81 protein-coding genes (1 of these 81 cut by a window edge) are annotated in these 96,240 nt (G+C 67.0%); 40 read left to right on the top strand and 41 right to left on the bottom strand.

The annotated features are described in order from the left end of the window. Window positions 1–610: 610 nt before the first annotated feature. The 4 genes from AB4Z47_RS08000 to AB4Z47_RS07985 all read left to right on the top strand — a co-directional run bounded on the left by AB4Z47_RS08000 (window position 611) and on the right by AB4Z47_RS07985 (window position 3,793). Window positions 611–1,402, top strand: coding sequence for a hypothetical protein (locus AB4Z47_RS08000; protein ID WP_441949155.1), 792 nt, complete (start codon window positions 611–613; stop codon window positions 1,400–1,402). 134 nt (window positions 1,403–1,536) lie between these two features. Continuing rightward, on the top strand, window positions 1,537–2,058 hold the full coding sequence (locus tag AB4Z47_RS07995; RefSeq protein WP_441949154.1) for a gluconokinase: 522 nt from the start codon (window positions 1,537–1,539) through the stop codon (window positions 2,056–2,058). Then, the gene (locus AB4Z47_RS07990; protein ID WP_441949152.1) at window positions 2,055–2,828 is read left to right on the top strand and encodes a glucose 1-dehydrogenase; all 774 of its coding nucleotides are present in this window, start codon (window positions 2,055–2,057) and stop codon (window positions 2,826–2,828) included. The genes AB4Z47_RS07995 and AB4Z47_RS07990 overlap by 4 nt, the downstream gene beginning before the upstream one ends. Beyond that, a complete protein-coding gene (locus tag AB4Z47_RS07985) occupies window positions 2,825–3,793 on the top strand; it encodes a D-isomer specific 2-hydroxyacid dehydrogenase family protein (RefSeq protein WP_441949150.1) in 969 nt (322 codons plus the stop codon). Before AB4Z47_RS07990 ends, AB4Z47_RS07985 begins: the two co-directional genes overlap by 4 nt. Here AB4Z47_RS07985 and nac read toward each other — a convergent pair. After that, window positions 3,787–4,698, bottom strand: a complete 912-nt coding sequence (gene nac / locus AB4Z47_RS07980) for a nitrogen assimilation transcriptional regulator NAC (RefSeq protein ID WP_441949163.1) — start codon at window positions 4,696–4,698, stop codon at window positions 3,787–3,789. The genes AB4Z47_RS07985 and nac overlap by 7 nt on opposite strands. A 277-nt stretch (window positions 4,699–4,975) precedes the next feature. Here nac and AB4Z47_RS07975 point away from each other — a divergent pair, with 277 nt between their 5' ends. The 8 genes from AB4Z47_RS07975 to AB4Z47_RS07940 all read left to right on the top strand — a co-directional run bounded on the left by AB4Z47_RS07975 (window position 4,976) and on the right by AB4Z47_RS07940 (window position 12,740). Further along, complete coding sequence (locus AB4Z47_RS07975; protein ID WP_441949149.1) at window positions 4,976–5,782, top strand: LamB/YcsF family protein; 807 nt, start codon at window positions 4,976–4,978, stop codon at window positions 5,780–5,782. Further along, window positions 5,770–6,480 carry a 5-oxoprolinase subunit B family protein gene (locus tag AB4Z47_RS07970; RefSeq protein WP_441949147.1) on the top strand — a complete coding sequence of 237 codons (711 nt, stop codon included), beginning with the start codon at window positions 5,770–5,772 and terminating at the stop codon, window positions 6,478–6,480. The genes AB4Z47_RS07975 and AB4Z47_RS07970 overlap by 13 nt, the downstream gene beginning before the upstream one ends. Continuing rightward, window positions 6,473–7,534, top strand: coding sequence for a biotin-dependent carboxyltransferase family protein (locus tag AB4Z47_RS07965; protein WP_441949146.1), 1,062 nt, complete (start codon window positions 6,473–6,475; stop codon window positions 7,532–7,534). Before AB4Z47_RS07970 ends, AB4Z47_RS07965 begins: the two co-directional genes overlap by 8 nt. Beyond that, window positions 7,531–8,880: an MFS transporter gene (locus AB4Z47_RS07960; RefSeq protein ID WP_441949144.1), complete on the top strand. Its 1,350-nt coding sequence runs from the start codon at window positions 7,531–7,533 to the stop codon at window positions 8,878–8,880. The genes AB4Z47_RS07965 and AB4Z47_RS07960 overlap by 4 nt, the downstream gene beginning before the upstream one ends. An 84-nt stretch (window positions 8,881–8,964) precedes the next feature. Beyond that, on the top strand, window positions 8,965–9,720 hold the full coding sequence (locus AB4Z47_RS07955) for an SDR family oxidoreductase (RefSeq protein ID WP_441949142.1): 756 nt from the start codon (window positions 8,965–8,967) through the stop codon (window positions 9,718–9,720). Window positions 9,721–9,729: 9 nt separating this feature from the next. After that, on the top strand, window positions 9,730–10,782 hold the full coding sequence (locus AB4Z47_RS07950; protein ID WP_441949140.1) for an L-idonate 5-dehydrogenase: 1,053 nt from the start codon (window positions 9,730–9,732) through the stop codon (window positions 10,780–10,782). Between the two features lie 50 nt (window positions 10,783–10,832). Continuing rightward, on the top strand, window positions 10,833–12,041 hold the full coding sequence (locus AB4Z47_RS07945) for an aspartate transaminase (RefSeq protein ID WP_441949138.1): 1,209 nt from the start codon (window positions 10,833–10,835) through the stop codon (window positions 12,039–12,041). A gap of 27 nt (window positions 12,042–12,068) precedes the next feature. Next, window positions 12,069–12,740 carry a 4-carboxy-4-hydroxy-2-oxoadipate aldolase/oxaloacetate decarboxylase gene (locus AB4Z47_RS07940; protein ID WP_441949137.1) on the top strand — a complete coding sequence of 224 codons (672 nt, stop codon included), beginning with the start codon at window positions 12,069–12,071 and terminating at the stop codon, window positions 12,738–12,740. A gap of 65 nt (window positions 12,741–12,805) precedes the next feature. Here the strand turns inward: AB4Z47_RS07940 and AB4Z47_RS07935 are convergent, their stop codons facing one another. Then, window positions 12,806–14,071: an ATP-grasp domain-containing protein gene (locus tag AB4Z47_RS07935; protein WP_441949135.1), complete on the bottom strand. Its 1,266-nt coding sequence runs from the start codon at window positions 14,069–14,071 to the stop codon at window positions 12,806–12,808. Then, window positions 14,068–15,306, bottom strand: a complete 1,239-nt coding sequence (locus tag AB4Z47_RS07930; RefSeq protein WP_441949133.1) for an MFS transporter — start codon at window positions 15,304–15,306, stop codon at window positions 14,068–14,070. Before AB4Z47_RS07930 ends, AB4Z47_RS07935 begins: the two co-directional genes overlap by 4 nt. 161 nt (window positions 15,307–15,467) lie before the next feature. On the opposite strand from AB4Z47_RS07930, the gene AB4Z47_RS07925 reads away from it, so the two are divergent. Then, entirely contained in the window at window positions 15,468–16,514 is a 1,047-nt protein-coding gene (locus AB4Z47_RS07925; protein WP_441949131.1) for a GNAT family N-acetyltransferase, read from the top strand. Between the two features lie 45 nt (window positions 16,515–16,559). Here AB4Z47_RS07925 and AB4Z47_RS07920 read toward each other — a convergent pair whose 3' ends face one another. After that, complete coding sequence (locus AB4Z47_RS07920; RefSeq protein ID WP_441949129.1) at window positions 16,560–17,513, bottom strand: acyltransferase domain-containing protein; 954 nt, start codon at window positions 17,511–17,513, stop codon at window positions 16,560–16,562. A gap of 1,408 nt (window positions 17,514–18,921) precedes the next feature. Here AB4Z47_RS07920 and AB4Z47_RS07915 point away from each other — a divergent pair. Next, window positions 18,922–20,217, top strand: a complete 1,296-nt coding sequence (locus AB4Z47_RS07915; protein WP_441949127.1) for a KamA family radical SAM protein — start codon at window positions 18,922–18,924, stop codon at window positions 20,215–20,217. A 147-nt stretch (window positions 20,218–20,364) separates the two neighbouring features. Here AB4Z47_RS07915 and AB4Z47_RS07910 read toward each other — a convergent pair whose 3' ends face one another. The 8 genes from AB4Z47_RS07910 to AB4Z47_RS07875 form a co-directional block, all read right to left on the bottom strand. Continuing rightward, a complete protein-coding gene (locus tag AB4Z47_RS07910) occupies window positions 20,365–20,862 on the bottom strand; it encodes a threonyl-tRNA synthetase editing domain-containing protein (RefSeq protein WP_441949125.1) in 498 nt (165 codons plus the stop codon). A 1,481-nt stretch (window positions 20,863–22,343) separates the two neighbouring features. Continuing rightward, window positions 22,344–22,733 carry a metal-sulfur cluster assembly factor gene (locus tag AB4Z47_RS07905; protein WP_441949123.1) on the bottom strand — a complete coding sequence of 130 codons (390 nt, stop codon included), beginning with the start codon at window positions 22,731–22,733 and terminating at the stop codon, window positions 22,344–22,346. Further along, complete coding sequence (gene sufU / locus AB4Z47_RS07900) at window positions 22,730–23,230, bottom strand: Fe-S cluster assembly sulfur transfer protein SufU (RefSeq protein WP_441949121.1); 501 nt, start codon at window positions 23,228–23,230, stop codon at window positions 22,730–22,732. Before sufU ends, AB4Z47_RS07905 begins: the two co-directional genes overlap by 4 nt. Window positions 23,231–23,233: 3 nt before the next feature. Then, window positions 23,234–24,487: a cysteine desulfurase gene (locus AB4Z47_RS07895; protein ID WP_441949120.1), complete on the bottom strand. Its 1,254-nt coding sequence runs from the start codon at window positions 24,485–24,487 to the stop codon at window positions 23,234–23,236. A 1-nt stretch (window position 24,488) separates the two neighbouring features. After that, window positions 24,489–25,307: a Fe-S cluster assembly ATPase SufC gene (gene sufC, locus AB4Z47_RS07890; RefSeq protein WP_441949118.1), complete on the bottom strand. Its 819-nt coding sequence runs from the start codon at window positions 25,305–25,307 to the stop codon at window positions 24,489–24,491. 38 nt (window positions 25,308–25,345) lie between these two features. Further along, complete coding sequence (gene sufD, locus AB4Z47_RS07885; RefSeq protein WP_441949117.1) at window positions 25,346–26,590, bottom strand: Fe-S cluster assembly protein SufD; 1,245 nt, start codon at window positions 26,588–26,590, stop codon at window positions 25,346–25,348. Beyond that, window positions 26,590–28,026: a Fe-S cluster assembly protein SufB gene (gene sufB, locus AB4Z47_RS07880; RefSeq protein WP_441949115.1), complete on the bottom strand. Its 1,437-nt coding sequence runs from the start codon at window positions 28,024–28,026 to the stop codon at window positions 26,590–26,592. The genes sufD and sufB overlap by 1 nt, the downstream gene beginning before the upstream one ends. Further along, window positions 28,023–28,847 (bottom strand): helix-turn-helix transcriptional regulator, encoded by an 825-nt coding sequence (locus tag AB4Z47_RS07875; RefSeq protein ID WP_441949113.1) that lies wholly within the window; start codon window positions 28,845–28,847, stop codon window positions 28,023–28,025. Before AB4Z47_RS07875 ends, sufB begins: the two co-directional genes overlap by 4 nt. Before the next feature lie 455 nt (window positions 28,848–29,302). Here AB4Z47_RS07875 and mptB point away from each other — a divergent pair, with 455 nt between their 5' ends. From mptB to AB4Z47_RS07830, 9 genes are all read left to right on the top strand, one after another. Further along, window positions 29,303–30,985 carry a polyprenol phosphomannose-dependent alpha 1,6 mannosyltransferase MptB gene (gene mptB / locus AB4Z47_RS07870; protein ID WP_441949112.1) on the top strand — a complete coding sequence of 561 codons (1,683 nt, stop codon included), beginning with the start codon at window positions 29,303–29,305 and terminating at the stop codon, window positions 30,983–30,985. A gap of 73 nt (window positions 30,986–31,058) precedes the next feature. Beyond that, the gene (locus tag AB4Z47_RS07865; RefSeq protein ID WP_441949110.1) at window positions 31,059–31,982 is read left to right on the top strand and encodes an ABC transporter ATP-binding protein; all 924 of its coding nucleotides are present in this window, start codon (window positions 31,059–31,061) and stop codon (window positions 31,980–31,982) included. After that, window positions 31,979–32,770, top strand: coding sequence for an ABC transporter permease (locus AB4Z47_RS07860; protein ID WP_441949109.1), 792 nt, complete (start codon window positions 31,979–31,981; stop codon window positions 32,768–32,770). Before AB4Z47_RS07865 ends, AB4Z47_RS07860 begins: the two co-directional genes overlap by 4 nt. Before the next feature lie 68 nt (window positions 32,771–32,838). Then, the gene (locus AB4Z47_RS07855) at window positions 32,839–33,813 is read left to right on the top strand and encodes a COX15/CtaA family protein (RefSeq protein WP_441949108.1); all 975 of its coding nucleotides are present in this window, start codon (window positions 32,839–32,841) and stop codon (window positions 33,811–33,813) included. A 28-nt stretch (window positions 33,814–33,841) separates the two neighbouring features. Then, window positions 33,842–34,825, top strand: a complete 984-nt coding sequence (gene pip, locus AB4Z47_RS07850; protein ID WP_441949106.1) for a prolyl aminopeptidase — start codon at window positions 33,842–33,844, stop codon at window positions 34,823–34,825. A gap of 112 nt (window positions 34,826–34,937) precedes the next feature. Beyond that, a complete protein-coding gene (locus AB4Z47_RS07845; RefSeq protein ID WP_441949105.1) occupies window positions 34,938–35,822 on the top strand; it encodes a universal stress protein in 885 nt (294 codons plus the stop codon). Between the two features lie 24 nt (window positions 35,823–35,846). Then, a complete protein-coding gene (locus AB4Z47_RS07840; RefSeq protein WP_441949103.1) occupies window positions 35,847–36,086 on the top strand; it encodes a hypothetical protein in 240 nt (79 codons plus the stop codon). A 281-nt stretch (window positions 36,087–36,367) separates the two neighbouring features. After that, on the top strand, window positions 36,368–37,405 hold the full coding sequence (locus tag AB4Z47_RS07835; protein WP_441949102.1) for a cupin domain-containing protein: 1,038 nt from the start codon (window positions 36,368–36,370) through the stop codon (window positions 37,403–37,405). A 140-nt stretch (window positions 37,406–37,545) separates the two neighbouring features. Beyond that, window positions 37,546–37,722 (top strand): muconolactone Delta-isomerase family protein, encoded by a 177-nt coding sequence (locus tag AB4Z47_RS07830; RefSeq protein ID WP_441949100.1) that lies wholly within the window; start codon window positions 37,546–37,548, stop codon window positions 37,720–37,722. A gap of 116 nt (window positions 37,723–37,838) precedes the next feature. On the opposite strand, the gene AB4Z47_RS07825 is transcribed toward AB4Z47_RS07830, so the two are convergent. After that, window positions 37,839–38,639, bottom strand: a complete 801-nt coding sequence (locus AB4Z47_RS07825) for a transporter substrate-binding domain-containing protein (RefSeq protein WP_441949098.1) — start codon at window positions 38,637–38,639, stop codon at window positions 37,839–37,841. A 3-nt stretch (window positions 38,640–38,642) separates the two neighbouring features. Beyond that, the gene (locus AB4Z47_RS07820) at window positions 38,643–38,993 is read right to left on the bottom strand and encodes a hypothetical protein (RefSeq protein ID WP_441949096.1); all 351 of its coding nucleotides are present in this window, start codon (window positions 38,991–38,993) and stop codon (window positions 38,643–38,645) included. Between the two features lie 60 nt (window positions 38,994–39,053). Here AB4Z47_RS07820 and AB4Z47_RS07815 point away from each other — a divergent pair, with 60 nt between their 5' ends. Continuing rightward, the gene (locus tag AB4Z47_RS07815; protein WP_441949094.1) at window positions 39,054–40,019 is read left to right on the top strand and encodes a quinone oxidoreductase family protein; all 966 of its coding nucleotides are present in this window, start codon (window positions 39,054–39,056) and stop codon (window positions 40,017–40,019) included. A 55-nt stretch (window positions 40,020–40,074) separates the two neighbouring features. Here AB4Z47_RS07815 and AB4Z47_RS07810 read toward each other — a convergent pair whose 3' ends face one another. Next, window positions 40,075–40,683 carry a TetR/AcrR family transcriptional regulator gene (locus AB4Z47_RS07810; RefSeq protein WP_441949092.1) on the bottom strand — a complete coding sequence of 203 codons (609 nt, stop codon included), beginning with the start codon at window positions 40,681–40,683 and terminating at the stop codon, window positions 40,075–40,077. A 78-nt stretch (window positions 40,684–40,761) separates the two neighbouring features. Here AB4Z47_RS07810 and AB4Z47_RS07805 point away from each other — a divergent pair, with 78 nt between their 5' ends. Further along, the gene (locus AB4Z47_RS07805) at window positions 40,762–42,177 is read left to right on the top strand and encodes an FAD-dependent monooxygenase (protein ID WP_441949091.1); all 1,416 of its coding nucleotides are present in this window, start codon (window positions 40,762–40,764) and stop codon (window positions 42,175–42,177) included. Here AB4Z47_RS07805 and AB4Z47_RS07800 read toward each other — a convergent pair. Continuing rightward, the gene (locus AB4Z47_RS07800; RefSeq protein ID WP_441949089.1) at window positions 42,170–43,159 is read right to left on the bottom strand and encodes a heme o synthase; all 990 of its coding nucleotides are present in this window, start codon (window positions 43,157–43,159) and stop codon (window positions 42,170–42,172) included. The two genes, AB4Z47_RS07805 and AB4Z47_RS07800, sit on opposite strands and share 8 nt — an antisense overlap. A gap of 372 nt (window positions 43,160–43,531) precedes the next feature. Here AB4Z47_RS07800 and tkt point away from each other — a divergent pair, with 372 nt between their 5' ends. The 7 genes from tkt to AB4Z47_RS07765 are packed head-to-tail and all read left to right on the top strand — an operon-like array spanning window position 43,532 to window position 52,958. Next, on the top strand, window positions 43,532–45,673 hold the full coding sequence (tkt, locus tag AB4Z47_RS07795) for a transketolase (RefSeq protein WP_441949087.1): 2,142 nt from the start codon (window positions 43,532–43,534) through the stop codon (window positions 45,671–45,673). Between the two features lie 6 nt (window positions 45,674–45,679). Continuing rightward, entirely contained in the window at window positions 45,680–46,831 is a 1,152-nt protein-coding gene (gene tal / locus AB4Z47_RS07790) for a transaldolase (protein ID WP_441949086.1), read from the top strand. 3 nt (window positions 46,832–46,834) lie between these two features. Further along, window positions 46,835–48,412 (top strand): glucose-6-phosphate dehydrogenase, encoded by a 1,578-nt coding sequence (zwf, locus tag AB4Z47_RS07785; RefSeq protein ID WP_441949084.1) that lies wholly within the window; start codon window positions 46,835–46,837, stop codon window positions 48,410–48,412. Continuing rightward, window positions 48,409–49,317, top strand: a complete 909-nt coding sequence (opcA, locus tag AB4Z47_RS07780; RefSeq protein WP_441949082.1) for a glucose-6-phosphate dehydrogenase assembly protein OpcA — start codon at window positions 48,409–48,411, stop codon at window positions 49,315–49,317. Before zwf ends, opcA begins: the two co-directional genes overlap by 4 nt. Then, window positions 49,310–50,065: a 6-phosphogluconolactonase gene (gene pgl, locus AB4Z47_RS07775; RefSeq protein ID WP_441949080.1), complete on the top strand. Its 756-nt coding sequence runs from the start codon at window positions 49,310–49,312 to the stop codon at window positions 50,063–50,065. The genes opcA and pgl overlap by 8 nt, the downstream gene beginning before the upstream one ends. Before the next feature lie 52 nt (window positions 50,066–50,117). Then, window positions 50,118–52,430, top strand: coding sequence for a transketolase C-terminal domain-containing protein (locus AB4Z47_RS07770; RefSeq protein WP_441949078.1), 2,313 nt, complete (start codon window positions 50,118–50,120; stop codon window positions 52,428–52,430). Between the two features lie 48 nt (window positions 52,431–52,478). Then, on the top strand, window positions 52,479–52,958 hold the full coding sequence (locus AB4Z47_RS07765; RefSeq protein WP_441949076.1) for a hypothetical protein: 480 nt from the start codon (window positions 52,479–52,481) through the stop codon (window positions 52,956–52,958). 8 nt (window positions 52,959–52,966) lie between these two features. On the opposite strand, the gene AB4Z47_RS07760 is transcribed toward AB4Z47_RS07765, so the two are convergent. Continuing rightward, window positions 52,967–53,569 carry a DUF7691 family protein gene (locus AB4Z47_RS07760; protein WP_441949075.1) on the bottom strand — a complete coding sequence of 201 codons (603 nt, stop codon included), beginning with the start codon at window positions 53,567–53,569 and terminating at the stop codon, window positions 52,967–52,969. 82 nt (window positions 53,570–53,651) lie between these two features. Next, window positions 53,652–54,620, bottom strand: a complete 969-nt coding sequence (locus tag AB4Z47_RS07755; protein WP_441949073.1) for an alpha/beta fold hydrolase — start codon at window positions 54,618–54,620, stop codon at window positions 53,652–53,654. Window positions 54,621–54,674: 54 nt separating this feature from the next. On the opposite strand from AB4Z47_RS07755, the gene AB4Z47_RS07750 reads away from it, so the two are divergent. Beyond that, the gene (locus AB4Z47_RS07750; RefSeq protein ID WP_441949071.1) at window positions 54,675–55,523 is read left to right on the top strand and encodes an SDR family NAD(P)-dependent oxidoreductase; all 849 of its coding nucleotides are present in this window, start codon (window positions 54,675–54,677) and stop codon (window positions 55,521–55,523) included. A gap of 33 nt (window positions 55,524–55,556) precedes the next feature. On the opposite strand, the gene secG is transcribed toward AB4Z47_RS07750, so the two are convergent. The 3 genes from secG to AB4Z47_RS07735 all read right to left on the bottom strand — a co-directional run bounded on the left by secG (window position 55,557) and on the right by AB4Z47_RS07735 (window position 58,429). Next, window positions 55,557–55,790 carry a preprotein translocase subunit SecG gene (secG, locus tag AB4Z47_RS07745; RefSeq protein ID WP_327118689.1) on the bottom strand — a complete coding sequence of 78 codons (234 nt, stop codon included), beginning with the start codon at window positions 55,788–55,790 and terminating at the stop codon, window positions 55,557–55,559. Window positions 55,791–55,872: 82 nt separating this feature from the next. Beyond that, complete coding sequence (locus AB4Z47_RS07740; protein ID WP_441949069.1) at window positions 55,873–57,474, bottom strand: MFS transporter; 1,602 nt, start codon at window positions 57,472–57,474, stop codon at window positions 55,873–55,875. Window positions 57,475–57,484: 10 nt separating this feature from the next. Further along, on the bottom strand, window positions 57,485–58,429 hold the full coding sequence (locus AB4Z47_RS07735) for a DMT family transporter (protein WP_441949067.1): 945 nt from the start codon (window positions 58,427–58,429) through the stop codon (window positions 57,485–57,487). Window positions 58,430–58,688: 259 nt separating this feature from the next. Here AB4Z47_RS07735 and AB4Z47_RS07730 point away from each other — a divergent pair, with 259 nt between their 5' ends. After that, the gene (locus AB4Z47_RS07730) at window positions 58,689–59,471 is read left to right on the top strand and encodes an META domain-containing protein (RefSeq protein WP_441949066.1); all 783 of its coding nucleotides are present in this window, start codon (window positions 58,689–58,691) and stop codon (window positions 59,469–59,471) included. 13 nt (window positions 59,472–59,484) lie between these two features. On the opposite strand, the gene AB4Z47_RS07725 is transcribed toward AB4Z47_RS07730, so the two are convergent. From AB4Z47_RS07725 to AB4Z47_RS07680, 10 genes are all read right to left on the bottom strand, one after another. Continuing rightward, window positions 59,485–60,132: a DUF1579 family protein gene (locus AB4Z47_RS07725; protein WP_441949064.1), complete on the bottom strand. Its 648-nt coding sequence runs from the start codon at window positions 60,130–60,132 to the stop codon at window positions 59,485–59,487. Window positions 60,133–60,288: 156 nt separating this feature from the next. Further along, window positions 60,289–61,074 (bottom strand): triose-phosphate isomerase, encoded by a 786-nt coding sequence (tpiA, locus tag AB4Z47_RS07720; RefSeq protein ID WP_441949062.1) that lies wholly within the window; start codon window positions 61,072–61,074, stop codon window positions 60,289–60,291. A 2-nt stretch (window positions 61,075–61,076) separates the two neighbouring features. Next, window positions 61,077–62,291: a phosphoglycerate kinase gene (locus AB4Z47_RS07715; protein WP_441949061.1), complete on the bottom strand. Its 1,215-nt coding sequence runs from the start codon at window positions 62,289–62,291 to the stop codon at window positions 61,077–61,079. A 5-nt stretch (window positions 62,292–62,296) separates the two neighbouring features. After that, window positions 62,297–63,316, bottom strand: a complete 1,020-nt coding sequence (gap, locus tag AB4Z47_RS07710) for a type I glyceraldehyde-3-phosphate dehydrogenase (protein ID WP_441949059.1) — start codon at window positions 63,314–63,316, stop codon at window positions 62,297–62,299. A gap of 148 nt (window positions 63,317–63,464) precedes the next feature. After that, window positions 63,465–64,442: a DNA-binding protein WhiA gene (gene whiA, locus AB4Z47_RS07705; protein WP_441949161.1), complete on the bottom strand. Its 978-nt coding sequence runs from the start codon at window positions 64,440–64,442 to the stop codon at window positions 63,465–63,467. After that, complete coding sequence (locus AB4Z47_RS07700; protein WP_441949057.1) at window positions 64,439–65,485, bottom strand: gluconeogenesis factor YvcK family protein; 1,047 nt, start codon at window positions 65,483–65,485, stop codon at window positions 64,439–64,441. The genes whiA and AB4Z47_RS07700 overlap by 4 nt, the downstream gene beginning before the upstream one ends. Next, window positions 65,482–66,399: an RNase adapter RapZ gene (rapZ, locus tag AB4Z47_RS07695; RefSeq protein WP_441949159.1), complete on the bottom strand. Its 918-nt coding sequence runs from the start codon at window positions 66,397–66,399 to the stop codon at window positions 65,482–65,484. Before rapZ ends, AB4Z47_RS07700 begins: the two co-directional genes overlap by 4 nt. Before the next feature lie 175 nt (window positions 66,400–66,574). Continuing rightward, the gene (gene uvrC / locus AB4Z47_RS07690; RefSeq protein ID WP_441949056.1) at window positions 66,575–68,584 is read right to left on the bottom strand and encodes an excinuclease ABC subunit UvrC; all 2,010 of its coding nucleotides are present in this window, start codon (window positions 68,582–68,584) and stop codon (window positions 66,575–66,577) included. Window positions 68,585–68,640: 56 nt separating this feature from the next. Then, entirely contained in the window at window positions 68,641–69,033 is a 393-nt protein-coding gene (locus tag AB4Z47_RS07685; RefSeq protein ID WP_441949054.1) for a hypothetical protein, read from the bottom strand. A gap of 178 nt (window positions 69,034–69,211) precedes the next feature. Beyond that, window positions 69,212–69,901, bottom strand: coding sequence for an HAD family hydrolase (locus tag AB4Z47_RS07680; RefSeq protein WP_441949052.1), 690 nt, complete (start codon window positions 69,899–69,901; stop codon window positions 69,212–69,214). A gap of 160 nt (window positions 69,902–70,061) precedes the next feature. Here AB4Z47_RS07680 and AB4Z47_RS07675 point away from each other — a divergent pair, with 160 nt between their 5' ends. Next, window positions 70,062–72,014: a gamma-glutamyltransferase family protein gene (locus tag AB4Z47_RS07675; RefSeq protein ID WP_441949050.1), complete on the top strand. Its 1,953-nt coding sequence runs from the start codon at window positions 70,062–70,064 to the stop codon at window positions 72,012–72,014. Window positions 72,015–72,069: 55 nt separating this feature from the next. Here the strand turns inward: AB4Z47_RS07675 and AB4Z47_RS07670 are convergent, their stop codons facing one another. The 5 genes from AB4Z47_RS07670 to AB4Z47_RS07650 all read right to left on the bottom strand — a co-directional run bounded on the left by AB4Z47_RS07670 (window position 72,070) and on the right by AB4Z47_RS07650 (window position 75,864). Then, window positions 72,070–72,300 carry a hypothetical protein gene (locus tag AB4Z47_RS07670; RefSeq protein WP_441949049.1) on the bottom strand — a complete coding sequence of 77 codons (231 nt, stop codon included), beginning with the start codon at window positions 72,298–72,300 and terminating at the stop codon, window positions 72,070–72,072. A 21-nt stretch (window positions 72,301–72,321) separates the two neighbouring features. Then, window positions 72,322–72,822: a PH domain-containing protein gene (locus tag AB4Z47_RS07665; RefSeq protein ID WP_441949047.1), complete on the bottom strand. Its 501-nt coding sequence runs from the start codon at window positions 72,820–72,822 to the stop codon at window positions 72,322–72,324. Between the two features lie 3 nt (window positions 72,823–72,825). Beyond that, window positions 72,826–73,305 carry a 6,7-dimethyl-8-ribityllumazine synthase gene (gene ribH, locus AB4Z47_RS07660; protein ID WP_441949046.1) on the bottom strand — a complete coding sequence of 160 codons (480 nt, stop codon included), beginning with the start codon at window positions 73,303–73,305 and terminating at the stop codon, window positions 72,826–72,828. 27 nt (window positions 73,306–73,332) lie between these two features. Further along, complete coding sequence (locus AB4Z47_RS07655) at window positions 73,333–74,577, bottom strand: bifunctional 3,4-dihydroxy-2-butanone-4-phosphate synthase/GTP cyclohydrolase II (RefSeq protein ID WP_441949044.1); 1,245 nt, start codon at window positions 74,575–74,577, stop codon at window positions 73,333–73,335. 663 nt (window positions 74,578–75,240) lie between these two features. Then, window positions 75,241–75,864 (bottom strand): riboflavin synthase, encoded by a 624-nt coding sequence (locus AB4Z47_RS07650; protein WP_441949043.1) that lies wholly within the window; start codon window positions 75,862–75,864, stop codon window positions 75,241–75,243. 559 nt (window positions 75,865–76,423) lie between these two features. Here AB4Z47_RS07650 and AB4Z47_RS07645 point away from each other — a divergent pair. Further along, entirely contained in the window at window positions 76,424–76,894 is a 471-nt protein-coding gene (locus AB4Z47_RS07645) for a hypothetical protein (protein ID WP_441949042.1), read from the top strand. A 6-nt stretch (window positions 76,895–76,900) separates the two neighbouring features. Here the strand turns inward: AB4Z47_RS07645 and rpe are convergent, their stop codons facing one another. Continuing rightward, window positions 76,901–77,557: a ribulose-phosphate 3-epimerase gene (gene rpe / locus AB4Z47_RS07640; RefSeq protein ID WP_441949157.1), complete on the bottom strand. Its 657-nt coding sequence runs from the start codon at window positions 77,555–77,557 to the stop codon at window positions 76,901–76,903. A 96-nt stretch (window positions 77,558–77,653) separates the two neighbouring features. Between rpe and AB4Z47_RS07635 the strand changes: the two genes are divergently transcribed. Both AB4Z47_RS07635 and AB4Z47_RS07630 read left to right on the top strand, forming a co-directional pair. After that, window positions 77,654–78,076, top strand: a complete 423-nt coding sequence (locus tag AB4Z47_RS07635) for an ATP-binding protein (protein WP_441949040.1) — start codon at window positions 77,654–77,656, stop codon at window positions 78,074–78,076. After that, the gene (locus AB4Z47_RS07630; protein ID WP_441949039.1) at window positions 78,076–78,939 is read left to right on the top strand and encodes a SigB/SigF/SigG family RNA polymerase sigma factor; all 864 of its coding nucleotides are present in this window, start codon (window positions 78,076–78,078) and stop codon (window positions 78,937–78,939) included. Before AB4Z47_RS07635 ends, AB4Z47_RS07630 begins: the two co-directional genes overlap by 1 nt. Window positions 78,940–79,035: 96 nt before the next feature. On the opposite strand, the gene AB4Z47_RS07625 is transcribed toward AB4Z47_RS07630, so the two are convergent. The 3 genes from AB4Z47_RS07625 to def all read right to left on the bottom strand — a co-directional run bounded on the left by AB4Z47_RS07625 (window position 79,036) and on the right by def (window position 82,273). Further along, on the bottom strand, window positions 79,036–80,601 hold the full coding sequence (locus tag AB4Z47_RS07625) for an RsmB/NOP family class I SAM-dependent RNA methyltransferase (protein WP_441949037.1): 1,566 nt from the start codon (window positions 80,599–80,601) through the stop codon (window positions 79,036–79,038). A gap of 182 nt (window positions 80,602–80,783) precedes the next feature. Then, window positions 80,784–81,707 carry a methionyl-tRNA formyltransferase gene (gene fmt, locus AB4Z47_RS07620; protein WP_441949035.1) on the bottom strand — a complete coding sequence of 308 codons (924 nt, stop codon included), beginning with the start codon at window positions 81,705–81,707 and terminating at the stop codon, window positions 80,784–80,786. Further along, window positions 81,707–82,273, bottom strand: coding sequence for a peptide deformylase (gene def, locus AB4Z47_RS07615; RefSeq protein ID WP_441949034.1), 567 nt, complete (start codon window positions 82,271–82,273; stop codon window positions 81,707–81,709). Before def ends, fmt begins: the two co-directional genes overlap by 1 nt. A gap of 248 nt (window positions 82,274–82,521) precedes the next feature. Between def and AB4Z47_RS07610 the strand changes: the two genes are divergently transcribed. Both AB4Z47_RS07610 and AB4Z47_RS07605 read left to right on the top strand, forming a co-directional pair. Further along, entirely contained in the window at window positions 82,522–83,601 is a 1,080-nt protein-coding gene (locus tag AB4Z47_RS07610) for a methyltransferase (protein ID WP_441949032.1), read from the top strand. Window positions 83,602–83,627: 26 nt separating this feature from the next. Then, window positions 83,628–84,755 (top strand): FAD-dependent monooxygenase, encoded by a 1,128-nt coding sequence (locus tag AB4Z47_RS07605; protein ID WP_441949030.1) that lies wholly within the window; start codon window positions 83,628–83,630, stop codon window positions 84,753–84,755. Between the two features lie 199 nt (window positions 84,756–84,954). Here AB4Z47_RS07605 and AB4Z47_RS07600 read toward each other — a convergent pair whose 3' ends face one another. Beyond that, on the bottom strand, window positions 84,955–96,240 hold the 3' end of the coding sequence (locus tag AB4Z47_RS07600) for a LacI family DNA-binding transcriptional regulator (RefSeq protein WP_441949028.1). The gene runs 53,268 nt beyond the window's last position; the window shows 11,286 of its 64,554 coding nt (coding positions 53,269–64,554); the start codon falls outside the window, past its right edge; the stop codon is at window positions 84,955–84,957.

Raw genomic sequence — 96,240 nt, 5'->3', positions numbered from 1 at the left:
ACGGATGACAGTTGGCGCTATCACCGTCACCGCCCAGGCCACGAGTTCCGGGCATGACACGACGAGCAAGGGAATGGGGACTTCTACTTGGCCGCCAGCGGCGACCTACACTTGGCCACCCGTGGGGACTTTCTCATGGCCACGGACAGCCCGTACAGGCGACCGACGGCGACTGACCGGCCTTGTTGGTTCCGTGTTCCGACCAAGGGTCATGTTTCACGACCAGCCGAAAGTGTCCGGCAGACGGCAAAATTCTTACGAATAACTCAACTGATTCGTAACTCGCCCTCGACTGACAAGGGACTACGACACCGGGTTCGGAGAACCTGTACGCGATATTTGCGATTCATATACGGCGGGGTGCGATCCGACGATAAATATCGTGGCAGAGTTCGACATTCAATGGTTGCCAGAATTTCACTGACGACCGGGGCGCGAGCGAGTGTGCCGAGCGAAAGCACTGGTCAATCCGGCAGAAACGTCTTACAGTCTCGCCGAATGCAGACCAACTAGTAGTGTAGGCTAACTTTCAGGAACCGGGCCAGGGCGCATCGGAAATTAACAGCCTTTAACGGGCAGGAATGGTTCTCAGACTCCTAGAATCGGAACAATGGTGCAGCTGACTCCCTGGCAAGCGGACAGAAATCGACACCACCAGGCCGATTCACCCAGCCGCACAGAAAGCAGTGCCCCACAACAAAGGGGCGCAGTTGCGAAAGTCATCGCCGCGCTGCGCGGGAATTGGGGCTACCTGGGCGCCGCGGCCGGGAACATCATCACATTCGTCCTACTGTTCAATCCGTGGCTCACTGCTTCCGGCCCCGACGGCACGATCAGCGCCGACCCCTTCGGTGGACTGCAGGTATCCACTTCTCTCGTGGGCCTCTGGTCGGGATCGCCACCGCCTGCCGCGGATGTCAACGGCACCTGGGGTGTCCTCGCCAGCGCTGCCGGCGCCATCACCGTCTTCGCCGTACTGGTCGATCTTCGGGCACGCACCAAAGGCCTTTCCCATGTGGCGGCGGTCTCCTCGGTAGCCCTAGCGCTTTTCGTAGTCTTCGCCCTGGTCCACTTGAACAACAAAGCGGCAGAAGTGAAAGACATGGTCGGGTCCGGGTCCCCTCGGGATCTGGGCACCCAGATCGGGCTGCTCGTACGCTGGGCCTCCGGCAACGGCACATACCCGGTGCCGGGACTGCGCCAGGTCACATACTCCACCGCCAGCCTCACCTCTTCGGCGTGGCTCGCTGGCGCGATATCGCTGGTTTCAGCCGTAGCCGCTATCGCCCAGTGGATTCGCGGACGTACGACCGGACCCGTCCGCCTACCCTGGCGCTTCTCTGTCGTCACTTCGCGGCCATCTGACCCGACCACAGCGCTCACGTCCGGCGAAAACCATTGACATCGAAGTGATTCGTTATCCCTCATGTTTCGTTATGACGACCTAGGAAACCGGTATCGCCCGCCCATTGCCCGGGCCCGGTCGGTTCGGGCATGGTCGATCTGCAATCTCCACACCGGCAGACAGGAATATTCATGCATAGCGATCGGCAACCCCACATCGTGGTGATGGGTGTGACGGGTTGCGGGAAGACGACGATCGCTCGACAGGTGGCCGGCATGACGTCCGGCCAGTTCCTGGATGCCGACGACCTACATCCCTGGTCGAACATCGAGAAGATGGCGGCGGGCATCGCGCTGACCGACGAGGACCGGGCACCGTGGCTCGAGGCCGTCCGCGACTGGATACGGTCCCGGGGCGGTAGGTGTGTGGTGGCCTGCTCCGCGTTGCGTCGACGCTATCGGGACGTTATCCGCAACGTCTCCGGGCCGGTCGCTTTCGTGCACCTCAACGGCGAGCCCGACACGATCCGGTTGCGGATGTCCGCACGAAGCGGCCACTTCATGCTGCCCGCTCTGCTGGAGTCGCAACTGGCACTGCTCGAGCCCCTGGAGCGCGACGAGTTCGGAATCGTATTGGACGTCGGGGCGGCACCTGGCGAGATCGCCCGATCGGCGGTCGATTTCGCGACGGCAGACCGAAAGGTGGCGCGGTGAGTGCCCATCGGAGTTTCGACGTCGAGGGCAAGGTTGCCCTCGTCACCGGATCGAGCCGTGGAATCGGCTATGCATTGGCAACCGGACTCGCCGAGGCAGGAGCGGTGGTCGTGCTCAACGGCCGTGATTCCGCGGCACTCGAGCGCAGTCGGGACGAGATCACCGACAACACCGGTGGCGTCGTCCACATCCGTGCGTTCGATGCGACGGACTCCCGGCAGGTGGCTGCCGCGGCGATACAAGTCGAGGCCGACGTCGGCCCGGTGGACATTGTGGTGAACAACACCGGAATCCAGCATCGGAGCCCGCTGCTGGACTTCACCGATGACGACTTCCGGCGCGTATTGGACACCAACCTCTTCAGCGCCTTCTGTGTGGGACGCGAGTTCGCCCGCGCCATGGTCGACCGCGGACGCGGGAAGATTGTCAACATCTGCTCCGTACAGAGCGAGCTGGGCCGGACAGGTATCGCGCCCTACGCTGCGAGCAAGGGCGGTCTGAAGATGCTCACTCGCGGAATGTGCGCGGATTGGGGTCCCCTCGGACTGCAGGTCAACGCAATCGCGCCCGGTTACATCGACACGGAGCTGACGGAGGCACTCGTGCACGACGACGCGTTCACCGCCTGGCTCACCAAGCGCACCCCGGCCGGCCGATGGGGACGTCCCGAGGAACTCGTCGGTGCGCTGCTCTTCCTCGCCTCCTCGGCGTCGGACTTCGTCAACGGCCAGATCTTGTACGTCGACGGCGGCTTGACCGCGGTCGTATGACAGCGCCATCCACAGTCCCACGAGATCGAAAGCAAACCGTGCCGAACACCAGTCCCCCTCGAATTCACCTCGGCCCCCATCGAGATTTGTCCCTTGCTCGGGGAATCGAGCAGGGCGGCGGCATCCTCGTACCGCTCGCCGACGCCGACGCGGTCGTATGGGCGCAGGGACCCGACACGTTTCCCGACAACCTTCCCGACGCGGTGCGTTGGGTGCAGTTGCCGGCCGCTGGCGTCGAACCGTGGATCTCCGCCGGAATTATCGATGACAACCGCCGATGGACGTCCGCGGCCGGCGCGTACGCGCGGAACGTCGCCGAGCACGGCATCCTGCTCCTGCTCGCCGGGGTGCGGGCGCTGACCGAGCAGGTGCGCGCGACATCGTGGCGCAAGGCGGAGTTCGACCCTCGGGTCGGGACGCTGCACGGCTCGACCGTCGCGATCATCGGCTGCGGTGGTATCGGTCGAGCGATGATTCCCCTGCTCACCGCGTTCGGGGCGAGCGTACTGGCCGTGACCCGGTCGGGCGTCCCGGTGCCCGGCGCGGCGGAGACGGTCGACGCGACTCGGACGGCCGAAATCTGGCCGCGAGCAGATCATTTCGTGATCGCCGCCCCCGCGACATCAGAAACGGCACACCTCGTCGACGCGGACGCTCTCGCTCGGATGAAGTCGACGGCCTGGATCGTCAACGTGGCCCGTGGCTCGCTGGTCGATACCGACGCACTGGTGCGCGCGCTGGGTGACGGCTCGATCGGTGGCGCCGCCCTCGACGTGACCGATCCGGAACCGCTTCCGGCGGGTCACCCGCTCTGGACGCTGCCCAACGCGGTCATCACCCCGCACGTCGCGAATCCGGCAGCGGGTCTCACCGCGGTGCTCGCCGACCACGTGACCGCCAATGTCGAACGGTTCGCCGCAGGGGAGCCGCTGCTCGCGACCATCGACATCGTGCGTGGTTATTGAGTTCCGCGCCCGGTGCTGTTTCTGATGTAGTTGGCGACGACGGTGCGCAGGAGCTCGCGCACGGACTCGGCCGGTTTGGACAGCGGCTGGTTCGTCGGTGTGCCCAGCGATACCTGAACCGTGATCGCCGGTTCGATACGGCGCAATTCGAGGTTGTCGACGGTCATGATCCGCCGCGCCACCGACAGCGGTAACACGGTGGCACCCAGCCCTTTTCGTACCGCCTGCGCCATCAGTGTCACCGACTCCACCTCCCCGACGACACGCGCCTGTTCGAGGGCGTGGTCGTAGGCCTGTTCCACGACCTTCCGGATCGTGTGCATCGGGCCCGGCAGCAGTAGCGGCAGGCCTGCCAGCTGTTCGATCGAGACCGCGGCCCCCGTATCACCGGGGAGCCCGGTACCCGTCGGGGCGACGACCATCAACTCCTCGGTGAGGAGCCGCTCGAAGGTCACGCCTTTGATCGGACCGGTGTCGTAGAGCAGGGCCATATCCATCCGGCCGGTCATCATCGCCTCGCTGAGCACGCCGCCGAAATTCTCGTTGATGTGCAACAGGATGCTCGGGTACCGCTCACGCACCGCGACGAGTAGTGGCAGGGCGATCGCGTTCACCGTGCTGTATGGGGCAAGCCCGACCGAGACCCCGCCCGCCAGCTCGCGGCCGACGACACTCACCTCGGCCTGCGCACTCTCCACCTGACGCAAGATGATCTGCGCGTGACGGTACAGCGCGCGGCCCGCGTCCGTAGGTTCCACGCCTTGCTTGTGCCGGATCAACAATTGCTGGCCGAAGTGGGCTTCGAGCGCCGTCATCTGCTGGCTCAGCGCGGGTTGCGCGATGTGCAGAATGTCCGCGGCACGCGTGATGCTGCCGGCGTCCACGATACGAACGAACGAGAACAAGCGTCGGGTATCCACTTCGGTTCACCTTCCTCGAAGCGACGTCGTCGCACGCGATGATTTCCGCATTGTTGCCAGGCGGAAACGGCGCCGTACCGAATTCGCGGCCGACAACAGCGGTCCTCCGCATAGTCGCTGTTCAGACACCATAGAGGTTCGTTATCGCGTCACCTGAAACAGGTATTACCCGCCCACGAGGGAACCTGCGTAGCGTCCGTGACACACCGGAAGTTCACACAAACGGCTCTCGCAGTTTCCTCACCTCGCGGAGGCATCATCCATGGCACTGAAGATCGATCTCGTCGCCGACGTCGGGGAGAGTTTCGGGGCGTGGACGATGGGCGACGACGACGCACTGCTCGACGTACTCACCTCTGCCAATGTCGCCTGCGGCTTCCACGCGGGAGATCCGCAGACGATGGACCGGACGGTGCGGAACTGCGTCGCTCGCGGAATCCGGGTCGGCGCACATCCGAGCTTTCCTGATCTGGTCGGTTTCGGTCGGCGGGCGATGGACCTTTCGGCCGAAGAGGTGCGGACGGACGTCCTGTACCAACTCGGCGCGCTGCACGCCTTCGCCGTCGCGCGCGGAACCACACTGTCGCACGTCGCACCACACGGCCGGCTGGGCAACCTGGTGGCGACCCGCGAGGACTACGCTGCTGCCGTGGTCGATGCCATCCAGTTTTTCGACCCGAGCCTGATCGTCCTCGCGCAGGACGGCAAATTGGCCGACCGTGCTCGTGAACAGGGCATTCGTGTCGGCATCGTCGCCATCGCCGACCGTGCCTACCGCGCCGACGGCACGCTCGTGCCTCGATCGGAGCCGGGTGCCGTCATCCACGATGTCGCGGCGCTCGTCTCGCGCGCGGTACAACTGGTGACCGAAGGATTCGTCGAGGCCGTCGACGGAACGCCGGTCCCGGTCGCGGCTGACACTCTACTTCTGCACGGCGACAACGCCGATGCTGTGCGCAATGCGAAGGCGATTCGGGCCGCCCTCACCGACGCAGGTGTCGAGATCGTTCCGCTGCCCGAGGTCCTCACGGATCGTGCCGGTAGGAAAGCCGACTCATGTCCGGCATAACGGAAGCCGCGCTCATCGTCGCGGACTGCGGGGATTCCGCGCTGCGCGTCACCGCCCCCGAGGCCGGCCGGGAAGAATGCTGGCGCGTCGTGCACGCGGTCGCCACCGCACTCGACGCCTACGCGGACCGGTTCGCGATCACGGGTGTCATTCCCACATACGACGCACTGCTCGTCGAATTCGACTGCGCGGCAAGTTGTCACGATGACGTTCGTCGATTGCTCGAGAATCTGGTCCTCCGCTCGGGGACGGCGGCGCCCCACCGAATCCGGCATTTCGACATCCCCGTGGTCTACGGCGGCGAGTACGGGCCGGACCTCCAGGAGGTGGCACATCACCTCGAACTGTCCCAGGACGAAGTGATTCGCGTACACGGATCGTCCGCACTGACCATGCGCTGTTTCGGATCTCCAGGGGGCGCGCCGATGCTGGACGGCCCCGCTTTTCCTCGGCCTGTGCCTCGGCGCACTGTCCCGCGCCCCCACGTGCCGGCCGGAGCCGTAGCTGTGGCCGGTCACCAGGCGGTCGTCTCCGCACGGCCGGCACCGGGAGGGTGGCCGGTGATCGGCCGGACCCCGCTCACCATCGTCGACCCCACCACCGAGCCGCTGTCGAACTATCGACCCGGCGACACGTTCCGGTTCTACCCGATTCCGGCCGACGACTGGTCCTGGTACGAGGGGGTTCGCCATGGCTGAGCACATCACCGTGACAATTCCGGGGATCACGTCGATCCAGGATCTGGGCCGCCGTCGTGCGTCGGGGATCGGGCAGCTGACGGGCGGTGCCCTCGACCAGTACAGCGCCGAGGTCGCCAATGCACTCGTCGGGAGTGTGCGCACTGCGCCGCTGCTCGAACTGGTCGCCATGGACTTCGGCGCCGTCGCGAGCACCGACCTTCTTGTCGCGGTCACGGGTGCGCCTGCCGACGTCCGTGTCGCCGGTGTCACGCGTGCCCAGTGGGAGCCGTTCATATGGACAGCCGGCGCCGAACTGACCGTCCGCGGAATCCACGATGGTGTCCGGGTCTACCTCGCCGTGCACGGGTCGATCTCCGCGGACTACCTGCTCGGCAGCTGTGCTCCCGACTCGGTTCTCGGTTTCGGCAGGCAACTGGCGGCCGGCGAGGACGTCGCCGTCGATGTCGACGGACCGCTGATCGACCACCCGCATTTCCGGATTCCGGTGTTCCGGCTCGGCGCTCGGCGGTCCGCGTTCACCGGCAGCTGGACGATCGCTGTCACAGACGGACCCGACATCGACGAGTTCGGCGCCACCGCCGAGCGACTGTTCGACACCCCGTTCGTGATCGGTGACAACAGCAATCACATCGGACTCCGGCTCACCTGTTCCGATCCCGCTGGCACCGTCCCGCAGCGGGAGAGCCGGACCGAGGTTCTTTCCCGAGGCGTGCCCATCGGGGCCGTTGAAGTGCCTGCCGGCGACGAACTGCTCGTCCTGCACCGGGGCCGGGGCGTGACAGCCGGCTATCCGGTCCTGGCGGTCGTCACCGCGACCAGTTTGTCTCAGCTCGGGCAGGCCCGCCCCGGCCAGCGGGTCCGGTTCCAGCGCGTCACCGTGTCCGACGCGGTTCGACGCTACCGGGAGCAGCAGGCCTCGATCGACCTGTTGCGTACGCGGGTCGCGACCGCGTTCGACAGCCTCCGCATTCCTGTCCACACCACAGCAAGTACCCCTCCGCGGCCTTCCGCCGACCTTTCGAGCCCGCCCAGCCACCTGGAGTACGCATGACCGACACAATCTCTCCGGCCACCACCAGTTCCGCGCCCGACCACGGGATGCGGCCCGGCCCGATCCGCAAGGTCGTACTCGCAGGATGTGTCGGCATCTTCGTCGAGCTCTACGACAACGGCATCTTCGCCTTCATGGCGACGGCGCTCGCCATTGTGTTCTTCGACGTCTCCAAGTCGAGTGACGCATTGCTGCTCGTCTTCGCCGGATACGCGATCTCCTTCTTCGTGCGGCCGCTCGGCGCCGTGGTCTGCGGCATTCTCGGCGACAAAATAGGTCGCCAGAAGATGCTCGTGTTCGTCATCTTGCTTATCAGCGTCGCGACAGCGGGCATCGGCGTCCTGCCGACCTATGCCGCCATCGGGATCGCAGCACCCACATTGCTGATCGCGCTGCGACTGGCACAGGGATTCTCGGTCGGTGGGGAGGCTGCCGGCGCGATGACATTCCTCGCCGAGCATTCCCCCGAGGGCAAACGCGGACTGATCACCAGTTACGCCCAGATCGCCTCCTTCCTCGCGCTGCTCACCGGCACCCTGGTCGCGTTCACGATGTCCCCGTGGCTGAACACGACCGCCATCCACGGCGGCGGATTCGGGAGCTGGGCCTGGCGTATTCCTTTCCTCATCGCGATCCCGATGGGGGTGATCGGCTGGTACATCCGCCGCGCGATCAGCGACACCCCGAACTTCGGAAAGCTCAAGGAATCCGGCGGACTGTCGCGCAACCCGCTGAAGGAAGCATTCGCCACGCCCGAGCACCGCAGGGCCATGCTCCTCGCCCTCTTCATCCCGCTGATGAACGGCTCCGGCTACTACGTCCTCTTCTCCTACATGCCGACGTTCCTCAAGGGTGAGAAGATCGGATTCTCCACCGGCACCGCCCTTCTCGTCACCGCAGCCAGTCTGGTCGCGATCTGCATCGCGATTCCATTCATGGGCGCACTGTCCGACGGACTCGGACGCAAAAAAGTGATCGCCGGTGCCGCGATCGCGATGGCGATCGGCGCCATCCCTTGCTATGCCCTCATCGCGACCGGCAACTTCGCACTCGCCGTGCTCGGCGCCTGCATCATGGCCGTAATCTTCGCCGGCCACACCGCAGTGATCCACATTCTCATCGTCGAGCTCTTCCCGACCCGCGTCCGATACTCCGCTTACGGCCTCGGGTACAACATCTCGTCGGCCATTTTCGGCGGTACCGCACCGCTGCTGATGACATGGCTGATCCCGCAGTTCGGCATCTATGTCCCGGCCGCCTACGCCGTCGTCACCGCACTCGGCACGCTCGCCGCGGTCAGTACCGTCACGGACCGGGCGCACATGCCGCTGCGCGACACGCTCTGACGGGTCGCACCGGGATCCGGCCCGATGGCCTCCGACGTGAAGGCCGGCCGACGCCGACTTCTGTCCCCGAAACAAGGAAGTGTCATGCCTTTTGACGACTACCGAACCGCGCTCGTCACCGGAGCGAACACAGGAATGGGTGCCGCGGTCACCGAGATGCTCACCAAGCGTGGCCTCACCGTGTATGGAGTCGCGCGCAACGCCGGGCGGCTCGATGAAGTAGCCGCCGAAACCGGAATGATCCCGCTCGCGGTCGACATCACCGACACCACCGCGCTGACCGGGGCAGTCGCCGACCTCGGGGTCGACGTCCTGGTCAACAACGCCGGGGTATCCGCGACCGGGAACATCCTCGACGCGTCCCCCGAATCGGTCGACGCCATGGTCGACGTCAATCTCCGCGCGGTTCTGCATCTCTGCCGGCTGCTGATGCCGGGCATGGTCGAACGCGACCTCGGCCACATTGTCAACATCAGCTCGATTGCCGGTCTCTACAACTTCTACGGGCACACCGCCTATCACGCGACCAAGGCCGCGATCCACCAGATCTCGCGACAGCTCCGCAACGACGTCATCGGCAAACGCATCCGGGTCACCGAGATCTGCCCGGGCCGGGTAGAGACCGAAATCTTCGGACGCAACCTCGGCGGCACCCCCGAAGCGATGCAGGAAGCCTGGGAGACCTATTACGAGGGCTTCGAATCCGTCACGACGAAGGACATCGCCGACACCGTCGAGTACGCCATAGACGCGCCGCGCCACGTCAACCTGGGCCTGATCGAGATCACACCGACCTTCCAGGTGCCCGGCGGACTCGAATTCGTCCGGCGGAACCACTGAGGCCGCCCTATGTCCACCACCGATATCGACTTGCCCACTCAGACACTCGGCGTCGTCGCACATGCCGCCGGTGACCTGCGCGTCGAATCCATACCACTGCGGCGGCCCGAACCATCCGACACAGTCGTCGAGATCGCCTACGGCGGTATCTGCGGGTCCGACCTGCACTACTGGATCCATGGGGCCGCAGGAGAGTCGATTCTGAAGGCGCCCATGCTTCTTGGACACGAAGTAGTGGGCACAGTGGTCCAGCAGGCCGCCGACGGCAGTGGACCCCCATCCGGCACTCGCGTCGCTGTGCACCCGGCGACACCGGGCGGCGACAGCCCGCGATATCCCGTCGATCGCCCCAACCTCTCACCTGGATGCACGTATCTCGGTAGTGCGGCACAGTTCCCGCACACGGAGGGAGCCTTCACCCGCTATGCGGTGCTTCCGTCGCGGATGCTCCGGGCTTTGCCGCCGGGCCTGTCACTGCGAACGGCCGCCGTCGCGGAACCGGCCGCCGTCGCGTGGCATGCGGTATCGCGGGCAGGTGAGGTCGCCGGGAAAACCGCACTCGTCGTCGGCAGCGGTCCGATCGGTGCCCTCGTGGTATCGGTGCTGCGCCGTGCCGGTGCTCGCGCGATCGCGGTCGTGGACGTCCACGACTACCCACTCGCCCTCGCACGTGAGCTGGGAGCGACGACGACGCTGAAGGCCGACAACACGGAGGCGATCGCTGCCATGGACGCGGACGTCGTCATCGAATGCTCCGGCAACCGGCACGGACTCGAATCCGCTCTTCGCGGAGCAACGCGAGGTGGTCAGGTGGTACTCCTCGGCCTGCTGCCCACCGGACTCCAACCCGCACCGCTCTCGCTTGTCATCACACGCGAACTCGCAGTCGTCGGATCCTTCCGGTTCAACGAGGAGATCGACGCTGTGCTCGACGCTCTCGCAGACGGAAGCCTCGTCGTCGAGCCGGTAATCAGCCACGAGTTCGCCGTCGAGGACGCGCTCGAAGCCTTCGCCGTGGCCAAGAATGCCGAGTCGTCCGCGAAGGTGCTGCTGACGTTCTGAGCGTCGTGTCATCCCGAATCGCAAAGCACGAGACCATCCCAGGAGGAACAATGTCCCCTTTCGTCCCCGCCGCGCGCGTCGAGCGTATGCGCGAGTCCCCGAGCGTCGCCGCAGCGCAACGGGTTCGTGAGCTGCGTGCGTCGGGACGAGAGATTCTTGACCTGACCGTCGGTGAACCGGACTTCGACACCCCCGACCACATCAAGGCCGCCGCGGTCGCAGCCATGAACTCCGGGCTCACCAAATACACTGCCGTGAACGGGATTCCCGCACTTCGACAAGCGATCGCGACGCGGATGTACGACCGCACCGGCATCGAGTTCACCGACAGCGAGATCACGGTCGGCGGCGGGGCCAAGCAGATCATCTTCCTGGCGCTGATGGCGACCGTCGAGAACGACGACCAGGTTATCGTCCCGTCCCCGTACTGGGTGTCGTACCCAGACATGGTCACCGTGCACGGCGGCATCCCCGTCGTCGTGGACTGCCCCGAATCGGATCGTTTCCTGCTCACCGCCGAGAAGCTGGAGGCGGCTATCACGCCCGCCACGAAGTGGGTGATCCTCAACGGTCCCTCCAACCCGACCGGCGCGGTGTACAGCGCGGAGGAACTCTCGGCTCTGGCCACCGTGCTGGAACGCCACCCACGCGTGAGCGTGATGTGCGACGAGATCTACGACGAGATCGTCTTCACCGACGCACCCAGCCCTGGTCTGCTGTCCGTGGCGCCCCATCTTCGCGAACAGATCTTCCTCGTCAACGGGGTATCCAAGTCCTACGCGATGACCGGCTGGCGTCTCGGGTACGGCATCGGCAACCCCAGGCTCGTCGCAGCCATCAACAAGCTGCAATCGCAGAGCTCGTCCTGCCCGTCCTCGATCAGTCAAGCTGCCGCGGCCGAGGCGGTCTCGGGAGACCAGACATTCGTCGCCGAATCGAACGTGCGCTACCGCGCGCGCCGCGACGTCATGTTCGACCTGGTCTCCGCCGTGGACGGGCTCACGCCGGTGCTGCCACAAGGAGCGTTCTACCTGTTCGTCGGATGCGCCGGGCTACTCGGTAAACGAACTCCGGACGGGCGGATCCTGCAGAACGACCAGGACGTCGTCCTGTATCTGCTCGACTACGCGTCGGTCGCGACGATTCAGGGATCCGCCTATGGAACACCGTCGTACTTCCGCATCTCCTTCGCGACATCGGAAGACATACTCCGCGCCGCCGCCGCCGAAATCGCGAAATCCGTCGCGGCACTGAGCTGACCGCATTACGACCACAACGGAGTCATCATGGTTCACGTCACCACGAAGATCGAACGCGCCGACACGACGCTCATCGATGAGCTCGGCACCTTCTCGGCAGCCACCATCCACGAGGCCCAGGGCCGCAAGGGCGCTCTCGACTCAGGCATCAAACCGCTCGACCGCGACATGTCGTTCTGCGGATCCGCGTTCACCGTCGTCTGCCATCCCCGCGACAACGTCATGCTGCAGGTCGCGATCAGCTATGCGCAGCGCGGCGACGTACTCGTTGTGGCGTCCGGAGACCAACCGGCCGGGCAATTCGGCGACGTCCTCGCCAACGCCTGCGTTGCCCGAGGCATCTCCGCGCTCGTCACCGATGGTGGCGTGCGCGACACCCGTGAAATCCGAGAACTCGGATTCCCGGTGTTCTCGAAGCACGTGTGTATAGAGGGGACGGTGAAGGAGACGCTCGGCCCGGTCAATCAGCCCGTCGTGTTCGGTGGCCAGATCATCTACCCAGGCGACGTCGTCAAGGGTGACTGCGACGGAGTCGTCGTAGTACGCCGCGACGAAGTCCCCTTCGCGATCGCCGCCTCCCGGGAGCGGGACGCCGCCGAGGCGGCGTACATCGAACGTTACAGAAACGGTGAGACACCCATCCAGGTCTCGAATCTGGCGGCCATCCTCGAGACGAAAGGTCTGACAGTCGATCGGTAGAGCAAGGCCCTTGCCGGTTCGACTCGCACTCGCCTGCCCGGCGATGCGGTTCGGACCGTGGCCGGTCAGTCGGCGGCGATACTTGCCACACACGGCACGCAATCCATCGAGAAACTCGCGGCGGTGTACTGCATTGCCTCGGTCACCGCCGCAGTCGACTCGCCCCGGAACCGGAAGGTCGCGCCGATGTCGACGTAGCCGTCTGTCTCGGTGATGACGGACCCCTCCTCAGGTATCGACCGATGGTAGGGCGCATGTGTCGGTGGCACGTCGTAATGCGTCGCCAGAATCCGGCACGGCGGCGTCACCGCCGGCTTGATGAGCAGCTGACCGGTCACCGAGCCGCGGGCGAACAGGTGTGCGCCGGGACTCCGGCCGAGTTGGATGTCGAGGGCAGCGCCAACCAGGTCGTAGCCGTGCACTTCGCGCCACAGGTGGGTGACTTCGGCGCCGCCTGGTCGCGCCGCCACCTCGAGTAACTGCATCTGCGGCACACCGGAGGCAGTTCCGAGGAAGAACTCGAGGTGGAATACCTGGGGCGCCCCGTCGCTGAGCGCGGTGAGTACGGAGTACGCGAAATCAGGCACCGCGGCGACCACAGTCGGATCGTCGATCTCGACGATACCGAGACTGGCGCCGCTGGTGGCGAAGTCCAGGCACGTATCCAGGCATTGGGAGACTCGCCAGGGACCCAATTCGGTGCCGGTCCAGACCCCGTCCACGATGCCGACCTGATCCGGACAGAAGCGCTGCACGAGAAACGGTTCGGCCGCAAGATCCGGCAACGCGGTCAGGTCGGCGGCGGAGTGCAGCTTGACGACATCGCGGCTGCCGGATCCGAACCGGGGTTTGACGATCAGCGGAAATCCGTGCAGCTGCGCGAAACGCGTGATCGCCGCGGTGTCGGGTGCATCGCCGAATGCCGGAGTCGGCACCCCGCCGGTGGCCGCTGCCGAGTACATCGCGAGCTTGTCCCGGAACACGCGGACCCGCTCCGGGCGGTCGCCGGGGAGGTCGAACTCCGCACGCAACTCGGCCGCCGTGAGTAGGTCGAACTCGCTGACGGTGACGATCCGTTGCGGAGTACCGAATCGAGCGGCCATGGCACGCACCGAAGCCGACACACCGGTCATGTCCTCGAGGATGTGGACGGCGGCGGCTTCTCGTTCCGGTATTCGGTGCCGGGCGGCCTGCGAGCAGACGTAGGACACGGCAACGGAATCGTGATCGAGGTGGTCGAGATAGGGCACCACGGCCCCGCGCGTTCGATGGATGACGGTCACGTGCGGTTGCATGCGGGTCTCCTCCGAACCGATCGGTGATGTCGTCATGCGGTCACCATGTCCTCGCTGTGATAGATGGGGGTGTTGCGGTGGCGGCGCAATCCGAGGGCCCATATGAGCGCCACGAATACGGCGACGAGCAGTGCCGCTGCAATGAAAACGGGACGCGGATTCCCGCCGAGCAGCTGTGTGGACAGACCGGCGGCGACCGTGCCCAGCGCGGCGGCCGCCAGGAGTACAGCCCGCATCACACTTGTCGCTCGGCCGAGGAATTCGCGCGGTACCAGCTGCTGCCGCAAGGTTCGGACGACGATGCTGGCGAGCGCGCTGGCCCACACCAACCCGGCATTGGCGATGAGCAAGCACCAGGCATTCGGGGCCAGACCGGCCGCGGTCAGCGCGACACTGACCAGCAGCATCGCAGCCGAACAGACCGGCGCGGGACGGTATCGCGCGGCGATCGCGGTAGCGGTGGCGGCGCCCAAGGCCCCGCCCAATCCGCCGCCGGCGACTACGAAGCTGGTCAGCAGCGGCGACGCGTGCAGGCGATCAGAGGCGAAGAAGACGACGAGCGTCTCCACTCCCTGGCAGATATTGACGATCGCGAGGAGGGTGGTGAGTGCGATCAGGATCGTGTGTGAGGCGAGGTGGCGCAACCCTGCCCAGAAGTCTGTCACCAGGCCTGACCGGCGCAGCGGTTCTCGGTACGAGCCGGCAGCGGTACCGCGCGGCAGGAAACCGAGGGTCGACAGCGAGATGACGAATGTCAGCGCGTTGACCAGCAAGGCCAGTGAAGTGCCGCCGAGCAGGGCGAGGATACCGACCAGCCCGGGGCCGACAAGGACCGATGTCTGATTGGCGGTCTCGAGAAATGAGTTGGCGCGCAACAATTCCCGGCCACGGTACAGGTCGCGCACGGCTATCGCCAGCGCGGATTCGAAGAAGACGCCGGCCACGCCGGCTGCGAAGGCCAACACGAGAATGACGCCGACCGGCCCGGTCCCTAGGCATGCAAGACCGAACAGTCCGAAGAACACGACGGCTCGCACCGCGTCGGCGGCGATGAGGACATGCCGGGGATCGGACCGGTCGACCAGCGGTCCGGCGACGAGACCGGAAATCAAATAGCCGAATGTGCGCGGTGATGCGGCGAGGGCCGCCGCTGTCGCCTGATGGGTGAGGTGGAGAACAAGCAGCGGAACGGCCAGGACGGCCAGTCCATCACCGAGCAGCGAGATCGATTGACCGCCGAGAAAGAGTCGATTCCGGGTGGGACCGGTCATGGCTGTCGCTCCGAACTTCTCAGTCTCACGCCGATGATGATCATACCGTCAAATGACGGCTCGTTATGTATGATGTCGCTGAAGAATGGCACTCTAGTTGGGTGTTACAGGTGTGGTCGATCGGGCCCGCGACCCTCGTCTAGGTATCTGCAGGTGGGACCATGTATGTGGAACTGACGGCATCCAATGTCCGGCCGCCGGAGTGGAGCGTGCTGGAGGCCACGACTGCGGAGTACGCGGTCTCCAGTCGGTGGTTGGACACTATGGGCCCCCTCCTGCCGGGTGAATTGCACTGGCTGGTCGCCCATGTGGATGGGCTGCCGCAGGTCGGGATGTGTGCCCGGTTCTTATCCGCGCCTCCATACGAGTCGCGCTACGACATCGCCGCGATTCTGCGCGGCGAAATCCCCTCGTTCCGGCCGCGGGAGACGACGTGGCCGGTGCCGAATGTCGAGTCGTTGTATCCCGCGGTGTCGGTCGTGCTGCCGGGCTACACATGCGTACCGGCTGGTCCTGGTGCGCAGGACCCGATCCTGCTGCGCGACACCGTGTCCGCGGTGCGGGCGTGGGCTGCCGAATGCGGTGCCCGGTCGGTGTCGTTCCTGTATGTGCCTGAACGGCAACATGTTCTGCGTCGATGTCTGACCGAGTTGGGCGCGACCCACGTGCCGTTGTATCCGACCTGCGTATTGTCCATTGATGCCGCCGGCGGCATCGACGGCTACCTGGCTCGACTGCCGCGGGAGCGGCAAAAGGGCCTGCGGCGACTGCTGCGGAGGCTCGAAGAAGGAGGAATGACCCTGGGGGAGGCCGATCTCGACGAGGTCCGCGACGATGTACTGGACCTCCGGCTGGGTTTGCTGCGCAAATACAACTCCACCGCCGATCGTGCGGTGGAGCGCACGGCGGTGGACCGCATGATCCGCAACTACCCGCCCGAGGATCGCGTGGTGACCACGATTCGGTCCGAGGACCGGGTTGTCGCCTTCAATCTGTCTCTGCGCCACGGTGCTACGCTGCGGTCGATTTGGAATGGCCAGCGGCCGGAGGTGAACGGCGGCTACTACTTGACGGTCTACTACGGGCAAGTTGCCGCGGCATTGCGCCGCGGAATCGCCACCATCGACTACGGCACGCTGAGATGGCAGGACAAGACCGAATTCGGTTGCCATCTCGAGGACTTGTCCGGGTTCACGTGGCATTCGTGAACTAACCTGTGCCATTCACGGCAATCGAGTCGTCGTCGGTGGCTACTACCGAGACTTCCACACCTGCGCAGCAGGCTGACCTGCCCCTTGGGTTATCGGGACGATCTTGCTTCGACCTTGGCGGACCGCGGGATGAGACATGGCTTGGACCGACAATCCTGTTCCCGGCCCGGTCTCGATCAGAATCGAGCTACGGTGGGCGAGCAGATCCGACAGCGCGTCCCAGAACAGCACCGGATGCGCGATCTGGCCCGCCCAGAATCCCGGATTCTTCGCCTCATCAGCGCGCAGTGGCTGGCCGGTCCGGCCCGACCAGATCGGTATTTTCGGCTCGTGCAGGCGCTCGGCCGCGATGGACCGCTCGAACACGGCCGCGGCACGGGCCATACCCGGACTGTGCCACGGTTGCCGGGCCGGCACCGCAATGGTCACGAACCCTTGCTCGCCCAGCATCGATTCCGCCGTATGCACATCCGGGTCCGGGCCAGCGACGATAGTGCGGCGAGGTCCGTTCACCGCGGCGACCGTGACACCGGCCCGCACCCATTCCGCACGCAGTTGACGCCGGACGACCTCAGGATCTGCCGCGACCGCGAACATGCCGCCCGGCGGCGCGAGGTCCAGCGCGCGCGATCGCGCGGACATGATTCGTGCGGCCGAACGCACATCGAACACCCCCGCCACCGTGGCGGCGGCCAGTTCACCGACACTGTGACCGAGCAGCGCGCCGACATTCGCTCCGGCCCGGATCAGCATGGTGGCGAAGGCGTATTCGATCGCGAAAATCAGGGGCTGCGCGACCCGGCCGTCATCGAGATCGGCCGCAGGATCATCGGAAAGCCAGCGATGCTTGGGCTCGACTCCTTCCTCGGACATCAGCGTGAGGAATTCATCGATCGTCGCCGCGAATTCCGGCTGGTGACGGTAGGTGTCCAGGGCCATGCCGGTGTGCTGGCTGCCTTGCCCTGGTAGCAGCAAGGTGATCGGCTGCTCGGTCATGGAAGCTCCCTGCGTCGCATTTCTGTCGAGGCAGGGATCGTGGTCCCGTCATCTATTCGGAAGACGGCGGCCTCGGGGAGCGTGCGTCGGCACAGCCCACTGAGCGCTTTTCCTGGACCTACCTCGACATGGTGGGTGGCGCCCAATGATGCCATGGTCAGCGGGGTGTCCACCAAGCGCACGTGCTGAACCCCTGACCATCAGCGCGACCGCCCGCTCCGCGTTCGTCGACTCGATCAGCTCGATGAATCTGTCGACCGCGGCGATTCAGCCCGACACCACCGCTTGACGCGAGTCGCTGTGGTCAGCCACCTCGACCACTTCGTCGCTGCCTGATGCCCCCATGGCACACAACTGCTCAACGGCTGCGACGTCGGGTCCGAGCGCCTTTCGGACGATGTGAGGTAAGGGTCGTTCAGCTCACCGACGTTGGTCGACCTCGCCGCCAACGCGCAACCGGCTTCGATAGAACTGCCGGCCCGGTAGCTCTTTACCCACGTTCACAGAATCGACACTGAGGCCTACGACTGCGCTTCGAGTTCAAGCCGACATATGATGGCTCAACTGATAAAGTGCCGATCGTTGACGGAACGTAGAGTGACGTCCCCGCGAGATCAACGTCGATTTGGGCTCACTCATCGGGAATCTGCAGGTGCGATGCGTGTGGTATTGAGGACATCCCGAACTCGGCCCCCGGAATGGGGCGTGCCCGAGACCACGACCGCGGATTTCGCGGTGTCCGCCCGGTGGCTGGAGACACTGGGGCCACTGCTGCCGGGCGAGCCGCGCTGGGTTGTCGCCGACATCGACGGGAAGCCGCAGGTCGCCCTACACCCTCGGCTGCTGACAATTCCTCCCGCCGAGCCGCGTTACGACATCGCCGCCATCCTGGGCGGCGACATCCTCGCCCGATCGACGCCCGGCTGTCCCGGCCACGCACGACGCCGAGTTGCCGCATCCTGCAGTACTTGCGCTGCCGCCCGGCTATGCCTGCCTGCCCGCAGGGCCCGGCGCGACCGACCCCGTCCTGCTGGCTTACACCCTGCGGACCGTGGACACCTGCGCCGGACAGCAGGGCGCCCGATACGCGTCGTTCCTCTGTGTCCCTGAGCGGCAATACATCTTGCACCGCACGCGGGGAGAGTTCGGCACACGTTCGGTCGAGCTGTACCGACTTGCGTCGTGCTGCTCGGTGACGGGCTGGCCATTCCGGCGATCCCGCTACTGGTGTTGCAATTGACACACAGCGCGATTGCTGTGGCCTACTCCGAGTTCGCCGACAACGACCCCGCCCCGCCTTCCTCGGGGCCGCAGCTTCTCATCGCGGTTTCCGCCCGCTCATCTGGACTACGGGGCTGCACCACCACAACACTCCTCTGCACCACCGCGACGAAAAGTTGGTGACTACATGAAGCTCTACACCGGCGAGCGACTGGCCGCACTGGCTCACCGACACCGCCTGCCCGACGACTACCTGCGTGACTTGCGCGTCGTCTCTGCCGTGCTGCCGTTTCGGGTGAACAACTATGTCACGGAGGAGCTGATCGACTGGGCAGCAGCGCCCGAGGACCCGATCTTTCGGCTCACCTTTCCACATCGAGACATGCTGCCGCCCGAACTGTTCACGAGCATCGACGAGCTATACCAGGCAGGCGGCTCCCGGGATGTACTCCGCAAGGCGGCAGCGCAGGCTCGCCGCTTGCTGAATCCGCATCCCGGCGGTCAGATAGACGCAAACATTCCGTTGCTCGACGGGCAGCCGGTACTCGGCCTGCAACACAAATACCGTGAGACCGTGTTGGTATTCCCTTCCCAAGGGCAGACCTGTCATGCCTACTGCGGCTACTGCTTCCGCTGGGCCCAGTTCGTCGACACCGAAACTCGCCAAGCTCTCTCCGCGCCGGCCGCCATGGCCGCATACCTGCAGCAGCATCCGGAGGTCACCGATGTGCTGTTCACCGGCGGTGACCCACTGATCATGAAGACGGCAGTACTGCGCCGCTGGGTCGATGCGCTGCTGACACCAGGGGCTGCGCAGATCCGGACGCTACGCTTCGGTACAAAGGCGCTGTCCTACTGGCCGGCACGATTTACCGATGACGAGGACGCCGACGATCTGCTTCGCTTATTCGAGCAGTGCGTAGCCGCAGGCCACCATGTGGCGGTGATGGCGCATTTCTCTCATCCGCGGGAACTGCAGACTGCCACGGTGCGGCGGGCCATCGCCCGAATAAGGGGCACCGGGGCGGTCATCCGGGCGCAGGCGCCGGTGGTCGCGCACGTCAACGACAACGCCGAGGCCTGGGCGGACCTGTGGCAGCAACTGGTCGAACTCGGGGTCGTCCCCTATTACATGTTCGTCGAGCGGGACACCGGCGCCCGCAATTACTTCGAGGTTCCACTGACGAAAGCACTGAGCATCTACACCGACGCCATCCGGGGGGTGTCGGGGCTGGCCCGAACCGCTCGCGGCCCGGTCATGTCCACCCGAATCGGAAAGGTCCTGATCGATGGCGCTCCCACCATCATGGGCACCAAGGTTTTCGCCCTACGCATGCTGCAATCCCGAGATCCGGACCAGGTCGGGCAGCAGTTCTTCGCCCACTACGACCCGACCGCGCACTGGCTCGACGACCTGAAACCCGCTCTGGGCACCGCAGTTCCCGGCTCGCCGGGCGACACACCGACTGCTACATCAAGCTAGCCCTCTCGGGGTTGACGACCAGGACGCTCGACTTCGGCCAACCTTCGGCGGCCGCGGCGGCGTGCATGCGGTCGATGTTGTAGGGCTTCGCCTTATCGGCCTCGCCGCCCCGTCACAACGTGCGTTTCGGTACGATCAGCGCACCTGTCACGCCAAGCCGAGTGTCGGAAACGACATCTCCTGCACTGTTTGCGACACCGGTTCCGGGAGCTGGGCCCGACCGGGCGAAGGCACGTGGATGACACGCTGTTCCCACTCACCGTCGAGCACGTCGGCGTTCCATCGCTTGTTCCAGCCGAACGGCATGAGATGCACCCGCTCACCACGTGCCTCGAGCCGCTCGGAGAGACTCGACAGAACCTCCTTGGCGATCGCCACGTCGGATCGGTTGCCGGGAGTGGCCAAGTGCGAAAAGCCGTTGATGACGATGGACGTCGCGTCGGTCTTGGTCACGACACGCCGAATCATCTTCGTCGCCCCCGACAGCGACGAGAGGTCGCCGCGCTCCACGCCGACCATCAGCGCGAGGCAATCGGAGAACGACTGTGCCGCCCCCACCTTCGCGGGCTCGAGCCAGATGGCCGATGAGCTTGCCGTCGTCACGGTGTATTCAAATGTCCGGCAGCGGCTACTGAAGATTTTCATATGCAACCTCATAGGGGAAGCCATTACAGGAAGATCAAGGTGCCCGTCGCGTCTGGCCGAGAACCGGAAACGATATTTCAGTATTGTTTTCGACAGGGAATTCTCATCTTTGCCCGAGATCGGATTGTCGACTGCGGACTCGCTATTGCGATGTCAACCTTCTATTCGGTTCGCACAGACAGCATTTCGCGATCCGACCGCCGAGGTTGCAGGTCGATTCAACAACGAGTCCCCCACCCCGCATCGCAGTCTGCAAACGGATGGCTTCGCTTCACCCCAATCCCTGGAGATAGACGGAGACGGGTGTGCATACGCACTTTCGGTCCCCGTGCTCGCACGTGCATTTCAGTGCAATACCCTGCTTTCCAAGCGATTTCGGTACGCTGACGATCGCTACGGTAACGCGATCGTGTCGACGCGGTCAACACTCCCCGTCGGGGATCGCAGTTCAGACCGGGGTATCCGCCTCATATAGCGAATTGCACTTGAAAGCAACGCCGTGCCGCGTGATCGCCGTGCTCACACGCAACGGCCGACGAGCCAGGTCGCGGTCGTATTCGTCCTCGCCTCAGGTCCACTTCACCTCAGCGAACACCGGTCTCGCGTCGTCACCCACCACTCCGTCCGATGATGACTTCCCACCACTGGGGGATCGCTGCCGGGAACAGCTCGTACGCGGGGAGGTTGCGCACCGACCCGCCCTCATCGCTGCCGCATCGGATCGCCTGTTTCCGCCGGCAAAGCGGCGACGACTTTACCAACAACCTCGATCACCGATACCGGAGACATCCTGTTCTACAGGACGCACGAAACATCCCGCCAACGCACCGGCATTTGACACAGCGCCCTTCGGCAATCCGGATATTCGACGGTAGCCTCGGCGGAATATCTGAATTCGATGCCCACGGCAAAGGGGAAAGGCTCGTTTCGGCTTTCTCGCCTCGCTGTGGCGAATCCAGAATTACTCTCACACCCTGCGTCCTGGCCCTGCGCCGAGGCACTCGAACTGACCACTAGCACTGTCGACCTCGCACCATAACCCCGCAACTATTGCCGCATCGTGTTGTCGACAAGCTGCGCGATCGGGCTAGGTTCAGGGCGCAATCGATACCGGGTACAGGCTTACCGTGCGTTATGACATCACCGATGCCGGTGCGCTGATGCTCATCAGCGCACCGCGTCGATGTCCACGACGCCATCGAGGCTCGGGGGGTCGGAGCAAAAGCCCTGGTCGACTGAGATCTCCCCGCCAACGTCGGCCCTACCCGCACGTCGAACCTCCGTCGACAAACCCTGTGGGCCAGAACGGCCGCAGACCTGCGAAAATATGCGCTGAACTGCGGCTTTACCGCACTACCTCGGTAGGCGAGGAGGACTTGAACTTCCGACACTGCTACCACCGGACCCGCTCACCGGATCATTCCGCGTTGCTCCTGCACCAGCACCCTGTTGAATCCCGGCGGCCGCCATCAGCTCGACGACTACACCGTGAATCCAAGGGCGCGCAGCTGTTCGCGACCATCCTCGGTGATCTTGTCCGGGCCCCACGGCGGAATCCAGACCCAGTTGATCTTCAGGTCCTCCACCAATCCGCTGCGGACCAGCGCGTTGCGCGACTGGTCCTCGATGACGTCGGTGAGCGGGCAAGCCGCGGAGGTGAGGGTCATGTCGAGGACGGCGGTGTTGTCCTCCTCGACGCGCAGACCGTAGACCAGGCCCAGATCGACGACGTTGATGCCGAGTTCCGGGTCGACGACGTCTCGCATCGCCTCTTCGATGTCCTCGAGCAGCTTGATGTCCTCGGCGGACAGCTCGACCTGCTCGGCCGGGTCGACCTGCTCGGCCGTGTCGGTGGCCGCTGTGTCACTCATGACGCTTCCCCGTTTCCCATCGGACCCTTCGCTTCTTCCCTGATGTCGCCCACGGCGCTCTCGGGGCCGATCCTGATCACAGCGTCCTTGAACGCCATCCACCCGAGCAGCGCGCACTTCACCCGCGCCGGATACTTGGACACTCCCGCGAGGGCGATCCCGTCGCCGATCACCTCCTCGTCGCCTTCGACGGTGCCACGGCTGGAGATCATCTCGCTGTAGGAGTCGACAACCTTCAGCGCCTGCTGCACCGGAAGGCCGATCACCTGGTCGGTGAGGATCGAGGTGGCGGCCTGGCTGATCGAGCAGCCCTGTCCATCATAGGAGACGTCGGCGACGTCGCCGTTGTCATCGAGCCACACGCGCAGTGTCACCTCGTCGCCGCAGGTGGGGTTCACGTGGTGCACCTCGGCACCGTACGGCTCTCGGAGCCCGCGGCGATGCGGGTGCTTGTAGTGGTCCAGGATCACTTCCTGGTACATCTGCTCCATGCGCATGTTTTATGCAACTCCGAAGAACGTCTGGGCCTTCCGCACTGCGGCGACCAGCGCGTCCACCTCGTCGAGGGTGTTGTAGGCCGCGAACGACGCGCGCGCGGTGGCCGGAATCCCGAGGCGTCGCATGAGCGGCCACGCGCAATGGTGACCGACGCGCACCGCGACGCCTTCGTCGTCGAGAATCTGCCCGACATCATGCGCGTGGATTCCGTCGACCACGAACGACACGGCGCCCCCGCGATCCACATTCTCGGTCGGGCCGACGATACGGACGCCGTCGATCGCACCGAGACCCTCCAGCGCCGCACCGACGAGCGTGTGCTCATGCGCGGCTACCGCTTCCATGCCGATGTCCTCCAGATACCGCACGGCAGCGCCCAACCCGACTACCTGCGAGGTCATCGGCACACCGGCCTCGAACCGCTGCGGCGGCGGCGCGTAGGTGCTGCGCTCCATGGTGACGGTCTCGATCATCGAGCCACCGGAGATGAACGGTGGAGTCTCCTCCAGCAGCGCCCGGCGGCCGTAGAGCACGCCGACACCGGAAGGTCCGAACATCTTGTGCCCGGAGAACGCGGCGAAATCGATGCCGAGCTCGCGGAAGTCGACCGGCATGTGCGGCACCGACTGGCAGGCGTCCAGCACCGTCAGTGCGCCGACGGCCTGTGCCCGGCGGACCAACTCGGCGACATCGGTGATCGCGCCGGTGACATTGGACTGGTGGGTGAACGCGACAACCTTGGTGGCGGGCGACAATTCGAGGGAAGCGAGGTCGATCCGGCCGTCGTCGGTGATCCCGAACCATTTCAGCGTCGCACCCGTGCGGCGCGCGAGTTCCTGCCAGGGAACGAGATTCGCGTGATGCTCCAGCTCGGTGATGACGATCTCGTCACCTGGGCCGACGTGGTATGGGAACCGGTTGTCGGCGAACGAGTAGGTCACCAAGTTGAGCGATTCGGTGGCGTTCTTGGTGAACACGATCTCGCCCGCGTCGACACCGACGAACCGCGCGATATCGGCCCGCGCGCCCTCGTAGGCGTCGGTCGCCTCCTCGGCGAGCTGGTGCGCGCCGCGGTGCACCGCCGAATTGCTGGTGATCAGGAAGGCCCGTTCCGCCTCGAGCACGTCCAACGGCCGCTGCGAAGTCGCGCCGGAGTCCAGGTACACCAACGGTTTCCCGTCCCGAACCGTACGGCTCAGGATCGGGAAGTCGGCCCGGATACGGGCGACGTCGAGGGTGCGGACCGTAGCGGTCATGTCAGGCTCCAGCGGTAGCGGACTGGGGGACGGCAGTCGGCGAAGCCGACGGGGTGGGTGAGTTGTGCGTGAAGCGGACGTAGCCGTTGGCGTCGAGTTCTTCGGCGAGTTCGGCGCCGCCCTCGGCGACGATGCGCCCACCGACGAACACGTGCACGAACTGCGGCTGGATGTAGCGCAGGATGCGGGTGTAGTGCGTGATCAGGAGGACGCCGCCATTTTCCCGCTCCTTATAGCGGTTCACCCCCTCGGAGACGACGCGCAGCGCGTCGACGTCCAGGCCGGAGTCCGTCTCGTCCAGGATGGCGATCTTCGGCTTGAGCAGGCCGAGCTGCAGGATCTCGTGGCGCTTCTTCTCACCACCGGAGAAGCCCTCGTTCACACTGCGATCGGCAAAGGCGGCGTCGATCTCCAACTCGCTCATCGACTCCTTCACCTCCTTGACCCAGTGCCGCAGCTTCGGGGCCTCGCCGCGCACGGCGGTGGCGGCGGTACGCAGGAAGTTCGACATCGAGACACCGGGGACCTCGACCGGGTACTGCATGGCCAGGAAAAGACCGGCCCGTGCGCGCTCGTCGACGGACATCTCCAGGACGTCCTCACCGTCGAGGGTGATCGAACCCTGGGTCACCGTGTACTTCGGGTGCCCGGCGATCGCGTACGACAGGGTCGACTTGCCCGAACCGTTAGGGCCCATGATGGCGTGCGTCTCACCGGATTTCACCGTGAGGTTCACACCATTCAGGATCTTGATGGGCGCACCGGACTCGTCCGGGTTGGCGACCTCGGCGTGCAGGTCCTTGATTTCCAGGGTGGTCATCGAATTCGAATTCCTTTGCGGGGTGGGTAGTTCGGTTTTCAGACGCCGATCGCGGCGAGTTCGGCTTCGATGGCCGACTCCAGCCGCTCCCGGATCTCGGGCACCGCGATCTTCTGGATGAGCTCGTGGAAGAAGCCGCGCACCACCAGGCGGCGGGCGGCGTCCTCCGGGATGCCGCGGGCGCGCAGGTAGAACAGTTGCTCGTCGTCGAAACGACCGGTCGCACTCGCGTGTCCGGCGCCGACGATCTCGCCGGTCTCGATCTCCAGGTTCGGCACCGAGTCGGCGCGGGCGCCGTCGGTGAGAACCAGGTTGCGGTTCACTTCGAAGGTATCTGTGCCTTCAGCGGCAGCGCGGATCAACACGTCGCCCACCCACACGGTGCGGGCATCACCCTTCGGTACGTGCGCGGAGCTTGCGGAGCGCCCATCGGACTCAGCCGGGTCGCCTTGCAGCGCACCCTTGTACAGCACCCTCGACTTGCAGTACGGGACCGCGTGATCGACGAGCAGACGCTGCTCGAAGTGCTGGCCTGCGTCGGCGAAGTAGAGGCCGAGCAACTCGGCGTCGCCGCCGGGGCCGTCGTAGCGCACGGTGGCGGTGAGGCGCACCAGATCGCCGCCGAGGGTGACCGCGATATGCCGCAGCGTGGCATCGCGGCCCAGTTTGCCGTGGTGTGCGGTGGCGTTCACGGCATCGTCGGCCCAGTCCTGAACCGCGACGACGGTGAGCTTCGCGCTGTCACCGAGCACGAATTCCACGTTCTCGGCGTAGGTTCCGCTGCCGCGCTGGTCTATCACCACGGTCGCGGCCGCGAAGTTGTCCAGCCTGATCTGCAGGTGGCCGTAGGCGGTCTTGCCCTCGCCGGGGCCGGTGACCGTGACGACAACCGGTTCGGCGACCTCGGTCTCCTCGCCGACCGACACGATAGTGGCCGACTCGAAGCCCGAATAAGCCTGCGCGGCAACCCGGTCCGACGGCACACCCGCCTCGCCGAGGCGAGAGTCGGTGCGCGTCACGGTCTCGACCTTCACGCCGGCGATCGAGGTGACCTCGACCGTGGCCTGGCCGTCCCGGACCGCGGTGCCGTCGTGGAGCCCACGCAGGCGGCGCAGCGGGGTGAACCGCCACGCCTCGTCGTGCGAAGAAGGCACCTCGAAGGCGTTCACGTCGTACGAGGTGAAGACCTCGCCCTTGTTGGTCGCGGCCCCTGCGCCCGGGTTCTGAATCGGCTTGGCCGTGGGGTTCTCGCCCTCGACCGCTCCAATCACACCAGTCCCCATCAGCCAACGGCCCCTTCCATCTGCAGCTCGATGAGCCGGTTCAGTTCCAGTGCGTATTCCATCGGAAGTTCCTTGGCGATCGGCTCGACGAAGCCGCGCACCACCATCGCCATCGCCTCGTCCTCGGTGAGGCCACGGCTCATCAGGTAGAACAGCTGGTCCTCGGAGACCTTCGAGACGGTCGCCTCGTGGCCCATGGTCACGTCGTCCTCACGGATGTCGACGTAGGGGTAGGTGTCCGAGCGGCTGATCGTGTCGACCAACAGCGCGTCGCACTTCACGGTCGACTTGGAGCCATGCGCGCCCTTGTTCACCTGGACCAGGCCGCGGTAGGAGGCGCGGCCGCCGCCGCGCGCCACCGACTTCGACACGATGGTCGAGGACGTGTGGGGTGCCAGGTGCAGCATCTTCGCGCCGGTGTCCTGGTGCTGGCCCTCGCCGGCGAACGCTACCGAGAGCACCTCGCCCTTGGCGTACTCGCCGGTCATCCACACCGCCGGGTACTTCATGGTGACCTTGGAGCCGATATTTCCGTCGATCCACTCCATGGTCGCGCCCGCCTCCGCCTTGGCCCGCTTGGTAACCAGGTTGTAGACGTTGTTCGACCAGTTCTGAATGGTGGTGTAGCGGCAGCGGCCGCCCTTCTTCACGATGATCTCGACGACCGCGGAGTGCAGCGAGTCCGACTTGTAGATCGGTGCGGTGCAGCCCTCGACGTAGTGCACGTAAGCGCCCTCGTCGACGATGATCAAGGTCCGCTCGAACTGGCCCATGTTCTCGGTGTTGATCCGGAAGTAGGCCTGCAGCGGGATGTCGACGTGGACCCCCGGCGGCACGTAGATGAACGAGCCACCCGACCAGACGGCGGTGTTCAGCGCGGAGAACTTGTTGTCACCGGCCGGGATCACCGAGCCGAAGTACTGCTGGAAGATCTCCGGGTGCTCCTTCAGGCCGGTGTCGGTGTCCAGGAAGATCACGCCCTGGGCCTCCAGGTCCTCGCGGATCTGGTGGTAGACGACCTCCGACTCGTACTGCGCGGCGACACCGGCGACCAGGCGCTGCTTCTCCGCCTCGGGGATGCCGAGCCGGTCATAGGTGTTCTTGATGTCCTCGGGCAGGTCTTCCCAGCTCTCGGCCTGCTTCTCGGTCGAGCGCACGAAGTACTTGATGTTGTCGAAGTCGATGCCGTCGAGATTGGAGCCCCAGTTCGGCATGGGCTTGCGATCGAAGATCCGCAACGCCTTGAGCCGCTGCTCGAGCATCCATACCGGCTCGTTCTTCTTCGCCGAGATGTCGCGGACAACTGCCTCGGACAGACCTCGTTGCGCACTGGCGCCGGCCACATCCGAATCGGCCCAGCCGTAACCGTATTTGCCCAGCGAAGCGATGGTCTCTTCCTGGGTGAGCGGTTGCACCTGGTCGGTGGTCGTCGTCATTCGGCACTCCTTCCGGAGTCGTTCGTTCGTACCGCTGCGGGCTGTGCAGCGGTTTGTGTTGACGTTTTCTTCTCGCCGATCGGCAATACCAGCAGCGGCACGTGCGTGGTACACGCGCAGTCGCCGTTGGCGATCGTGGCCAGCCGCTGCACGTGGGTGCCGAGCAGCTCGCGGAACGCCTCCAGTTCGGCCGCGCACAGCTGCGGAAACTCCTCGGCGACGTGCGAGACCGGGCAGTGGTGCTGGCAGATCTGCACGCCCGCGCCCACCTTCCGGGTGGTGGCGGCGAACCCGGCTTCGGTGAATGCCTCGGCGATCTCCTCAGCCTTGGCCTCGGTGTCTGCGGCATTCTGCTCCCCGGCGGCGTGCTGTCCGACGGGTTCGATCCCAGCCACGATAGTGCGTGCCCGTTTGCGCGCGAACTCGGTGATGGCTTTTTCGCCGCCGATCTCCCCGAGCTGCCGGATGGCCGCACCAGCCAGGTCGTCGTAGGCGTGGCCGAGCTGGCCGCGCCCCGCGGCAGTGAGCTGGTACTGCTTGGCTGGGCGACCGCGTCCCTTCTGCTGCCACGGCGCCGATCGGCTCGCCCGCGCCTGACCGGAGTCGATCAGTGCGTCCAGGTGCCTGCGCACGCCCGCCGGAGCCAGGCCCAGCTTGCTCCCGATGGCGGTCGCGGTGATCGGCCCCTCCTCCAGCAGCAGGTGAACGATGGCCGCACGGGTGTGTCCCTCGGTACCGACCGTCACATGAGCAGCAGACGACCCGGCACCAGCCTTGCGACCGGCCCCTTCGTCGTTGTCCCGCAAACCCACGGTTTTCACAACATCAGTGTGGCGGAATTCGTTCCCGAAATCTAATAAGGGTGACCTGAGTTATTGCCGCCCGACCTGCGGTCGAACGGCCGGGACGCCACGGGACTGGCCAAAGTCCGCACACCATGCGTCCGAGATGAACCCGATCCAGCAACGAAGTGACGTATCACACAGCACCAGCCGGAGTAATCCCCGCCGAAAACGCCGAGCGATTCAGCACGCAGATCGGTGAACCTGCTCGGGTCGGCCGGTCGATGGGCGTTGTTCACACGATGCGAAAGGCCGTGCGGCAGGGAACTCACGGGAGCCGATGGCCGACTTTCATCGAGGTTCACCGCCGGCATCGAACTCCGTGCAGACCGTGGGCGGAAGATCTCGGGCTATCGTGCCGTGCCGTAACAACCTCCGGGTGACAGACAGGTACACGGGCCACAGTGATGGGAGTGAGCATTAGGCTTCGTCTCGTGGCGGTACTGGAGGGCGCACGGCGCAGCACACTGGCGTTCGCGCGCCGGGCACTCGGACTCGACGTCCCCGCGGCCGATCACACGATCGCGGTCCTGCATCGCGACGAGTCGGAGGTGCCCGGCCTCGACCGCAAGGAGCTGGTCCAGCTCGACCGGATCCGCCTGATGGGCGCGACCGGCACGGTGCTGATGGCGATCAGCGCGCTCGGTATCGGCGCGCAGCCGGTACACCAGAATCCGACCTCCGGCGTGCGCGTGCTCGGCATCTTCGCCCGCGCGCACACCGGTTCGCTGGCCATGTGCATGACCGGCACCGTCGTCGTCGTACTGGCCTGGCTGCTGCTGGGCCGGTTCGCGGTCGGCGGAGTCGGCGGCTCCCCCATCCACCGGCTGACCCGCTCGCAGCTGGATCGCACGCTGCTGCTGTGGCTCATCCCGCTCAGCGTGGCCCCACCGCTGTTCAGCAACGACGTGTATTCCTATCTTGCGCAGAGCGAGATCGCCGCGCGCGGCATCGATCCCTATCAGGAAGGCCCGGTCGCGGGACTCGGGATCGACAACGTCCTCACCAACAATGTTCCGACCATATGGCGCGATACTCCCGCGCCCTATGGGCCGTTGTTCCTCTGGATCGGCCGCGGCATTGCCGAACTCACCGGCGACAACATCATCGCGGGCGTTTGGGTGCACCGGATCCTGGCGCTCGGCGGCGTCGCGCTGATCGTCTGGGCACTGCCACGACTTTCGGTGCGCTGCGGTGTCGCGCCGGTGAGCGCGCTGTGGCTCGGCGCCGCCAACCCGCTGGTGCTGTTCCATCTGGTCGGGGGCGTGCACAACGACGCGCTGATGCTCGGCCTGATGCTGGCAGGGTTGGAGTTCTGTCTGCGCGCCATCGAGGACACCCACCCGTTCGATGGACGCGCCTACGCGTGGCTGATCACCGGGGCGGTCATCATCACGCTCTCGTCCTCGATCAAGTTCACCTCGATCATCGCGCTCGGCTTCGTCGGCATGGCCCTGGCCAGAAGATGGGGCGCGGCGTTGCGCACGGTCGCGATCGCGGCCGCCACGCTCGGCGCGATCGCCGTCGGCACAACACTTTTCATCAGTTCGGTGAGCGGGCTCGGGTTCGGGTGGATCTACACCCTGAACACCGCGAGTGTGGTGCGCAGCTGGATGTCGCTGCCGACAGTGCTCGGCATCATCACCGGGTTCGGCGGCGTGCTGCTCGGACTCGGCGACCACACCACAGCATTGCTGAGCATCACCCGGCCGATCGCGGGCTTGGTCGCAGGCTTCTTCACCGTACGAATGCTGGTCGCCACCGGCACCGGGCGGTTACATCCGGTCGGCGCGCTCGGCGTGGCGCTCGGCGCCATCGTGCTGCTGTTCCCGGTGGTGCAGCCCTGGTATCTGCTGTGGGCGATCGTGCCGCTGGCCGCGTGGGCGACCCGGCCGGTGTTCCGCCTCCCGGCCGTGGCGTTTTCGGCGGTCGTGAGCGTGATCCTGATGCCGCGCGGCGCCGACCTCGAGGTGTTCCAGATCGTGGGCGCCGCGATCGCCACCGTGATCGTCGGGATACTGTTCGTCGTCATCACCCGCAACGCGCTGCCCTGGCGGGGGCAGACAGGGGTGTCTGCTCCATCACAGCTGCCCGCCTCTTACGGTGTGACATCGTGACCGAGCGCAGCGAGGGAGCCATCAACACAGCACCAACGGACGCGACGCAGCCGAGCGCCAGCGAGGCGGAGTCGTGACCGGACCCGCCGTCAGCGTCGATCACGTCGTCAAGCGTTACGGTGAGACCACGGCGGTGGACAGCCTGTCCTTCGAGGTCGAACGGGCGCAGGTGCTCGCACTGCTCGGCCCGAACGGCGCCGGCAAGACCACCACGGTGGAAATGTGCGAGGGATTCGCCTCGCCGGACGCAGGTTCTGTGCGCGTGCTCGGCCTCGACCCGGTGGCTGATTCCGAACGGCTGCGCCCCCGCATCGGCGTGATGCTTCAGGGAGGCGGCGCGTACCCGGGTGCGCGGGCGGGCGAAATGCTCGACCTGGTCGCCGCATACTCCGCCGATCCGCTCGACCCGGAGTGGCTGCTACGCATGCTCGGGCTGCAGGACAACCGCCGCACGCCCTACCGTCGTCTCTCCGGCGGACAGCAGCAGCGGCTCGCACTGGCCTGCGCACTGGTGGGCAAGCCGGAGATCGTGTTCCTGGACGAACCCACCGCGGGCCTGGACGCACAAGCCCGGCTGATGGTCTGGGAGCTGATCGATGCCCTGCGCAGGGACGGGGTGACCGTCGTGCTGACCACGCACATGATGGATGAGGCCGAGCAGCTCGCCGACCAGCTGGTGATCATCGATCACGGCCGCATCGTCGCCTCCGGCACCCCCGCCGAGGTCACCGCGCACGGTGCGGCCGGACAGCTGCGGTTCTGCGCTCCGCCGAAGCTGAACCTCGAACTACTGACGACGGCTCTGCCGGAAGGATTCGCGCCCAGGGAGACCGCGCCCGGCACGTATCTGGTGGAGGGTGAGATCAATCCGCAGGTGCTCGCGACGGTTACCGCGTGGTGCGCGCGGATGGACGTGCTGGCCACCGACATCCGGATCGATCAGCGCCGCCTCGAAGATGTCTTCCTGGAACTGACCGGACGGGACCTGCGCGGATGAGCCAGCACGACCTGACCGCCAACCGCTTCGCGCCGGGCACCTTCACCCCCACCCCGCGCCCCAGCTCGCGCGCCGCGATGATGATCGCGCAGACCCGGCTGGAACTGATCCTGTTGCTGCGCAATGGAGAACAGCTGCTGCTGACCATGTTCATTCCGATCACCCTGCTGGTCGGCCTGAGCCTGCTGCCGTTCGGCGATCTCGGCACGGATCGGGTGGACAAGATCGTGCCCGCGGTGATGATGGTTGCCGTCATGTCGACCGCGTTTACCGGCCAGGCCATCGCGGTCGGCTTCGACCGTCGCTACGGCGCGCTCAAACGGCTCGGCGCGACGGCGCTGCCGCGTTGGGGCGTCATCGCGGGCAAGAGCGCGGCGGTGCTCATCGTCGTCGTGCTGCAGGCGATCCTGCTCGGCGTGATCGGCTTCGCGCTCGGCTGGCGCCCCGAGCCGGTTGGTCTGCTGTTCGGCGCTGGTGTGATCGCGCTCGGCACCGCCACCTTCGCGGCGATGGGGCTGCTGCTCGGAGGCACCCTCAAAGCGGAGGTCGTGCTCGCGCTGGCGAACATCCTCTGGTTCGTCATGCTCGGCATCGCCAGCATCGTGTTCGCCTCCGATGACCTGCCGACGGCGGTGAACGTGCTGGCCCGGCTGATCCCCTCGGGCGCGCTGGCGGTCACTCTGGAGGATGCGATGCGCAGCAGCGTCGACTGGTTCGGGGTGGCCGTGCTCGCGGTCTGGGGCGGCGCGTCCGGCGTCCTCGCGACCCGGCTGTTCCGCTTCCACTGATTCATCCAACGACGGAATGTAGTAGACCGAGTGCGGGCACCCGATCCGCCCCGGCTACCATTCTCGACGTGCTGTATCGCGCGTTTCTGCGACTCGTCGACAAGCTGCCGCTGCCCTCGCTGCGGGTCCAGCGCCTGATCGCGGTCGCGGTCATCCTCTCCCAGGCGGGCATCTCGGTGACCGGCGCCGTCGTCCGCGTCACCGCGTCCGGCCTCGGCTGCCCGACGTGGCCGCAGTGCTTCCCGGGTAGCTTCACCCCGGTCGCGGTCTCGGAGGTTCCGGCCATCCACCAGGCCGTCGAATTCTCCAACCGGCTGCTCACCTTCGCGGTCACGCTGTGCGCCGCACTGGTGGTGCTCGCGGTGACCCGTGCGCGCCGCCGCCGCGAAGTGCTCGTATACGCGTGGCTGATGCCCGGCGGCACGGTCGTGCAGGCGATCATCGGCGGCATCACGGTGCGCACCGGCCTGCTGTGGTGGACGGTCTCGATGCATCTGCTCGCGTCCATGGCGATGGTGTGGCTGGCGGTGGTGCTGTACGCGAAGATCGGCGAATCCGACGACGGCATCGACACCGTACGGGCGCCCGCGCCGCTGCGCTGGCTCACCGGGCTGAGCGGTGTCGCGCTGAGCGCCGTGCTCATCGCGGGCACCATGGTGACCGCGGCGGGGCCGCACGCGGGCGACAAGAGTATCGAGCGTCCGGTCGAGCGTCTGCAGATCGAGATCGTCACGCTGGTGCACCTGCACTCGCAGTTGCTGGTCGGGTATCTCGCGCTGCTGGTCGGCCTGGCATTCGGCCTGTTCGCCGTCGGCATCACGCCCGCGGTACGCACCCGCCTTTTCACGCTGCTCGCGCTGGTCTGCTCACAGGCGCTGGTCGGCGTGGTGCAGTACTTCACCGATGTTCCCGCGACCCTGGTCGTCGTCCACGTCGGCGGAGCTGCGGCATGCACCGCCGCGACCGCCGCACTGTGGGCCGCGCTGCGCACCAGGGAACGGGTCGCAGCGTCGGTACCGGACACTGCCACGCAGGCGGCCTGACCGCCCGCTGCGGGTACCGTGGTCGTACGTGTCGACGCCTGAGCCGAAAACCCAAGCCCCCGAGCCATTTCCCGACATCGAGCCCTACGACCACGGCCTGCTCGACGTCGGTGACCGCCACCGGATCTACTGGGAGACGAGCGGCAACCCGACCGGCAGACCGGCGCTGGTCGTGCACGGTGGGCCGGGCGGCGGAGGACGGCGCGGGGCACGCAAGTCGTTCGACCCGGAGGTCTACCGGATCGTCCTATTCGACCAGCGCGGCTGTGGGGAAAGCCTGCCGCACGCCTCCGACCCAGCGGTCGACATGGCACACAACACCACACACCATCTGATCGCCGACATGGAACAGCTGCGCAAGCACCTCGGGATCGACCGGTGGCTGCTCCACGGCGGCTCCTGGGGTTCGACGCTGATCCTCGCCTACGCCGAGCGTCACCCGGAGCGGGTCAGCGGGATCGTGCTCGTCGGCGTCACGATGACCAGACCCGAAGAGATCGACTGGCTCTATCGCGGGGTCGCGCGGCTGCTACCGGAGCAGTGGGAGACATTCCGCGGCGGCGTGCCCGCCACCGACCGCGGCGGCGATCTCGTCGAAGCCTATCGCCGTCTGCTCGAAAGCCCCGACCCGGCGACACGCGACTTGGCGGCGCGGCGGTGGTGCGCATGGGAGGACGCCGTGATCGCGCACGAAAACCTCGGCAGCCCAGGCCAATACAGTGCCAAATCGGACGCGGCGCGGCTGGCCTTCGTGCGGATCTGCACGCATTACTTCGCCAACGCCGCATGGCTCGAGGACGGACAACTGCTGCGCGAGGCACATCGGCTGGCGGGTATCCCTGGCGTTTTGATCCACGGCAGACTCGACCTGAGCGGCCCGCTGTACACCGCCTGGCAGCTGGCCGAGGCATGGCCCGACGCGGAACTCCAGGTCATCGAGAATTCCGGACATACCGGCAGCCCGGCCATGCGCACCGCCGTCCTGCGAGCCATCGCCGGATTTGCGAGTTAAGTCCGAATTGTGACTTAAGTACCTGCCATCGGTGTCCGGCGACCCCGTTGTCCGCAGTGTCCGGCTGCCAGTGTGAAAGGACGCCTAGTCGAAGCGATCAACCGGAGGCCAGATGAGCACGCCAGCCGACCACCGGTCGATCGTCGTCGGAGTCGACGGCACCGCCACGGCATTGGCCGCAGCACGCTGGGCGGGCGACCTCGCGGCTCGTCAGCGTGTCCCGCTGGTGCTGCTCGGCGTCGCTCCCGCGCTCGACCATCCGTTGACCGCAGTGGCGTTGGCGGAAACCGATCTGCTTCCCGAACTCCGCGCCGCGGCGCAGCGCAAGGTCGAAGAGGCATTCGCGGCCGTGCGCGGCAATCACCCGCGGGCGGAGATCCAGCAGATCGTCGAAGCCGGTATTCCCGCACGCAAGCTGGTCGAACGCAGCGCGACCGCAAGCATGGTCGTGCTGGCCGCAAACCTCAGCGACCGGTTCAGCACGCTCCTGCTCGGGTCGACCGCGCTCATGGTCGCGAACAAGGCGACCTGCCCCGTAGCTGTATGGCGCGGAAAGGCCGACCGACCGCTGCCGGATCGGCGGCCTGTGCTGGTCGGTGTCGACGGCAGCCCGGGCAGTTCCACCGCGATCGGCGAGGCATTCGAGTTGGCGTCGGTGCTCGACGTCGGGGTGACCGCGTTGCACGCCTGGAACGACCCGGACCTGCTGCAGTGGACTCCGGTACCCGACGCCTGGACCACCCTCGCCCAGCAGGAGAAGGAACTGCTGTCGGAGCGCCTGGCCGGATGGAGCGAGAAGTATCCGGACGTCGCGGTCACCAAAGTGGTCCAGAAGAGCTTGCCCGCGCAGGCACTGCTCGAGCACGCCGAGGACGCGCAAATGGTGCTGACCGGCAGCCGCGGGCACAACCGCCTCACCGGGCTCCTGCTCGGCTCGACCAGTCAGAACCTGCTGCACCATTCGCCACGGCCAGTGGTCATCTGCCGCGAACAGTAGAGCTTCCAACAGGAGGTCATTGTCATGAGCCAAGATCTACACCCCGGACAGCGCGACCCGGACCTCGCGCTACTCGCACCGGTCGCGCTGATCCTCGGCGTAGTGATGGTGGTCACCGCGCTGGCCGTAGTAGTCGAAATCCCCCGCTGGGCATCGGATTACGGCATCATGGTGGTGGCCGCAGGCGTCCTGTACCTCATCGGGGCCGGGTCGCTGATGTACTGGGCCATCGACCAGCTGCGGAATCGCTCGGACGAGGCCTGATCTCGCAGATCGTGCCACTCGGAATCGAGGCGCTGGCGCCTTCGCGCTACCGACCGATTCGCTCGATACGCAGGGACATGAACTCGGAGCTGCCATCGAATGGGCTCCGGCGTGAGCGTCGACAAAGGGATCTCGCGGATCTCACGAAAGGTCAGCACCGGCCGGCAAGGGCAACGGTTCGCGGTCTCGGCGCGCCGATGGCGCCAACCACGCTCTGCCGGTGGGCCCGGGCGCGCAGAATTGAACCAGAACGATCTCGAACCCGCGCGCAAGGAGGGACCGTGTGCAATCCGTCGATCCATGTCGCCTCGCTGCTGAAGGGCGAAGAGGTCTACCGCAGCGAACTCGGTTCGCTGACCAGACTCACCGCCGACAGTTTTCCGATCCTCAGTGGCCTCTCGATCAAACGCCTCACGCTGGCGCCCGGCGCGATACGCGAACCGCACTGGCACGCAAATGCCACCGAACTCACGTACTGCACCGCCGGGCAAGCGCTGGTATCGGTATTGGACAACGGCGGTAACTTCGCCTCGTTCCTGGTCAGCGCCGGGGAAATGTTCCACATCGATTCCGGCGCCCTGCACCACGTCGAAAACGTCGGCGACACCGACGCGGAATTCATCCTGGCGTTCGGCCATGAACGACCCGAGGACTTCGGATTCAGCGCTGCCCTCGGTGCGATGACCGACTCCGTGCTCGGCAACACTTACGACCGGCCTGCCGCGGACTTCGCCACGATCCGGCGCAGCACCACCGCCAGGCTCATCGCGCAACGCGACGGCGATCCCGACATCCCGTCTGTCGCCCATTTCGGCGACCCACACCACTTCGCCATCGAAGCGATGCCGGCGCCGGTGGACTCACCGATCGGCTCCGCGCGCACCGCCCGCGAACAGTTCTGGCCGGCACTGCACGACATCTCGATGTACTCGCTGCGGGTCCGGGAAGACGGTATGCGCGAACCACATTGGCATCCCATCACCGCCGAAATGGGCTACGTCCACCAAGGTACCGCGCGTATGACGATCATGGATCCGGACGGGACGTTGGACACCTACACCGTGACGGAAGGCGAGGTGTACTTCATCCCCCGCGCCTATCCCCACCACATCGAGGTCATCGAATCGCCCCGAATTCACCTGCTGATCTTCTTCGACCAACCGACACCCGCCGACATCGGCTACCGCGCCTCGATGAGCGCCTACTCCCGCAAAGTCCTCGCCGCGACATTCGGCATCACCCTCGACGAACTCCCTGACCTCCCCTTCACCCCCACCGACCCCCTGATCGTCACCCGAAATAATCCACTCGCCCCGTAGTCGAAGCGATCGGACGCAGCGGACGATTTGCGCAAGCCCCTTCAGCCGGAGAGCCCACCCGCCTTTCTGTTCGCCTCCGGGGCGTCCGGTGCTGGTATTTCGCCGGTGAATTTGTTGCGATACGCCGGATAGCATCGCCGATGCGTGGAACTGCGCCAGCTGAGGTGCACCGCATCGGCCTGTGGCGAGCGGCCGACGAAGCGGACCTCCACACCAACGTGCTCGACACCCTGCCGTTGCGGATGTGGATGAGTGTCACTGTCACCGCGGTGCGGTCGCACCCCGATGATCCGGGCAAGGCCAACTCAGCGGAGTGACCTTCACCCGCCTGTCGAACGGCGCTCGCAGCAAGCCTTCTGTTGGATTCGGTGGGCTCGTTGTAGAAGCGAATGTGACGGCTCTGGAGTCTCCGACTCGCCGACGGGCGGATCCCTCAGCCGACGGAGGCGTTCGGCCCGATCCACCGGTCGAATAGCCGGTCGACCGAACCGGTCGCGAGTTGTGTCGCCAACCAGGCATTGAGCGCGGTGGCCAAGAGCGGGTCGTCTTTGCGGACCAAGAGCACCTTGCCGAACGAGTCGAACGGCGTCTCCGGGTGCAGTACTTGCAGGTCCGGGTGCTGACGCACGCGGTAGCGACCCTCGACCGAGTCGGTAACGAACACGTCGGCACGACCCTGCTCGATCTCGCCGAAGATCGTCAGGTTGTCGGGCCACAAGGTGAGCTGCGCGTCCGGGAAGTTCTTGCGCGCGAATTCCTCGTTCGTGCCACCTCGATTCGCGATCACGCGGACGCCGGAACGGTTGATCTGCTCGATCGTCGAATAGTCGGTGCTGCCCGAACGGCGCGTGATCGGCGTCTTGCCGTCGGTGCCGTAGGCGATCGAGAAGTCTGCGAAGACGCGACGAGACGGCTGATCGGAGATGCCGCCGACGGCGATATCGCAGTGGCGCTCGGCGAAATCCGTTTTCAGCGTCGCCCACGTCACCGGCACGAACTCGATCGGGCGGCCGAGCACGGCCGCGAATTCCTCCGCGAGATCGATGTCGACGCCGCGGTAACCATCCGCACCGTCGCCGACGGAGTATGGCGGATAGTCCCCGGGCGTACAGGCGCGCAAGGCATTCGACAGCTCCTGCGCGGCCGCCGGAATCACCGATGCGACAAGGGCTGTCCACCCCGCGATGAACACCGCGCCGATCCGACCGGACAGCCGCACAACTCGATTGCGCACCGCTCAGTCCTCGCTGCGCGCCTGGGGGAAACGGGTCTGTCGGGCGACCCAGCCCGCCATCTTGGCCCAGTGGCCTCGACGCGGGGTGACGACCGAGGTGAGCTCGCGATCCCATTCGTCGGATTCGGTCAGGCCGTCGACGAAGCCGACAAGCTCCTTGGCGGTGTCCAGGTCGGCGACGACCCGGTCACCGAGAACGCCGTCGGCACCTACCAGGGTGACGCGGACACCGATGCGCCCGAGGGGCTGAAGCACGGCCGTGGCGGAACCGCCGTGATCGCAGACGAATCCCTTGACGGACTCCACGAGGGCGCCCGACAGCTTCGCCGGGGCCGTGGCGGCTCGAGTACTCATGGCAACGGAGTTTACCGACCGGTAGAAAGCAGTCCAGCCGCTCGGTGTACAACTGAACTCATGCACGCCATTCAGGTTTCCGAACACGGTGGTCCCGAGGTCCTGAAGTACGTGGACGCGCCCGATCCACGAGTCGGGCCGGACCAGTTGCTGGTCGACACGCAGGCGATCGGCATCAATTTCATCGACACTTACATCCGCACCGGGCGCTACCCGCAGGACGTCCCGTACATCCCGGGCGCCGAAGGCACCGGTGTCGTCACCGAGATCGGCGCGAACGTGACCGAGTTCGCGGTCGGCGACCGGGTCGCTTGGGCGGCCGCGCCGGGCAGCTACGCGCAGAAGGTGGCGGTGAACGCCGCCGCCGCCATCGCGGTGCCGGACGGAGTCGAGGCTCCGGTGGCCGCCTCGGCGCTGCTGCAAGGCATGACGGCGCACTACCTGATCGAGTCGATCTACAAACCGGAGCCAGGGGAAACCGTGCTGGTGCATGCGGGTGCCGGCGGTGTCGGACTGATCCTGACGCAGCTGGCCACGGCGCGCGGTATCCGGGTGATCACGACGGTGTCCTCCGACGACAAGGAGACCCTCTCCCGCGCGGCGGGCGCCGCCGAGGTGCTGCGCTACGGCGACGCTCTCGCCGACCAGGTTCGCAAGCTCACCGACGGCGTCGGCGTGGCCGCGGTCTACGACGGCGTCGGTGCGGCAACCTTCGAGTCGAGCCTGGCCTCGCTGCGCGTCCGCGGCACGCTCGCCCTGTTCGGCGGCGCGAGCGGTCTCGTACCGCCGTTCGACCTGCAACGGCTCGGCCCGGCCGGTTCACTGTTCGTCACTCGGCCGACCCTCGCGCACTACATCCGCGATCGCGCCGAATTGACCTGGCGCGCGGGCGATGTGCTCGGCGCTATTGCCGACGGCTCGCTGAACATCCGAATCGGCGCCACCTACCCACTCGCCGACGCCGAGCGGGCCCATCGCGACCTGGAGGGCCGCAAGACCACGGGTTCCATCGTCCTGCTCCCCTGAGTCGCGGTCGGAAAGCATTGCGGCGGTGGGCAAGTCGCTGATTGCCCACCGCCGGTCAGTAATCTCGCCCGGTGAGTCCACGGTAGACGAAGCGAGTCAGACCGTTCACCGCCTGTTCGTCGGTCAGGTCGACGGTGCCGTCCTCGACCGCGACCAGCAGGCTCTGGGTGAGCAGGAACATCATCGCCAGACTGGCGTCGGGCGTGCTCGGCAGCCGTAATCCTTCGGCGGCGAAGCCTGCCACGTGGTCGATGATGTCCGTGCGCTGCTGGCTGCCGAACCGTGCGACCATGCGGGCGAAGTCGTCGTTGACCAACGCCGCCTGATTCACCGCGCGCAGCACCGCCGCGTGTTCCCGCGCGAAGGTCCAATATCCGGCGACGTGGTAGCGCACCGCCTCCGGGTCGCTGAAGTCCGGGTTGTGGTCGGGCTGCTCCGCGCGCTCGTCACCCGCCGCTGCCAGGTCACTCAGTAGCGCTTGAAGCAGCTCTTCCTTGCTTGCGAAGTGGTTGTAGAACGACCCCGCCGCGCGACCCGCGGTCGTCGTGATGTCGGTGATCTTGGTGTTCAGATAGCCGCGCTCGGCGAACAGCCGCAGGGCGGCGGCCTTCAGCGCGTGCTCGGTCTCGGCCGACTTCTCCTTGCGGCTCAGGGACACCCGCATCACCTCCTTGACATGGAAACGTACCAACCCTCATGCTGAAATTGCATTCACTGAATTTAATTTCATCAGGAGTAACTCATGACTCGGCTCGTCCTCGTCGCGGGTGCCGGCCCCACCGGCCTCACCCTCGCTCTCGACCTCGCTCGCCGGAACATCCCGGTCCGGATCATCGACAAGGCCGCGGAGTTCTTCGCCGGTTCCCGCGGCGACGGCATCCAGCCGCGCACCCTGGAGGTGTTCGACGACCTGGGTGTGCTCGACGCGGTGCGCGCGGCCGGGATGCCGATACCCGCGATGCGCGTCCACCTCGACGGCGAGTTCGTCACCGAGCGCAGGATGTGGGAGCCGATCGAGCCGACCCCCACCGTCCCCTACCCGAATCCGTGGGTGCTCGGCCAATCCGGGACCGAGGGCATCCTGCGCGATCGGCTCGCCGAGTTCGGCGTGCACGTCGAACTCGGCACCACGCTGGTCGACTTCGACCAGAACGAGGGCGCTGTCACGGCGACGCTGGAGCGCGACGGTGCGCGCGAGTCCGTGCGCGCCGCCTACCTGGTCGGTGCCGACGGTGGTAAAAGCACCGTGCGCAAGACGTTGGGCATTCCGTTCGAAGGCAACACCGACGAGTCGATCCGGATGCTGCTCGGCGACGTCCGGGCCGACGCACTCGACCACGAGTTCGGTTACTGGTTCGCCGCCGCCGACCGGCCGATGGAGGGCATCGCCCTGTCGCCGTTGCCCGGTGGGCGCCAGTTCCAGTTCGCCGCCCCGTCGACCGGCGACGCGCAGCCGAGCCTCGCGCTGCTTCAGAAGTACGTGGACCGCTACTGCGGACGCGACGACGTCATCCTGACCGAACTCAGCTGGGTTACGGTGTGGCGACCGAATGTCCGCCTGGCCCAGCGATTCCGCGAGGGACGCGTCTTTCTGGCCGGTGACGCCGCGCACGCGCACCCGCCCACCGGAGGACAGGGGCTGAACACCGGCATCCAGGACAGCTACAACCTCGGCTGGAAGCTGGCCGCCGCGCTCGCCGGTGACGACGCACCGCTGGAAATCTACGAATCCGAACGAAGGACGGTGGCCGCCCGGGTACTCGGTCTGAGCTCGGAACTGCTGGACAAGCTGGTCGACGGCGACGAGGACGCGATGCGACGCGGACCGGAGACCCAGCAGCGGGACATCAGCTACCGCGATCCGGCCGCGCGTGCGCCGCTGGCGGCGGGTGATCGCGCACCGGACGCGCCGCTGAAAGACGAAGCGGGCCGTCCGATCCGGCTGTTCGACCTGTTCCGCGGACCGCACGCGACGCTGCTGTCGTTCGGCAGCACCGCCCCGGCCGGGCCCGACGCGTATGCGGTGGTTCGCCCTGGGATGCCGGTGGCGGGACCGCATGTGGTGGATGTCGATGGGCACGCGCACACCGCCTACGCCGCGGCCGAGGGCACCTGCGTGCTTGTCCGGCCGGATGGCTACGTGGGCGCGATCAGCTGAAGAAGCTGCCGATGGTGTCCCAGCCGAGCACCGAGTCCACCGCGAGACCGCAGAACACCACGGCCAAGTAGTTGTTCGACTGCAGGAACAGCCGCAGCGGCTTCACCGATTCGCCGCGCCGCACGCCCGCGTACAGCTGGTGGGCCATGAGCAGGAACCACGCTCCGGCCACCAGGGCCACGGCTGCGTAGACCACACCGGTCGCCGGCACGAGGGCCAGGGTGGTGAGCACGGTCAGCCAGGTGTAGACGACGATCTGCTTGGTGACGGTCCGCTCGGTGGCCACCACCGGCAGCATCGGCACGCCCGCCGCGCGGTAGTCCTCCTTGTAGCGCATGGCCAGCGCCCAGGTATGCGGGGGTGTCCAGAAGAAGATGACACCGAACAGCGCGAGGGCGGGCAAGCCGATACCGCCGGTCACTGCCGACCAGCCCACCAGCGCGGGCATGCAGCCCGCGGCGCCGCCCCAGACCACGTTCTGCGAAGTGCGGCGCTTGAGGCCGAGCGTGTACACGAAAACATAGAACAGGATCGTCGTGACCACGAGCAGGCCGCTGAGCAGATTGGCCTGCCACCACAACCAGGCGAACGAGCCGACGCCCAGCAGCACACCGAACACGAAGGCGTTCCTGGTCGGCACCGCGTCCCTGGCCAGCGGACGTTTGGCGGTCCGCTTCATCACCTTGTCGATGTCGGCGTCGGCGACACAGTTCAGCGTGTTCGCGCTCGCGGCGCCCATCCAGCCGCCGAACAGCGTGACCGCGATCAACCGGAGGTCGACCGTGCCACGATCGGCGAGCAGCATGGTGGGAATCGTGGCGACCAGCAGCAGTTCGATGACACGTGGTTTGGTCAGTGCGATGTACGCCAACACCCGCCGCATGAGTCGAGACGGTAGACCGGGACCCGTGAACCGATCGGCCAGCGCCGTCGCGGAGGAGCCGTGTGCACCGTCGCCACCCGGCCGTTGCCCAATCCGCACTGTCTCTCCTCGCACGCTGTGCATCGCCTCCGGCCCGGACCAGCAGCGCGCCATCCCGGCGATACGGATGCGCCGGTGCCGGACCTCCGTCCGCTCCGGCGCCCCCTCCGACCCGGTGCGGCGCGATTACTACTACAAAGGATGGTAGACCCCCGCTGCCCCCTCCTCTCCCCGCGCCCCCGCGCAAACCCCGGCGCGCAGGCACTGCCCCTGGACACAGCCGCCCGTTAAACACGGGTTACTGCTGTGCCGGTCAAGCAGCACATCTAGGGTAGTTGGGTAAGCCCGGTATGCACGCCATCGCTGCCGTGCGGTCATCGCCGTCAGAACCCCACCGCCGTCGACGAAACCAATGTCAGGAGAACCTCGGTCGTGTCAGTCACAGACGACATCCGCGCCCTCACTCAGCCGAACCACCCGGACGACTGGACGGATCTCGACACCAAGGCCGTCGACACCATCCGGGTCCTGGCCGCCGACGCGGTGCAGAACACCGGGAACGGTCACCCCGGCACGGCGATGAGTCTGGCGCCGCTGGCGTACACGCTCTACCAGCGCACCATGCGTCTCGACCCCAGCGATCCCAGCTGGGTGGGCCGGGACCGGTTCGTGCTCTCCTGCGGCCACTCCAGCCTGACTCAGTACATCCAGCTCTATCTCGCCGGTTTCGGTCTGGAACTGGACGATCTGAAGAACCTGCGCAAGTGGGGCTCGCTCACCCCGGGTCACCCGGAGTTCCGCCACACCGACGGCATCGAGATCACGACCGGGCCGCTCGGCCAGGGCCTGGCCTCGGCGGTCGGCATGGCGATGGCGGCGCGGCGCGAGCGCGGCCTGTTCGACCCGGACGCCGCGCCCGGCACCAGCCCGTTCGACCACTTCATCTATGTGGTCGCGTCCGACGGTGATCTCGAAGAGGGCGTCACCTCCGAGTCGTCGTCGGTCGCGGGCACCCAGCAGCTGGGCAATCTCGTCGTGGTCTACGACGACAACCGGATCTCCATCGAGGACGACACCACCATCGCCTTCACCGAGGACGTCGCGAAGCGTTACGAAGCCTACGGCTGGCACGTGCAGGTGGTCGAGGGCGGTGAGGACGTCGTCGCGATCGAGGCCGCGCTGGACGCCGCCAAGGCCGAGACCGGCAAGCCCTCCATCATCGTGTTGCGTACCGTCATCGGCTACCCGGCGCCGGGCAAGATGAACACCGGGGCAGCGCACGGCGCCGCGCTGGGCGCCGACGAGGTGGCCGCTACCAAGAAGATCCTCGGCTTCGACCCGGAGCAGAGTTTCCAGGTGGACGATGCGGTCATCGCGCACACCCGCAGGGCTATCGAGCGCGGCCGGGAAGCCCACCAGGAATGGCAGCGGTCGTTCGATGCGTGGGCCGCGGCGAACCCCGACAACAAGGCGCTGTTCGATCGTCTCGCCGAGCGGCGCCTGCCCGAAGGCTGGGCCACGAATCTGCCGACCTACGAAGCCGATCCGAAGGGCATGGCCACCCGCAAGGCTTCCGGCAAGGTGCTCGCCGCGCTCGCGCCGGTGCTGCCCGAGCTGTGGGGCGGTTCGGCCGACCTCGCCGAGTCCAACAACACCACCATGCCCGACCAGCCCAGCTTCGGGCCGGAGTCGATCTCGACCGGCATGTGGAAGACCAACCCGTACGGCCGCACCCTGCACTTCGGTGTGCGCGAGCACGCGATGGGCTCGATCCTCAACGGCATCGCCTTGCACGGCCCGACCCGCCCCTACGGCGGCACCTTCCTGGTCTTCAGCGACTACATGCGTCCTGCGGTTCGCCTGGCCGCGCTGATGCGGGTACCCGCGATCTACGTGTGGACCCATGACTCCATCGGCCTCGGCGAGGACGGCCCTACCCATCAGCCGATCGAGCACCTGGCCGCGCTGCGCGCCATCCCCGGCCTGAATGTGGTCCGCCCCGGCGACGCCAACGAGACCACCTACGCCTGGCGCACCATCCTCGAGCGTGACAGCAGCGAGCATGCTTCGCACTTCTCGGTCTCCGAGCCACCGCATCAGGACGGCCCGTCGGGGCTGGCGCTGACCCGCCAGGATCTGCCGATCCAGGAGGGCACCAGCTACGAGGGTGTGTCGAAGGGCGGCTACATCCTGGCCGAGGCGTCCACCGGCACACCGCAGGTGATCCTGATCGCTACCGGTTCGGAGCTCCAACTCGCGGTCGCCGCCCGCACTACGCTGGAGGAGCAGGGCATCGGAACCCGCGTGGTGTCGATGCCGTGTGTGGAGTGGTTCGACGCACAGGACAAGGCTTACCGGGACGAGGTGCTCCCGCCCGCAATCGCCGCACGTGTCGCCGTCGAGGCCGGTATCGCGATGCCGTGGTACCGGTTCGTCGGTGACGCAGGCGAGATCGTATCGATCGAGCACTTCGGCGCCTCCGCCGACTACAAGACCCTGTTCCGCGAATTCGGCTTCACTCCGGAAGCCGTCGTTGCCGCAGCGCAGCGCACGCTCGAGAACGTGAAGGGATAAGCGCTCATGGCACAGAACGAAAACCTCGCCACCCTCTCCGCGGCAGGCGTCTCCGTGTGGCTCGACGATCTGTCCAGGGACCGGATCCAGTCCGGCAATCTGGCGGACCTGATCGCCACCCGCAGCGTCGTCGGGGTCACCACCAACCCGACGATCTTCCAGGGTGCGCTGAGCCAGGGGCACGCCTACGACGGCCAGGTGAAAGAGCTTGCCGCCCAAGGGGCGGACGCCGAGGCCGCGATCCGGACCATCACCACCGACGACGTGCGCGCCGCCTGCGATGTGTTCGCCCCGGTGTACGAGGCGACCGGCGGCGTGGACGGCCGGGTCTCCATCGAGGTCGATCCTCGCCTGGCGTTCGACGCGGAGAAGACCACCGCCCAGGCCGTCGAGCTGTGGAAGATCGTCGACCGGCCCAACCTGTTCATCAAGATCCCGGCCACCGAGGCGGGCCTGCCCGCGATTACGGCCGTGATCGCGGAGGGAATCAGCGTGAACGTCACGCTGATCTTCTCGGTCCAGCGCTACCGCTCGGTGATGGGCGCGTACCTGGACGGCCTGCGGAAGGCCGAGATCGCCGGACATGATTCGGCCAAGATCCATTCGGTCGCCTCGTTCTTCGTGTCCCGGGTGGACACCGAGATCGACAAGCGACTGGAGGCGATCGGCACCGCCGAGGCGCTCGCGCTGCGCGGTAAGGCCGGTATCGCCAACGCGCGTCTGGCCTACGCCGAGTACCAGGACGTGTTCGACGGCGGCAAGCGCACCTCCACCTACACGGACCTGGCCGCATCCGGCGCGAATCGCCAGCGGCCGCTGTGGGCTTCGACCGGCGTGAAGAACCCGGACTACTCCGACACCATGTACGTCACCGAGCTGGTGGCGCCGAACACGGTGAATACCCTGCCGGAGAAGACCCTGGCGGCCGTCGCCGACCACGGCGAGATCCGCGGCGACACCGTCAGCGGCACGGCCGCGGAGGCCAAGGCGGTCTTCGACGAGTTGGTCGCGGTCGGCATCGACCTGGACGACGTGTTCGCGGTGCTCGAGCGCGAAGGCGTGGACAAGTTCGAGAAGTCCTGGGAGGAGTTGCTGTCCGCCACGGCCGACGAATTGAACTCGGCCGCCTCCGGAACTGACGTGTCCGGGAACAGCTGACCGATGGCCGGCACAGCATCCACGGGAAAACCAGCCGCGACCGCCTGGAAGAACCCGCTCCGCGACCAGCGGGACAAACGACTCCCGCGCATCGCGGGCCCGTGCAGCATGGTGATCTTCGGCGTCACCGGTGATCTGTCCCGAAAGAAACTGATGCCGGCCATCTACGACCTCGCGAACCGGGGGCTGCTGCCACCGGGCTTCGCCTTGGTCGGCTTCGCCCGCCGCGACTATACGGACGAGGACTTCGCCGCGGTCGTCCTCGACGCGGTGCGGTCGCACGCGCGCACCCCTTTCCGCCAGGAGGTCTGGGACCAGCTCGCCGAGGGAATTCGGTTCGTACAGGGCAGCTTCGATGACAACGCGGCGTTCGCCATGCTCGCCGACACCCTGGCCACCCTGGACAAGGAGCGCGGCACGGGCGGCAATCACGCCTTCTACCTGTCGATTCCGCCGAACATGTTCCCCGTCGTGCTCGATCAGCTCTGCGAACACCGGCTGGCACAGCCGATCGGCACCGACGAGGCGGGCCGCAAGCCGTGGCGGCGCGTGGTGATCGAGAAGCCGTTCGGGCACGACCTGGAAACCGCCCAGGAACTCAACGCGCTGGTCAACCGGGTTTTCCCGGAAGAGACGGTGTTCCGCATCGACCACTATCTCGGCAAGGAGACGGTGCAGAACATCCTGGCACTGCGCTTCGCCAACCAGCTGTTCGACCCGATCTGGAACGCCAACTACGTCGACCACGTCCAGATCACCATGGCCGAGGACATCGGATTGGGCGGGCGCGCAGGCTATTACGACGGCATCGGCGCTGCGCGCGACGTGATCCAGAACCACCTGCTGCAGCTGCTCGCGCTCACCGCCATGGAGGAGCCGATCAGCTTCGAGCCCAAGCAACTGCAGGCCGAGAAGATCAAAGTGCTCTCGGCGACCAAGCTCGTCGAGCCGCTGGAAGAGACCACCGCGCGCGGCCAGTACGCAGAGGGCTGGCAGGGTGGCGAGCACGTGGTCGGCCTACTGGACGAGGAAGGCTTCGACCCACAGTCGCGCACCGAGACCTATGCCGCGATCACCCTCGAGGTCGACACCCGCCGCTGGGCATGCGTCCCGTTCTACCTGCGCACCGGAAAACGGTTGGGCCGCAGGGTGACCGAGATCGCCGTGATCTTCAAGCGGGCGCCGCACTTGCCGTTCGATCAGACCATGACCGAGGAACTGGGGCAGAACGCGCTGGTCATCCGGGTACAGCCGGACGAGGGCATCACCATGCGGTTCGGCTCGAAGGTGCCGGGCTCCGGCATGGAAGTACGTGACGTCAACATGGACTTCAGCTACGGCGAGGCGTTCACCGAGTCCTCCCCCGAGGCCTACGAGCGCCTGATCCTCGACGTGCTACTCGGGGTGCCATCGCTGTTCCCGGTGAACGCGGAGGTCGAATTGTCCTGGCGCATTCTGGATCCGGTGCTCGAGCACTGGGCCGCCGACGGCAAACCGGAGCCGTACGAGGCCGGCACCTGGGGTCCGCCCTCCGCCGACGAGATGCTCGCCCGCACCGGGCGCGAATGGCGGCGGCCATGATCATCGACATGCCCGAGACCACGACCGGCGAGGTCACGAAGCGCTTGGTGCAGCTGCGCGAGAGCAACGGCGTGATCACCATGGGCAGGGTGCTCACCCTGGTGGTGTGCACGCTGGACAGCTCCGAGGCCGAAGACGCGATCGACGCCGCGAACGACGCCAGCCGCGAGCATCCCTGTCGCGTGGTGGTGCTCGCGCGCGGCGACCGCGAGGCTGCCACCCGACTGGACGCGCAGATCCGCGTGGGCGGTGACGCGGGCGCGGCCGAGGTGATAGTGCTTCGACTGCAAGGTGATCTGGTCAACCACGAGAACAGCGTCGTCATCCCGTTCCTGCTGCCGGACACACCGGTGGTCGCCTGGTGGCCGCGCGGCGCACCGGAGTTCCCGTCCAAGGACTCGGTGGGTCGTCTGGCAACGCGGCGCATCACCGACGCCACGTTCGCGGCCGACCCGCAGGCGACGATCAAGAAGCGACTCGCCTCCTACGCGAGCGGCGACACCGACCTGGCCTGGAGCCGAATCACCTACTGGCGTGCGCTGCTGGCCGCCGCGTTGGACGAACCGCCATTCGAACCGGTGGAGTCGGTGACGGTGTCCGGGCTGCGCAACGAGCCCGCCCTGGACATGCTGGCCGGCTGGCTGGCCGCCCGGCTCGGCTGCCCGGTTCGGCGCCGCTCGGGTGCGCTGCGTGTGGAGGTGCGCCGCCCGTCGGTCGACTTCGCGATCGAGCGGCCGCAGACCGGCCGCACCGCGACGGTCACCCGCACCGGCGACCCGGATCAGCGGATCGCGCTGGCGCGCAGGGAGACTCGTGACTGTCTCGCCGAGGAACTACGCAGGCTGGATGCCGACGAGATCTACGCGGAGGCCCTGGCCGGAATCGAGAGGGTGAGCTATGAGTGACCACACCGATTCGGAATTCCCCAGTGACACCGTCGAGGTTCATCTCGACACCGACGCGCTGGTCACCGCCGCGGCGGCCCGTTTCGTCGCGATCGTCGTCGCGGCCCAGGCCGAGCGCGGCTCCGCGTCGGTGGTGCTGACCGGCGGCGGGACCGGAATCGGACTGCTCGAACAAGTGCGCAAGACGCCCGGCGATGTCGACTGGTCCCGGCTCGACGTGTTCTGGGGCGACGAACGTTTCGTCCCCGCAGGCGATCCGGAGCGCAACGACCTGCAAGCCAGGCAGGCACTGCTCGACCACGTGCCGCTGGACCCGGCGCGGGTGCATCCGGTGGCAACCTCCGACGGTGAATACCCCGACCCGGTCGAGGCCGCCGCCGAGTATTCCGCGGCCGTGCATGCCTATCTCGCCGAGCACGGCGCGTTCGACCTGCATTTGCTCGGTATGGGCGGAGAAGGTCACGTGAACTCGCTGTTCCCCCACACCGACGCAGTGCGTGCGGAGCACGAACTCGTTGTCGCCGTGACGGATTCGCCGAAGCCGCCGCCGGTCCGGGTGACCCTGACTTTGCCCGCCGTCCGCCGCGCCCGCCACGTGGTATTGGCGGTAGGCGGCGCGGCCAAGGCCGAGGCGGTCGCCGCGGCCATCACAGGCGCGGAGCCGGTGGACATTCCCGCAGCGGGTGCCATGGGTATCGACTCCACCACGTGGCTGCTGGATCAGGACGCGGCGGCCGCGTTGCGCTGACCCGTGCGGACGGGCGTGTCCGACGGGCGGAGTTCTACGGGATGATCTTTCGATGACCGATCAGGCAGTGGATCTGGACGAGCGGTTTCGCACCGCGATCTCGGCGCTCATTGCGCCGCCGAAGCGCCCGGCGGGTCAGTCGATCGAGCCGGGCAGCGCGATCACGGGCGAAGCGTGTCTCGCGCTGTTCGAATCGCAGGCGACGAGTAGACATCTCGACCTCGCGGCACGCCGGCTCGGCAGTGCCCGGCGCGGCTACTACAGCATCGGGTCCTCTGGCCACGAAGGCAACGCGGCGCTGGCCGCGGTCCTGCGGGTCACCGATCCCGCCCTGCTGCACTACCGGTCGGGGGCATTCTTCGTGCACCGGGCCCGCCAGGTGGGCGGACTCGACCCGATTCGGGACGTGTTGCTCGGTGTGGTCGCCGCGGCGGCGGATCCGATCTCCGGTGGTCGGCACAAGGTCTTCGGCAGCACGGCGGCGAACGTCATCCCGCAGACCTCCACGATCGGCTCACATCTTCCGCGCGCGGTCGGGCTGGCCTTCGCGATCGACCGCGCGGCTCGGCTCGGCGTGTCCGCGCAGTGGCCGCCGGATTCGGTGGTGCTGTGCAGTTTCGGTGACGCATCCGCGAACCACTCTACGGCGGCGGGCGCGATCAACGCTGCCATACACACCGCACACCAAGGGATTTCGATGCCGATCCTGTTCGTCTGCGAGGACAACGGCATCGGGATCAGCGTGCCGACGCCGCCGGACTGGATCGAGCAAGCGTACGGCCGTCGGCCCGGCCTGGCGTTCTTCAGCGCGGACGGATGCGACGCGCGCGACGCACTGACGACCGGAGCCGCCGCCGCGCAGTGGGTTCGGGACCGCCGCACGCCCGCGTTCCTGCGGCTGCGGACCGTTCGCCTACTGGGCCATGCGGGTTCGGACGTCGAAGCAGCCTACCGCCGCCCCGCGGACATCGCCGCCGACCTGCTGCGCGATCCGGTGCTGGCGACGGCACGGCTGCTGATTGCCTCCGGCGTGGCGACGCCCACCGAGGTCCTGGAGCGCTACAACGACCTCGGCCACCGGGTGACCGCGATGGCCGAACTCGTCTGGCGTGAGCCGAAACTCACCTCCACCGAGGCGGTGACCGCTCCGATCGGGGCGTCACGCACCGCGCTGGTGCGCACCGACGTGCTCCGGGTCAACGCGCTCCCGGCCGGCGCGGACCCCAGCCGGGAATCACCGCGCGGCATCGCAGCACAGCCCGGTGCGAACGGTGCGACGCCGCCGGACAATCCGACAACCCTCGCCCAAGCGATCAATCACACGCTCGCGGATCTGCTGGCCCGCGATCGAGACGTGCTCGTCTTCGGGGAGGACGTCGGCCGCAAAGGCGGGGTGTACGGCGTGACGAAGGGGTTGCAGAAGACGTTCGGCGCGCGCCGCGTGTTCGACACCCTGCTGGATGAGCAGAGCGTCCTCGGCACCGCGCTCGGCGCGGGGTTGGCCGGATTCGTGCCGATCCCGGAGATCCAGTACCTCGCCTACCTGCACAACGCCGCCGACCAACTGCGTGGCGAAGCGGCCACGCTGTCGTTCTTCTCCGATGGCCGCTACCGGAACCCGATGGTGGTCCGGATCGCCGGATACGCCTATCAGAAGGGCTTCGGCGGCCACTTTCACAACGACAACTCGATCGCCGCGCTGCGCGATATCCCCGGCTTGATCATCGCGTCTCCCTCCCGCGCCGACGACGCCGCGGCCATGCTGCGCACGTGCGTTTCCGCCGCCCGGGTGGACGGCAGGGTATGCCTGTACCTGGAGCCCATCGCGCTATATCACACCCGCGACCTGCACCAGCCCGGCGACGATGGCTGGCTCGCACGCGCGTCGCCCGCCGAGCACGTCGAGATCGGCCGCGCCCGCGTCTACGGCGACGGCGCGGACCTGACCCTTGTCAGCTTCGCCAACGGCGTACCGATGAGCCTGCGCGTCGCGCACCGCCTGGCCCAGCGCGGCCTCCACGCGCGCGTTCTCGACCTGCGCTGGCTCGCGCCGCTGCCGGTGGACGATCTGCTCCAGCACGCACTCGCGACCGGCCGTGTCCTGGTCGCGGACGAAACCCGGCACAGTGGCGGCGTGTCCGAGGCGGTCTGCACCGCCTTGATCGACGCGGGTTTCGAGGGGCGCATCACGCGAGTCACCAGCGAGGACAGTTTCGTCCCGCTGGGACCGGCTGCCGACACGGTGCTGCTCGACGAGAGCAAGATCGAGGCCGCGGCGGGCGAACTCCTCGGCGAGGTCACCCGCGCGGGCCTGCGGCACGCCCGAGCGCGGGTTACCCGGGAATTCGATTCGACGGGGGAATAGTGGAAATACAGTGATGGTGACGGTGACCAGCAGCGGAAGGGCACGGCGATGACCACGATGTCCATGCTCGGCGAGGTACGGCCGGAGCACGAGCACACGACGGACGGCGATCTGGTACTCCTGCACTATCTGCGGTCCTTCCGCAAGCCGGTGCTCGAGGTCTGGTCGGCGGCCACTGATCGCGGCCAGCTCACCCGCTGGCTCGGCGCCGTTACCGGCGGCAACGGCAACCTCACCATCGAACCGCTCGACGGCCCCGTCTCCGGCCCGATCGCGGTGCGCGTCGACCACTGCCGGGCACCGCACGAACTGGTCGTGCACATCGACGGATGCCTGCTCGAGGTCCATATGAACCAGGTCGGCGTGGTCACCACCGTCGAATTGTCCCGCCGGCACGTCTGCCCCGCCGACGTGGGCGCCATCGGCCCCCGCTGGCAGTATCTACTCGACCGCCTCACGGCCTACCTCGACTACCAACCCATGCCCTGCTGGTCCGACTACTCGAAGCTGACTGAGGAATACCGGTAGGCCGCTGCTCAGAAGAAGAACCCGGCGATACCCCAGCCGGGGCGGGCCTGGGCCTCCCTGATCCATGCGATACAGGATTCGATGGCGGCCAGCACCTCGTGGTCGATCTCTTCCCGCTGCCGTGGCGTGGTCGATTCCCACTGGACCAGGGCTTCGGCACATTGCTCAGGGGTCCATTCGCCGTAACCGGGCAGGTCGTCAGGCTGGGGCAGTGCGGGGGGCAGCGAGTGGTACATGAAGGCGCGGACGCTGATCGCCTTGATGCCGAGCGTCGCGAGCCCGTCATCGATGTGGTCGAGCCAGGCGCCGCCGAACGCGGAGAAGTACCGGTTGTCCACGAACCTGCCGTAGAACTGGCAGATCGTTTGGTAGGCATAGCCGTATTGGAACCCGCATGACGGGTCGAGGGGGCCGCCGGCGATGACGGCGCGCACCGCGTCGTAGCGGGTGGGTGCGCCGTTCGCGATCTCTTCGGCGAACCAGTCATCATCGTGGGTCAGCTGGGCCTTGAACCGGCCCCCGATCATGCGCCGGAGCTTGTCGTCCCTGGACCCGATGGCGCCCCTGATCCGGCCCAGTTCGACGACGTAGATGCTCAGGCAATAGCTCATTCAGGAGACCCTAGCGGTGGCCACCGACAGTGAACGCCCCTCCGTGCGAAGATGTTTCGGCTCAGCCCGGGATGTCGGAGGGCTACGGGACGAGGTGACGCAGATGCGCGGTGATCAGCCGATTGACCTCCTCGGCGCGTTCCAGCTGCACCAGGTGGCCCGCGTTCGCGATCTCGGTCACCTCACGCAGGTCGGGGACGTGCGCGCGCATGGTGGTCAGCGGGTCGTGGCCGCTGAAGCCCTCCATGTCGGGGTCCCGATCGCCGTACAGGAAGTAGGCCGGGACGGTGACCTTCGCTCCTGCGTAGTCGGCCGTCAGTTCCCAGTTGCGATCCAGGCTTCGGTACCAGTTCAATCCGCCGGTGAACCCGGTGCGCTCGAAATCCTGTGCCAGGGTCTCCAATTCGTCCTCGCCCAGCCAGCGCCACGGCAACGTGGGGGCCGCGGGAAGCACGTCGAGGTAGCCGGTGCCCTCTGCCGGGAAACGCCAGGTGTCCAGGTAGTGGTAGTCGGCGCTGAGGGCGTGGTACACGCGGGCGAGGAATTCGCGAGGACACGCGCCGAGCTCCGCATCGGCGACGCCGGGTACCTGAAAGTAGTGCAGGTGCAGGAAGTGTCGCGCGGCCGCCTTCGCCCACAGCTGCGAGGGCGCACGCGGCGGACGCGGCGCGAACGGGTTGTTCAGGACGATGATGCCGCGCACCCGCTCCGGTGCCCGCAATGCCAGTTCCCACACCAGCGCGGCGCCGAAGTCCAGGCCGATGAACACCGCCTGCTCGGCGCCGAGATCGTCGAGCAGGCCCAGTAGGTCCTCGCACACCGCACGGTTCGTGTAGGCCTCGAGCTCGGCGGGGATCTCGGTCTGCCCGTAGCCGCGCAGGTCCGGTGCGATGGCGCGATAGCCCGCCGCGGCGACTGCGGGCAGCTGGCGGTGCCAGATGTACCAGGTGTGCGGGAAGCCGTGGCAGAAGATCACCGGCTCGCCCTCCCCCTGCTCGGCGACGTGCATTCGGATGCCGTGGGTCGTCACGAACCGATGGGTCGACTCCACTCCGGCCTCCAAAACATAGAACGCGTTCTGGTTTCACGGTAATGTTCCGAGACCGTGAGCGGAATACCCGACGGGCTCGAAGGCAAGATCGCGGTGGTCACCGGCGCCAGCCGAGGCATAGGCAAGGGCATCGCGCTGGAATTGGGCGCTGCGGGCGCGACGGTGTTCGTTACCGGGCGCTCGGCGACGAAGGGGCCGATACCGGGCACCGTGCACGAAACCGCCACCGAGATCGACGCGGTGGGCGGGGTCGGGATTCCGTTCGTCTGCGACCACCGGGACGATGACGCGGTCGAGCGGCTGTTCGAGCGGATCCGCACCGAGCACGGCCGGCTGGACGTGCTGGTGAACAACGTCTACAACTCCCCTGCCGCGGCGCGCTGGCTCGGCAAGCCGTTCTGGGAGGTGCCGCCCGCGGCGTGGGACGAGAGCTTCGACGTGGGTGTCCGATCACATTACGTGGCAAGCTTTTTCGCCGCGCCATTGCTGATCGAGTCGGGTGGGTTGATCGTCAATATCTCCTCGCCCGGCGCGCGCAGGTACATGCACAATGCGGTGTACGGAGTAGCGAAGACCGCGCTCGACCGGCTCACCGCCGACATGGCGCACAATCTCGCGGGCACCGAGGTGACCGTTGTGTCGCTGTGGCCCGGGATTGTGGATACCGAACTGCTGCAACTGGTACCGGCCGACGCCACGGGGCAGCGACTGGTGACGTTGCCCGGCGAAGGGACGTTCGACCTCGCCGAGGCGGAGACACCGCGCTTCCCGGGCCGCGCGGTCGTCGCGCTGGCGACCGACCCCGGGCGACGCACCCGCACCGGATTGCCCTGGCGGGTCGCGGATCTCGCCGCGGACTACGGCTTCACCGACATCGACGGACGTGTTCCCCGCATCGACTGAATCCGCCGCGGCGACGGGTGGTGACCGACCGGGTCAGGCGAACTTGATCTCCAGGCCGATACCGAGAATGGCGATGAGCCAGATCGCCCCGGTGAAGATGGTGATGCGGTCGAGGTTCTTCTCCACGACGGTCGAGCCGGACAGGCTGGATTGCACGCCGCCGCCGAACAGGCTGGACAGACCTCCACCCTTGGCGCGGTGCAGCAGCACCAGCAGCACCAGCAGCACGCTGGTGATGATCAGGAGGATATCCAGGAACATCCGCATGCCGGACAGTGTATGCGGTCGGCGGAATCCCACCGAATCAGGCATGCATCCGGACGGCTCGGCCGCGCGGCCGCCAGTCCGGCTAGCGCGGGTCGACGGCGACCAGGTGGGTGACCTGGTCGTCGTCATCGATGGTGAACTTCGCGACGGCCTGCTCGCGCAGTTCGTCCCGGGCGGTGAGCCGAACCTGGTGCTGGTGCATGTGCTCGGCCCAGGACCGCACGACGAATGCTTCCACGTAGCGGTCGAGCACCCCGACGTCACGGTAGAGACGCCATTCCATGGCGCCGGTGCGCTGCCGGGACCTGCCGACGAAAACCATGGCGGCCAGGAATTCCTCAACGCTCTCCTGCGGCACGGCGTAGCTGCGCAGGATCAGCACCGGGCCGTCGTCGGGATCGGGTTCGACGACCAACTGCGGTTCCGGCCAGAACGCCGACGGGGTCAGGTCCAACTCCTCGGCGTTGTGCCGAATCGGTAACCACGGGGTGCTCAGCGCGCAGATCCCGAGCAGCGCCGCGGCCAACAACAGTGCCGACACCGATCCGAGCGCGTTGGCGACCAGGCCCCAGACCAGCGAGCCCACCGCCTGCCCACCCATGAACACCAGCAGGTACACCGAGAGCCCGCGCGCACGCACCCACGCGGGCAGCAGCAGCTGCATGGTCGAGTTCATCGTGGACATCGCCAGCAGCCACGCCAGCCCGGCGAAGATCAACAGCACCAGCACGGCGGGCAGGACGCGCAGCAGTGCGGTGCCCGAGGTCGCGAGGCCGAACAGGATCGCGGCCGTGGTCAGCCGCTGCGTCGGAGTCAGCAGACTCCGCAGTCGCGACAATGCGGCGGCACCGAGCACCGCGCCCAGCCCGAGTGCGCCGAGCATCAGGCCGTAGCCGGAGGACGAGAGCCCGAGCCGATCCCGCGCGATCACCGGGAGCAGCGCCCATACCGCGCTGGCCGGCGCGATGAACAGGATCGAGCGCAGCAGCACCCGGCGGATCGCGGGTGCGGCCCGGATGAACCGGGTGCCCGCCTGCAACGCCGCGAGCGGACGTTCGGTGGGCAGTCGCCGATCCGTCGCCGGCCTGCGCCAGACAGTGAGGACCGCGACGATCCCGCCGAACGACACCGCGTTCAGTGCGAACACCAGCGTCGGCCCGGACAGCGAGACCAGCACACCGGCCAGCGCGGGGCCGACCGCCCTTCCGATGTTGATGTTCATGCTGCCCAGCGCCGCGGCGGCCGGGATCTGCGCACGCGACACCAGTTCCGGCTGGATCGCCTGCCACGCGGGCGCGGTCAACGCCTGCCCGCAGCCCAGCAGGAACAGCAAGGTCAACAGCACCCCCGGGGTGGTGTGCCCCGTCGCGGTCGAGACCGCGAGAATCGTCGCGAGCGCCGCCATCATGGACTGCGCGCCGAGCAGCAGCCTGCGCCGGTCCACCAGATCGGCGATCACCCCGGACGGGATGGCCAGCAGCATCACCGGCAGCGTGATGGCGGTCTGCACGAACGAGACCAACGCCGCGGCGTTGGGTTGGTCGACCAGGATCCACTGCGCTCCGACGGTCTGCATCCAGGTGCCGAGATTCGACACCAGTTGGGCGATCCACAGCGCTCGGTATACCGGCGAACGCATCGGCGCCCAGGTGGAGCCTGGAACAGTCGTTGCGGCAGCGTTCACTCGCCGAAGCTTAGTCTCGTGACCGGCGCCGACCTGTCGCCGTGTCCGGAACCTGCGCTGTCGACCGCGAGGATGTGGCGGCGAGCAGCAGTGCCACGACGAGCAGCGCGGCGCCTGCCAACCCCGACGCAGTGAGCCGTTCGCCGAGCACCCCCGCGGCGAGCGCCGCGCCGGTCAGCGGTTCGAGCAGGGCGAGGACCGCGGCGATCCCCGGCCCGGCGTTCGACAACCCGCGGAAGTAGAGCGTGTAGGCGAGCGCGGTCGGCACCAGACCCAGCACCAGGACCAGCGCAATGCTGGCTGCCGTCGGATCGAACGCCAGGCCGGAATGCGCGGCAAGCGGGGCAAGCAGCAGCGCGCCGCCGGTGAACCCGAGACCCGTAGTGGTCATCGCATCGAGTCCCGGCACCGGCACCCCGTTGATCACGGTGACCGTCGCGAACGCCGCCGCTGCCGCCGACGCGAACCCCGCGCCCGCAAGTAACCCGCCCGCGCCGACCCCACCGGAGGGAACACCGACCAGCAGCGCAAGGCCGCACAGGGCGATGCCGATCGTGACAGCGCGACGCCGGTCCACCATATGCCTTCCGGTGAGGTGCTCCAGCATCGCGACAACCACCGGCGACATGCCGATGGTGATGAGAGTGGCCAGGCTGACCGAGGATGCCGCGACAGCGCCGAAGTAGGCCGCCTGGAAAATCGCCGCGAGCACGGCGACCGCGCCGACTCTGCGCCACGCCGACAAGTTTCGCGGCCAAGGCCGCCTCATGGTGGCCAGCAGCGCCACCAACAGCAGCCCGCCGACGGCGAGCCGGCAGGTAGCTACCGAAACAGGGGACAGGCCGGTGGCCCGGTTCAACAGGGTACCGAGCAAACCGCCAGTGCCCCAAAGCATTCCGGCGCCGACGAGGTAGACCAGGCCGGAACGGTCGGCCGTAGACACAGATGTGGACATGAAGGATCGCGCTCCTGCGACGAGAAAGGGGAGGTGGTCGCGGAAGCGAGGTGCGCAGCGATGCCGAGAAGCGCGCGCTCACCTGTCGGTGGCGCGCCGGAAACCTACACCTCGCTCAGGAGGCGGGCGGCGGCGTGATCGGGAAGCATCGGTGCACGGCACAGATACTAATACCCACCAACTCTTCGCTGCTGCGCTCGGCACGCCGGTAACCGGCGAACAGCCGGGCCGGGATGCGCGTCGTCGGTAGCATCGCCCCATGGCAGCACACTTCGCTCGACTCGGTCCGGCAGTGCTGCTCGCCCTCGGCGCCGTCGCGGCATGCTCGAGCGTCGGCCCGGACAAGAGCTTCGACGAGCCGAGCCCGATGGGCCGCACCTTCCTCTCCACCGGCGTCGAGGGGACGCCGATCCCTGGCGGCGGCCCGCTCACGGTCACCTTCACCGACAGCCGCGTCTCCGCCGACGCGGGCTGCAACAAGTACAGCGGCGCGGTTACCTTCGACGACCACACCATGCGTGTCTCCGGCCTGGCCAGCACCTTGATCGCCTGCGGCGGCGATCGTCAGGGCGCCGACGAATGGCTCAGCGGCCTGCTGAATTCCGACCCCAGCTGGCGGCTCGACGACGCGAAGCTCACCTTGCACAGCGACGACCGCACGGTCACCATGATCGACAAGAAAGTCGCTCAACCCGACAGGCCCGTGCAGGGGACACCGTGGCTCGTCACCGCGCTCATCACCTCTGACACCCAAATCCGCTCGCAAACCATCGATGAGACGAAACCGGCCCTCACCATTGCCGAGGACGGCGGCGTCTCCGGCGGCACGGGGTGTAATCGCATGACCGGCAGCGCCGAGGTGTCGGGCTCGGAGATCACCTTCCGGATCGCCACCACCAAAATGCTGTGCTCCCCGGAGGTGATGGAGGTCGAACAGGCGGTCCTGAAAGCGTTGGACGGCAAGACCACCGCCACGGTCGACGCCGACACGCTGACCCTGCGCAACGAGAACGGCAGCGGTCTCACGTTGCACGCGCAGTAGGCGCCGGTAGCGCCTACTGCCGCCGGGTGAGCACCACGCGATCAGCGATCCTTTCCTGCTCGCCCGGCGGCGCGAAGAAGATCTCCATGACCACCCGATCGGCTGACTCCAGCCGGATCGCAGTGCGCATCGGAATGGTCTTGCCGACGAACTGCTCGCCCAGCACGCCGGGATCGGTGAACTCCCCCGCCATGATGATGTCGGCATCGCCGCCACTTCCCTTGGCGCCCTTGTAGGTCATCGTCATCGGGGTCACGCTGTCGACCGTCGACCACTCGTAGCGGTTGTCGGTCGGCGAGAACCCGAGCAGCCCCAGCCGGTAGTACGGATTGCCGCCGAGGGTTCCCTCGGCCTCCTCCCGCAGGAAGTTGTTGCCGGTCTCGGTGATCCACTCCCAGTGGGAGACGATCTCACTCTTGGTCGGATGGTCCGCCGTGCCGCCCGCGATGAAGGTCGACTTCTCGCCCTTCCACTCGCCGACAAGCTGATTCAGCTTGCGATGCCCGGCGTCCTGCTGCTCAGGCCGCACTGACGCCGTCCCGGTGGCCGATGCGGCATGGTGATGATCGTGGTCGTTCGACGGGACATCCGAACAGCCGACGATGGTGGCCAGCGCGAGAAACGCGGCCGGAAGTACGACATACAGCTTGCGTGGAGTCACAAAAGTCCTTGTCGAGCAGGGGTATCACACCGAGCCATCATCCTACGGCTACCGGTCATGCCGCGCCGGCCGAAAGACCCACTCCTGGTGATGGATACGGCAAAGCCCGGTATCGCAGGGAGGATACCGGGCTTTGCGCGTTGATCATCTACGACGTCAGGGAAGGGGGCCGCCCGCGGCGATCGCGGAGAGGGTGGCGAACTCGTCGCCCTTGAGCGACGCGCCGCCGACCAAGGCGCCGTCGATGTCGGTCTGGGCGACCAACTCTCCGACGTTCTTCGCGTTCACCGAGCCGCCATAGAGGACGCGGACCTCCGCGGCGACCTCGGGCGAGGCCAGCCGCGCCAGCTCCCCGCGAATCGCGCCGCAGACCTCCTGCGCGTCGGCGGGGGTGGCGACCTTGCCGGTGCCGATCGCCCACACCGGCTCGTAGGCAATGACGATCTTCGAGATCTGCTCCGCCGTCAGACCTTTCAGCGAACCGCGCAGCCGCTCGAGGTTGTACTCGACATGCGTCTGCGCCTCGCGGATGTTCAGACCCTCGCCGATGCACACGATCGGGGTGATCCCGTGCTTCAGCGCCTGCTTTGCCTTGCCCAGCACGAGAGCGTCGTCCTCGTTGTGGTACTGCCGCCGCTCCGAATGGCCGACCACGGCGAAGGCGCAGCCGAGCTTGGCGAGCATGGCCGCGCTGATCTCTCCGGTGTAGGCGCCCGATTCGTGCACCGAGACATCCTGCGCGCCGTAGGTGAGCAGGAGTTTGTCCCCCTCGACCAGCGTTTGCACGCTGCGGAGGTCGGTGAACGGCGGGATCACCGCCACATCTACCTTGTCGAAGTACTTCTCCGGCAGCGCGAACGCGATCTTCTGCACCAGAGCGATGGCCTCGAGGTGGTTGAGGTTCATCTTCCAGTTGCCCGCGATGAGCGGTTTGCGTGCCATGCTCAGTCCTCCAACACCGCGATGCCAGGGAGTTCTTTGCCCTCCAGGTATTCCAACGAGGCGCCGCCGCCGGTGGAGATGTGCGAGAAGCCGTCCTCCGGGAGCCCGAGCACGCGTACGGCCGCGGCCGAGTCCCCACCGCCTACGACGCTGAAAGCGCCCTTGCCGGTGGCGGTCACGATCGCCTCGGCGACCCCTCGGGTTCCCGCGGCGAACTTCTCGAACTCGAACACGCCCATCGGGCCATTCCAGAAGACGGTCCTCGCCTCGGTCAGGAGCGCGGCGAAACGCTCCACCGACTCCGGGCCCACGTCCAGACCGATCCAGGCGTCCGGGATCTCATGTGCCGGTACGACCTTCGACTCGGCGTCGGCGGCGAACTTGTCGGCCACCACGATGTCCCTCGGCAGGTGTATGACGTCGGCGTACTGTTCGAGCAGGTTCTTACAGGTGTCCACCATCTCCTCCTGCAGCAGCGAGGAGCCTACCGAAAGACCCTGTGCGGCAAGGAAGGTGAAGCACATGCCGCCGCCGATCACCAGGGTGTCGACCTTCGGCGCCAGCGCCTCGATGACGGCCAGCTTGTCGGAGACCTTGGACCCCCCGAGCACGACCGCGTACGGCCGGTCCGGATTCTCGCTCAGCCTGGCCAGTACGTCGGCCTCGGCGGCGACCAGCGTGCCCGCATAATGCGGCAGCAGCTTCGCCACGTCGTACACGGACGCCTGCTTGCGGTGCACGACACCGAAGCCGTCGGAGACGAACGCGCCGTCATCGCCCACCAACTCGACCAATGCGGCGGCCAACTTGCCGCGCTCGGCGTCGTCCTTGCTGGTCTCGCGCGGGTCGAAGCGGATGTTCTCCAGCAGCAGCACGTCGCCGTCGGTGAGGCCCTCCGAGCGCGCGAGCGCGTCCTGGCCCACGACGTCACCGGCCAGCTGGACATTGCGGCCCAGCTCCTCGGCGAGTGTGGCGGCCACCGGCGCCAGCGAGAGCTTCGGGTCCGGCTCGCCCTTCGGGCGGCCGAGATGGGCGGTCACCACGACCTTGGCGCCCGCCTCCACCAGTGCCTTGATGGTCGGCACCGAGGCGACGATCCGGCCGGGATCGGTGATCTTTCCGTTGTCGTCGAGGGGGACATTCAGATCGGAGCGCACGAGCACGCCCCGACCCTCGACACCCTCTTCGAGCAGGTCCGCGAGTGTCTTGACAGCCATACGCGTCAGAGCGACTTGCCGACGAGGCCGATGAGATCGGCGAGACGGTTGGAGTAGCCCCACTCGTTGTCGTACCAGGAGACGACCTTCACCTGGTCGTCGATCACCTTGGTGAGCGGCGCGTCGTAGATCGACGAGGCCGGGTCGGTGACGATATCGCTGGAGACGATCGGGTCGGTGTTGTACTTCAGGATGCCCTTCAGCGGGCCGTCGGCTGCGGCCCGGTAAGCGGCGTTGACCTCGTCGATCGTCGCGGACTTGCGCAGGGTGGCGGTCAGGTCGGTGACCGAACCCGTCGGAACCGGCACGCGCAGCGCGTAGCCGTCCAGCTTGCCCTGCAGTTCGGGCAGCACCAGGCCGATGGCCTTGGCGGCGCCGGTGCCGGTGGGCACGATGTTCAGCGCGGCGGCGCGGGCGCGACGCAGATCGCTGTGCGGACCGTCCTGCAGGTTCTGGTCCTGGGTGTAAGCGTGAATCGTCGTCATCAGGCCACGCTCGATGCCGAACTCGTCGTTGAGCACCTTGGCCAGCGGGCCGAGGCAGTTGGTGGTGCACGAGGCGTTCGAGATGATGTTCTGGCTGCCGTCGTACTTGTCGTCGTTGACGCCCATCACGATGGTGATGTCCTCGCCCTTGGCAGGGGCGGAGATGACGACCTTCTTCGCGCCGGCGGCGAGATGGCCCTTGGCCTTGGTGGCATCGGTGAAGATGCCGGTGGACTCGACGACCACGTCGACGCCCAGATCGCCCCACGGCAGCGCCGCGGGCCCTTCCTTGATGGCCAGAGCCTTGATCCGCTGATCGCCCACCACGATGGTGTCGTCGCCGTCGAGCGAGACATCCTGCGGCAACCGGCCGAGGATCGAGTCGTACTTGAGCAGGGTCGCGAGGGTCGCGTTGTCGGTGAGGTCGTTGACCGCGACGATCTCGATGTCGGTGGTGCCGAGCGCCTTCTGCGCCTCCACCGCTCGGAAGAAGTTTCGTCCGATACGGCCGAAACCGTTGATGCCTACCCGGACAGTCACGTTATCGCTCCTCAGCTTTCAGGCGGGTCATTTCGATGCCTTACTCACACTAATGCCCTGCCGTTACCTCACCGACACGCACCTGGCATTCGTGCGGTGCCTGGTCACAACCGCACTGTCCCGGCGGATGTCCGCCGGGACGGCGGGCTCAGGCGTCGTCGAGCAACTCGGCCGTGACGGCCGATTCGGTGTCGGGCACGCCCAGTTCCTTGGCGCGTCGGTCGGCCATCGACAGCAGACGCCGAATGCGCCCCGCCACGGCGTCTTTCGTCATCGGCGGGTCGGCGAGCTGGCCGAGTTCCTCCAGCGACGCCTGGCGGTGCTGCACGCGAAGTTTGCCCGCGGCGGCGAGATGGTCGGGCACGTCGTCGCTGAGGATCTCCAGCGCGCGTTCCACCCTGGCCGCCGCGGCGACCGCGGCCCGCGCCGAGCGGCGCAGGTTGGCGTCGTCGAAGTTGGCCAGCCGGTTCGCGGTCGCGCGGACCTCGCGGCGCAACCTGCGCTCCTCCCAGACCATCCGGGTGCCATGCGCGCCCATCCTGGTCAGTAGCGCGCCGATCGCCTCGCCGTCGCGCACCACGACGCGGTCGGTGCCGCGCACCTCGCGCGCCTTCGCCGCGATCCCGAGCCGCCGAGCCGCGCCGACCAGCGCCAGCGCCGCCTCCGGCCCGGGGCAGCTGACCTCCAGCGCCGAGGAGCGCCCCGGTTCGGTGAGCGAGCCGTGCGCGAGAAACGCTCCGCGCCAAGCGGCTTCGGCGTCGGCGATGCTGCCGCCGACCACCTGCGCGGGCAGACCACGCACCGGACGACCGCGCACGTCGAGCAGACCGGTCTGCCTGGCCAGCGCCTCGCCCTCCTTGGACACGCGCACCACGTACCGCGAGGTCTTGCGCAGACCTCCCGCGCCGAGCACGTGCACGTCGGAGCCGTAGCCGTAGAGCTCGAAGATCTCCCGGCGCAGCCTGCGCGCGATGGAACCCATGTCCACCTCGGCCTCGACGATCACCCGGCCGCCGACGATGTGTAGGCCGCCGGCAAAGCGCAGCAGCGCGGACAGCTCGGCCCTGCGGGAACTCACTTGCGACACCACGAGCCTGCTCAGCTCGTCTTTCACATCGGCTGTCATCGCCACGAGACGCGCTCCTTTCCACCCAACCCGGAACGCACATCCTGACCCATGTGCCGTCCCTCGACTCGAAGCCCTGCCATTTGCGGCCGAGGTTGCCGGATCACTTGATCCAGTGCGGCGGCGAGCTTTCCGGGGTGATGCCGGGCCGTCCCCGCTTCGGCGACATCGGAGAAGGTTACTCGTGCCCGCAACTGCTCGGCAGCCCTGGCCACATGTTCTCGCTCGCGCCCCTCTGGCACGGACCCGGAATCGACCAATACCTCATCGACCACGAATTCCGGCGCGTGCTGAGACAATACGTGCAGATGCCGCTCCGCGGAGAAGCCCGCCGTCTCACCCGGCTCCGCAGCGAGATTGAGCACCAAGACCTTGCGCGCCCTGGTGTACACCAGGGCTTCCCGCAGCTCGGGCACGAGGACGTGCGGAATGACGCTGGTGAACCACGAACCGGGACCGAGCACGACGACATCGGCGTGTTCGATCGCCGAGGTCGCCTCGGGACTGGCCGGAGGATCGGACGGAATCAACCGCACCCGCCGCACCTTACCCGGCGTGGTGGCGATGGCAACCTGGCCGCGAATGCAGCGACTCACCCGCGGATCCGCTTCCAGCCCAGACACATCCGCCTCGATGTCGAGCGTGATCGGCGCCATCGGAAGCACTCGCCCGGTAACCCGCAACATTTTGGCGACCTCATCGAGTGCGGCCACCGGATCGCCGAGCACCTCGGTCAGCCCGGCCAGGATGAGATTGCCGACAGAGTGCCCGGCCAGCGCTCCTGTGCCGCCGAAACGGTGCTGAACGGTCCGCGTCCACACCCCGTCGGCGTCCGCGGCGAGGGCGGCCAACGCCATGCGAAGATCCCCGGGCGGCAGCACCCCCAATTCGGCGCGTAGCCGCCCGGACGAGCCGCCGTCGTCCGCAACGGTCACCACCGCGCAGATCTTCCTGGTCAGCCGTCGCACCGCGGTCAGTGTCGCGTACAGGCCATGTCCGCCACCCAGCGCGACGATGCTGGGATTGGATTCCCAACCGGTCATTCGCGCCCCAGATCCCGGTGCACGACGCGCACCACGTCGGCCGATCCCTCCGACCCGCCGGTGACCTCGCCGATCAGCTCGCCCAGTGCCTCGGCGATCGCGACGCTCCGGTGTTTGCCTCCGGTGCAGCCCACTGCCACGGTCATGTATCGCTTCCCCTCTTGGCGGTAACCGTTCGTGGTCAGATCGACCAGGTGGTGACAGGTTCGCAGGTAATCGTCCGCGCCAGGGCGTGACAATACGTACTCGCTGACCACCGCCTCCTGACCGGTATGTTCCCGCAATTCCGGTATCCAATGTGGATTAGGTAGAAAACGCACATCCAACACGATGTCAGCGTCGAGGGGAACCCCATACTTGAAGCCGAAGGACTGCACGGTGAGTTGCAGCGCGCTGGGCGCGCCGCCTCCGTATGCCTCCTCCAGCTTGCGGTGCAGCTGATGGATGGACAGCTCGGTGGTGTCGATGACCAGATCCGCCGCGGCCTTCACGGCCGACAGGCGCACCCGCTCGGCGGCGATACCGGCCGACAGCGTGCCGTCCTTGCTCTCGCTCTGCAGCGGATGACGGCGCCGGGCGAATCCGAAACGGCGGATCAGCACGTCGTCGGACGCCTCCATGAACAGGACTCTGGTGCCGACGCCGAGCGTCCGCAACTGCTCGGTGACCGCCGAGAGATCGCCGGTGAAGAACCGGCTGCGCACATCCATCACCAAGGCCAGGCGGCGGATCGGCGGGGTCGCGGAGGCGCCCAACTCGACCATGCGTCCGAACAGCTCAGGCGGCAGATTGTCCGCGACATACCAGCCGAGGTCCTCGAGTACGCGCGCGGCGGTGCCACGGCCCGCGCCGGAGAGTCCGGTCACGATCACGACCTCGACCTGGGGGTGCGCTCCGGCGAGGGCGCCGGACATGCCCGCTCGCCCTCCGCTCGTCGGCGGACCGCCCGCACTGCTGTTCGATTCGACGCGTGTCATGTTCTACCGGATCCGTCTCTCGGGTGCCTTCCGATCATCCCGCACCGGTTTCGGTATCGGGCACAGACACATAACGTACGCGAAACCGAAACTTCCGGTGCGCGGTCAGCGACTATTCCGCCTGTAGTGCGGCGAGGACCGCCTTCGCGGTTGCCAGCCCGATGCCGGGAACCTCGGTGATCTGCTCGACCGTGGCCTGCTTCAGTTTGGCTACCGACCCGAAATGGGTGACCAGTGCGCTCCGGCGTGCCGTGCCGAGGCCGGGCACCGAGTCCAACGCCGACGCCGTCATCCGACGCGAGCGTTTGCTGCGGTGGAAGGTGATCGCGAAGCGATGCGCCTCGTCGCGTACCCGCTGCAGCAGGTACAGTGCCTCGCTGTTGCGCGGCATGATCACCGGCTCGCTCTCCCCCGGCACCCACACCTCCTCGAGGCGTTTGGCCAGGCCGATCACCGCGACGTCGGTGATGCCGAGTTCGTCGAGCACCTCCGCGGCGGCCGCGACCTGAGGCGCGCCGCCGTCGACCACATACAGGTTGGGCGGATAGGCGAACTTCCGCGGACGCCCGGTGTGTGGGTCTATGCCCGGGCGGGAGACGAGTTCCGGTGTGTCATCGTCGCTTCCGACGGCGGCCAGGTCTTCCTGCTCCATCAGGTCGCGGTCGCGGCGCAGCTTCAGGAATCGGCGCCGGGTCACCTCGGCGATGCTGGCGACGTCGTCGGAGCGGCCGTCGCCCGCGGCCTCCTTGATCGCGTAGTGCCGGTACTCGGATTTGCGCGGCAGACCGTCCTCGAACACCACCAGCGAGGCCACCACGTCGGTGCCCTGCACGTGGCTGATGTCCACACACTCGATGCGCAGCGGGGCGCTGTCGAGCTCCAGCGCGTCCTGAATGTCCTGCAGAGCTTGCGATCTCGAGGTCAGATCGCTTGCGCGCTTGAGCTTGTGCTGGGCAAGCGCTTCCATCGCGTTACGCTGCACGGTCTCGGCGAGGGCCTTCTTGTCGCCGCGCTGCGGTACCCGCAGTCGCACCGCCGAGCCGCGCAGGTCCGACAGCCACTGCTGGACCTGTTCGGCGTCGGCGGGCAACTCGGGGACGAGCACCTCGCGCGGCACCACGGTGGCGGGCTGCTCGTCGGTCGCCTGCTCGGCCACGGTGACCTGCTCGCCGTAGAACTGGGTGAGGAACTGCTCGACCAGGGCAGCCAGCTCGCCGGCCGCTTCGGGAGTATCGACGGCATCGCCCGACTTGTCGACCACCCAGCCGCGCTGGCCGCGCACGCGACCGTCGCGGACGTGGAAGATCTGCACCGCCACCTCCAGCTCGTCGGTAGCGAAGGCGATCACGTCGGCGTCGGTGCCGGTGCCGAGCACCACGGCCTGCTTCTCCAGCGCGCGGCGCAGCGCCTGGATGTCGTCGCGCAGGCGGGCGGCGCTCTCGAAGTCCAGGTCCTCGGCGGCGGCTTGCATGCGACGCTCGAGCTCCCGGACCATGCGGTCGGTGCGGCCGGCGAGGAAGTCGCAGAAATCCTCGACGATCCCGCGATGCTCGTCGGCGCTCACCCGCCCGACGCACGGCGCCGAGCACTTGTCGATGTACCCGAGCAGGCACGGGCGCCCGATCTGGCTGTGCCGCTTGAAGACTCCGTTGGAGCAGGTCCGCGCGGGGAACACCCGCAGAAGCAGATCGAGGGTCTCGCGGATCGCCCAGGCGTGCGCATATGGACCGAAATACCGGACGCCCTTGCGGCGCGCTCCACGGTAGACGAACAGCCGGGGATACTCCTCGTCGAGGGTGACCGCGAGCACCGGATACGACTTGTCGTCTCGGTAGCGGACGTTGAAGCGCGGATCGAACTCCTTGATCCAGTTGTACTCCAATTGCAGCGCCTCCACCTCGGTGGAGACGACCGTCCACTCGACGCTCGCGGCCGTGGTGACCATCTGTCGCGTGCGCGGATGCAGACCGGCGACGTCGGCGAAGTACGAGTTCAGCCTGCTGCGCAGGCTCTTTGCCTTGCCGACGTAGATGACCTGCCGATGGGCATCCCGGAACTTGTAGACACCGGGTTCGACGGGGATCGTGCCCGGCGCGGGCCGGTACGTCGCTGGATCTGCCACGTGTCAAGCCTATCCACCGGCTCCGACAGCCCGGCACCGCTCCGCAGCGGCCGCGGTCAGGACACCTGGACGCCGAACCATGCCTTCGCGTCCGGCCGCCGCAGCAGGTGAACGACGGCCGCCGTCGTGCCGAGCGAGTAGCAGGCGGCGAGAACGCCGACGGCGGGCGGGACGGTAGCGAGGTCGCCGATCACACGCCACCCGACGACGGCCTGCCCGATCGCCAGAATCAGCGCGAGGGTGCGCACGGCGCGCGCGCCTTCGGCGAATCCGAAAACCAGCAGGCCGAGCGCCCAGGCGACGCAGAATTGGGACGACGACGCGGCGGCAGCTTCGGCGCCGCGCGTCACGCCCATGATGATCGGGTAGGCGGTCGCGAACCCCACCATCCCCCAGATGGCCTCCCGCACATCCTGAACCGCGTCCGGCATCTCCGCTTCCATAGCCAAGACCGGATCCTCACCCGAATACGCCGAATCCACAGACGTACCCCCGTTCCACTGAACGAATTGACACACCCGAAGAACAGGCCGAGCCGCACGCTAACACGACACCGACCCGGACAACTCGGACTTCGGCAAACGCGCGTGGTACGCCTGGATGGCGACCGCCCCGCCGAGCGGTCGTCTACTCCGCGAGGCCGTGCCCGCGGAGGACCCCCAGCAAGGCATCCGGGCGCGCGGTGGTGGGGAGGGGTTCGACCTGAGCGAATCGGCAGCCGAGCGCCGTCGCGCCGCCGTCGGCCTCGGCGCTGTCACCGACCATCAACGTCGCGTCGGCGGGCACGCCGAGTTTGTCGAGGGCGGAGCGAAAGATCACCGGATCCGGCTTCATCGCGCCCACCTCGTAGGACAATGTGAACGCCTGGATGGACCGGTCCCAGCCACGCGCGGCGAACGAGGGACGGATGTCGAACGGGATATTGCTCACGACGGCAACCGGAATACCTTGTGCCGCAAGAGTCTCCAAGACGGCGACGGTGTCGGGGTAGGGCGTCCACTGCATCGGGTCGATGAGCCGGGCATAGAGCCGCTCGGCGTCCTCGTCGGTGGGCACGCCCGATTTCCGCAGCACCTCCAGCATGGCGACGCGGTGCAGCGCCGGGTCGAGGTCACGGTTGTCCCACGCGTACTGCTTCTCCGCGTCGAACCGGACGATCTGTCCGACGGGCGCCGTCATTCGCCGCATGATCTCGGCCTTCTCGCGCACGCCGAACGCCCGGCCGTCGGGCCGGGTCAGATCTTCATACCAGGTTTCGTCCTCCTCCAGCCGAAACAGGGTCCCGGAGAAGTCGAACAACACGGCATCGATCGTCACCGCGCCAGCCTACCGACGGACCATTCGGGCCCGCATGGTCGCGAGCACCCCAGCGGACCGATTCGACGGCGCCGAGTGGCGACACCCGCTGCGGCCAGGGCGATTTCGTGGGTGGTCAGAGCGAGTCGCGCGAGTCGGTGCCGGACGATAGAGTCCGGGCATGAGGCGCAAGCGAGGAACCTGGGTCGGCGCTGTCGCGGCGTTGGCGCTCACCGTGGGAATGGCCACAGCCTGTTCGTCCGATGAGGACAAGGCGGATGGCATGTGCGCGACGGTCCCGAACGGCACGCCGGTCGCGGCGGCCTCGGCGGGTCCGGCGGGCCGCGGCAGCCAGGATCTGAGCACGAATCCGGAGATCGCGAGCGGGTACCGCTCCGGCATGACGCCGGTGCGCACGCACAGCTTCGCGGTGTCGACCGCGAACCCGGTGTCGACGAAGGCCGCCTGCGAGGTGCTGCGCGACGGTGGCACCGCGGCGGACGCACTGATCGCGGCGCAGACGGTGCTCGGACTGGTCGAACCGCAGGCGTCCGGCATCGGCGGCGGTTCGTTCCTGCTCTACTACGACGCGAACACGAAATCCGTGGACGCCTACGACGGCCGCGAGATCGCCCCCGCCGCAGCGACCGAGAACTACCTGCGCTGGGTCGGCGACACCGATCGGGCCGAGCCCAAGCCGAACGCACGTGCCAGTGGTCGGTCCATCGGAGTGCCCGGCGTGCTGCGCATGCTGGAAATGGTGCACCACGACCACGGCAAGTCCGGGTGGCGGGACCTCTTCGATCCGGCCATCGGACTGGCCGATCGCGGATTCCCGATCAGTCCACGCCTTGCGGGTCAGATCGCGGAGTCGGCGAAGGATCTCGCCGTCGATGAGGGCGCCAGGGCATATTTCCTCAACCCGGACGGAAGCCCCAAGCTCGCCGGCACCGTGCTCACCAACCCTGCCATGGCGAAAACGCTCGGCGCTGTCGCCGCCGACGGCGCGCAGGCCTTCTACACCGGCGCCATCGCCCGCGACGTCGTCGACGCCGCGGGCCGGTCCTCCGGAGGGCGCACCCCGAGCCTGATCACGACCGGGGACTTGGCCGCCTACCAGGCCAAGAAGCGCACCGCGCTGTGCACCGGCTACCGCACGCACGAGGTCTGCGGCATGCCGAGCCCCTCCTCCGGCGGGATCACCGTCGCCGCCACGCTCGGCATTCTGGAGAACTTCGATCTGGCCGCCATGCGGCCGGACAACATCGACCGCAATGGCGGAAAGCCGGACGCCCAGGCAGTCCACCTCATCTCGGAGGCCGAGCGACTCGCCTACGCCGACCGTAACAAGTACGTGGCCGACACGGACTTCGTTCCGCTACCCGGTACTTCGGCTCAGACACTGCTGAACAAGGACTACCTGAAGCGGCGCGCCGGGCTGATCAACCCGAACCGCAGCATGGGCACGGCACAGCCCGGCGACTTCGGCCCGGTTCCAGTCGGCACCAGCCCGCAGCCGCCCGAGCACGGCACCAGCCACATTTCAGTGGTCGACAAGTACGGCAACGCCGCGGCCATGACCACCACGGTCGAGTCGGCGTTCGGTTCGTTCCACCTGGTCGACGGCTTCGTGCTGAATAATCAGCTCACCGACTTCAACGCCGACCCGCTGGGCACCGACGGCGTGCCGGTGGCCAACCGAGTCCAGCCGGGCAAACGTCCACGCAGCTCGATGAGCCCGACACTGGTGTTCGACAAGACCGCCGACGGCTCGCGCGGCGAACTGACCCACGTCGCAGGTTCCCCCGGCGGTTCGGTAATCATCCAGTATGTGGTGAAAGCCCTGATCAACATGTTCGATTGGGGTCTGGACCCGCAGCAGGCGGCCTCCGCGGTCGCCTTCGGCGCGGCGAACAGCCCAACCACCGGCGTCGGCGGCGAGCACCCCGCGGTCGACGCGACCGACAACGGCGATCACGACCCGCTCGTACTCCGGCTCCGTGAACTCGGCCATCAGGTCTCGGTCGCGCCACAGATCAGCGGTCTCAGCGCGCTCAGACGCGACGGCGCCGATAGCTGGATCGGTGGCGCCGACCCCCGCCGCGAGGGGGCGGTCCTCGGCGACACCCACTGAACAGCTTGCACCGAACCCATGGCCCGCGCGGTGACTTCTATCGTGTGGGACATGGTCAAAGCCCCATAGGTTTGCCAGCTGGACCAGCCCCTTTTGTGCTGTAAAACGCCGCGGTGCGCAAATCCCGGAACAGCGGCGAGGCTTTCGCGGCCGCCGATCGCTGCCGGATGTAGGTCATCAGCGGATCGTCGGCGAAAGTCTCCGCCAGAATGCACGCACCCGGCGCCAGCGAGACCGATTCAGCGTCGAAACCTTCGTACGGCGGACGGAACAGCGGGGACAACATCCGCGCCCGGGCGCGTACCGATCACTCGTTCCCGGAGTATTTCGCGCCGAGTTCGCGCAGCCGGGCCATCGCCTGCGCGGCATGCTCCTTGTCATTGGAGCGAATCGCCAGCATCGGGACGTAGTCGTCATCGACCAACTCCAGGCGCGCCCAGGACTTCCGATCCGGGAACGACACGCCGCGGATGTGGTCCCACCCGAAATCATTGTCACCCAAAATGTTCCGCACAGACACGCCGCGCGACCCCACCCGCACCCTCGGCCTCGTGAGCAGCAGCACCGCCGCCGCACCGAGCAGGCCGATCCCGATCATCGCGACCTGGTCGGCGAAGCGGAAATTCACGCCGGTCGACCCACTGCGCAACCAGACACCACCCGCGGTGAACCCTGCCGCGATCAGGACCGCCACAATCCAAGCCGTCCGCACCGCGCGCCGCGGACGCACCTCGAACTCCCAGACCGGCGAATCGCTTTCCGCCGCGTGTGAGCCGATGCTCCTGCGGAAGATACGGACGACCGGCATCGGCTACGCCGACTGCCGCAGGGCCCGCAGCGTCAGCGCGGCATCCAGCGCCGCGGCGGCCGCCTGCTCACCCTTGTTCTCGTGCGAATCCGGCAGCCCGGCCCGATCCAGCGCCTGCCGCTCGTTGTTGGTGGTGAGCACCCCGTTCGCGACGGGCGTACCCTCGTCCAGCGAGACCCGGGTGAGCCCCGCGGTCACCGCATCGCAGACGTACTCGAAATGCGGTGTATCACCCCGGATCACCACACCGAGCGCGACCACCGCGTCGTGCGCCTTGGCGAGCTCCTGAGCCACCACCGGCAGCTCCATCGCGCCCGCGCAGCGCACCACCGTGATCCGGTGGACGCCGGCATCCTTGGCCACCCGCTCCGCATTCGCGAGCAGCGTGTCGCAGATCTGGGTGTGCCAGCGCGACGCGACGATGCCCAAGGTGAGGTCCTTGGCATCCTCGAGCGCGAAAGTCGGTACGCCGGTACCGCTCATCGATGTCCGCCTTTCCGGTCCGGGAGTTCAGTGTGCCGTCTCGCCGAGATCGAGCTCGTCGAGCCCGATCAGGTCGTGGCCCATCCGGTCACGCTTTGTTCGCAGGTAACGGAGGTTCTCCGCGTTGGCGCGCAACGGCATCGGCACCCGGTCGGTAATCCGCAGGCCATAGCCGTCCAGACCAACGCGCTTGGCCGGGTTGTTGGTGAGCAAACGCATCGAGCGGAGACCGAGGTCCACCAAAATCTGCGCGCCGGTGCCGTAGTCGCGGGCATCTGCGGGTAGGCCGAGCTCCAGATTCGCGTCGACCGTGTCGTGGCCGGAATCCTGCAGCTGGTAGGCCTGCAGCTTGTGCATCAGGCCGATACCGCGCCCTTCGTGCCCGCGCATGTACAGCACAACGCCGCGGCCCTCGGCGGCGACCATCTCCAGCGCGGCGTCCAGTTGCGGACCGCAATCACAGCGCAGCGACCCGAACACATCGCCGGTGAGGCACTCCGAGTGCACGCGCACCAGCACGTCCTCACCGTCGCTGATGTCGCCGCGCACCAGCGCGACGTGCTCGACCTCGTCGTAGATGCTCTGGTAGCCGACAGCCATGAACTCGCCGTGCGACGTGGGAATACGCGCCTCCGCGACCCGCACCACATGCTTCTCGTGCTTGCGCCGCCACGCGATCATGTCGGCGATGGAGATCAGCGCGAGCTCGTGCTCGTCGGCGAAAACGCGCAACTCCTCGGTGCGGGCCATGTGGCCCTCATCCTTCTGGCTGACGATCTCGCAAATCACACCCGCGGGCCGCAGTCCTGCCATCCTCGCGAGGTCCACGGCCGCCTCGGTGTGGCCGGGACGACGAAGAACGCCACCGTCCTTGGCGCGCAACGGCACCACGTGGCCCGGCCTGGTGAAGTCGTCGGCCTTCGCATCGGCGTCGGCGAGCAGCCGCATGGTGGTGGCCCGGTCGGCGCCCGAGATGCCGGTGGTGACACCCTCGCGCGCGTCCACCGAGACGGTGTAAGCGGTGCCGTGCTTGTCCTGGTTCATCGCGTACATCGGCGGAAGCCCGAGGCGATCACAGTCGTCACCGGTGAGCGGCACGCAGATGTACCCCGAGGTGTAGCGGATCATGAAGGCGACCAGCTCCGGGGTGGCCTTCTCCGCCGCGAAGATGAGGTCGCCCTCGTTCTCGCGGTCCTCGTCATCAACGACGACGACCGCCTTACCGGCGGCAATGTCGGCGACTGCGCGCTCGATGCTGTCGAACCTGGTCACGTCTGCTGTGCTCCATCTCGAAATAGGTGCCTCACCACAGTACTGTGTTCAATTTGCAGCGCCTGCGGCGCTTGCGTGTTCGCGGCCCCCTCTTGGCTCGTGTCCGAGCGGGCGAGACTCGCGACTGCGTCGCATGCGCTTCGCCACTCGGACACGAGCCGGGCCGCGAACGGCGCTCGTGAGGCTCGCACTCGGCGGGGCTGGGAGTGCGGTGACTGGGCTGTTCGGGCATTGTTTTGGGGCGGACGGGCGAGGCTCGCGACTGCGTCGCGTGCGCTTCGGGCGCGAGCGGGCCGCGAACGGCGCTCGATCGCCTCGCGCTGTGGTGGTACCGACAGAGCACACCGTGCAGACCGCGGGCCGTGCTGCGGCCCGGCCCGCGGCCGGGGCGGATACTCGCTGATCGGGCGGCCACTTTTGGGCCGTTCGTACGCGACAGGCCGTTCGTACGCGACAAGCGAGACCGCAACGGTCTCCCGATGGTGTCGCGCTCTGAGGTGGCGTGGGCTGTGCTGAGCCGAACGAGGTACGGGGCCGCGTCGTGACATGCAGCCGGCCGGACGAGACTCGCGACTCCGGTCGAACACGAGCCCGGCCACGAACAGGGCTCGAGACGTTCGCGCCCCCTCGCAGAGCGAACGAGGCCGAGCGGATCGGACACGACTAGCCGCGTTGTTGGAGGCGTTCGACGTATTTGGCGATTACGTCCACTTCCAGGTTCACGGTGGTGCCGACGGTGGCGAAGCCGAGGTTGGTCAGCGACAGGGTGGTCGGGATCAGGGAGACCTCGAACCAGTCGCGGCTTCCTTCCTCGGTGGGCTCGTCGGAGACGCCGAGACCGGCGACCGTGAGTGAGATGCCGTCGACGGTGATCGATCCCTTTTCCACGACGTAGCGAGCGACATTCTCGGGCAGGGAGATCCGTACCACGTCCCAGTTCTCCGACGGGGTGCGCGAAAGCACGGTGCCGGTGCCGTCGACGTGGCCCTGCACCAGGTGGCCGCCGAGCCTGCTGTTCAGCGCGGCGGCGCGCTCCAAATTCACCTTCGAGCCGACGTCCAGCTTGCCGATGCTGGAGCGGTTCAGTGTCTCCGCCATCACGTCGACAGTGAAAGACTCGCCACCGACCACCTCGACGACAGTCAGGCACACCCCGTTCACGGCGATCGAATCACCGTGTCCGGCATCGGAGGTCACCAGCTTGCCCTTGATCGTCAGCCGCGCGGCGTCGGCCAGCTGCTCGCTGGCGACGATCTCGCCGAGTTCCTCGACGATGCCTGTGAACATGTGCCCTGACTCCCTGTCGCGTCGTTGTCTTCCGGTTGCGGAACAGCGCGGGTCCCGGCCGCTATTCCCGCCGCCCCCTCAGCCTAACGACGCCAGCGGACAGCGGCCTGGCCGATCGAAGCCCGGCCCTGCCGGGGAGACCGGAAGCAGACCGCAGGGCGAGCAAGTCGCACTCGAACAAGCACCCGCCATCGAAAGCGGAACAAAAATTGCCCACGCATGCCGAAATCAGCGCCGATCGCAAGAAGAAGATTCCTATTCAAGCCTATTTTCGTTACCGCCCGATCAATTTCTTCTCCGGTGCGTAACGTTCGATTCATGCGTGCTACCCCACCGAAACACGCTTATAACGTGAATTAGCACACAGGCGGAAATAGAGGCGATATCGTCATATATCTGATGCTTCCCGTTCAACTTCCCGCAAGAGCAGTTCGATGCGGAGCGGTTGAACGCGGGGCCGCAGTACACGCCCAGGAAGTTCGTCCCAGGATGTCCACAACTCGAGAAAGCCGAAAACTACAGTGGGCCACATCAAGTTCGACACAGTTGGGGGCGCGGTGTGACCGCCCTTCTCGATTCGGCGCTGGAAGTCCGCTGCTCGCAGTATCGCCGCGAATTCGATCTGCCCGCAGCGGTCGATCCCACCTCGCGCCGCATTCTGTTGCATATCGGCACCGATTACGGCGCCATCACGATGCCCGCCGATCTCGGCGAACGAGTGCAGCAGCGGCTGGTCCAGGCCGGGATCGCCGGTCCGGTCGTCGAACATCCGCGCGCCCGGCTCTGGACATTCCTCACCGGGCCCGCCCGGCGCGACACGCTCGGCACCGGCGTCTCGGCCCAATTGTTCCGGCTGTATGCCACGGTCGCGTGTACCGGCAGCCAGGTCGTGCTGCCCTCGCCGGAGGACGAGCGCACCGGCTACCGCACCTGGATCCGACCACCGGAGGTTGCGGCGACCCGGCCGCCGCTCAGCGCCGTGATCGAGGCGACGAGGGAAGTCGGCACGCGGAAAGTTCGCGTCGTGTAAGAAGTTTCAGAGCGTCCGCGCCGAGGCCGCCGTACTGCGCAGCGCCTGCACGGTCGCCGCGGGATCTGCGGTGTTGTAGACCGCGGACCCGGCGACGAAGCAATCGACACCCGCCGCCGCGGCGGCCTCGATGGTGTCGGCGTTGATGCCGCCGTCGATCTCGACCACCAACCGCAGCTCGCCGGAGTCGACGAGGTTGCGCACGATGCGCGCCTTCTCCAGCACGTGCGAAATGAACGACTGCCCGCCGAAGCCCGGCTCCACGCTCATCACGAGCAGTGTGTCGAACTCGCGCAGGATCTCCAGATACGGTTCGATCGGCGTATCGGGCTTCACGGAGAGCCCGGCCTTGGCGCCCGCCGCGCGGATGTCGCGCGCGACCGCGATCGGATCGTCGGTCGCCTCCGCGTGAAAGGTCACGTTGTAGGCGCCCGCCTCGGCGTACGGCGGCGCCCAGCGGCCCGGGTCATCGATCATGAGGTGGCAGTCCAGTGGGATGTCGGTCGCCTTCAGCAGGCTTTCGACCACGGGAAGACCGATCGTGAGATTCGGCACGAAGTGCGCGTCCATCACGTCGACATGCAGCCAGTCGGCGCCCTTGACGGCCCGCGCCTCGTCCGCGAGGTGTGCGAAGTCGGCGGACAGGATGGACGGGGCGATCATCGGGACGGCCGGACGCGTGAAAGTCGGGGTGGACACAACGCGGCAGTCTAACGGTCGGCAGGGTTGCCCGGCGCGGGAGTGGGTAGCCTGCATAGGGTGATCAATATTTCGGCGGAACAGGGGCTCTACAGCACCCCGGTGGAGATCCGGGTGGCCGCATCGGTGACACAGCTGCCCATTGTGCGTGGGCTCGCCGAAACTCTCGTCCTACTCAGCGATTTCACGCTGGACGAGGTGGCCGACATCCGGCTTGCCGTCGACGAGGTCTGCTCGACGCTGATCGCGGTCGCGGCACAGGAAACCAGCCTGAACTGCCGATTCACCGTCGGTGACACCGAGCTACTCGTCCGGGTCGACGGGATCGCGGAGAAGCCGGGGCTGCCCGACCAGCGCAGCTTCGGCTGGCATGTGCTGCGCACGCTCACCGACGCGGTGGACGCGACACAGGATTCGTTCGATTCGACGGTTTCCGGGTATCCGACGAGGGTCGAGTTCCGTCGGCTCCGGGGGAAGGCGTAGTGACCGACGAGGAAACCGTGTCCGAATCCCAACGAGACGACGACGCCGACACGCTGACCACGGAGGACGCCGCCGAAGAGAGCGAAACCCTCGAAGCAGCGGGTGCGGTCCCTGGCTACGACGATGTCGGACTGCTCTTCGGGCAGCTCACCACCAGCGAGCCGGGCACCGCGCGACACACCGCACTACGCGCGGAACTGATCAGCCGCTGTATCCCGCTCGCCGACCACATCGCACGCAAGTTCAGCGGACGCGGCGAACCGTTCGACGACCTCACCCAGGTGGCCAGGGTGGGGTTGGTGCACGCGGTGGACCGCTTCGACGTCGAGCGCGGATCGAACTTCCTATCCTTCGCGGTGCCGACCATCATGGGTGAGGTCCGCCGCTACTTCCGCGACAATACGTGGGCGATGCGAGTCCCGCGGCGGGTCAAGGAAACTCACCTACGCATCGGCGCGGCGATCGACTCGCTCTCGCAACGCCTCGGCCGCGCGCCGACCGCGAAGGAGATCGCGGCGGAGCTGGACGTCGATCCGGACGAGGTGACCCAGGCCGTCATCGCCGGCAACGCCTACCAGCCGAGCTCGATCGACGCGGCCACGCTCGGTCGCGACACCGAAGCCTCGCTGCTGGACACCCTCGGCGAGGAGGAGTCCCAGTTCGACCGCGTCGAGGAATACGTCGCGATCCGGCCGCTGCTGGCCGGACTGCCCGAGCGGGAACGCCGGATCCTCACCATGCGGTTCTTCGAATCGATGACGCAAACCCAGATCGCACAGCAGATGGGGATCTCGCAGATGCACGTGTCGCGCATCCTCGCGAAAACCCTTGCCCGCCTGCGCGATCAGTCCAGCCGAGAGTGACAGCGCTCAGCCCTGGTCTAGTAGGCGGGATCGCCCGAGGCCGGCAGCGCCTCTTCCTCGGCCATCTCAGAGCGTCCACGCTTGGACGAATGGAACTCACCGCGGCTTGCGGAGCGCGGCCAAGAACATCGCGTCGGTGCCGTGCCGGTGCGGCCACAGTTGCGCCCCCGGCCCGTCGCCGACGTCGGTGACGCCGGGCAGCAGATCGCGGGCGTCCAACTGCTCTGCGCCCAGGCGACGCACGGCATCGGCGACGATCGACACCGTCTCGGCCAGATGCGGGGAACAGGTCGAGTACACGACGACCCCACCCGGGCGCAGCAGATCCCATGCGGCGGCAAGTAGTTCGCGCTGCAGCACGACCAGCTCACGGACATCGCCTGGGGTCCGCCGCCAACGCGCCTCCGGCCTGCGGCGTAGCGCACCCAGGCCGGTGCACGGGGCGTCCACCAGGATGCGATCGTAGCCGCGGGTCAGTCCGCTGGCGCGGCCATCGGCGACGTGGACGTCGACCGGAAGGTCGCGCACCGTTTTGCGCACCAGTTCGGCGCGGTGCTCGGCGGGCTCGACCGCGTCGACCCGGAAGCCGTCGATCGCGGCGATCGCCCCGAGCAGTGCGGCCTTGCCGCCTGGTCCCGCGCACAGGTCGAGCCAGCGGCCGTTGTCTCGGCCATCGAGTGCGGCCCGCGTGAGCGCGAGCGCGACCAACTGGCTGCCTTCGTCCTGTACAGCTGCCATGCCCTCGCGCACCGGCTCGAGCTTGCCGGGGTCGCCGCCTTCCAAGTACACCGCGTACGGCGACCATCGGCCTTCCTCGCCACCGGTCACCAGCGCGAGTTCCTCCGCGGTGATATCGCCTGGCCTGGCCACCAGATGCACGAGCGGTCGGGCGTCGTCCGCGGCGAGCACCTCGCGCAGCTCGCCCGCCCGCGCGCCGAGCGCGTCGGCGAACGCCTGCGCGATCCACACCGGGTGCGCATACTCGAAGGCCAACCTGCCGACGGGGTCGGCGGGCGCGAGCGCCTCGACCCATTGCTCGGTGGTCCGCTCCCCCGCCCGCCGCAGCACCGCATTCACGAAACCGGCCTTGCCCGTGCCGAATTCGGCGCGGGTCAGGGCCACCGAAGTGTCGACCGCGGCGTGCGCGCCGATCCTGGTCCGCAGCAGCTGATAGACACCCAACCGCAGTACGTCCAGCAGCGGCCCGTCGATCTCCTCGATCGGCCTGCCGGCGCCCTCCGCGATCACCGCGTCGAGCAGTCCGAGCGACCGGCACGTGCCATAGGCGAGCTCGGTCGCCAAGGCCGCGTCCCGCCCGGACAACCCGCGGTCCCGCAGCAGAGCGGGCAGGACGAGATTGGCGTAGGCGTCGCGTTCGCGCACCGCACGCAGCACGTCCCTGGCGACCGCCCGCGGCGGATCGACGTGCCGGCCAGAGCGGTCGGCACCCCGCGCGCCTTGACGCGCAACAGTTTTCGGCTTCGCGGTGTCGCGCGCCGGGCGCTGCTCGGCGGCACGATCTGCTCGACCCGCCGTCGCCCGCTGCCCTGTGGAGGCACGCCGTTCGTCACGGCTGCGCCCGCCCGACTCGCCCTGGCCGCCACCCCGAGAACGCTGCTCGGCGGCGCGCGACTGCCCGGTGCCGTTCCGGTTCTGCGTCACGCGCTTCGGACGTTCGCCGCTGTCAGCCGAATTCCGCTGCTGTGCGCCACTCGGCTGCGCACCCTTGGCGCGAGCCCGACCGGTGCCGCCGGACCGATTCGTACGCTCCGCCGCGGCATCCCGTTCACCGCCGCGCCGCCCACTGCGTTGGCTGTCTTCGCCACGCCTGTTTTCGCGCGGGTTCACTCGACCACCGCGCCAGGCCGCAGGCGCGCACCACGCGCCCAGTCGAGGGCGGCCATCATGCGCTTGCCCTGCGGCTGAACCTGATCCAGCCGCACCGCGGTGGTCGCGGTGCCGATGAAGACGCCGGTCTTGCGGACCTCGATCGCCCGTTCCGGCAACACCTCCTCGACCAGCTCGACCGGGCCGAGCTTGAGTCGGGTGCCGTCGACCTCGGTCCACGCCCCCGGCGCAGGAGTGACCGCGCGTATACGTCTGCCGATGGCCAGCGCGGGCTGATCCCACCGGACGTGCCCCGCCTCGACACCGACCTTCGGTGCGTAGGAGACGCCGTCATTGGACTGCGGAACCGCTTGCAGCGACCCGTCTTCCACACCATCCAGGGTTGCCTCGAGCAGCCGGGCGCCACTGTCGGCGAGACGCTCCAGCAGCGTACCCGCGGTGTCGGTAACGGAGATCTTCTCGGTTACCATGCCGAACACCGGGCCGGTGTCGAGTCCGACCTCGATCTGGAAGGTCGACGCGCCCGTGATCTCGTCGCCAGCGTCGATCGCCGCCTGCACCGGCGCGGCCCCGCGCCAGGCGGGCAGCAGCGAGAAATGCAGGTTGATCCAGCCGAACCGGGGGATATCGAGCACCGGCTGGGGCAACAGCGCACCGTAGGCCACAACCGGGCAACAGTCCGGCGCCAATTCGGTGAGTTGTGCAATGAACTCGGGCTCGGATGGCCGCCGCGGCGTGAGCACCGGAATGCCGTGCTCGTCGGCCAGCCTGCCGACCGGGGACCTGGTCACCTTGCGACCCCGCCCCGCCACCGCATCCGGCCGGGTGACCACCGCGACCACCTCGTGGCGCCCCGATTCCAGGAAGTGCCGCAGCGACGGCACTGCCGGATCGGGTGTCCCCGCGAAGACGATGCGCATCAACGGCCCATACCGAACGGGTTGGGCTGGCCCGTTCCACTCATCGACCGCGCGGGCCGCACCGTCAACCCCGCGGAGAACCAATCGGATTCGCGGATGGTCCGCATCGCTTCCTTACGCTCGGCCGGGTCGAGGCGATCGATGAACAGCACGCCGTCGAGGTGATCGGTCTCATGCTGCACGCACCGTGCGAGCAGACCCTCTGCCTGCCACGTGACCGGCGCGCCGTCCAAGTCCACACCGGACGCGCGCACGCGCCGCGCGCGCCGTGTGTCGTAACGCACGCCGGGTATCGACAGGCAGCCCTCCGGACCGACCTGCTCCTCGTCACCGATGACCTCCCACTCCGGGTTCACCAGGTGTCCGGCGGCATCACCGGTGTCGTAGACGAACACCCGCAGCCCGACCCCGATCTGCGGCGCCGCCATGCCGACTCCGCCGTCGTCGTGCATGGTCTCGGTCAAGTCGTTCACCAGCTGTCGCAGGTCGCGGTCGAACGCGGTGACCTCCGTGGCGCGGGCACGCAGGATGGGATCGCCGAACAGGCGAACGGGCTGAATGGTCACGGCTGGCTCCCGGAAGCGGACGAACACGGTCGTCTCATTCTAGTGAGACGCCGCGGATATCCCCGATTCACCGGGCAGAAGCTGGTAGAACTCCTATGCGGTCCGGGCGGGGTGTAGGAGCCCCCGCCCGGCCGCCCGAAACGACCTCGTCAGCGCGCCACCACCGAGAGCACGGCGTCCGGGTGGAGTATGGCGGCATAGTGTGCCTTCAACCTGCCGAAACCGGATGAGTACCGCACAATACACCGATGGCTGCAAGCAAGAACAAGGTTCCACCGCTGCCCGTGATCCGGGTCGTCGAGCGGATTCGCGCCGCGTTGACAGTACTGAACCGGAAGCTCGCGCCCCCGCCCCTAGCCCTGTTCGAGATGATTGCCGCCGCCTCGACGGCACAGGCCGTCTGTGCTGCTGCTCAGCTCGGCATCGCCGACGCCTTGGCCGCCGGCCCGCGCGACCTCGTAGATCTGGCGGCCGACGTCGACGCCGATCCGGACTACCTGCGGCGACTGCTTCGCTGGCTGATCAGCCAGGGCATCTTCACCCAGCACCCAGACGGAACCTACGGTCTGACACCGCTCGCCGAACCCCTACGCGGAAACGCGCCAGTGTCCATGCGCAATTTCGCGCTGTTCATCGGGTCGCCCCAGCATCGCCAGTACTGGTCATACCTGAGCGATGCGGTGCGCACCGGAACCGCGGTGATTCCCGAGGGCATGGATGGTCTTCCGTTCTTCGATTACGTCCGCAAAGACCGTGAATTCGGTGCCGTCTTCGACGGCGCCATGACCAGTATTTCGGAGTTGATGCTGGAACCGATGCTGGCCGCCGGTCAGTTCCACCGATTCGGAACGATCGTCGACGTCGGCGGTGGTCGTGGCAGGATGCTCGCCGAGATTCTCGCCCGAGCACCCCAAACCCGCGGCATTCTCTTCGACCTGCCCGAAATCGTTGCCGACGTGCAAGCACCAGACCGGTGCACCGTCGTCGCCGGTTCCTTTTTCGACACAGTTCCCGAGGGCGGTGACGCCTATGTTCTCAAACACATCGTGCACGACTGGGCCGATAGTGCGGCGGAGAAGATCCTGCGCACCGTACACCGTGCCATGACCGGGTCGGCACGACTGCTGTTGCTGGAAATAGTTCTTCCCGAAGGAAATCGGCCGCACCGGGGCAATTTCCTCGATCTGGAGATGATGGTCAGCGCCGGTGGTCGCGAACGTACCGAACGGGAATTCCGCGAGCTTCTCGCCGCCGCGGGATTCGAGTTGGTCCGCATAACCCCCACCGCCACACCCGACAGCATCCTGGAAGCGCGCAAGGCTGAGTGACCAGGTCAACAGCGTTTGGAGCTGCTGTGAGTTCGTCGTCTTCCCCTCGCCGGGCCCTGCTGATCGGCGCCGGCATCGGCGGACTTACCCTCGCGATCGCGCTCGCGCGACGCGGCGCCACCGTCGAAGTCCTCGATATCAATCCGGACCGCAACGTCGCCGGCTGGGGCCTCAGCCTCACCGGACCGAGTCTGCGAGCTCTCGATGTGCTCGCCCTCGCCGACGAGTGCATCGCCGCCGGATACGGAATCACGGCAATCAGCAACTGCGGCTCGAACGGCGAAGTGCGCAACATCATCCCCTTGCCGCCGCTGCTCGGTCCACAGCGCCCCAGCCAGATCGGGCTCGGTCGGCCGGCGCTTTACGACATCCTGTGCGAGGCTGCGCTGGCAGCCGGAGTCGTGATCAGCTACGGCCGCACGATCGACGGGCTGCACGACAACGGAGAAACGGTCCAAGCCATCGTCAGCGACGGCAGTGAGCGCTTCGCCGATGTCGTCGTCGGTGCCGACGGGGTCCATTCCCGGGTGCGGTCACTGCTCGGCATTCCCAGCAGTTCGCGGTACATCGGGCAGATGGTGTGGCGGGCTCTCGTACCTCGCCCGGGCTGGGCGACATCACTGCACACCTTCGCGGGCACTGGAAACAACGCCGGGCTCGTCCCGATCGCGGACGACCGAGCGTACGTCTTCCTCACCGAGAACCAGGCGGAACCTACCCCGATACCGGAGGACACCCTGGCCGACGGGATGCGGGAGCTGCTGGCTCCGTTCAGCGGGCGAGTCGCCGAGGTCCGTGACCTCATCACCGATTCGGCGTCCGTCGTGCGGCGGCCTGTGGAGGTGGTCATGGTCGAAGGCCCATGGCACCGCGGCCGCACCGTGATCATCGGCGATGCCGCGCACGCGCCCTCACCGCAATTGGTCAGTGGCGCCGCTCTCGCCATCGAGGACGGCCTTCTACTCGCCGAGGAATTGGCCGCAGCGGCCGACGTCGAGAAGGCATTGGTCGCCTTCACACAGCGGCGGCTGGAGCGATGCCGACTGGTAGTCGAGTCCTCCGTCCGGATCGCCGACCTCGGCCGCACCGGCAGGCACGCCGAAGCGGACGAAGTGCAGCAGCGATGCCACCGATCGATGGCTGCGCCGGCGTGACCACATCCGACCGCGTAGAAAGCGACCCGCGCGGCTTCCGTAGAGGTGGTAACCGTCGGGCCACCGACGATCAGATCGGCTGACCCGACCTCTGAGCGACTCGAATTTTGCTCACGGTCGGGGACGGCCGTAGAGGAAGAGATCTTTTCAGTATGGGGTCGGTCGACATCCGGTTGACCCGACAATTTCTGGCACATGTTCAGGTAGTACCGGAACGAGGAATACTGCTCCGGTGGCCACGTTCGGCTTCCGGAGGCTGTGCGCCCAATCGCACATCCGGGGCGTCGACACCGGGCCGGGCCAGCCGATCTCCGGACCGGAACTCGACCTCGGCATTGCCCTCGCTGTCCACGGCGATTCCGAAGACCCGCGAAATGCCCTGTGCCTCACGCCTGGCCACCCACGCATCGACATCCTCGTAGGTGCGCTCCACCCCGTGTTCGTCGTTCTCGCGAACCACCAACCGACCCTGCTCATCGAACTCGACGGCGAACATGTGCCCCATCCGGGGCGCGCGCTGGAAGATCAGCGCACCGGCCACCGCACCGCGACCGTTGCGCGCATGATCGACCAGCTCCGACAACGATTCGAACCGCCGCCAATCGGCATCCAGCGCCGCTGCTACCGCCCCTTCGGTCACTCCCGCCAACCGCACCGTCTCGGTGTCGATCAACTCGACGGCGGACACGGCCTTTCCGTGCCGAGCCCGGAACAGCCGAATCCGGCGCACCACCGGAATTGCGCAATTCAGTGGCCCGGTATGAGGTTTGATCAGTGCGGCAGTGCGTAGGACGGCCACCACGTCACCGACCAGTATCCCCAGGTGCACACCGACATCACCGATATCACGCAACGGCACTGTGGCCAGTTTCTCGAAGACCCGGTCGGTCGCCTGGCCGGCATAAACCGGATTCCGCAGTAGTCGCAGCAGTCGGTTGAACACCGCCCGCTCGAATTCCTGCCGCGCGGCGGCAGCTCGATGAGCCCCGAACAGCAGTGACGCCAGAGCCGCGCCCGGTTCGACATGGTCAGTGGCACCGTCGGTCGACGTGGGTTTCTTCTGATAGCCAAGATGAGCAATGGCGGCACGAACCCGACCGTCGGCTTCGCTGTTCGACAACCGACCACCATTGACAATGGTATGCGCGCTGGTGCGGCTCACGCCGGCTTCACGTGCGATATCGGCCAGAGTCACCGCAACCGCCGGATTCAGCAGGCCGAATTCACGATAGCGTCTCTGCACCGGTAGCGGGACGGCATCGCAGAGCAGATGAGCTACCCGACGCGCACGGGAATACAGGGCGCGCTCATTGGTCTCGGTCGCCTTAGCCAGCGCGACCACCGTCTTTTCTTCTTCGAAAACCCATCTGTAACAGGCAAGTTCGTTCTTCGAGAACAGTGCGACACAATCCACCAGCAGTTCCGGATCATGTTTGACGGCCACTCTGGCCAGAAGCATCGCATCCTCGTCGCTGCGCGGCTTACCCTGAGAAAGGATCTGCGCCAGAGCTTTCGCGATCCGGGTCCGGTGGATGTAGACCGCGTTGAGTGACCGACCGGGCTGCAGTCGGGCCACCTCCTTGACGTCTTTGCCTTCGACGAACAGCCAGGTCGCAACCTGCTGATCGGTTGCAGGCAACTGTCGAACAGCCTCCCCCAACTGGATTTCCGATGCCGTCTCGATCGCTCGCAGGGCCCACGCCTTTTCACGAGTTCGGCTGCTGCGATTGTCTTCACGATTACGGAGAATCTGCTCGGCCAGCGCCGGAACTGTCGCCGTATCCAGCTGACCCGAGTCCTCGCTGTCACCGACTTCGTCCAAGGGGGTTTCGACATCCGGATCGCGCCCATCGATCCGGGCCTGGTAGTAGCTGCGCACCTCGGGGTCGAGGTCGAAGCCGAGTTGATCAGCCACCGTGAGCAGTCGTTTCGCGGTGTCCAGGCTGACATTCGGATCCTTGGCGGACATCCGCCATATCGTCGTCCGGCTGGCGCCGGCGGCCCGTGCCCACGCGGAAATCGACACGGTGGGGTCTGGGCGGTCGCGATGGAAATCCCATACTGCCGGATCCACCTCGAACCCCCGGCGCTCGACAGCCGCGAGTGCCCGCAATGCGGTCCCCTTGGCCACATCCAGATCACCGTTCACGGACCGGATAACGGTCACCCTGGATATACCGAGCTGCTGAGCGATCTCGTCCAGCACCCCAGATAACCCGTGCTGCTGAGCGATCCCGTCCAGCGGAAACGCTGGTGTGGCATACCGCGACCGCGGCGGAACGGCTGCAAACCCCGGCACGGGGCTGTCCGGATGCTGGACGTCGTAGAGCGCGGGAAGATCGTCGTCGATATCGATCGGTGGGTATCCGACCTCCATCTGCAGTCTGCGGGTCAACTCCTCGAGCAAATCACCGTCCAGTTCCCGCAGCGTGTCCTGGTCATAGCTGAACCGCAGCTGTTGCCGCTTCGCCCATTCAGCCATCACACGCCCGGATTCCGCCCGCGGCAGGCCACTGGCGAATCGCTGCCGTAGCCATCGCCGCTGCAAGGGTTTCATCCGGTCCAGGCACCGCTCCAGTACCTGCGGATCCGCATCGAGCAATGCCCGGAATCTCGGCGACCCGGATGTCCAGCCCGCCGCCACCGCGGTCGAAAGCCGCGCTCGGAATTCCTCGAATCTCAGCTGCTCCGGCGACATATCCTCGGACAGAAACGATTCCAGTGCTCTCAACACTTCGCCGACAACTCGCGGCAGCCGCCCGGGCACCCCGAGGTTGCGCGCCTCGACCTCGATCACGTCCCGCATCCGCGTGCGCACCGCTGAATCACTTGCGATCACTGTCGCGTCGGAACCCGGAATCGACTGCGGCTCACTGAATTCCGTTACATCGACCGGCTCGGAAGACGGAGCGGGGTCGGCAAGTCTGCGGTAGAATGCCCGCACTCCGGGCAGTCCAATCCCTTTCGAGGCGGCGACCGCCAATACCCGCAACACAGTCGCCGTATCCACCACCGGACTGCAGCGCAGTACGCTCGCCACCTCGGCTTCCGGCACACCCGCAGCATGTGCCAGCGCGGCCACATCCACCCGTGCCCCGACCATGAACCGCCGCTTGCCTTCCCGGGGTTGCTGTCCGGGCTGGAGTTTGTCCATCGGCTCGCCGTCGGCGAAGAGGAACGCTTCCACTGCCATGACGTCGGCTGGCTTCGGCCAGTCCGCATACGGCGCCACCACTTCCCGATGGCCGTCGAACTCCGACACCCACACCTGGCCGTCGTCGCCGAGGAACAGCACGAACACATGCCCGCCCTCCGCCCCGTAATCCACCACCCCCAGCACCGTCTTGCCCGCTTCGGCCTCGGCGGCCAACTCGTCCACCGAGTCGAAGTCGCGGGTGTCCGCGCCCAGCGCGTCAGCGACCTCATTCAGATCCACCCCGGCGGCAATTACCTGCTCCGCATCGACCCGCAACGGACGCCGCAGCCGAATACCCCGCTGCTCCAAGAAATCCAAGGCCACCGGTGCACACAACCTGGGACCGCCGCCGGCCCGATGCTCGATCAGGCCAGGGAACACGACGGCGTCCGGAACATTGGCGCGCCGCTGATGAACTCTCCGCGCCGACACCGGGATCTCCAGGCCCACCGCGTCGGCGGCCGCGATCACCCGAAGCGCGGTCTCGGGGCTCATCCTCTCTTCGCCGTCGCGAATCGCCGACACCGTCGTCCGGCCCACCCCCAGCGCCCGGGCGACCTCGGTTACCGGCACCCAGTGTGGCTGTGCCTCCCAGAAGAGGCGCAGCCGCGGTGGTACCACATGCCCCAGCGCCTCGGTCACCGCGAGCACCCGTAACGCCGTCGCCTTTTTCACCTGTTGGGTGTTGCGGTCGAAGACCATGCCCACCGTGGTGTGGGACCGGCCGGCCGCGCGCGCTATCTCATTGACCGGCCACCGGTCCGGCTGGGCCTGCCAAAACTCCTGCACCGACGATGGTTGTTTCCTGCGGCGTGGTGACTGCCCGGGCGCGAGCGGATCCTCCGGGCCGTCCGTGCCGAAGACGATGCCTTCCACCGCCATCGCACCTATCGGTTTCGGCCAGTCCGCATACGGCGCCACTACTTCCCGCTGACCATCGAACTCCGACACCCACACCCGGCCGTCGTCACCCGGGAAAAGCACGACATACCCGACCACGGCCCCGTAATCCACAGCCCCCAGCACCGTCTTACCGGCTTCGGCCTGCTCGGCAAGCAAACGCACCGAATCGAAATCGCGGGTGTCCGCGCCCAGCGCGTCCGCCACGACGGTCAGGTCCACCCCGGCGGAAATGACCTCGTCGGCGTCAATCGACAGCGGATGCCGGAGCCGAATGCCTCGCTGCTCCAGGAAATCCAAGGCCACCGGTGCAGACAATCGCGGGCCTGCGCCTGCCCGGTGCTCGGTCAGGCCCGGGAAAGCCACAGCGTCCGGCACACCGGACTGCCGCTGGTAGAACCGCCGTGCCGACACCGGGATCTCCACCCCCACCGCATCGGCACCCGCGATCACCCGGAAAGCCGTCTCTGGGCTCACCTTCGCCTTGCCGGAGCGCACATTGAACACCGTCGTCTGGCCCACCCCTATCACCTCGGCCGCTTCGGCTACCGACACCCCATCAGGCCGCGCCTCCCAGAACAGACGCAGCCGCGGTGGCACCACATAGCCCAGCTCGCCGACTACCGCGAGCACCCGCAACGCCGTCGCCCTGCTCACATGCCGGGTGCTGTGGGAAAACACCCAGCTCACCGTGGTGTAATCCACGCCGGCCGCCTGCGCTACCTCTTCCCGCGGCACCACATCCGGCTGAGCTTCCCAAAACGCCTGTGCCCGCTCCCGCGTCAGCGCCCGCCTACGCGACCTATATCCCAGCTCGTCGGCCACTGCGAGCACCCGCAACGCGACCGCCTTGTGCACCCGGGGTTTGCAGGCGAATACCGCACTCACCGTGTCCGGATGCACACCGGCCGCCTGCGCCAATTGATCCCGCGACACCGTCCGCGGTCCCGGTGCGGACTCGCGCTGGTGCTCGGCCGTCAGCTCGGCGACCACCTGCGTCCGCGTGTTCTGTCCCGGACGCAGCTGAGCTTCCCCGGACTCACGCACCAACGGCCACCGTGACACGTACCCGAGCTCCTCGGCCACCGCGAGCACCCGCAACGCCGTCGCCTTGCCCACGTCATCGGGTTTGCAGGCGAATACCGCGCTCACCATGTCCGGATGCACACCGGCCGCCTGCGCCAATTGGTCCCGCGACACCGTCCGCTGTCGCGGTACGGACTCGCGCTGGTGCTCGGCCGCCAGCTCTGCCACCACTCGCGGCAGTAGTGCCCGCACGTCCTGTCCCGCACGCAGCCGAGTCTCGGACATCCGCTGGAATACCTGGTCGGTCATCTCGACGGCAATCTCTGGGGACACCTTCAGCAGCCGCATCAGCTGTTCGGAGACGATATGCCCCCACTGCATTCGAAGTCGGGCCGCCTGGACCGAACCGAAGGCCCGCGGTTCGCCCGCACCCAGGTTTCCGCTCCTGACCACAGCGGGCTTGTCCGCCATCCGCAGTACTGCGGGATTGCTGTCGTCCGGCTGCTGCGCATTCGGATCGCCGGCCGTCGAGGAACCGAAATTCGTCATCCCCGTCACCGCCGTGTGCGATGGCGTGCCGTCGACAACCCCCGGACCGCCGATACGGACCCGGCCATCGGACGGGCCCGGCGGCGGCGGTAGGGATTTCGGTCGAGTCCCGCCGGCCCTGCCGTCGCCACCGTCGTCCGAACCCCAGCCCTCGCGGGCACCGATCCGCACATTCGGACCGCCTCGCTTCGGCGGCTGGCCGCCCAGCGGGTGTTCCGCCTCGCCACCGCGCTCGAACACGATCGCATTCACGTCTGCCACCCCGTGCCCGGCGCGGACCGCCCAAGCATCCAGATCCTGCTCACGCACTACACCGCCGTCGACGGTGTTGTCGAACACCACTATCTCGCCGAGCCGCAACCCCTGCCTCGGGAACTGCTGCTGCAGTTCCTCGGTCACCTCGACCACGGCGAATGCATGCGCGCCCACCACTTTCCCCCGATGAACCACATCCATCGCCCCGGCGATCAGCCCGCCGTTCTCACGCATGTGGGCGATCGCCGCCCGCAGTCCCTTCGCTCCCGTGCCGATCGGCTCCACCCGCCAATCCGCATCCAGGCCTCGCGCGAAATCCGCCCCGGTCATACCATTCGCGGCGATGTCCTCGTCCACCGTTATCGGACGCACCCCCCGGCCGGCCACCGGCCCCAAGGCGGTTTTGACGATCTTCTGCACCCAACTGCCACAATCCTTCGGCCCCTCCCTCCGCAGGTGCGCAACCACTTCGTCCCGGTCCGGAAGAAGCTCGTAGAAACGGCGCACTTTTGCCGCCATCGGGTAGCCGAGCTCGTCCGCCGCAGCCAATACCCGCCGTGCCGTCGCTTTACTCACCAACGGACTGCATGCCCGTACCCGTACCACGGTGGACCTGGTCACCCCGACCTCGTAAGCCACGTCCTCCGCGAACACCCGTTCGGGCTGAGCCTCCCAGAACTCCCGGTCCTCCGGTATGCTCCCCCACTCCAACCGCTCGGCCTCCGCCAACACTCGCAATGCGTTACGTTTGCTCACCTGCCCCGTACTGCGCGTGAACACCCGGCTCACAGTCGACTGGTCCACACCGATCGCGCGCGCCAACTGCTCCTCGGTCATGGGCGCCGACCTTGCCAATGGACGGGCACCGATATTGGTGTCTTCGAAATCGACGCCAATTCCGGCGGAGGATTCCTCGCCGGGGCCCAGCGGGTGCTCGGCGGTGCCGTCGGCATTGAGGACGATGCCGAAAACGCCGACCACGTCGGGTGGATGTACCCACTCCTCGAAGTCGACTACGCGACCGTCTTCTTCCACTACGACCCGGTCGCCTTCCAGGCGCACACACACCGCGTGACCGCCGATGGTGCGGTCGGCGAAACCGTCGAAGACCATCATCGCGATCACCGCACCGCCATGGGCGGCAACATGGGCACGGACGTCGTCCATGGATGCGAAGCCGCCCCTGTGCAGGTCGGCGCGGATCAATGTCGGCGCGACGCGCATCGCGGTTCCCGCGGAGCCGGGGCGGAACTGGGCCAGTTCCGGAGGAATTTCGGCACCTACCGCGGTCAACGCGGCGCGGGCGGCGTCGTTGAAGCAGGTGGCCAGCGGCTGCGGTCGGCGCTGGACATCCGCCGGGAGATAACCGGTCGCACCCTCCATCGTCCCCTCGGCGAGCACGGAGTCGGCCGTCGCACCGGCCAGGTCCACCAGACCGGCGCCCAGGCCACGATCCAGATGCGCCAGCATTGCGTCCAATTCGGCGACCCGAGTCGCCGCTTCGGCCATGGCACCGAGATCACGGACCCGCTCGGCCACCTGCCGCTGCTCACCCTGCAGCAACGGTCCAGCCAACAGGTCTGCGACCCGGTGGTGGGGCAGTTCGCCGGCAGTGAACGCCAGCTCGGCACCCTGGGTATTCCGCAGCATCCGTTCCAGCTCGGCACGAGACCGCTCCCGCATCCGCCGCAGCTGCGGCGGGCGCAGTGCTGGGTCCTCGTCGAGCTCCACCGCCAGCTGCACGAGTTCGCCGAAATAGGCGGCGCGGCTGCCGGTGAACTGTTGCCGGCGCACGACGAGGTCGTGCAGCCGGTACGCGTAGCCGGTCTGCGCGTACCACCGCAGCCGCCACTTGTCGTGGTTTTCGGCGGCATCGGCAAAGTCGTGCATGAGCAGGTACCGCTCGGCGGTGTCGAGCTGCTGCTGCGAGGCGCCCGCCGCGTGTGGCCCGATCTGCCAGGCGCGCACGGTATCCGGGGTCACCGTTGCCGCCGTCCATTCCGGCAGCCGTTGCACCTGTGCGGTCAGGTGTGTGCGATGCTCACGCAGCGTGTCCAGCTCGAAACCGGATTGTGAGGTGATCGGTCGCGGATATCCGAACCGCTTCCGATAGCTGTTGCGTGCGTCCTGGTAACGGCGGTCGGCCACCTGGTAGTGGGCGTGGGTGCGGCGCAGGGTGGCTTCCGCGTCGTCGAGGCGACGAATCCCGGTATCGGCCGTGACGAATTCGTCGAGCGCGGCGATCACCACGCCGAGTTGTCGCACCCGTTCGTTCGCCACCGCCCACTCCGGGCTGTCCGGATGGGCGGGCAGGACGTCCAACGGTCCCGGGGGGTGCTGGATCGGGTCCATGGCCAGCAACGCGGCCAGCTCGGCTCGCTCGGCGTCCAGCCGGGACCGGTCGGCGGCTCCCGGTGCCACCCGGTCGACTGGTACCAAGAAGTCAGCGCTTCGCTGCGCCAGTTCCGCCTGGGCCTGCGTCCGGGCAGCCATGGTCTCGGCACGGAATTCGGCGGTAGCACCGGACAGGATGTCCGCCCCATCGCGCCCCCGGTATGCGGTGGGTTCGACCGGAACATCGACCAGCTCGGCGTGCAGTGCGTCGTACCGCTGCATCAACCGCTCGGTGTGGTCGATCCCCTTGGCGGGGTCGTTCGACAACCGGCGGATCTCTTCGGCGAGCTCATCGATTCGAGCAGCCTGGGCGGCCTGCCGACGGATCTCGTCGACCGACCCCACACCCTGTTCGAATCGGGCCTGCGTCCCGTACCCCGCATCGGCGAACGCGCCGAGTTGCTCGTCCAACGTCCGCAGCCGACCGGCTTCGGTGACCTTGGCCATCAGGTAGTAATACATCCGGAAATCCACTTCGGCGTCAAGGAATTCCGGTGACTTGGTGGCGTCATCGATCCGCGCCTGACCTTCGAGGAAAGCGCGAGCGTTCCGGTCGTCCATCAGCGCTTCCGCGGAAATGTCGAACAATCCGGCCACCTCGGCCCGTGCTTCGGCGAGCCTGCCGAACCAGAAATTCCAGCCCGACGATCCCAGCGACAACAACTGGGCAACGTAACTGGTCTCGTCCACGTCCGAGTCGACCAAAAGCGGGCGGAACCAGTCTTCGAGCTCGCCGATCAACTGCTGCGCCCGCTGCCGAACATCCCGCCGCAACCCGGCCGTCGGCTCCGGCAACGAGAACGCCCCGGCATCCGCGGACAGTGCTCGGCGCGGGCGGGGACCGGCCGGTTCGGGGGCGGGTGGGACGCCGAACAACCTCGAGCGCGGCATGTCCTTACCGGCGATCGCGGTGGGCGGTTTGCCGTTGAGGGGGCGTTTCGGCGTGCCGTCCTTGGATTCGATGCCGAAGACGCCTTCGGCGATCCGCGACTGTTCGGCGACCCAGCGGCGTATCTGCTCGGGGCTGCGGTGGGTGTGCACCACTCCGTCGCGGCGTTCGTGCACCACGATGGTGTTGCGATCCGGGTCCCAGGTCACGGTGGCCATATGCGCACCGAGCCCGCTGCGGTATTGAACACCGACGGTGACGGTTTCGCGGGTTTCGAGCACATGGTCGATGACCTCGTCGATATCCCGGTAGCCGCCGGGTTTCCAGTCTCCGTCCAATGCCATTGCGACGTCGGCGGGGTGGTCGCCGTTCAGGGAGAACTCCCTCGGCTGCCGGGGCTTGTCGACTTCGGGCAGCCCGGCGGCCCGGCGGTTGGCCGCCTCGGTGGTCTCCACCGCATACGGGGCGCAGTCGCCGATCAGCTGGACCGGTTTCGTGGTGTCCGGGCGCTGGTGTTCGGCGACGGCGGCGGCGAGCACCTCCTCGGGAGGCTGCCGCAAGCCGTCACTCACCGCTACGTCGATGCGGCCGACTTCCGTAGCGCAGACGTTCATCTCGATAGCGGCCGCGGCCATGGCTTCGTAGTGCAGCAGCTTGGCGACCGCCGCACGCTGCTCATCCGACGACAGCGACAGTGTCGACACCCGGGCCGGCGTCAGCTCGGTGGGATCGGACATTTCGAGCAACCTCGAAAGTGTCTGCTGCTCGGCTTCGAAGCAGCCGCGGAATACAACAGGACGATCCCGAAGCGGAATGTCGTCGATCCGCATCCGGATTTCCCCGGCCAACTGCGCCAGAGTTTTACGCTCCTGCTCCATCCGGTCGGTGATGCGCTGCCGCTCGGTCTGCAGATATTCCAGCCGACGCACCCGCTCGTTCAGCCGGTTGAATTCAGTATCCCAGCGGTAATATTCCTCGGCGATTTTCAGCAGTTCGCCGAGTTCCCGGTGGCGCTGCGGATCCTGGACTGCCTGCTCGCGCAACGCACGCAACTCGGTCACGTCGTGCGGCCCCTGTGCCAGGGCGGCCGCATCATCGTCGCCGAACCGTTCCCGGAGCTGTCGGTGGAAACGCTGCTCGGCCACCGCACGTTGTGCATGCCGGTGGCGCAACGCCGATCGCAGCGTATCGAAACGGTGCACCAGCCGATCCGCCGACAGCACCGACTGGACATCGTCGGTCAGTTCATCGAGGCGCAGCCAGTTCTGTGCCCGGTCGCGCAGTTCGCTGTCAGGGTTGGAATCGGCTGCCCACTCCCGCATCAGCTGTCGAATCTCACTCGGCGTCTTTCCGTGCAGGCGCGGATCGAAGGCGTCGGCGGCAATGCGCAGCAGACGCAGTCGAGACAGCACCTTGGGGGTGACGGCCGTCGGGTCGACCCGGAACTGCGGGCCGTTCCGGGCAACCTTGGCGCGCAGTCGTTCCCGCTCGGTGGCCAACTCGTCGCCGAGTCGGGTCAGCTCTGTGCCCAGCGTCGCCCCGAAATGCGGGCGTGGAATGCCATTCGATTCGAGGGGGGCCGATACGGCGGCGAAAGCGTCGTCGAACTTTTCTTGCTGCGTGTGAATTTCGCCGTCGCGTTCGTCGACCTTGTCCGCCCAGTCGAGCACCCGCCGACGCCACTCCAGCAGCGCCGCCATCGCTCGTCTCACCTCTGCGTGGACACCATCGGCATCCCGAATGTCCTCGAGTATCTCCTCGTAGTCCTGCTGCAGATCCTGGCGGTCCTGCCTACCCATCCGGGGCTGGCGGCCGCTGGCCGGGTCGAGACTGGTCGGATCGACCGAGATCGTGTCGAGAGCGACGCCGTCCGGCAGGATCTGGCGGTCGCGCGAGTTCTGCAGTTTCCGGGCCAACTCGCCGAGCCGAGCAACCTGCTGAGCCCACTGTGCGTCAATGGGGCCAGCACCTTGCTCGGCTCGGGAATGTGCCGCGTGGAACGCGGCTTCCAGGATGTCCAGCCGCTCGGTCAAACTCTGCAGCCGGCCGATATCGCCGACCGCCTTGATCACGGCGAAACAACGAACAAACTCGTCTTCCGCGGCGCTCAACAGCTCCCGATCGTGCGCCAGCGTCGTCGAGGCCTTCTTGCGGACCTGCAGATCCGCGAGCGCCTGCGCCACCTGAACGTCCGAGTGCAGCTCACTCGCCGGGATCTGCAGCAGCCAAGCAAGCTGGGTGCGCGCCTCCGCCAGGTTGTCCGACCACCGCTGCCA

Origin of the sequence: Nocardia sp. 2TAF39 (assembly GCF_052114905.1) — a bacterium.
Lineage (GTDB): Bacteria > Actinomycetota > Actinomycetes > Mycobacteriales > Mycobacteriaceae > Nocardia.
Note: the sequence above shows the minus strand (reverse complement) of the source record. Positions and strands in the feature narration are given on the sequence as shown.

What these genes read in the sequence shown, in the direction of transcription:
- AB4Z47_RS08000 (WP_441949155.1), top strand. Translation starts at nt 611, where the DNA reads ATGGTGCAGCTGACTCCCTGGCAAGCGGACAGAAATCGACACCACCAG.
- AB4Z47_RS07995 (WP_441949154.1), top strand. Translation starts at nt 1,537, where the DNA reads ATGCATAGCGATCGGCAACCCCACATCGTGGTGATGGGTGTGACGGGT.
- AB4Z47_RS07985 (WP_441949150.1), top strand. Translation starts at nt 2,825, where the DNA reads ATGACAGCGCCATCCACAGTCCCACGAGATCGAAAGCAAACCGTGCCG.
- AB4Z47_RS07975 (WP_441949149.1), top strand. Translation starts at nt 4,976, where the DNA reads ATGGCACTGAAGATCGATCTCGTCGCCGACGTCGGGGAGAGTTTCGGG.
- AB4Z47_RS07970 (WP_441949147.1), top strand. Translation starts at nt 5,770, where the DNA reads ATGTCCGGCATAACGGAAGCCGCGCTCATCGTCGCGGACTGCGGGGAT.
- AB4Z47_RS07965 (WP_441949146.1), top strand. Translation starts at nt 6,473, where the DNA reads ATGGCTGAGCACATCACCGTGACAATTCCGGGGATCACGTCGATCCAG.
- AB4Z47_RS07960 (WP_441949144.1), top strand. Translation starts at nt 7,531, where the DNA reads ATGACCGACACAATCTCTCCGGCCACCACCAGTTCCGCGCCCGACCAC.
- AB4Z47_RS07955 (WP_441949142.1), top strand. Translation starts at nt 8,965, where the DNA reads ATGCCTTTTGACGACTACCGAACCGCGCTCGTCACCGGAGCGAACACA.
- AB4Z47_RS07950 (WP_441949140.1), top strand. Translation starts at nt 9,730, where the DNA reads ATGTCCACCACCGATATCGACTTGCCCACTCAGACACTCGGCGTCGTC.
- AB4Z47_RS07945 (WP_441949138.1), top strand. Translation starts at nt 10,833, where the DNA reads ATGTCCCCTTTCGTCCCCGCCGCGCGCGTCGAGCGTATGCGCGAGTCC.
- AB4Z47_RS07940 (WP_441949137.1), top strand. Translation starts at nt 12,069, where the DNA reads ATGGTTCACGTCACCACGAAGATCGAACGCGCCGACACGACGCTCATC.
- AB4Z47_RS07935 (WP_441949135.1), bottom strand. Translation starts at nt 14,071, where the DNA reads ATGACGACATCACCGATCGGTTCGGAGGAGACCCGCATGCAACCGCAC.
- AB4Z47_RS07930 (WP_441949133.1), bottom strand. Translation starts at nt 15,306, where the DNA reads ATGACCGGTCCCACCCGGAATCGACTCTTTCTCGGCGGTCAATCGATC.
- AB4Z47_RS07925 (WP_441949131.1), top strand. Translation starts at nt 15,468, where the DNA reads ATGTATGTGGAACTGACGGCATCCAATGTCCGGCCGCCGGAGTGGAGC.
- AB4Z47_RS07920 (WP_441949129.1), bottom strand. Translation starts at nt 17,513, where the DNA reads ATGACCGAGCAGCCGATCACCTTGCTGCTACCAGGGCAAGGCAGCCAG.
- AB4Z47_RS07915 (WP_441949127.1), top strand. Translation starts at nt 18,922, where the DNA reads ATGAAGCTCTACACCGGCGAGCGACTGGCCGCACTGGCTCACCGACAC.
- AB4Z47_RS07910 (WP_441949125.1), bottom strand. Translation starts at nt 20,862, where the DNA reads ATGAAAATCTTCAGTAGCCGCTGCCGGACATTTGAATACACCGTGACG.
- AB4Z47_RS07905 (WP_441949123.1), bottom strand. Translation starts at nt 22,733, where the DNA reads ATGAGTGACACAGCGGCCACCGACACGGCCGAGCAGGTCGACCCGGCC.
- sufU (WP_441949121.1), bottom strand. Translation starts at nt 23,230, where the DNA reads ATGCGCATGGAGCAGATGTACCAGGAAGTGATCCTGGACCACTACAAG.
- AB4Z47_RS07895 (WP_441949120.1), bottom strand. Translation starts at nt 24,487, where the DNA reads ATGACCGCTACGGTCCGCACCCTCGACGTCGCCCGTATCCGGGCCGAC.
- sufC (WP_441949118.1), bottom strand. Translation starts at nt 25,307, where the DNA reads ATGACCACCCTGGAAATCAAGGACCTGCACGCCGAGGTCGCCAACCCG.
- sufD (WP_441949117.1), bottom strand. Translation starts at nt 26,590, where the DNA reads ATGGGGACTGGTGTGATTGGAGCGGTCGAGGGCGAGAACCCCACGGCC.
- sufB (WP_441949115.1), bottom strand. Translation starts at nt 28,026, where the DNA reads ATGACGACGACCACCGACCAGGTGCAACCGCTCACCCAGGAAGAGACC.
- AB4Z47_RS07860 (WP_441949109.1), top strand. Translation starts at nt 31,979, where the DNA reads ATGAGCCAGCACGACCTGACCGCCAACCGCTTCGCGCCGGGCACCTTC.
- AB4Z47_RS07845 (WP_441949105.1), top strand. Translation starts at nt 34,938, where the DNA reads ATGAGCACGCCAGCCGACCACCGGTCGATCGTCGTCGGAGTCGACGGC.
- AB4Z47_RS07840 (WP_441949103.1), top strand. Translation starts at nt 35,847, where the DNA reads ATGAGCCAAGATCTACACCCCGGACAGCGCGACCCGGACCTCGCGCTA.
- AB4Z47_RS07830 (WP_441949100.1), top strand. Translation starts at nt 37,546, where the DNA reads ATGCGTGGAACTGCGCCAGCTGAGGTGCACCGCATCGGCCTGTGGCGA.
- AB4Z47_RS07820 (WP_441949096.1), bottom strand. Translation starts at nt 38,993, where the DNA reads ATGAGTACTCGAGCCGCCACGGCCCCGGCGAAGCTGTCGGGCGCCCTC.
- AB4Z47_RS07815 (WP_441949094.1), top strand. Translation starts at nt 39,054, where the DNA reads ATGCACGCCATTCAGGTTTCCGAACACGGTGGTCCCGAGGTCCTGAAG.
- AB4Z47_RS07810 (WP_441949092.1), bottom strand. Translation starts at nt 40,683, where the DNA reads ATGCGGGTGTCCCTGAGCCGCAAGGAGAAGTCGGCCGAGACCGAGCAC.
- AB4Z47_RS07805 (WP_441949091.1), top strand. Translation starts at nt 40,762, where the DNA reads ATGACTCGGCTCGTCCTCGTCGCGGGTGCCGGCCCCACCGGCCTCACC.
- tal (WP_441949086.1), top strand. Translation starts at nt 45,680, where the DNA reads ATGGCACAGAACGAAAACCTCGCCACCCTCTCCGCGGCAGGCGTCTCC.
- zwf (WP_441949084.1), top strand. Translation starts at nt 46,835, where the DNA reads ATGGCCGGCACAGCATCCACGGGAAAACCAGCCGCGACCGCCTGGAAG.
- opcA (WP_441949082.1), top strand. Translation starts at nt 48,409, where the DNA reads ATGATCATCGACATGCCCGAGACCACGACCGGCGAGGTCACGAAGCGC.
- pgl (WP_441949080.1), top strand. Translation starts at nt 49,310, where the DNA reads ATGAGTGACCACACCGATTCGGAATTCCCCAGTGACACCGTCGAGGTT.
- AB4Z47_RS07770 (WP_441949078.1), top strand. Translation starts at nt 50,118, where the DNA reads ATGACCGATCAGGCAGTGGATCTGGACGAGCGGTTTCGCACCGCGATC.
- AB4Z47_RS07765 (WP_441949076.1), top strand. Translation starts at nt 52,479, where the DNA reads ATGACCACGATGTCCATGCTCGGCGAGGTACGGCCGGAGCACGAGCAC.
- AB4Z47_RS07760 (WP_441949075.1), bottom strand. Translation starts at nt 53,569, where the DNA reads ATGAGCTATTGCCTGAGCATCTACGTCGTCGAACTGGGCCGGATCAGG.
- secG (WP_327118689.1), bottom strand. Translation starts at nt 55,790, where the DNA reads ATGCGGATGTTCCTGGATATCCTCCTGATCATCACCAGCGTGCTGCTG.
- AB4Z47_RS07735 (WP_441949067.1), bottom strand. Translation starts at nt 58,429, where the DNA reads ATGTCCACATCTGTGTCTACGGCCGACCGTTCCGGCCTGGTCTACCTC.
- AB4Z47_RS07730 (WP_441949066.1), top strand. Translation starts at nt 58,689, where the DNA reads ATGGCAGCACACTTCGCTCGACTCGGTCCGGCAGTGCTGCTCGCCCTC.
- tpiA (WP_441949062.1), bottom strand. Translation starts at nt 61,074, where the DNA reads ATGGCACGCAAACCGCTCATCGCGGGCAACTGGAAGATGAACCTCAAC.
- AB4Z47_RS07715 (WP_441949061.1), bottom strand. Translation starts at nt 62,291, where the DNA reads ATGGCTGTCAAGACACTCGCGGACCTGCTCGAAGAGGGTGTCGAGGGT.
- whiA (WP_441949161.1), bottom strand. Translation starts at nt 64,442, where the DNA reads ATGACAGCCGATGTGAAAGACGAGCTGAGCAGGCTCGTGGTGTCGCAA.
- AB4Z47_RS07700 (WP_441949057.1), bottom strand. Translation starts at nt 65,485, where the DNA reads ATGACCGGTTGGGAATCCAATCCCAGCATCGTCGCGCTGGGTGGCGGA.
- rapZ (WP_441949159.1), bottom strand. Translation starts at nt 66,399, where the DNA reads ATGTCCGGCGCCCTCGCCGGAGCGCACCCCCAGGTCGAGGTCGTGATC.
- AB4Z47_RS07675 (WP_441949050.1), top strand. Translation starts at nt 70,062, where the DNA reads ATGAGGCGCAAGCGAGGAACCTGGGTCGGCGCTGTCGCGGCGTTGGCG.
- AB4Z47_RS07670 (WP_441949049.1), bottom strand. Translation starts at nt 72,300, where the DNA reads ATGTTGTCCCCGCTGTTCCGTCCGCCGTACGAAGGTTTCGACGCTGAA.
- AB4Z47_RS07665 (WP_441949047.1), bottom strand. Translation starts at nt 72,822, where the DNA reads ATGCCGGTCGTCCGTATCTTCCGCAGGAGCATCGGCTCACACGCGGCG.
- ribH (WP_441949046.1), bottom strand. Translation starts at nt 73,305, where the DNA reads ATGAGCGGTACCGGCGTACCGACTTTCGCGCTCGAGGATGCCAAGGAC.
- AB4Z47_RS07650 (WP_441949043.1), bottom strand. Translation starts at nt 75,864, where the DNA reads ATGTTCACAGGCATCGTCGAGGAACTCGGCGAGATCGTCGCCAGCGAG.
- rpe (WP_441949157.1), bottom strand. Translation starts at nt 77,557, where the DNA reads ATGATCGCCCCGTCCATCCTGTCCGCCGACTTCGCACACCTCGCGGAC.
- fmt (WP_441949035.1), bottom strand. Translation starts at nt 81,707, where the DNA reads ATGCGCATCGTCTTCGCGGGGACACCCGATCCGGCAGTGCCGTCGCTG.
- AB4Z47_RS07610 (WP_441949032.1), top strand. Translation starts at nt 82,522, where the DNA reads ATGGCTGCAAGCAAGAACAAGGTTCCACCGCTGCCCGTGATCCGGGTC.